The sequence below is a fragment of the Rhodococcus oxybenzonivorans genome, assembly GCF_003130705.1.
Taxonomy (GTDB): Bacteria; Actinomycetota; Actinomycetes; order Mycobacteriales; family Mycobacteriaceae; genus Rhodococcus_F; species Rhodococcus_F oxybenzonivorans.
In genome coordinates this window covers 3,671,233-3,784,490 of the sequence record NZ_CP021354.1, presented here as the reverse complement: position 1 = coordinate 3,784,490, position 113,258 = coordinate 3,671,233, and the positions used below count along the sequence as shown (strand labels likewise).

Below are 113,258 nucleotides of genomic sequence, written 5' to 3'. Positions count from 1 at the left end.
GCGGGAAGCGGGCCACCGGTCGAAGATCGCCGTCGCGTCGCGCGTCTCGGGACTCAACGCGAAGGGTGCGTGCATCGGCCCGATGGGCCAGCGCGTGCGGAACGTGATGAGTGAACTCGCCGGCGAGAAGATCGACATCATCGACTTTGACGAGGATCCCGCCCGGTTCGTCGGCAACGCGTTGTCGCCGTCGAAGGTGGTGTCCGTCACAGTGGTGGATCCGGATGCGCGCGCGGCGCGAGTCGTCGTCCCCGACTTCCAGCTGTCCCTCGCGATCGGCAAGGAAGGGCAGAATGCCCGTCTGGCTGCGCGCCTGACCGGTTGGCGGATCGACATCCGCAGCGATGCGGCGCCCACCCCGGAGTCGGCCGACGGACCCGCCGCGACCACTCGTTGAGCGTGGAATGCGGAGATCGGGGCGAGTCGGCGGTAGAGTGGTCAATGGTTCAGCATGAGCTCTCGGATTTCACGCGCGCCAGTGCCGGTTCGCCGGTACGGACATGCATTGGATGTCGAGAGCGCGCGCTGGCTCTCGATCTGCTCAGGGTCGTGGTAAGTGAGAGTGGGCCGCAAGGCCATATACTCGTTCCCGACCCACGACGTAGGCTTCCCGGGCGAGGTGCGTGGCTGCACCTCGATCAGGCTTGCCTGAGTCTCGCGGAGCGACGCCGAGCCTTCGGCAGAGCGCTGCGAGTCACCGGAAGTGTGGATACGTCAGAGATCGAACATTGGGTACGAGCAGAACGCACACGCAGAGCAGTACCTCTCGAACAGAACAGGCACAAGCACTCATGAGCACACCGTGAAGCACCAGCGATGATCGTCCATCGGAGATAACCCGAGGTCGTGCGGGCCCCTCTCAGGGGAGCCTCCTGCTCGACCTCATCAGTGAGGAGAGCAGTGGCAGGCAAGGCCCGCGTGCACGAGTTGGCTAAAGAACTCGGTGTCACAAGTAAAGAACTACTCGCAACGCTCAAGGAGCAGGGCGAGTTCGTGAAGTCGGCGTCCTCCACAGTGGAGGCGCCCGTTGCCCGACGTCTGCGGGAGTCGTTCCCGAAGTCTTCGTCGCCCGATTCAGCGGCACGCCCGGCGGCAAAGCCCGGCGCACCTGCGCCGAGCGCACCGTCGACGACGTCGGCCAAGCCGGGCGGACCCCGTCCCGGCCCCAAGCCGGCAGCTCCGGCTCCGGCAGCACCCGCACCGGCGGCCCCGGCTGCATCAGCTCCCGCAGCCACGCCCGCGGCGCAGGCTCCGGCCGCGCCCGCAGCAGCGGCTCCGGCAGCTCCCAGCAGCAGTGCACCTACAAGCAGTGCACCTACAAGCAGTGCACCGATCAGCAATGCGCCGAAGCCGGGTCGCCCGGCTCCGGCCGCGCCGGCACCCGCTGCGCCGTCGGCTCCGGCCGCCAGTGCGTCCGCAGCTCCGTCCACCGGCGCAAAGCCGGGTGGGCCGCGCCCGGGCCCCAAGCCTCCGCGTGTCGGTAACAACCCGTACTCGTCGGCTCCGGCCGAGCGCCCGGCGCCGCGTCCGGCTCCCGGCGCACCGCGTCCCGGTGCTCCTCGACCCGCTCCGGGCCAGGGCGGTCCTCGTCCGGCTCCGGGTCAGGGTGGACCTCGTCCGGCTCCGGGTCAGGGTGGACCTCGTCCGGCTCCGGGTCAGGGTGGACCTCGTCCGGCTCCGGGTCAGGGCGGACCTCGTCCGGCTCCCGGTCAGGGCGGTCCTCGACCGAGTCCCGGTTCGATGCCTCCGCGTCCGAACCCCGGCGCGATGCCGGCACGCTCGGCTCGTCCCGCACCCGGTGGTGGCCGTCCCGGCCGTCCCGGCGGCGCTCCCGGTGGGCGTCCCGGCGGTGCAGGCGGCGGCGGTGGCTACCGCGGTGGCGGTGCCCCCGGTGCCGGTGCCGGTGCTCCCGGTGGCGGCGCACCCGCAGGTGGTTTCCGCGGCCGTCCCGGTGGCGGTGGACGCCCCGGTCAGCGCGGTGCAGCAGCGGGCGCGTTCGGTCGCCCCGGTGGCGCCCCGCGTCGTGGTCGCAAGTCCAAGCGTCAGAAGCGCCAGGAATACGACTCCATGCAGGCGCCCGCCGTCGGTGGCGTGCGGTTGCCGCGTGGCAACGGCGAGACCATCCGCCTCGCCCGTGGTGCTTCGCTTTCGGACTTCGCGGAGAAGATCGACGCGAACCCGGCCGCCCTCGTGCAGGCACTGTTCAACCTCGGTGAGATGGTGACGGCTACCCAGTCCGTCAACGACGAGACCCTCGAGCTGCTCGGCGGCGAGATGAACTACGTCGTCCAGGTCGTCAGCCCGGAGGACGAGGACCGTGAGCTGCTCGACAGCTTCGACCTCACCTACGGTGAAGACGAAGGCGGCGAAGAGGACCTCATGTCCCGTCCGCCCGTGGTCACCGTCATGGGCCACGTCGACCACGGTAAGACCCGCCTGCTCGACACTATCCGTAAGGCCAATGTCCGTGAGGGCGAGGCCGGCGGTATCACGCAGCACATCGGTGCCTACCAGGTGCTCACCGAGCTCGACGGCAACGAGCGTCTCGTGACGTTCATCGACACCCCCGGTCACGAGGCCTTCACGGCCATGCGTGCTCGCGGTGCCAAGGCCACCGACCTCGCGATCCTGGTCGTCGCCGCCGACGACGGCGTCATGCCGCAGACGGTGGAAGCGATCAACCACGCCCAGGCGGCCGACGTGCCGATCGTGGTCGCGGTGAACAAGATCGACAAGGAAGGCGCGAACCCGGACAAGATCCGGCAGCAGCTCACCGAGTACGGGCTGGTGGCCGAGGAATACGGCGGAGACACCATGTTCGTCGACATCTCGGCGAAGCAGGGCACCAACATCGATGCACTGCTCGACGCCGTGCTGTTGACGGCGGACGCTGCCCTCGACCTGCGGGCCAACCCGGATATGGACGCACAGGGTGTCGCCATCGAGGCGCACCTCGACCGTGGACGCGGACCCGTCGCGACCGTGCTCATCCAGCGTGGAACGTTGCGGGTCGGTGACTCGATCGTCGCCGGCGACGCCTACGGCCGTGTGCGCCGGATGGTCGACGAGCACGGCGAGGACGTACTCGAGGCAATGCCCTCGCGTCCCGTGCAGGTGGTCGGTTTCACATCGGTCCCCGGTGCAGGCGACAACCTGCTCGTGGTCGACGAGGACCGCATCGCCCGTCAGATCGCCGACCGGCGCAATGCGCGTAAGCGCAACGCTCTGGCCGCGAAGAGCCGCAAGCGGATCAGCCTCGAGGACCTCGATTCGGCCCTCAAGGAGACGTCGCAGCTCAACCTCATCCTCAAGGGTGACAACTCCGGAACCGTGGAGGCCCTCGAGGAGGCGCTGCACGGCATCCAGATCGACGACGAGGTGCAGTTGCGCGTCATCGACCGTGGTGTCGGTGGCGTCACCGAGACGAACGTCAACCTGGCCGCTGCGTCGAACGCGATCATCATCGGGTTCAACGTCCGCGCCGAGGGCAAGGCGACCGAGTTGGCGAACCGCGAGGGCGTCGACATCCGGTACTACTCGGTGATCTACCAGGCAATCGACGAGGTCGAGAAGGCCCTCAAGGGCATGCTCAAGCCGATCTACGAAGAGGTCGAGCTGGGCAAGGCGGAGATCCGCGCGATGTTCCGCTCGTCCAAGGTCGGCAACATTGCCGGTTGCCTCGTCACCTCGGGTAGCATCCGTCGCAATGCAAAGGCCCGGCTGCTGCGTGACAACACGGTTGTCGCCGAGACCGTCACCATCTCTTCGCTGAAGCGGGAGAAGGACGACGTCGTCGAGGTACGCGAGGGTTACGAGTGCGGTTTGACGGTCACCTACACCGACATCAAGGTCGGTGACGTCATCGAGGCCTACGAGCTTCGGGAAAAGCCGCGTGACTGATCTCCCTTTTCGAGTGGGGTGACGTAGCAGCGTTATCCGACGTGCGCTTCTCCGGCCGACTGGTTCGGCCGGAGAAGCGCACGTCTCCCCGAAGGAGGAAAGTTGTACGTCGGTGCGCTCGAGCTCGACATCTTGCTCGGTGACGTGCGATCTCTGAAAGAGAAGCGTGCAATGGTCAAACCGGTTCTCGCGGAGCTGCGTCGCTACGGTGTGTCCGCCGCGGAAACCGGCGAACAAGATCGGTACCGCCGGTCGATGCTGGGCGTCACCATGGCGAGCTCGGCCGTCGATCACGTACACGAAGTGCTCGACACCTGCGAGCGGCATGTTGCAGATCTGCCGGAGCTGCAACTACTCGCCGTGCGGCGGAGAATTTTCGGGCCCGAGGACTGACTCGGTATGCCCTGCCCGGCGGGTCGTCACGACGCCCCGGCGTGCAGAATGAGAAAGACAGAGCAAAAGTAGGACCACAACTTATCGAGCGGCCAGGGAGAGGAGTCTGATTGTCATGGTGGATCCCGCCCGGGCACGCAAGCTCGCCAAGCGCATCGGCACCATTGTTGCGACGGCAATCGATCACGAAATCAAGGACCCCCGCCTGGCGTTCGTGACCATCACCGACACCAAGGTGACGGCCGACCTCCACGACGCGACCGTGTACTACACCGTGATGGGCGCCGACCTCGAGTCGGAACCTGATCTCGCTGCTGCGGCCGCAGGCCTGGAGAAGGCCAAGGGTGTTCTGCGCTCCAAGGTCGGTGCCGGCACCGGCGTGAGATTCACGCCGACGCTCACGTTCGTCGCGGACACCGTGCCGGACACCGCCCGTCATATGGAAGAACTCCTCGCCCGCGCTCGTGCCGCGGACGACGAGGTCGCCCGTGTCGCTGCCGCGGCGTCCCCGGCCGGAGACCCGGACCCGTACAAGGAGCCGCGAACCGAGGACTCGGACGACGTGGATGTCGACGAGCCGTCCGGTTCCCGCCAGGCGGACTGACGCCGACGACATGACCCACACTCAGGAGACGTCCCTGTCTGATCTCGACCGCCAAGAGGTGTATCTGCCGCAGGCGGTCGCCGTCCTCGAGAACGCGACGTCGGTGACGGTTCTGTGTCACGTTCAGCCCGATGCCGACACCATCGGCAGCGGCCTTGCGCTCGGGTTGGTACTCGAGCGCAAAGGTATCCCGGTGCAGGTGGCGTTCGCTGCTCCGGACGAACTGCCCGAGTCGATGCGCGAACTGCCCGGCACCCACCTGCTGGTGCCGGCGGATCAGGTGCATCGAAACGTCGATCTGCTGGTCACCGTCGACTGCGGCAGCGCAGGGCGGCTCGGCACGCTCGCGGGCCGCCTCCATGATGCGGCGGAGACGCTCGTCATCGACCACCATCGGTCCAACACCCGGTTCGGACGGATGAACCTCGTGGACGAGTCGGCGGAATCGACCACTGCAGTCCTGGCTCAGATGTTCGACCTGTGGGGCGTGGAGATCGACGCCGACCTCGCGCACTGCCTCTACGCCGGCCTCGTGACCGACACCGGTTCGTTCCGCTGGGTCCAGCCCGGCACCCACACCCTCGCCGAGCGGCTACTCGCGACCGGTATAGACGGTGCCCGGATCGCCAGGCGACTGCTCGACACCCATCCCTTCGGCTGGCTGCCGATGCTGTCCACAGTGCTGGGATCAGCCACATTCGTTCCCGGCGCCGCAGGCGGCCGTGGTCTGGTCTATGCCGTCATCCGACAGGCCGATGTGCGGGGTCTGCGCTCCGAAGAAATCGAAAGCGTCATCGATATCGTCCGCACCACCTCGGAGGCCGAGGTCGCCGCGGTCCTGAAAGAGGCCGCAGACGGCACCTGGTCGGTCTCACTGCGCTCCAAGTCCGACGTGGACGTCTCGCTCGTCGCCGGATACCTCGGCGGCGGCGGCCACCGGTTCGCGGCCGGGTACACCGCAGTCACCTCCGTCGACGAGATCGTGGCGTCACTCGTCGATTCGCTCGGCTGAGGTTCGGGTCAGTTGGCGGAAGTCTCGGAGAGCACGGGCGATGTAACGGCTGGGACGAAGGTTTCGGGCGATGTAGCTGCCCGCACGGTGTTCGGTCTTGCGCTCCCGGCACTGGGGGTGCTTGCCGCGGAACCGATCTATCTGCTGTTCGACATCGCTGTCGTCGGACGGCTCGGTGCGCTGGCACTCGCGGGTCTTGCGGTCGGCGGACTGATCCTGGCGCAGGTCAGCACCCAGCTGACGTTTCTGTCTTACGGGACCACGGCCCGCGCTTCGCGGATGCACGGTGCCGGCGACGAGCGTGGTGCCGTCCGCGAGGGGGTGCAGGCGACGTGGCTGGCGCTCATCATCGGCGTGACGGTGGTCGCGCTCGTTCAACTGCTGGCCGGTCCCGTGACTTCGGCGATCGCCGGTGGCTCCGACATCGCGCACGCGGCGGCGAGTTGGTTGCGCATCGCCGTGTTCGGCGCCCCGTTGATCCTGATCGCGATGGCCGGCAATGGCTGGATGCGCGGCATGCAGAACACCGTGCGGCCCTTACGGTTCGTGATCGCGGGCCTCGTCGTGTCGGCGATCGCGTGTCCGCTGCTCGTACACGGACTGTGGGGTATCCCGCGCCTCGGACTCGAGGGTTCGGCCGTGGCGAATGTGATCGGCCAGGCGGTGTCGGCCAGTCTCTTCGTCGGTGCGCTGGTATTCGAACGAGTGCCGCTGCGTCCGCAGTGGGGCGTGATGCGGGCTCAGATGATCCTCGGCCGGGACCTGATCCTCCGGAGTCTGGCGTTCCAGGCGTGTTTCCTCTCGGCAGCCGCAGTCGCATCACGGTTCGGGGCCGCAGCTGTCGCCGCACATCAGGTGGTCCTGCAGTTGTGGAATCTGGTCGCACTCACCCTGGATTCCCTCGCGATCGCCGCACAGGCCTTGGTGGGTGCCGCATTGGGCGCGGGGCACGCCCGCGGGGCCACCCGCCTGTCGTGGCGTATCACGCGGTGGTCCACGCTCTTCGCGTCGGCGTTGGCGCTCATGTTCGCGCTCGGTCACAGTGTCGTACCCCGCCTGTTCACCTCCGATACTGCGGTGCTGGACGACATGGCGGTGGTGTGGTGGTTCTTCGTTGCCATCATTCCCGTGGCCGGAGTGGTCTTCGCTCTCGACGGCGTGCTTCTCGGGGCGGGAGATGTCGTGTTTCTCCGGAATGCCACCCTGGCCTGTGCGTTGGTCGGCTTTCTGCCCTTGATCTGGCTGTCGATGCTCCGCGACTGGGGTCTGGTGGGAATCTGGACGGGGTTGACCGTGTTCATAGTGCTTCGGATGCTCGCGGTTGTCTGGCGCGTCGGCACCGGCCGCTGGGCGGTGACCGGTGCCGACCTTCAGGTCCGGCGCCCCGAGTCCTGACGCCGAGTGAAACGCGAACCGGTGCAACGAGCGATCGACAAGGAAACACGATCGGGAAGGGGAGTGGACGTGGCAGCCAAGTTGATGGCCGTGAGCGACACCCATGTCGGACACCGGGGAAATCGCCCGATCACCGAGGAGATCTACCCGGATTCCCCGGAGGACTGGCTGATCGTCGCGGGTGACGTCTCCGAGAAGACTGACGACATTCGCTGGGCCCTGAAGCTGCTTCGGAGCAGATTCGCCAAGGTCATCTGGGTGCCCGGCAATCACGAGCTGTGGACGACGGCCAAGGATCCGGTCCAGATGCACGGTGTCGCGCGCTACGACTACCTGGTCACGATGTGCCGCGAGATCGACGTCATCACTCCCGAGGATCCGTTCCCGGTGTGGGAGGCAGAGGACGGCCCGGTCACGCTGGTTCCGATGTTCCTTCTCTACGACTACACGTTTCTGCCCGCCGGAGCGGCCAACAAGGAGGAGGGCCTCGCGATCGCGCGGGAGAAGAACGTGGTGGCGACAGACGAGTTCCTGTTGTCGAGCGAGCCGTACGGCACCCGGGATGCGTGGTGCCGTCACCGCGTGGAGACGACGAAGGAGCGCCTCGATGCGCTGCCCGCCGGCACCCGGACAGTGCTGATCAACCACTTTCCCCTCGTGCGTGAGCCGACCCAGGTGCTGTGGTACCCGGAATTCTCGTTGTGGTGCGGCACCGAGATGACGGCGGACTGGCATACCCGGTACAACGCTGTCTGTGCGGTGTACGGGCACTTGCACATTCCGCGTACCACCTACTACGACGGCGTGCGGTTCGAAGAGGTCTCTCTCGGCTATCCGAGGGAGTGGCAGCGGCGTGGCCTTCCGGAGAAACTGCTCCGCCAGATCATGCCGGTGCCGGAGTATCCGCCGGGGACGCTCAACAAGTGGGGCGGTCATTTCAAGGTGACTCCCGAGCAGGAGGCGGAAGTGGAGAAGATGCGGGCGAGGGGGACTTTGTGATCGAGAGGATCCTGCCCTCTGGTGTGGCGTCTGCCGAACTCTTCGAAGACCCGCCGGGTTTGCGTCCGCATCCGCAGGAGGAGGCGCTGATCGGGCGGGCGGTGGAGAAACGTCGCCGCGAATTCACGAGCGCCCGGCATTGCGCGCGACTGGCCATGGCGAAGCTGGGTGTGGACCCTGCCCCGATTCTCCGGGGAGAGAAAGGCGCGCCGGTGTGGCCTCGCGGCGTCGTCGGAAGTCTGACGCACTGTGACGGCTACCGCGGCGCTGTGCTCGGGTACGCGATGCAGGTGCGGTCCGTCGGAATCGACGCCGAGCCGCACGAGGCTCTGCCCGAGGGTGTGCTCGACGCGGTGAGCCTCGAAGTGGAACGGAAGTGGCTGTCGGGGACGGACGACTCGGTGCACTGGGACCGGCTGCTGTTCTGTGCCAAGGAGGCGACGTACAAGGCATGGTTCCCGCTCACCGGGAGATGGCTGGGTTTCGAGGACGCACACATCACCTTCGAGGCCGCGGACGGCGGCACGGGCACCTTTCATTCAAATCTGCTCATCTCGGGGGAGACCCTCGACGGGCCGCCGCTGGCGTCGTTCGACGGACGCTGGATGGTGTCGGACGGCCTCATCATCACGACAATTGCGGTGCAGTGAGAGTGCCGATTGCCGGGCTGGCAGAATCGGAACACGTGCCTGCGCGTGAAAAGCCTTCGTCCGGTCTCGTCGGTGCCGGTCTGCTCATCGTCGACAAAGACGCCGGGATCACCAGCCACGATGTCGTTGCGCGGTGCCGCAAGCTCCTCGGTACCCGGAAGGTCGGGCATGCGGGCACTTTGGATCCCATGGCGACGGGCGTCCTCGTCCTCGGCGTGGAGCGGGCCACGAAGATGCTCGGGCTTCTGGCGTTGACCACGAAGGCGTACACCGCGACTATTCGGTTGGGGCAGTCGACCGCCACCGACGACGCCGAGGGCGAGACTCTGGCGTCGGCCGATGCTTCTGCTGTGCGAGACGAGGAGATCGCCGCGCACGTGGCGCTCCTCACGGGCGAGATTTCGCAAGTTCCTGCGAGCGTCAGTGCCATCAAGGTCGACGGGCAACGCGCCCATGCCCGGATTCGTGCGGGCGAGGAAGTGGAACTGGCGGCGCGCTCGGTGACGGTGTCCCGCTTCGACGTGGTCGCGCGACGCGACGAGGGCACGTTCGTCGATCTGGATGTCGAGGTGGAATGTTCGTCCGGCACCTACATTCGTTCTCTCGCCCGCGATCTCGGCGCCGCGCTCGGGGTGGGCGGTCATCTGACAAGGTTGCGGCGAACGCGAGTCGGGCCCTTCACACTGGACCATGCCCGCACCCTCGAACAGTTGGCCGAGGAGCCGGCGGTCAGCCTCGACATCGACGCGGCAGCGCAGACCGCGTTCCCGCATCGACTCGTCGATGCTGCGGAGGCCGAGTCGATCAGTCAGGGCCGGTGGCTCGAGCCGATCGGAATCAAGGGTGTGTACGCCGCCATCGACCCGGGCGGCTCCACCATCGCACTGCTGCAGGAGCGCGGCAAGCGTGCCAGTTCGGTGATGGTCGTTCGTCCGGCGACGCTGAGATAGCTCACACCAGCCAGATGGCCTGGGCCGCCGGGTTGCCCAGTTCGACGGAGTCCGGACCGGCGTCGAGCCGCACCGACACCGTCCCCGCGTAGTCGCGTCGCTCGAGCACTGTCACTTCGACATCCAGTGCTACTCCAACCGAATCGAAATAGCGCAGCATGGCCGGGTCCGAGTCGGAGATCCGCGCGATCCGGCCGCTTTCGCCGTTCGCGAAGTGACTCAGCTGGCGGGCCGGGGGTGTCGGAACCGAACCGTCGACCGAGGGGATGGGGTCACCGTGGGGATCCCGCTCCGGGTGTCCCAGCTTGGCGTCCATCCGGTTGATCATGAGGTCGGACACGGCGTGCTCGAGTATTTCCGCTTCGTCGTGGACTTCGTCCCAGCCGTACCCCAGTTCGCGCACCAGATACGTTTCGATGAGCCGGTGGCGGCGGACCATTCCGATGGCGGCCACCCTGCCCGCCTCGGTGAGTGCGATGGAACCGTAGCGGGCGTGATCGACCAGCCCCTGATCGGACAGCTTCCTGATGGCCTCCGACACGGTGGACGCCGACACGCCGATCTTCTCGGACAACAACTTGGTGGACACCCGCTCCTGCGACCACTCCCCGGTCGTCCAGATGACCTTGAGGTAGTCCTGCGCCACAGCCGACAAGGAGCCGGTCTCCGATGCCGTGTCCTCGGTCGCGATCTGGTCATTTTTGTTTCCGGCCACGCCCCGAGCTTAGGCAAGTCTTACCGGACAGACACATCGACACACCTCGAAGGGGGACTCGCGGGGGAAGAACGGCGAGGTGACGGCACGTCCGCCTACACGATCCCGGAGGACCGGCCGGTCCGGAGATGAACATCGGCGCGCCGCACCGTAGGCTGCCAGTCGTGCTGAGATGGCGTGGTCTCGACGAGGTTCCTGCCGACTGGGGTCGTTGTGTACTCACGATCGGCGTATTCGATGGCGTGCACCGAGGTCACGCCCAACTGATCAGCCGGGCGGTATCGGCTGCACGCAAGCGTGGAATACCCAGCGTGCTCATGACTTTCGACCCACATCCCATGGAAGTGGTTCGCCCGGGCAGTCATCCCGCCCAGTTGACGACGCTGGCCCGCCGCGCCGAACTCGCGGAAGACCTCGGGATCGACGTGTTCTGCGTCATGCCGTTCACCGCCGAATTCATGAAGCTGACGCCGGAGCGGTATGCCCACGAAATTCTCGTGGAGCGTCTGCACGTGGCCGAGGTCGTCGTCGGTGAGAACTTCACCTTCGGCAAGAAGGCCGCCGGCAACGTCGACCTGCTGCGTCAGATCGGCGACCGGTTCGGGTTCGCGGTCGACGGCGTCACGCTGCTCGCCGAGCACGCCGTCACCTTCTCCTCCACCTACATCCGTTCGTGCGTGGATGCCGGTGACATGGCCGCCGCGACGGAGGCCCTGGGCAGGCCCCACCGGGTAGAGGGGGTAGTCGTCCACGGGGACGGTCGCGGGCGTCAGCTCGGTTATCCGACGGCCAATGTCGCGCCTCCGATGTACGCAGCCATCCCCGCGGACGGGGTCTACGCGGCCTGGTTCACCGTGCTCGGGCACGGCGTCGATCTGGGTACGGTCACCTCGGGGGAGCGCTACATGGCGGCCGTGTCGATCGGCACCAACCCCACGTTCTCGGGCCGCACCCGCACGGTGGAGGCCTTCGTTCTCGATCGTGAGGCCGACCTCTACGGCCAGCACGTCGCCGTCGACCTGGTCGAGCGGTTGCGCGGGATGGAAAAATTCGACTCCGTCGACGATTTGATCGTCGCGATGGGGCGCGACGCGGAGCGGTCGCGCGAAATCCTGTCCGCCTCGGGCGGCGCAACGTAATCGAGCCGCATTTCAGCTGGTAAAGTAGTCCGCTGGCGTGCGCTGCGGTTCGCGGTGGCCGCGTCGAATATCGATCCTTTCACGCGAACGTCATTACCAGGAGTGAAAACAGTGGCATTGACCACCGAACAGAAAAAGCAGGTTCTGGGCGAGTACGGCCTGCACGAGACCGACACCGGTTCGCCGGAGGCGCAGGTGGCCATGCTCACCAAGCGCATCGTCGATCTCACCGAACACCTCAAGACGCACAAGCACGACCACCACTCCCGCCGCGGCCTGTTGCTGCTGGTCGGACGCCGTCGTCGTCTGCTCAAGTATGTCCAGAAGGTCGACATCGAGCGTTACCGCTCGCTGATCGAGCGTCTCGGCCTGCGTCGCTGAGTTTCGTGGCACGGCGATCATTCGATCGCCAATCACTCCGGTAGCCGGCGTGGCCTTGCTTAGACTGGGCTTCGCTGGCTATCGGCGTTCGCTGCCGTAGGGCAGCACTACCGTATGCACCCGAGAATGTGGTGTCGGTCTTCGGTAGTGGTCGTCCGGACACGGTCCGGGGGACTTCGATCGACGGCCGCCTCCGCACAGCGACATCCCGAGATCTCGAGAGGGGGATGTCCCTCAGGTGCGCAGTTCTCGCCAGGAGGGTGAGAACGCCCGCGCGGGTACGGCGAAGACGAGAGGGAAGTGAAAAGAAGAGATGACAGAGAACTCCGCAGTAGAGATCGATGAGGGCGTGTTCGAATCCACCGCCGTGATCGACAACGGGTCCTTCGGCACCCGCACCATTCGATTCGAGACCGGCCGCCTCGCTCAGCAGGCCGCCGGCGCCGTCGTCGCCTATCTCGACGACGAGACCATGTTGCTGTCGGCCACCAGCGCCAGCAAGCACCCCAAAGAGCACTTCGACTTCTTCCCCCTGACGGTGGACGTCGAGGAGCGGATGTACGCGGCCGGTCGCATTCCCGGCTCGTTCTTCCGCCGTGAGGGCCGGCCCTCCACGGACGCCATCCTCACCTGCCGCCTGATCGACCGTCCGCTGCGCCCGTCGTTCGTCGACGGCCTGCGTAACGAGATCCAGGTCGTCGTCACGGTGATGAGCCTCAACCCGCAGGACCTCTACGACGTGGTCGCCATCAACGCGGCGTCGGCGTCCACCCAGATCGCCGGCCTGCCGTTCTCCGGTCCTGTCGGTGGTGTGCGTGTCGCGCTCATCACCTCGGCTGAGAACAAGGCCGGCCAGTGGGTGGCATTCCCGACGGTCGAGCAGCTCGAGAACGCAGTCTTCGACATGGTCGTTGCCGGCCGCATCGTCTCCGGTTCCGGTGACGACGCCGATGTCGCGATCATGATGGTCGAGGCGGAGGCCACCGACAACGTGATCTCCCTGATCGCGGACGGCGCTCAGGCACCGACCGAGGCGATCGTGGCCGAGGGCCTCGAGGCGGCCAAGCCGTTCATCGCGCGGCTGTGCACCGCTCAGCAGCAGCTCGCGGCGAAGGCGTCGAAGCCCACCGGCGAGTTCCCCGTCTTCCCGGCCTACCAGGACGACGTGTTCGCCGCGGTCGAAGAGGCCGCCGCCGAAAAGCTGAGTGCCGCACTCACCATTGCCGGCAAGCAGGAGCGCGACGACAAGACCGACGAGGTCAAGGTCGAGGTGCTCGAGCAGGTCGCACCCAAGTTCGAGGGACGCGAGAAGGAACTCGGCGCAGCGTTCCGTTCGCTGACCAAGAAGCTGGTACGTCAGCGCATCCTGCGCGACCAGTTCCGCATCGACGGTCGTGGCATCACGGACATCCGTTCGCTCTCCGCCGAGGTCGCCCTCGTGCCGCGGGCACACGGTTCCGCGCTGTTCGAGCGTGGCGAAACCCAGATCCTGGGCGTCACCACCCTCGACATGGTGAAGATGGCGCAGCAGGTCGACAGCCTCGGTCCCGAGACCACCAAGCGGTACATGCACCACTACAACTTCCCGCCGTACTCCACCGGAGAGACCGGTCGTGTCGGTTCGCCGAAGCGCCGCGAGATCGGACACGGTGCGCTGGCCGAGCGGGCACTCATGCCTGTACTGCCGAGCGTCGAGGAGTTCCCCTACGCCATCCGCCAGGTGTCGGAGGCTCTCAGCTCCAACGGTTCCACCTCGATGGGTTCGGTGTGTGCGTCGACGCTCGCGCTGCTCAACGCCGGTGTGCCGCTGAAGGCTCCGGTTGCCGGTATCGCCATGGGTCTGGTGTCCGACCAGGTCGACGGGGAGACCCGCTACGTGGCCCTCACCGACATCCTCGGTGCCGAAGACGCTTTCGGTGACATGGACTTCAAGGTCGCGGGCACCAAGGACTTCGTGACGGCCCTCCAGCTCGACACGAAGCTCGACGGCATCCCGTCGAAGGTCCTCGCCGGCGCGTTGTCGCAGGCCAAGGATGCGCGTGCGACGATCCTCGACGTCATGGCCGAGGCCATCGACACTCCGGACGAAATGAGCCCGTTCGCTCCGCGCGTGACGGCCATCAAGGTGCCCGTCGACAAGATCGGCGAGGTCATCGGCCCCAAGGGCAAGATGATCAACTCGATCACCGAGCAGACCGGCGCCAACATCTCCATCGAAGATGACGGCACCGTGTTCGTCGGTGCGACGGACGGCCCGTCCGCGCAGGCCGCGATCGACATGATCAACGCCATCGCCAACCCGCAGCTGCCGAAGGTCGGCGAGCGCTTCCTGGGCACGGTCGTCAAGACCACCGCCTTCGGTGCGTTCGTGTCGCTCCTCCCCGGCCGCGACGGGCTGGTGCACATCTCGAAGCTGGGCTCCGGCAAGCGCATTGCCAAGGTCGAGGACGTCGTGAGCGTCGGCTCCAAGTTGAGGGTCGAGATCGCCGACATCGACAACCGCGGCAAGATCTCGCTGATCCCGGTCGAGGAGGACGGCGCTGCGCCGGCCACCGAGCAGGACGAAGAGCAGGCAGCCGAGAAGTAGGTCTCTCTCGGCTCCTGCCGAGCGGCCCCGCACGTTACTCGTGCGGGGCCGCTCGCGTATTCGGGACCACTGTCAGGTGGCGGGTGCCGCGCCGGCGACGCGGGCGAGTCGCCGAACGAGAAGGGCGATGATCGGCCCGTAGGTGGCGGCCAGCACCGGCTCCACCGGCCCGGGCGCCGACAGCGTCATCGTGATTCGCGAGCCGGAACCGAGGGGTTCGACGGAGTGCTCGAGGTCCATGGGACCCACCCGCCAGGTCCAGGACCGTCCGGGCGTCTTGGCGGAGATGACCACCGGAACCGGAATCAACCACAGCACCCGTGCTGCCCCGCAGCGCCCGCGCCGCACCTCCGGAGATCCCAGAGCCCAGGCACCGCGAATGTGCGGAGCCCACTCTGGCCACCGTGACGGCCGTGACAGCAGGGACCATATCGCGTCGGCCGGCGCGCGAGAATCGGCGGAATAGGAACGGGGCACCCCCGTCATATACCCGATTCGCGACGTCTTCAGCCGGCTCGGACGGGATCCGACGTGAACACCGGATGAAATGCGGCCAGTCGAGTTGCATGTAACTGTGGGTCCCTCCCACTCTGGTCATCAACGGCGTGGGAGGGAGCCGGTCATGTTGTTTCGCCTGCCCGGGGTTTATCGGCCTCAGCGGGACACCTGGTTGCTCGCCGAGGTACTTGCCGGACGAGAGCTCGGGCCGGGAACGCGTGTGCTCGATTTATGCTGCGGCACCGGCGCATTGAGTGTGGCCGCCTGTGAAGGTGGCGCGGGATGGGTCACCGCCGTCGACGTGTCTCGCCGCGCCGTGATCAGCACTTGGCTCAATTCCAAGCTGAATCGCCGGACCGTGCGGGTGGTCCGGGGCGATCTCGTCGACCCGGTGCGGACGCTGCGCTTCGATGTGGTGGTGGCGAATCCGCCGTACTCGCCGGCGTCGGACGACTCTGTTCGCGGTCGCGGTCGCGGGCGCGTTCTCGGGCTGGCCTGGGATGCGGGAATCGACGGGCGCGCCGTCCTCGACCGCCTCTGCGTCGCGGTCCCGGATCTCCTTGCTCCGGGCGGCACTCTTCTCCTCGTCCAGTCTGTTCTGAACGGTGTGGAGAAGTCGCGAACCATGCTCGAGGAGCGGGGGCTGCGGGTCGAGGTCGTGGCCTCGGAACAAGTTCCGTTCGGCCCAGCACTCGCCGGCCGCGCGCGGATGCTGGAAGAGCGGGGAATGATTCTCCCTGGGCAGCGAACCGAGCGGATCGTCGTACTGGCCGCCACGGATGTGGGGTCGAGAGCCGGTTTACGCCCAGGTAGCTTCGACGAGTGATCCCGCCGGAGGCGGAAACGGGTCGGTCGGTGTCTCCGTGTAAAGTTTGCCGTTCGACGTCGCCCAGTTTTCGAGGACCGCTGAACCACTACATGGCCAAGATCGATCGCCGCCGCGTCGCGGCCCCCACTGCAGCGTCGACCCTGCGTGAACCGGATCCCGGTGTCGAGCGCACTGTGCTTCCCGGCGGTCTCCGGGTTGTCACCGAATACGTCCCCGGCGTGCGATCAGCATCCGTCGGTGTGTGGGTCGGTGTGGGATCCCGTGATGAGCAACCCACGGTAGCGGGAGCCGCGCACTTCCTCGAGCATTTGCTTTTCAAGGCCACTCCGTCACGCAGTGCCCTCGACATCGCCCAGGTGATGGACGGTGTGGGAGGCGAACTCAATGCCTTCACCTCGAAGGAACACACCTGCTTCTACGCGCACGTGCTGGATGAGGATCTGCCCCTGGCAGTCGACCTGGTAAGCGATGTGGTGCTTCGAGGCCGCTGCCGTTCCTCGGATGTCGACGTGGAGCGCCAGGTGGTCCTCGAGGAAATCGCGATGCGTGACGACGATCCCGAAGACTTGCTCGGCGATGCCTTCCTGACGGCCCTGTACGGCGACCACCCCGTCGGCCGTCCCGTGATCGGCAGTGTCGAGTCGATCGAATCGATGACTCGCACCCAGCTGCATTCGTTCCACGTTCGCCGGTACACGCCGCCGCGGATGGTGGTGGCGGCGGCCGGGAACGTCGACCACGAGCACACGGTGGAGATGGTGCGCCGGGCGTTCGCCGGTCATCTCGAGGAAGCGGCCGAGCCCGCGCCTCGCCGCGCCGGTGCGTTGCGGCTGCGCACAACGCCGACGCTGAGCCTCACCAACCGCGACAGCGAACAGGTCCATCTCTCCCTCGGCGTTCGGGCGTTCGGCAGGCACGAGTCGCATCGGTGGGCACTGTCGGTGCTCAATGCCGCCGTCGGGGGCGGGCTCAGTTCCCGTCTCTTCCAAGAGGTGCGCGAAATCCGTGGGCTCGCGTATTCCGTGTACTCCGGCGTCGATACGTTCGCCGACACCGGTGCGTTCTCGGTCTATGCGGGCTGCCAGCCCGAGAACCTCGGCGAGGTCGCCACGGTCATCCGAGAGGTGCTGTCCACCGTCGCCGCCGACGGGATCACAGACGCCGAAACTGCCCGCGCGAAGGGGTCTCTGCGCGGGGGTCTGGTCCTCGGCCTGGAGGATTCGGGATCGCGGATGCACCGCATCGGCAAGAGCGAACTGAACTACGGCAACCATCGCAGCATCGCCGAAACCTTGGCGAAGATCGATGCGGTTACCACCGACGAGGTTCGCGACGTGGCGAGGGTGCTGTTGCAGCGCCCCTTCGGCGCCGCCGTCGTAGGGCCGTATCGGCGCAAACGTGACCTGCCCGCGTCGGTGCGCGGCATCGTCCGGTAACGAGCTACCCCCGACCACAGGAGGCGTGCGAGATGAAGATTCGTGGAGCAGTGCTCGAAGAGATCGGCCGAACACGACCCTTCGCGGAGTCCGCGCCCATCTCTATCGCCGAACTCGAACTGGACGAGCCGGGTCCGGGTGAAATTCTGGTCCGGATCGAGGCTGCGGGACTGTGCCATTCGGACTTGTCCGTCGTCGACGGCAATCGGGTCCGGCCGGTTCCGATGTTGCTCGGTCATGAGGCAGCCGGGCGTGTCGAGCAACTCGGCGCGGGCGTGGACGACCTCAGCGTCGGACGACGGGTCGTGATGACGTTCCTACCGCGCTGTGGCCAGTGCGAGGGCTGCGCGACCGACGGCCAGATGCCGTGCGTGCCGGGTACGAAAGCCAACAACGACGGAACCCTGCTCGACGGCGGCTCGCGTCTGCATCGGGGCGACGAGTCGGTGCACCACCACCTCGGAGTGTCCGGTTTCGCCACGCATGCGGTGGTCAACCGCCGTTCTGTCGTTCCTGTCGGTGACGACGTGCCCGCCGATGTGGCCGCGGTACTCGGATGCGCTGTTCTCACCGGAGGCGGCGCCGTTCTCAATGCCGGCAATCCGCGCCCCGGTCAGGCCGTCATGGTGGTCGGCCTCGGTGGGGTCGGAATGGCAGCGATTCTCACCGCGGTCTCGCGGGGTGCGGGCGAGGTCATCGGGGTCGACTCGGTGCCGGAAAAGCTCCAGGCCGCACTCGAACTGGGTGCGTCGGCGGTATACACGCCTGCCGAACTGGTCCAGGCCGGCATACGGGCGCCCATCGTGATCGAGGCCGCCGGCAATGCGCGAGCCTTCGAATCGGCCGTGTCCGCCACCGCCCCCGGCGGAAAAACCATCACCGTCGGTCTGCCGTCCCCACAGGCGCGCTCGTCGATTTCGCCGTTGGCCCTGGTGGCCGAGGCCCGCACAATCATCGGCAGCTACCTCGGATCGGCTGTTCCCGCTCGGGACATCCCCGTCTACGAGGATCTGTGGCGTTCGGGAAAGCTGCCCGTGGAGAAGCTGATTTCGTCCCGCATCTCACTCGACCAGATCAACCACGGCATGGACCAACTCGCCGAGGGCCGCGCGATCCGCCAGATCATCGTCTTCGATTGATCGCACCCGGCTACGGGTGTGGAAGCTACGGGTGAGGAGAGGAAGATCTCCCGGTCGGCCCCTGCACTTCGTCCGTCGCCCGGTGGTTGCGTAGGCTTTCGGGCGAATCGATGTGACTGGACGGAGCGTGGAGAAGTGAGCGCAGCAGCACCCATCAGGGTCGGAGTTCTCGGAGCCAAGGGCAAGGTCGGCCGAGCGATCTGCGAGGCGGTGGAGCAGGCGTCGGACCTCGAGCTCGTGGCGGAGGTCGATCACGGCGACCGGTTGGAGTCGTTCACCGAGTCCGGAACCCAGGTTGTCGTCGACTTCACGCACCCCGATGTGGTGATGGACAACCTGAACTTCCTCGTTGCCAATGGCATTCACGCAGTGGTGGGGACCACGGGCTTCGATGACACCCGCCTCGACACGGTGCGGTCGTGGCTGGCCGATCAGCCGTCGGTGGGGGTCCTCATCGCTCCCAACTTTGCAATCGGAGCCGTTCTGTCGATGCGGTTCGCCGAGGCCGCCGCGCGCTTCTTCGACTCCGTCGAGGTCATCGAACTGCATCACCCCAACAAGGCGGACGCACCGTCCGGCACCGCCTACCGGACCGCGGCGCTCATCTCCGAGGCGCGCCGCAAGGCGGGCCTCGGCCCCAGTCCGGACGCCACCACCACCGAACTCGACGGTGCCCGCGGCGCCGACGTGGACGGTGTCCGGGTGCACTCCGTCCGGCTCGCCGGGCTCGTCGCGCATCAGGAGGTCATCCTGGGAACACAGGGGGAGACGCTGACCATCCGGCACGACTCGATCGACCGCAATTCCTTCGCTCCCGGCGTACTCCTCGGGGTGCGGCAGATCGCGTCCCGCCCCGGCCTCACCGTGGGTATCGACCCGCTTCTCGACCTGTGAAGAGTAACGAGTCGACCAAGACGGTCGTCACGATCGCATTGCTCGTCGCCGCGCTCGTGTTCTACTTCGTGTTGCTCGGTCAGCGCGGGATCGCCCTGATCCAGGACGGCGGGGCCGCCGCGGTCGGGCTCGGCATCGGCGTTCTCATCCTTCCGTTCCTCGGTGCGTGGATCGTCTACGCGACACTCCGGGCCGGCCTGCAACATCAGCAACTCGCCCGTCGCATCGGCGACGAGGGTCTCGAACTGGACGTCACGAATCTGCCGAAGCGTCCGTCCGGACGAATAGACCGCGACGCTGCCGACGCCCTCTTCGAGCAGGTCAAGGCGGAATGGGAGGCGGACCCCGACAACTGGCGGAGCTCGTACCGGCTCGCCCGCGCCTACGACTACGCCGGCGACCGCGGCCGCGCCCGGGAGACGATGAAGCGAGCCGTGGAACTCGAACGTCTCGAACGTGAGAGCGGGGCGGGACAGTAGTGCCGGAACCGGTCGTACGCTGACGACTGTGCCATCACTCCTCGTCGTCCACCACACCCCGTCGCCGGTCACGCGCGAGTGCCTCGAAGCGGTGCTGAAGGGTGCCCGGGACCCCGACATCGAGGGCGTCGAGGTGCGGTCGATACCCGCGCTCGGCGCCACCGTGCCCGACGTCCTCGCCGCCGACGGCTTCCTGTTCGGGACGTCCGCCAACTTCGGTTACATGTCGGGAGCGCTCAAGCACTTCTTCGACACCGTGTACTACCCCTGTCTCGACGCGGTCGCGGGCCGCCCCTACGGTCTGTGGGTACACGGCAACAACGACACCGCCGGCGCGGTCACGTCGGTACAGAAGATCGTGACCGGCCTCGCACTCACGCAGGCCGCCGAAGCGCTCGAACTCACCGGTGCGGTCGACGCGGCCGCACGTGAGCGCTGTTACGAACTCGGTGCGACGGTGGCAGTGGTTCTCGCCGAGGGCATCTGACGCCCGCTGGGCCGTTTCAATCCGCGATCCTGCCTCATACTGTCGGTACCTGGTGACAGGATGCGGTCATGCGTGAGATGACCGCCGCCGCGGCCAGGAAGTCGGCACTGTGGGCGCAGGGATTTGCCGATGCCAGGCCGACGGGTATCCCTACCCGACGGCATATCCGCTCGGTTCTCGACCGGATCCGGTTGTTCCAGATCGATTCGGTGTCGGTGGCGGCTCGGGCCCACTACGTTCCGCTGTTCAGCAGAATCGGCGTGTACGACCGGGGAATGCTCGACTCGGCGGCGTGGTCGCACCGTGCCCGCACGCCGCGCATGCTCGCGGAGTATTGGGCGCACGAGGCGGCATTCATCCCGGTCGAGGACTGGCCGTTGTTCCGGTGGCGTATGCACCGCTACCGGCATGGCAGGTGGGCAGGCGAGGCCCGGATACTCGACCGCAATCCCACCCTCGCCGCCGATGTGCTCGACGTGATCCGGGCGGCGGGACCCAGCAGCGCCCGCGACGTGGAGAAGCACCTCGAGGTCGACCGGCCCGATCGCAAAGGGCCGTGGTGGGATCGCAGCGACACCAAGGTCGTATGCGAGCAGTTGTTCGCCGCCGGGGCCCTCGCGGTCGACAAACGAGTCGCGTTCACCCGTCACTACGATCTCACCGACCGAGTGCTGCCCGAAAGCATTCTCGCGCAGGAGTATTTGGAGGAGGAGTCGATTCGGCGACTCGTCGGCCGGTCCGCACGGGCACTGGGAGTAGCGACGGAGTCGGACCTGCGCGACTACTACCGGCTGTCGCCGGCGCAGATCAAGCCCGCAGTCGAGGACCTCGTCGAGGACGGTGTGCTCCACACCGTCACCGTGCGAGGCTGGGACGTTCCGGCGTACATGCATCGCGACGTCCGGACGCCGCGGCGGGTAGAGGGCGCTGCGTTGTTGTGTCCGTTCGATCCGCTTGTATTTTTCCGACCGCGGACGGAGCGGATGTTCGACTTCCGGTATCGCCTCGAGATCTACACTCCCGCGCACAAGCGGGTGCACGGATACTACGTCTTTCCGTTCCTACTCGACGGCGAGTTGGTAGCCCGAGTCGATGTGAAAGCCGACCGGGCGAGGGGAGCGCTCGAGGTGCGGTCGGCCTTCGTCGAAGCGGGAGCGCGTCCCGAGCGAGTGGTGGAGCCACTGCTGTCCGAGCTGTACCGGATGGCGGAGTGGCTCGAGTTGGGCGAAGTCACGGTAGACAAACGTGGAGATCTCGCCCCACTTCTCGCGGCCGCGGCGAAGCGACCACGAGAAGTGTGATCCCTACAGGCTTTCGACGAACTTGGTGAGACCCTTGCTAGCCGTCTCGAGTGCAGTTTTCTGCGCCTTCTTCACGAGGAAGCCGGGCAACGGGATCTTGGGATCGACCGTCAGCTCGAAAGTCACCTTGGTACCGGAGCCTGATTCGGTCAGAACATACGAACCGTCCTGCGCATTTTGCTGACCGCTCTCGACGAGGTGCCACGACACGGTGTCGTCACCCTCGAAGGTGTAGTCGACCACCTGCTCGTCGCTGATGCCGAGAATGGAGACGTTCATCCGAACACGGTGGGGGCGGCCGTCGTCGTGGGTGCTTTCGATGGTCACCGACTTGTGAGCAGACGACCACTCGGGCAGCCGATCCACCGCGGCGATCGCGGCCATCACCGTGGCCGGATCGGCCTTGATGTCGAACTCTTTGACGCCGGAAACGGCCATATTTTTCGCTCCTTCGAGCCCGTGGCGACTCTCACCGTGTGGCTGTTGCGACGTAATTAGAACACCGTCGGTGCCGGGACAGTGGAGGGAGTGCGGCGCCGCTTCAGAAATTGTTGCCGAGGTTCCGGCGCATATGGTCTTTGAGGGCGCCCTGCACTGCCTGGGACACCCACGAGTTCAGCGACACTCCGTTCTGTGACGCAGCCTCCTCTGCCTTCGACTTGATCTGATCCATCAGCCGCAGAGTGACGCGGCTGATGTCACCTGTGGCGTCATCGAAGGCGGCGCTGATGTCTTCGGCGGTGGTGGTGTTCTTGTCCTCGGCTCCTGCGGCGGTTGCGGTGGTGCGGGCAATGTCGACCCCGACCTCGGTACCTTCCAGTCGCACCTTCACGGTTTGGCTCTCGAGGGAAGTAGACACCTCACCAGCGAATTCGGTGAGTGCGGACAGCAGGAGGAGCCGGGTCGCCGGTTCGACGGCTGCCGCGAGCGCCGCCGCGGTGTCCCGGGTCCGGTCGTCGCCGAGGGCTGCGGCTGCCGTGAGGTCGTCGCGCAGCCGGGCGACGTAACTGTCGAGGTTCATGACGTCAGCATGACGTCATCTGTGACGTCGGTCAAGGGTGACGGTGGAGGGGTGGCAGCGACTGCCGCACGGGCGCCCCACCCGCACGGAGCCCGAATCACGGCGCAACTAGGGTTTATGCATCAGGAATGGATCCGTTTTCGGGTCCGGTAGGAGGATCAGGCAGTGCCGCAGACGGTGTCGCTCAGGGTGCAGCTCGTCGCGAAGACGGAGTTCTTTCCACCGGAGGACATCCCGTGGGAGACGGACGCCGACGGCGGGGAGGCGCTGGCCGAGTTCGCGGGGCGCGCCTGCTATCAGAGCTGGTCGAAGCCGAATCCCCGCACGGCGACCAACGCCGGGTATCTCCGCCACCTCCTGGAAGTCGGGCACGAATCCGTCCTGGAACACGGCAGCGTCACCTTTTACATCACCGGAATCTCCCGCTCGTGCACTCACGAGCTGATTCGGCACCGGCATTTCTCCTACTCGCAGTTGTCGCAGCGGTTCGTGCGGGAGAACGACTCCAACGTGGTCGTGCCGCCCGCGATCGCCGGTGATCCCGAACTCGAGGCGCTCTTCGCCACAGCGACGGACGCGAGCCGGGCGGCATACGGCGAGCTGCTCGAAGCACTCGAAGCCAAGCTTGCGGAGACCTCGAGCCTTCCCGTGCGGAACAAGGAGGCCCGCCAGGCCGCCCGCGCCGTACTGCCCAACGCGACCGAGACCCGGGTAGTGGTCACCGGCAACTACCGCGCGTGGCGTCACTTCGTGTCCATGCGGGCTACCGAGCACGCCGACGTCGAGATTCGGCGACTTGCTGTCGAATGCCTCAGGCAGTTGCAGAAGGCGGCACCTAATGTGTTCGGCGACTTCGAGATCGTCGACTGGGGAGACGGATCGGAAGTGGCGACGAGCACGTTTTCCGCCGACCTGTGAGTGGTGTGCGAAAGTACCTGGGCCACCGGGTAGCCTTCTGACCATGACCTACGGTGATTCCGCTTCTCACGTCGAGCGTCCGTTCGGCACCGTTTCCACTGCGATGGTGACGCCGTTCACCTCCGACGGAAAGCTGGACGTCGACGCGGGTGTCCGCCTCGCGGCGTACCTCGTCGACAATGGATGCGACGCTCTCGTGCTCGCCGGTACCACCGGTGAGTCGCCGACGACCACGGAGAACGAGAAGCTCGAGCTGCTCCGCGCCGTCATCGACGCCGTCGGCGACCGGGCGAAGATCATCGCAGGCGCAGGAAGTAACGACACTGCCCACAGTGTCGAGCTTGCGCGCGACGCCGCCCGCGCCGGGGCGCAGGGACTCCTCGTCGTCACCCCGTACTACTCGCGTCCGCCGCAGGCGGGTCTGTACGCCCACTTCACTGCCGTCGCAGATGCCACCGACCTTCCGGTGATGCTCTACGACATTCCGCCGCGCTCCGTCGTCCCCATCGAGACCGAGACGATCCGCCGCCTCGCCGAGCATCCGCGCATCGTGGCGGTCAAGGACGCGAAGGGCGACTTGAACGCCGGCGCCGAATTGATCGGAACCACCGACCTCCTCTTCTACTCGGGCGATGATCCGCTGAACCTGCCGTGGTTGGCGGTCGGCGCCACCGGTTTCGTCAGCGTGATCGGGCACCTCGTGCCGTCCCGGCTGCGTGAACTCCACACGGCATTCGCGGCCGGCGATATCGCCCGGGCGCGTGCCATCAACCTCAGCCTGATCCCGGTCATCCGATCCGTTGCGCGGTTGGGCGGCGTCAGTGCGTCAAAGGCAGGATTGCGATTGATAGGTCTCGACGTGGGCGAACCCAGGCTCCCTCAAGTGGCACCCACCCACGATCAGCTCGATCTCCTGGCCGCCGACCTTCACGCTGCGGGGGTACTCGCATGACCCGTCCCCCCCGTCGTCGCAGCGCAAGTCGCCAGGCTGGACCGCCGTCTCCCAGCCCGGCCGAGCAGCCCACAGCACCTCCCGTGTCCGAGCCGTCGGCGCCGGCGATGGAGCAACCGAAATCCGAACCCCCGCTCGCGGAGACCCCCACTGCGCCGAAGCAGGCGAAGTCCGCGCCGGTGAAGGCCGCATCCACCAAGACGGGCGCCACCGGCAAGTCGCCCTCGCGCCCTCGTCGCAGTGGCAACGGCAACAAGCGTCCGGACAACCGGGCGGCAACTCCCGATCCGACCGCGCGGCTCGGTGCACCGCCCAAGGCGCCCTTCAAGGGACTGCGCGTGGTCGCCCTCGGGGGCATCGGTGAAATCGGCCGGAACATGACGGTCTTCGAGCACCAGGGCAAACTGCTCATCGTCGACTGCGGCGTGCTGTTTCCCGAGGATCAGCAGCCTGGTGTCGATCTGATCCTGCCGGACTTCCGGCACATCGAGGATCGCATGGCCGATGTCGAGGCCGTCGTCCTCACCCACGGTCACGAGGATCACATCGGCGCGATCCCGTTCCTGCTCCGCCTGCGGCCGGATCTGCCGGTCATCGGCTCCCGGTTCACGCTCGCGCTCGTCGCAGCCAAATGCCGGGAACATCGTCAGCGACCCAACCTCGTCGAGGTGACGGAAGGCCAGCGCACGGCACACGGCCCGTTCGAGTGTGAGTACTTCGCGGTCAACCACTCCATCCCGGACGCGATCGCGGTCGCCATCAGGACGGACGCCGGAGTCGTGCTGCACACCGGTGACATCAAACTCGACCAGCTTCCGCTCGACGGCAGGCTCACCGACCTCGCCGGCTTCTCGCGTCTCGGCGACGAAGGCGTGGACCTGTTCCTGGTCGACTCGACCAACGCCGAGGTGCCGGGATTCGTCACACCGGAACGTGAGATCGGCGGCGTGCTCGACAACGTCATCGGTAAGGCGAAGCAACGTGTGATCGTGGCGTCGTTCGCCAGCCACGTCCACCGCATCCAGCAGGTCGTCGACGTGGCGCACCGCTACAACCGCCGGGTTGCGTTCGTGGGCCGGTCCATGGTCCGCAACATGCAGATCGCACAGGATCTCGGCTACCTGAGCGTGCCCGACGGTCTGGTGGTCGACATCGACACCGCGGCGAACCTGCCCGACGATCGCCTCGTTCTCATCTCCACCGGCTCGCAGGGTGAACCGCTGTCGGCGTTGTCGCGGATGGCGCGGGGTGAACACCGGCAGATCAATGTCCGGGCCAACGACCTGGTGGTCCTCGCCTCGTCATTGATTCCGGGTAACGAGAACTCTGTCTTCGCGGTGGTGAACGGTCTCGCCAAGCGCGGCGCCACCGTGGTCACGCAGCAGAGCGCCAAGGTGCACGTCTCCGGTCACGCGTCGGCGGGTGAACTGCTCTACCTGTACAACGCGGTCCGGCCCACCAACGCCATGCCGGTGCACGGCGAATGGCGGCACCTGCGCGCCAACGCCGCGCTGGCCAAGGCCACCGGCGTTCCGGAAGAACGCATCGTGCTCGCCGAGGACGGCGTAGTGGTCGACATGGTGGACGGTCTCGCCGAAATCGTCGGGCAGGTGCCGGTCGGACACGTCTACGTCGACGGACTGTCCGTCGGTGATGTCGGCGACTCCACGCTGTCGGATCGATTGGTTCTCGGGGAGGGCGGGTTCATTGCGATCAACGTGGTGATCGACGACCACACCGGCCGCGCCGTCAGCACCCCGGAGGTGTCCGGGCGCGGATTCTCCGACGACCCGACCGCCCTCAAGGATGCCGCCCAGCTGGTCGAGGCCGAACTCGCGCGCCTGGCCACGGAGGGCATCAACGACGCGCATCGGATTGCTCAGGCGATACGACGGGTAGTGGGTAAGTGGGTTGCGGACAAGTACCGTCGCCGGCCGATGATCGTGCCCACCGTGATCGCGGTGCCGTCGTTCGACGGCAAATAGTACCGCGGCAGGTAGATTCGTTCGGGTGACCTTCGCCCGAGATGAACGCCTTGCCCTGGTCGACTCGATGGCCGAGTTCGGCCCGGATGCGCCCACCCTCTGCGGGGACTGGACCAACCGGGATCTCGCGGCCCACCTCGTCGTCCGTGAACGGCGGCTCGACGCGGCCCCGGGAATCCTCGTCAGCCGTCTCGCCGGTTACACCGAGCGGGTCCAGAACGAGACGGCGACGCGCTCGTGGAGCCGGTTGCTCGACGAGGTCCGGACCGGTCCTCCGCGGTGGTCGCCGATGTACTGGGTCGACGCTCAGGTGAACCTGGGCGAGATGTTCGTCCACCACGAGGACGTGCGCCGTGCCCACGAAGGGTGGGAGCCGCGGATTCTCCCGACAGCGCGCCAGGACGCCCTGTGGGGTCTGGCACGCAAGGTGGGAAAGCTCGGCTATCGCCGCGCGCCTGTCACGGTGGTGCTCGAACGTCCATCGGGTGAGCAGGCGACGGTGCGCAACGCCGGGCCCCGACAGGTCGTTCTCCGAGGTGAACCGGCCGAATTGGCCCTGCATGCGTTCGGGAGAGACGCCGTGCGGATCGAAGCCGCGGGCGACGCCGAGGATGTCGCCGCGATCATGTCACTGGACCGTGGCTTCTGAGGCGCTCGGCACAGGTCGACGGCTGTTACGGGTGTTGCGGATGGTCCGGAAGGTGCCGCAGCGACTAATCTGAGAACCATGGCAGGTAAGGCGAGCGCCCGCGGTTCGAGCACGACGACGTCCACGGCAAGGACGGGCGTGCGGGGTGCCTCGTCTGCGTCCAAGCCGAAGTCGCGGACGACCCGCACTGTCAGCACTCCGCGTAAGGCCACCTCGCCGCGTGGTGGTGCCGCCCGCGGCGGTGGGAGAAAGCCGGCGGCGAAGAAGGCGTCCGGCGCGAGCCCGTTGAAGTCGGTGGGCCGCGGCATCGGCGCCGGATGGTCGCTGGTGGCCAAGGGTGTCGGGGCAACCACCCGCACCGTCGGCAAGGCTGCCGAGATCGAACAAGGACATCGGCGCGACGGAATTGCGCTCGGCCTGATCGCGATGAGTGTCGTCATCGCCGGAGGCATCTGGTTCTCCGCGGGCGGTCCTGTGGGGGAGTGGATCGAAACCGGTGTCCGGGCGGTATTCGGCGGCGCCTCGGCGGTGTTGCCCGTGATCGGCGTCGGCATTGCCGTTGTACTGATGCGAACGGAGCCGAAGCCGGAGATCCGGCCGCGACTGGTGCTCGGGTCGCTGTTGGTGGGGTTGCCCGCACTGGGTCTCTGGCACATCGCGAGTGGCGCCCCCACCGACGCCGACGGCCGGGCGCAGGGTGCGGGTTTCGTCGGCTATGCGGCGGGCGGCCCGTTGACGGACGGGCTGACCGTGTGGTTGTCCGCTCCTTTGCTGCTCATGGCGGCGCTCTTCGGCGTCCTGTTGGTCACCGGGACCACGGTGCGCGAAGTCCCCGGCAAGCTGCAGGCGTACTTCGGCACTTCCTTCGGCCGCGACCACTACGCCGACTACGACAGCGAGTACTACGAGGACGGCGAATACGACCCCACGCTGTTCGACGCCGACGGCTACCCGGTGGACGACTACGCGTCCGGACCGAAGGGCGCACCGGCCGACAACTATCCCACCGACGAATACACCGTGAGCGACACGGCGAAGACGGAAGTGCTTGGACTCTGGGAGGCCGAGACCGCGGCGGAGCCGGTGCCGCCGCCACCTGTTCCGACGCCGAAACCCGCTCGCCCCAAGACCAAGCCGGTGGTGACGCCGAAGCCGGAACCCGAACCGGAGCCGCCGCTGCCGGAGGTCGACAAGTTCGTGACCGATCGGGTTGTGGAGGGTGACTACACGCTGCCTCCGACGTCGCTGCTGATCGACGGTGACCCACCGAAGAAGCGCAGTTCGGCCAACGACGCGATGATCGAGGCGATCACCGAGGTCCTCGATCAGTTCAAGATCGACGCCGCGGTCACCGGGTTCACCCGGGGCCCCACCGTCACCCGGTACGAGGTGGAACTCGGTCCCGGCGTCAAGGTCGAGAAGATCACCGCTCTGGCCCGCAATATCGCGTATGCCGTCGCCACCGACAACGTGCGCCTGTTGGCGCCGATCCCCGGAAAGTCCGCCGTCGGTATCGAGGTGCCCAACTCAGACCGTGAGATGGTGCGCCTGGCAGACGTCCTCACCGCGCCCTCGACGCGGAAGGACCATCATCCGCTGGTGATCGGTCTCGGTAAGGACATCGAGGGCCACTTCGTCAGCGCGAACCTGGCCAAGATGCCGCATCTGCTCGTGGCAGGGTCGACCGGCTCCGGTAAGTCCAGCTTCGTCAACTCGATGCTGGTGTCGCTGCTCTCGCGCGCGACGCCCGACGAGGTTCGGATGATCCTCATCGACCCCAAGATGGTCGAACTGACGCCGTACGAGGGCATTCCGCACCTCATCACGCCCATCATCACCCAGCCCAAGAAGGCCGCTGCCGCGCTGGCCTGGCTGGTGGAAGAGATGGAACAGCGTTACCAGGACATGCAGGCCAATCGGGTGCGCCACATCGACGACTTCAACTCCAAGGTGAAGTCCGGGGAAATCACTGCCCCACTCGGAAGTGAACGGGTCTACCGTCCGTATCCGTACATTCTCGCCATCGTCGACGAGCTGGCGGACCTCATGATGACCGCACCGCGCGATGTCGAGGAAGCGATCGTGCGCATCACCCAGAAGGCGCGTGCAGCCGGCATCCACCTCGTGCTGGCCACGCAGCGGCCGTCGGTGGACGTCGTAACCGGGTTGATCAAGACCAATGTGCCCTCGCGGCTCGCCTTCGCGACGTCCTCGCTCACCGACTCCCGAGTCATCCTGGATCAGCCCGGTGCCGAGAAGTTGATCGGTATGGGCGACGGGTTGTTCCTCCCGATGGGTGCGGGCAAGCCGACCCGTCTTCAGGGCGCCTTCATCACCGACGAAGAGATCTCGGCGGTGGTCGATTTCAGTAAGAACCAGGCGGAGCCGGAGTACACCGAGGGTGTCACGGCGGCGAAGGTCGGGGAGAAGAAGGATGTCGACCCCGATATCGGCGACGATATGGACGTGCTGCTGCAGGCCGTCGAACTCGTCGTGTCCAGCCAGTTCGGTTCCACGTCGATGCTGCAGCGCAAACTGCGTGTCGGGTTCGCGAAGGCCGGCCGCTTGATGGACCTGATGGAGACTCGGGGTGTCGTCGGACCCAGCGAAGGCTCCAAGGCACGTGAGGTTCTGATCAAGCCCGATGAATTGGACGGCCTGTTGTGGTCGATCCGCGGTGGAGATCCGAACGAGGCCCCGTCCGACGAGTAGTGCGGACGCAGTGTCCGAAATGTGCGATTCCGGCGCGATGTGGTTGAATGGTCAGCGACTTGGAGGGGAGTATCCCCACCTCTGTGGCAGCATCGTCAGCACGATCGGCACCATTGCCGATCCGGGGCTGCCAGTCGGTCGGACCTCGGTCCGACTCGGCGGGAGAGACCTCCGGTACCCAACGAGGTCTACCGGAGGTCTGTCTACATGCATGTCTCGCCGCTGGTCTGGGTCATCACCTGTGTGGTGATTCTCGGACTGTTCGTCTTCGACTTCTTCGCCCACGTGCGCACCCCGCACGCCCCGAGCTTCCGGGAGTCGGCCTTCTGGTCGACGGTGTACATCGCCATCGCGATCCTGTTCGGATTGATCGTGATGTGGCTCTGGGGCAGCCAGTACGGCGGGGAATACTTCGCGGGTTACGTCACCGAGAAAGCGCTGTCGGTCGACAACCTCTTCGTCTTCGTGATCATCATGGCGACGTTCTCCGTGCCGCGGGAGTTCCAGCAGAAGGTACTTCTGATCGGTATCGTCATGGCGTTGGTGATGCGCGGCATCTTCATTGCCGTCGGCGCGGCGGCCATCAACACTTACAGCTGGGTGTTCTACCTGTTCGGCGCGTTCCTCATCTACACCGCGTACACGCTGGTCCGGGACCACGGGCACGAGAAAGAGGTCGAGGAGGAACGCGACAGCAAGATCGTCACCCTGGTGAAGAAGGTTCTTCCCACCACGGATTCCTACGACGGCGACAAGCTCGTCACCAGGATCAACGGCAAGCGCGTGGTCACACCGCTGCTTCTGGCACTCGTCGCCATCGGCTTCACCGACGTGCTGTTCGCCCTCGACTCGATTCCGGCGATCTACGGCCTCACTCAGGAGCCGTACCTGGTCTTCACCGCCAACGCGTTCGCGCTCATGGGACTGCGCCAGCTGTACTTCCTGATCGGTGGGCTGCTCGACCGGCTCGTGTACCTGTCCTATGGACTGTCGATCATTCTGGCGTTCATCGGTGTCAAGCTCGTGTTGCACGCGCTCCACGAGAACACGCTGGGCTTCGTCAACGGCGGGGAACACGTCGCGGTCCCCGAGATCTCGACGGGCATGTCCCTCGCCGTCATAGTCGGGGTGCTGGCCGTCACGACCGTGGCCAGCCTCCTCAAGACGCGGAACATGAGCTCCGTCACGTAGCGTTCACTCGCGGAACGCCGGTGGGGCCGGTACTCGGCGGGTCAGAGACTGAACTCGCCGAGTACCGGGATCCACTCCACGATCCGGGACGCCGTCACCAGGTTGTGGACGGCAAACGGGTCGTGGGTGAACAGCAACTCCACGGTCTCGGCGTCGGCGGCGTCGACGATGATGAAGGCACCACTGCCGTCGGCGAACGGACCCGAAGACAGTACGGTCTTGCGCTCGACGAGGTCACCGAGCCAGGCCCGGTGGGCGGCACGGTGTTCGTCGCGGCCGGCCGCGGTCTCGTCCGAATAGGTGTACTCCACTACGAACAGTGACATGTTTTCGCTCTCTGTAGATATGGAAAATTCACTCACGGCTGGGCCGATTTCGTCCCGGATGCCGGGATTCGTCAGAGTGTGAGGAGCATCCGGGTGTTCCCGAGGGTGTTGGGCTTGACATAGCTGAGGTCGAGGAACTCGGCGACACCGGTGTCGTACGAACGGCACATTTCGGCGTACACCTCCGCGGTGACGGGTGTGCCGTCGATCTCCACGAACCCGTGTTTGGCGAAGAAGTCGACCTCGAAGGTGAGCACGAAGAGTCGTTCGAGCTCGAGTTCGCGCGCGACCTCGATCAGTTTTGCGACCACCTGGTGGCCCGCGCCCCGGCCCTTCGCCTGCGGATCGACTGCGATGGTGCGCACCTCGCCCAGGTCGGCCCACAGGACGTGCATTGCGCCGCAACCGATTACAGCGTCGTCCCGCTCGGCGACCCAGAACTCCTGGATGGATTCGTACAGAGTGACGAGGTTCTTTTCGAGCAGAATCTTGCCGGCGTAGATGTCGATCAGACGCTTGATCTCGGGCACGTCGGAGGTTCGTGCTCGCCGCACGATCAGCTGATTGTCGGCGGTGTTCGGCGTCCGAGATGTCATGGCGTGAACATTAGCCAACAGCCCTACCGATATTCTTAGGCACGTGCCGGTACCGCGTCTGACTTCTCCCCGATCCCCAGGACATCCAGGGGCGCAGTTCGACGCCGTGGTGTGCCGATGAGTACGCAGCGTGAGGATCGGCCTGCGGCAGATGACCCGACGGCTGCGAACCCCGCTGTCGAGCCGGCGAGTGAGACGCAGGTGCCACTACTCAACATCGCCAACATTCTGACGATCCTGCGGATCTTGCTGGTGCCGGTCTTCCTGGTCGTACTGCTGATCGGCGACGGTCACGAGCTGGTGTGGCGGCTGGTGGCGACAGGCGTGTTCGCGGTGGCGGCCATCACGGACCGGATCGACGGTCAGCTGGCCCGCAAATACGGATTGGTCACCGATTTCGGCAAGCTCGCCGATCCGATCGCAGACAAGGCGCTGATCGGTGCCGCACTGGTCGGTCTCTCCGTGCTGGGCGATCTGCCCTGGTGGGTGACGGTCGTCATCGCGGTACGTGAACTGGGCATCACCCTGCTGCGGTTCGCCGTGTTGCGCCACGCCGTCATTCCGGCAGGCAGGGGAGGAAAGCTCAAGACACTCGTGCAGACGATCGCGATCGGTTTCTACCTCTTGCCCCTTCCCGACGCCTTCGATGTCGCCGGCTGGGTACTCATGGGCGCTGCCGTGGCGCTGACGGTGATCACCGGGCTCGACTATGTCGTCCAGGCCGTTCGTCTACGTGCCGGGGTCCACCGAGTCGAGATGAGGGCGGGTACCGGCGCATGACCGACCCGTTGACCCCGGGCACCCGCGTGGGCGAACTGGTGGATCTGCTGACCCGGCGCGGTGAGACGGTCGCGACTGCGGAATCACTGACGGCGGGACTTCTCGCGGCGACCATCGCGGGCGTCCCGGGCGCCAGCAAGATCCTCCGCGGCGGCCTCGTCGTCTATGCGACAAATCTGAAGGAGACCCTTGCAGGCGTGGATCCCGTCTCGCTGGCCGTGGACGGACCCGTTTCGGCGTCCACCGCTGCTGGACTTGCCGAGGCTGCACGTGTGCGCTGCACCGCCGATTGGGGGATCGGCCTGACCGGTGTCGCGGGCCCGGACACGCAGGACGGGCACCCCGTAGGCACGGTATTCCTGGGGATCTCCGGTGCCGGTGGGCACTCGGTGCTCGAACTGCGATTGGCGGGCGACAGATGGGGAATCCGTAAATCTGCGGTTTCTGCGGCCGTGTCGGAACTCCTCGATCGCGTGCAGGAAACATCCGCAGGCTAAGGTCGGGAACCAATCGGTCCTGTTCGCGCGTTGAGTAGGCGAGACAGGTGACGGATGAAGGAGGAGCGAGATGGCGCTGCTATTGCGTGAGGCAATCGGTGACAGTCTTCGGCGCACGCGCGTTTCGCAGAGCCGGACCCTGCGTGAGGTGTCGAACAGTGCGCGAGTGAGCCTCGGGTACCTGTCCGAGGTCGAGCGGGGGCGTAAAGAGGCCTCGAGCGAGCTTCTGGCGGCGATCTGCGATGCGTTGGAGGTTCCACTCTCCGATGTCCTCGTCGACGTCAGCGAGTCGCTGTCCGACCGATCGTCGGCCGGGCGTACCGCTGACGGAGCTTCGGCCGAGGTGTCCGCACGGGCCGGTTCGACGACCATCGCCCGCGACACGAGGGTCGTGATTCCCGCGCCGACGGCGCAGGCACTCGCTGCTGCGTAGCACCGCGCCCGCCGAACCGATAGATTTCACGTAACGCCGATCTCGTCTTCGGTGGTCAGACAGGCAGTCGGGGCGCAGCCCTTGTTCCGGTGCGTGACGGTCGCGCATCGGGTCGCGCATCGCGCGGCGCAACAGATGGAGGCAGGATCAAACCCATGGCTAATCCTTTCGTCAAGGGATGGAAGTACCTGATGGCGCTCTTCAATTCCAAGATCGATGAGAAGGCTGACCCCAAGGTTCAGATTCAGCAGGCGATCGAGGATGCGCAGCGTCAGCACCAGGCCCTTTCACAGCAGGCCGCGTCTGTCATCGGCAACCAGCGCCAGCTCGAGATGAAGCTGAGCCGTCAGCTCGACGAGGTCGAGAAGCTGAACGCCAATGCCCGGCAGGCCGTCAACCTGGCTGATCAGGCGCAAGCTGCCGGTGACACCGAGAAGGCGATCCAGTACACCAACGCCGCCGAGGCCTTCGCTGCTCAGCTGGTGACAGCAGAGCAGGGCGTCGAAGACCTCAAAGCTTTGCACGATCAGTCTCTCCAGGCCGCCGCGCAGGCAAAGAAGGCCGTGGAGCAGAACGCGATGGCACTGCAGTCCAAGGTTGCGGAACGCACCAAGCTGCTCAGTCAGCTCGAGCAGGCGAAGATGCAGGAGCGGGTCAGCGAGTCGCTGCGTTCGATGGACAGCACGCTGTCCGCGCCCGGCAATACACCCAGCCTCGACGCCGTGCGCGACAAGATCGAACGCCGCTACGCCGACGCACTGGGCTCCGCCGAACTCGCCCAGAACTCGGTCTCCGGTCGCATGATGGAAGTGCAGCAGGCCAGCATCCAGATGGCAGGCCACAGCCGCCTCGAGCAGATCCGCGCGTCGATGAAGGGTGATGCGCTCCCTTCCGGTGGGACCGCCGCCCCGGCTACCCCAGCCGCCAACCAGCAGCCTCCCGCCGCGGGCCAGACCGGCACTGCGGGTCAGTAGCCGAACACTGATCCCCATGAGTACCACCCGAGGTGGCCGACCCGGACGTGTCGTCCGGTCGGCCACTGTCGTATCCGGCCTCGTTGGAGTGCAGGGCGCCTTGCGGGACGCCGGTGAGTCGGTCGTCGAGGCTGCTCAGCGCTGGCGTGATCCGCGCGAACGCCTGTTACGGAAGAAGCGACGCGCTCGCCGGTGGGCGCAGCGCTACGGCATCATGTCCGGATCCTCGGCGACCGGTGCTGCGGGCCTCGCCCTCGCCGCTGCTCCCGAATGGTCGATGGTGATGGCCGGCGGCGGCGCGGTCGTGTTCGCGGTGCCGGCCGTGATGGCGCTGAACCGTTACCGGAAGCTCGGCGCAGTCGTGCCGCCGCCGGGCCGCCCTGACCGACGGCCCCTTCCGTCGCCCTCCTCGGCCGCCCGGGAGCCGATGGAGCGGCTCGTGCACAGCGAGCGCGCACTCCACGGAATTCTGGGGGTACTCAGTCGCTCGGCGGCGATCAGTCCGGATGACATCGAGGAGACCCACCGCACAGCGCGGTCCGCGGCGGCCGCTCTGCACGCGGTCGCCGTCGATATCGCGGAGATGGAGAGCGCCGCCGCCGGAAGCCGGGCAGCAGCGCCGTCGCTCCACCGGGCCATCGCGTCCGCCGCCGCCCAACTCGACGACGGCGTCGATCAATTCGAGGAATTGGTAGCTGCTGCCGCCGAAGTCACGGTTCCCGGCGCGTCCGGGGCGGTGGGCGGCTTGGCTACCGAACGTGCGGAGCTGGTGTCGGCTACCGAAAAGCTGGCCGGCCTCGCCGCGGCGCTCGGCGAGATCGACGACATCGTGCGCCGATACCGCTGAGCTCTGTCATGTCTTTCCCATGGCGTCATGACCGGCGCCGCCCGGGCTCGGGGGAGTGGGGGACAACCCTGAACTTTCCCTGATCTTTGCGATGACCTGGTGCTTTACGGGCAGCTACGTGCCAGGCTGGTGTGCGTACCCGACGAGTGGGGTCCATCGGATGTCGCGCAGGAATCGATCGGGGAGATGTGAGTGGAGGAAGTCATGTTCTGGAAAATCGTTCTCGCGATCGTGCTGATCTGGATCGCGCTGGCCGTCGTCGGTGCATTGATCGAGGGCCTGTTCTGGGTACTTGTCGTCGGTGCCGTCGTGTTCGGGGCATACCTCCTGTACAAGGCGATGTCCGGATCCGGCGAGAAGTCTGACATCACACGCCTCTGAGGTGCAGTCTCGAACCATGCAACCGGTACCTGAGGACTGGCATCGCGGGCTCGTCGTCGTCGCCCACCCCGATGACATCGAATACGGGGCGGCAGCGGCGATCGCCCGATGGACCGCGCAGGGCAAGGACATCCGATATGTGCTCGCGACCAGTGGCGAAGCCGGAATCGCGGGACTGCACCCTCGCGAATCGGGTCCCATCCGCGAGGAGGAGGAACGTCGCTCGGCGGCCGTCGTGGGGGTGTCCCAAGTGGAGTTTCTCGGCTACCCCGACGGGCGGCTCGTCGAGAGTCTGGATCTGCGCCGCGACCTCGCTGCGGCCATTCGGCGTCATCGCCCCGACATGGTGGTGACCGCACACTTCGGCGGTACCTGGGGACCCGGGCAGCCCAACAGTGCCGACCATCGAGCCCTCGGACGCAGTGTCCTCGATGCCGCAGCGGATGCCGCGAACGAGTGGATCTTCCCCGAACTGGGGGAGAGGGGACTGCCGCCGTGGCGCGGCGTGCGCTGGGTCGCGGTCAACACCATGCAACCCACTCATGCGGTCGACGTCACGGACACCGTCGATCGAGCCGTGTTGTCACTCACCGAGCATGCACGCTATCTCGAAGCGCTGTCCGACATCCCCGTGGGAAAACAGGCGCGCGCCCAGGTCGAGGCGGTCACCGCCCCACACCCCGGATTCGAAGCCGACCGCGCCGTCGGCTTCGACCTCTACTACTTCGAGTGACTCCATCTTCCTGAAGCGCTGTGGCGGGGCTGGCGGCGGCGATGCAAAACTCGGACCGTGACGGAAGCGTCTGGATTCCCGAACTTGCAGTCCCCGCCATCTACTGATGGCCGACGCCCACAGTCCCGAGTGCTGTTCGCTACTGCAGTGTGGAGGTGTGAACATCGCCGATACGTTACAGTGTTACACACGATGTCTATCCGTAATCCTCTGTCGCGTGACGACAGCACGCCGAGCGTCGACGACGCCATTCTCGACGCAGCACGTTCCTGCATCCTCGACTTCGGGTTGCGCAGAACCACCCTGGCCGAGGTCGCACGCCGGGCGGGGGTCAGCCGACCGACGGTCTACCGCCGTTGGGCGGACACCCGGGCGGTGGTCGCCGACCTCATGACGCGCGAGATCGCCGACCTCACCCCGGCATTCACACTCGCCGAGCCGGTTTTCGACCAACTCGTCGACGCTGTCGTCGACGTCTCCGCGGCGGTGCGACACCATCCACTTTTCGTCAAGATTCTGCGCTCGGATCAGGACCTCTTCACGACGTATGTCCTCGAGCGCCTGGGAACCAGCCAGAAAGCGATCATCGACCGGGTGGCACTCGCCGTGGTTGCCGGCCAGCGACAGAACTCCGTGCGCGCCGGCGACAGTCGCCACATCGCCACCATGGTGCTGCTCATCGCACAGTCCGCGGTCCAGTCAGCGGCAATGGTCGCCGAGGAACTACCCGACGATGCGCTTACCGAAGAGCTGCGCCGGGCGATCGGTGCCTATCTTGAACCACGGAACCACGAGAGCGCTGGAGGACTTCGGTGACCGACGGAATTGCGTCTCACTCCTCGGCGCTCCATGCCGACCGCAGGACGCGCGAACTGCACCAGCTGGCAGACGACGGGCGCATCGACGTACTCGTGATCGGTGGCGGCGTGACCGGCGCCGGTGTGGCCCTCGATGCCGCGACGCGGGGGTTGAATGTCGTGCTCGTCGAGAAACGCGACCTCGCGTTCGGAACCAGCAGGTGGAGTTCCAAGCTCGTACACGGGGGATTGCGCTACCTGGCGTCGGGCAACGTCGGTATCGCACGTGAAAGTGCGATCGAACGGGGGATTCTGATGACCCGGACGGCCCCGCACCTCGTCCGGGCACTGCCGCAGCTGGTTCCCGTCCTCGACTCCACCACCGTGTTCGGCAAGACCCTGGTTCGCGCGGGTTTCCTCGCGGGCGACATCTTGCGCGCCGGGGCACACACGTCGCCGACCGTCCTGCCGAGGTCGCGGACGGTGCGTCCCGACCGTGTGGCCGAGCTCGCCCCAGCAGTGCGCAGGCAGGGGTTGCGAGGCGGTCTCATCGCGTTCGACGGCCAGCTCGTCGACGACGCCCGACTCGTGATCGGTCTCGCCCGTACGGCGGCGATGCACGGCGCGAAAATTCTCACACGGACGGGCGCGTACAAGGTGACCGGCACGTCGGCCACACTGCGTGACGAGTTGACCGGGTCGGAAATGGTAATCGAGGCGCGCACGGTGATCAACGCGGCGGGGGTCTGGTCGGGGGAGATCGACCCCGACATCAGTCTCAGGCCGAGTCGTGGCACGCACCTCGTGTTGTCCGCAGGCCGCCTCGGCAATCCCACCGCCGCGCTGACCGTGCCGATCCCGGGGGCGTCCAATCGTTTCGTCTTCGCGTTGCCGGCCCAATTGGGAAGGGTGTACCTGGGTTTGACGGACGAGGCAGCACCGGGGCCTGTGCCCGACATCCCGGCCGCGTCCGAGGAGGAGATCGACTTCCTGCTGGCCACGGTCAACACTGCTTTGGAGAACCCGCTGGGACGCTCCGATGTTCTGGGTACCTTCGCAGGTCTGCGCCCCCTCCTCCACACCGGCGACGGCTCGACGGCCGACCTGTCTCGCAACCACGCGGTCCTGCATTCCAGCACGGGACTCGTCAGCGTGGTCGGTGGCAAACTGACCACCTACCGCAAGATGGCGGAAGACGCGGTCGACGCCGTCGTCGAGCTCGCAGGACTGCCGGCGGGTCCCTGCCGCACTCGCGCACTGCCGCTCGTCGGTACGGCCTCCCCGGACGCCCTGCGGAACGTGGTCGCGCCGCCGTCGCTGATCGCCCGCTACGGGACCGAAGCCGCGCTCGTCGCCGCCGACCCGGCCATGCTGGCGCCGATTGCGGACGGGTTGGACGTCAGCCGTGCCGAACTCGACTTCGGGGTCTCGCACGAGGGCGCGCTCGACGTGGATGATCTCCTCGACCGGCGTACCCGGATCGGGCTCGTCGCCGCCGACCGGGCGCGGGCGCTGGGCGCTGCCGAATCGGCGTTCGAGACTCGGTGACGACGGCCGTGTGACACCCTGTGCTCGTGCGAGTCGCTGTGGTCGCCGGGCCGGATCCCGGACATGCCTTTCCTGCCCTTGCCTTGTGCCTGGCATTCATCGAGGCGGGCGACGAACCGGTCCTGTTCACCGGCACCCGCTGGATCGAGCCGGCACGGGCAGCCGGAGTGCCCACCGAATTGCTGAAGGGCCTGGCACCACGGCCCATCGACGACGATCTCGACGCAGGTGCGCGCATCCACGGACGGGCCGCGCACATCTCCACCGAACTCCTGCCCGACCTGCGCGCGATGAACCCTGACCTGGTGGTCTCCGACATCCTCACCGCGGGCGGTGGAATGGCCGCCGAGCGGTTGGGAATCCCCTGGATCGAACTGTCACCGCATCCGCTCTACGCACCGTCGAAGGGATTGCCGCCGATAGGTAGTGGTCTCGCTCCCGGTACCGGTGTCCGCGGCCGGATTCGCGACACGCTCATGCGGGCCGCGACGGCACGATCGATCCGGCAGGGTGAGCGGCAGCGTGCGCAGGCGCGCGTCAGTGTCGGGCTGCCGAGCAAGGACCCGGGGCCCGTGCGCCGACTTGTCGCCACCCTCCCTGCGCTCGAGGTTCCGCGACCCGATTGGCCTGCGGAAACGTATGTGGTCGGCCCGCTGTTGTGGGAACCGACCGACGAGGTGCTACCGGTCCCCGAGGGCAGTGATCCGCTGGTCATGGTTGCGCCGTCCACCGCCTTCACCGGCGCCGAAGGCATGCTCGAGACCACCCTCAGCGGACTCGAGGGAGCCGGAGTACGGGTGATCGCCTCGATTCTGGAGGGAGCGCCGACGACGGTCCCGGCCTGGGCGCGCGCCGGGCTCGGACGGCAGGATGTCATGCTGCAGCAGGCCGACGTCGTCGTCTGCGGGGGTGGCCACGGGATGCTCGCAAAGGCGCTGCTTACAGGAGTCCCGGTGGTGGTGGTGCCCGGAGGCGGCGATCAATGGGAACTGGCCAACCGTGCCGTCCGGCAGGGGAGCGCCGTCATGGTTCGACCACCGAGCCCGGATGCTCTTCGTGCCGCGGTGGAACAGGTGCTGTCCCACGCGGCATTCGCCGAGGCGGCACAGCGGGCCGCGAAAACCATCGCCGAAGTCGATGATCCCGTCGTAGTGTGCCGTGGAGCGCTGCGATGACAACCCGCGCCGCGCGCGTCCGCTAGCGTGGAAACGTGCGACTGACCGAATTCCACCAACTGGTCCGCGACGAGTTCGGACAGATGCGCGGCGACGCACTGCTCGTCGACCACGTCCTCCTCGGCCTCGGTGGCAAAACCGCCGCCGAAGCCATCGAGGAAGGCCGCGAACCACGGGAAGTGTGGCGAGAACTCTGCGCCGAATTCGACGTCCCCCCGCAGCGTAGATGAGCGGCACCGCCGCGGCGTAGATGAGCTGCACCGCTGCCTGATCAGGCGGCCGGCAATCTGGGCGGCGTGTCGGACCCCCGATCGCGACAATCGAACACACGTTCCCCTATGCTGGAGATGTTCGGTGGTCACGGTTCTTGTCGGTACCTGGATCTAACCTGACCGCAGAGCACAGACGAACTCGAGAATGGGGACCGACGATGGCACCACAAGCACACGATCGCGACAAGGCGCTCGACCTGGCGCTTGCGCAGATCGACAAGAACTTCGGCAAGGGCTCGGTGATGCGCCTGGGCGAAGGTGTGCGTCAGCCCATCGCTGTCATCCCGACCGGTTCCATCGCGTTGGACGTGGCCCTCGGCATCGGCGGCCTGCCCCGTGGCCGAGTCATCGAGATCTACGGCCCGGAGTCGTCGGGTAAGACGACGGTCGCTCTGCATGCGGTCGCCAATGCCCAGGCTGCCGGCGGCATCGCCGCGTTCATCGACGCCGAGCACGCTCTCGATCCCGACTATGCCCAGAAGCTCGGTGTCGACACCGATGCCCTGCTGGTGTCGCAGCCCGACACCGGTGAGCAGGCACTCGAAATCGCCGACATGCTGATCCGTTCCGGCGCCCTCGACATTCTCGTGATCGACTCGGTGGCGGCGCTCGTCCCCCGTGCCGAGATCGAAGGCGAAATGGGCGACAGCCACGTGGGTTTGCAGGCCCGTCTGATGAGCCAGGCGCTGCGCAAGATGACTGGTGCGCTCAGCAATTCGGGCACCACCGCCATCTTCATCAACCAGCTGCGTGAGAAGATCGGCGTCATGTTCGGTTCCCCCGAAACGACCACGGGCGGTAAAGCGCTGAAGTTCTACTCCTCGGTGCGCCTGGATGTTCGGCGTATCGAGACCCTCAAGGACGGCACGGACGCGGTCGGTAACCGCACGCGCGTCAAGGTCGTCAAGAACAAGGTGGCCCCGCCGTTCAAGCAGGCAGAGTTCGACATCCTCTACGGGCTCGGAATCAGCAAGGAAGGCTCGCTGATCGACATGGGCGTCGAGCACGGGTTCATCCGCAAGTCCGGATCCTGGTACACGTACGAAGGCGACCAGTTGGGGCAGGGTAAAGAAAATGCCCGAAAGTTCTTGCTGGAGAACACCGACATCCGGGACGAGATCGAGAAGAAGATCAAGGAAAAGCTTGGGATCGGGGCCGACGTGACCGCTGTGACGGACGACGCTGCCCCGGTCGACTTCTAGGGAAGCGACCGTGCGTCCGACGGGCGAAGGTGGGACGGAGACGCAGGCCAAGGAATTGTGCCTGCGTCTCCTCACGGATCGTGCCCGAAGCAGAGCGGAACTGTCCGAGCGGCTCGCGAAGAAGGGCTACTCGGCCGATATCTCCGAACGTGTACTCGATCGCCTCAGCGAAGTCGGATTGGTCAATGACGCCGACTTCGCCCAGCAGTGGGTCCAGTCGCGGCACACCTACTCCGGCAAAGGCAAGCGGGCGCTTGCCATGGAATTGCGCCGCAAAGGCATCGGCCAGGAGCACGCCAGCGAGGCGCTCGCACAGATCGACAGCGAAGACGAACGCGAACGGGCCACAGAACTGGTCGCGAAGAAGCTGCGGACGCTTTCGGTCGACGACCGCGACCGGGCAGTTCGACGCCTCGTGTCGATGCTTGCCCGCCGGGGCTTTTCACAGGGAATGGCATTCGAGGTGGTCAAAGAACAGCTCGATCACCTCGGCGACGACACCGACGGAATGTTCGACGACGGGTGAGCCCCGCAGCATTCCGGGAGTAGCGGCAGGGTGGGACGGCGTTCCGCCCTGCCGCTCCACATCACAGTCTCTTGTCGGTAATGTCCAGTCCCGGAACCGAGACCGCAGGGACGACCCCGATGTCCGCAGGGGGGATCGCTCCACCCTTGCGGCCGGAACGCAGTCGCTTCTCCACTCGGGTCGCCACCACGGTCAGTGTCGAGTTGAGCGCAATCATGATGATGGCCACGACGATCAACGCGGGCAGGTAGTTGCCGTAGAAGGCGCCGAGTTGCTGCCCCGAGCGCACCACCTCCACGTACCCGATGAGGTAACCGAGGGCGGAGTCCTTCAAAGCCACCACCATCTGCGAGATGATGGCCGGCAGCATCGCGGTGACGGCCTGCGGAAGAAGGATCGTCCGCATGATTTGGCCTTTGCGCATACCCAGGGCCATCGCCGCCTCACTTTGCCCCTTGGGGAGTGATTTGATCCCTGCGCGCACGATTTCGGCGATCACCGAACCGTTGTAGAGAGTGAGACCCACGATGACGGCGGCGAGGGCCAGATACTTCGACTTGAAGACCTCGTATTCGGCGAAGAGCTGGTACGAGAAGATCATCAGAATCAGCACCGGGATGGAACGGAAAAGTTCCACGATCCCGCCGGCAATCCACCGAATCGGCCGATGATCCGACAGTCGGCCGATACCGAGAATCGCGCCGAGAATCAACGCGAACACGATCGACACGGCTGCAGCCACGAGCGTTCCGCGGATGCCGGGAATCAGATACGTGGTCCACGACGTCGACTCGACGAAGGGATTCCACTTCGCGGACGTCAGCTGTCCCTTGTCGTCGAGCGCTGCGAAGACGAGGTAACCGATGCCGAGGAGGACGACGGCCACCGCCACGGAGATCAAGCGGTAGGTGTTCCGCGCGCGGGGTCCGGGGGCGTCGTAGAGGACAGTGGCGGAATTGCTCATCGTGCAACCTCGAATCGCTTGCTCAGGTAGCCGAACAAAAGGCCCATTGGCAGTGTGAGAACCACGAATCCGAGGGCGAAGATGCCACCGACGACGAAGATTGCGGCCTCGTTCTCGATCATCTCCTTCATGAGAAGTGACGCCTCGGCGACGCCGATCACCGAGGCGATCGTGGTGTTCTTGGTCAAGGCGATGAGGACGCTACCCAGGGGCGCGGTCACGGCGCGGAAAGCCTGGGGCAGCACGATCAGGCGCAGATTCTGGGAGAACGTGAGGCCGAGTGATCGTCCGGCCTCGGCCTGCCCGACGTGCACGGTGTTGATACCGGACCGGAGTGACTCACAGACGAAGGCTGCGGTGTAGATGCTCAAACCCAGAACGGCGAGACGAAAGTTGTTCTCGGTGAAGAAAGTCGGTGACTGTTCGGGGGCGAGAGTGACGCCCATCGTCTGAAAGAGCCCGAACGAACAGAAGATGATGATGAGCGTCAGGGGAGTGTTCCGGAAGATTGTCACGTACGCGGCGCCGACGCCGCGTGCGACGGGAATCGGCGACACCCGCATCGCGGCGAGGATGGTGCCGAGTATCAGCGCGCCGATGGCCGAGAAGGCGGTGAGTTGCACCGTCGTCCAGAAGGCGTCGATCAGCTGATCGCTGTACTTGCTCAGTAGGTCCACTTACCGTCTCCCGAGATCCCGGTGGTTGGAGTCGAACCGTGTCGGACGGCCCGCCGAAGCGAGGCCGTCCGACACGGAGAGAAAATACTCAGTAACGATCGACGGTCGGCGGTGCAGGCAGCGGGTAGCCGGAAGCTCCGACGGTGTCGTTGAATGCGGTCTGCCACGAACCGTCCGCGATCATCGCGTCGATGGCGTCGTTGATCTTGCCGCGGGTTTCGTCGTCGCCCTTGGCGAGGCCGATCCCGTACCGCTCCTCGGTGAAGGGTTCACCGACCACCTTCAGCTCACCCGGGTACTGGGCGGCGTAACCGGCCAGGATGATGTCGTCGGTGGTCACGGCGTCGACCGCGCCGTTACGCAGGGCCTCGACACAGGCGGAGTAGGTGTCGAACTCCTGCAGCTGCACATCCTGGGCGTACTGGTCCTTGACCTTCTGCGCGGGAGTGGAACCGGTGACCGAGCACAGCTTCTTTCCACCACGCAGCGAATCGGGGCCCGTGATGTCGGTGTTCTCCGACTTCACCAGAAGTGACTGTCCGGCAATGAAGTATGGTCCCGCAAAGTCGACCTTTTCCTTGCGGGCGTCCGTGATCGAGTAGGTGGCGACGATGTAGTCGACCTCACCGTTCTGGATAAGGGTCTCGCGCTGTGCGGACGGCGACTCCTTGAACTCGATGTTCTCGGGTGCGACGCCCAGCTTGCCGGCCACGTATTCGGCCACCTCGACGTCGAAGCCGCTGAAGCTTCCGTCGGGGTTACGCTGTCCGAGACCGGGCTGGTCGAACTTGATGCCCACGGTCAACTTGCCCTCGGATGCACTCTGGGAAGCGCTCTTCTCCTCACCTCCGCCGCAGCCGGACGCGACGACGGCGACCGCCATGACGCCGATTCCCCAACGAATCGCGCGATTGATCCTCATCGAGTTCCTCTCCATAGAAATAACGGGTTGAGACAGGGCAGTCCACCGAAGCCCGCGAGCGGATGACCGCCCGCGGCCCTCGACTGGATCAGTGGCTGAGAATCTTGCCGAGAAAGTCCTTCGCGCGCTCCGATTCGGGAGCGGTGAAGAAGGTGCTGGGATCGGAGTCTTCGACGATCTGGCCGTCGGCCATGAACAGGACGCGATCACCGGCCTTGCGGGCGAACCCCATCTCGTGGGTGACCACGAGCATCGTCATGCCTTCCTTTGCGAGCGAGGTCATGACGTCGAGGACCTCGTTGACCATTTCGGGGTCGAGTGCGGAGGTGGGCTCGTCGAACAGCATCACCTTCGGATTCATGGCGAGGGCACGCGCTATCGCTACGCGCTGCTGCTGTCCACCCGACAGCTGAGCGGGGTACTTGTCCGCCTGATTCGCAATACCGACCCGTTCGAGCAGTTGGCGAGCGGTGGCCTTCGCATCCGCGGTGCTCTTCTTCCGGACCTTCATCGGAGCGAGCATCACGTTCTCGAGAATTGTCTTGTGGGCGAACAGGTTGAAGGATTGGAACACCATGCCCACGTCGGCGCGGAGCGCTGCCAGAGCCTTGCCCTCGGCGGGCAGGACCTTGCCGTCCACTGCGATGACCCCGGAGTCGATCGGCTCCAGGCGGTTGATGGTGCGGCAGAGCGTCGACTTCCCGGAACCTGAGGGTCCGAGGACGATCACGACCTGCCCGCGCGGAACTTCGAGGTCGATGTCCTGAAGAACATGGAGGGCGCCGAAGTGCTTGTTCACCGATTGCATCGAGATCATGGACGTGGCCGCACCCGTCGGGGGTGTCGGCGTCGCGTCGTCGGCTTGCGTCATAGTCGAAGACCCTATGTGGTGGAAGCGGCAGTCTCGACATTTACTCCGAGAATCCTCGGGATGTCACGGAAACTTTACTGCCGGGTGCCGACGGGGTGTCGTGGTGCACAGCGGCCCCGACGAGGCGATTTGTCGAGGCCCGTACCCTGGGAACGTGGACACGATCGACCAGAACTCTCAGCGCAGCTACGAGGTGCGCACCTACGGCTGCCAGATGAACGTGCACGACTCCGAGCGCCTGTCGGGTCTGCTCGAGGACGCCGGGTACACCAAGGCGGCCACCGGGCAGACGCCCGACCTCGTGGTGTTCAACACGTGCGCGGTGCGCGAGAACGCCGACAACAAGCTGTACGGCAATCTGAGTCATCTCGCGCCTGCGAAGGAGAAGAACCCCGACATGCAGATCGCGGTCGGTGGTTGCCTGGCCCAGAAGGACCGCGATGTCGTCGTGAAGAAGGCGCCGTGGGTGGACGTCGTGTTCGGAACCCACAACATCGGGTCGCTGCCTGCGCTGCTGGACCGGGCGCGTCACAACCAGCGAGCCGAGGTCGAGATCCTCGACGCCCTCGAGGCGTTCCCGTCCACGCTGCCCGCGAAGCGAGAGTCGGCGTATGCCGGGTGGGTGTCCATCTCGGTGGGCTGCAACAACACCTGCACGTTCTGCATCGTGCCCGCCCTTCGTGGCAAGGAAGTCGACCGCAGGCTCGGCGACATTCTCGCCGAGGTTCAGGCTCTCGTGAACGAGGGCGTCCTCGAAGTGACCCTCCTCGGCCAGAACGTCAACGCCTATGGCGTGTCCTTCGCCGACCCGGAGCAGCCGCGCGATCGGGGGGCGTTCGCCTCACTGCTGCGCGCATGTGGCGAGATCGACGGACTCGAGCGAATCCGGTTCACGTCGCCGCACCCGGCCGAATTCACCGACGACGTCATCGAGGCCATGGCGGAAACTCCGGCGGTCTGCCCGCAACTGCACATGCCGCTGCAGTCCGGCTCCGACCGCGTGCTGAAGGCGATGCGGCGTTCGTACCGGACGACGCGGTTTCTGGGCATCATCGAGAAGGTCCGCACTGCGATGCCGCACGCGGCGATCACCACCGACATCATCGTCGGTTTCCCCGGTGAGACCGAGGAAGACTTTCAAGGCACACTCGACGTCGTCCGGCAGGCCCGGTTCACCAGTGCCTTCACCTTCCAGTACTCCAAGCGTCCGGGCACGCCCGCCGCCGACATGGAGGGTCAGCTCCCCAAAGCTGTTGTTCAGGAACGGTACGAGCGTCTCATTGCGCTTCAGGAGGAGATCACGCTCGAGGAGAATCGGAAGCTGGTCGGTGCCGAGGTGGAACTCCTCGTCGCTGCCGGTGAGGGTCGCAAGAACGCGGAAACGTTACGGATGAGCGGACGCGCCCGCGACGGCAGGCTCGTCCATTTCCGTCCCGAGGGCAACATCGACGGCAACATCCGGCCCGGCGATGTCGTCACCCTGGTGGTGAGCGCGGCGGCCCCGCACCACCTGGTCGCCGACACCCCGGTCCTCACCCACCGTCGCACCCGCGCCGGTGACTCCTTCGAGAAGGGCGTCACGCCCAAGACTCCGCCTATCGGTGTCGGGCTCGGACTCCCGCAGATCGGTGCACCGGCACCACTACCCGCTCAGATGGGATGCAGCGCATGACCTCCTCGCACGACGACGATCGCACCAGCGGGGACAACGGTCCGAGCGGCGGGAGCGATCCGATCGAGAGCTATCTGAAAGATTTCGACGCGGCCGAGAAGAAGGTCGCCGGTGAGATCGACCCGGGAGTGCGGGCGCTGGTCGTCGCGATCGCTGTCGTGATTCTGCTGGGGTCCCTGACCTTGCCGCATTCCGGTGTCGCGAACGGCTGGGAGGTGTTGGTCTACGGGGACGATGCCCGCGCAGAAGTCATCACTTTGCCGTCGCGACTGTTCGTCTGGTTCGAAGTGGTGTTCGGCGTCGTCGCGTCGATGCTGGCGCTGATCACGCGCCGTTGGGCACTGGCCTGGGTTGCGCTCGCGGGAACGGCCGTGTCGATCGTCTTCGGGATGCTCGCCATCTGGACCCGTCAGACTCCGGCGCCGGGTGTCGAGGCGGCGGGTCCGGGTATCGGCCTGATCATCGGCTGGCTGACCGTGATCGTACTGACCTTCCACTGGCTGAAAGTCGTGTGGAGCAGGACGGCGTTGCAGCTGGCCGCAGAAGAGGAACGCCGCGCCGCTGCCGCCGAAGCGGAGCGACGCGGCGACTGGAACGTCTGACGACGCCGTTCTCGGGACTTACTGTCCGCTGACGGCGCCCTCCGCGGCCTCGGCCCATTCACGCCACTGCTGCGCCTGAGCGAGTGCGCTTTCGGCGTCCTTGGTCTTACCGGCCGCGGTCGCCTTGGCGGCCTGTTCCTCGAACTGGCTGACGCGTTCGCGGAACTGCGCTGCCCGGGCGAGAGCCTCCGGATCGGTGCGTCGCCACTGTTCGTCGGCGGCGTCGCGCACGCGCTTCTCGATGGCCCGCAACTTGCCCTCGAGGTCGTGCATCCGCTCGCGGGGCACCTTGCCGATGGCATCCCACTTCTCCTGCAAGTCGCGTAGTGCGGCTCGGGCAGCGTCGATGTCCTTGGTGGGATCGATGTGTCCGGCGGACTTCAGCAGCTCCTCCTTCGCGACCGCATTCTCCTCGAACTCGGCGTCGCGTTCGGAGGATGCGGCGTTGCGCGCGGCGAAGAACATGTCCTGAGCGCCCTTGAACCGCTTCCACAGTGCGTCATCGGCTTCGCGAGGAGCGCGGCCGGCGGCCTTCCATTCGGCGAGGAGATCACGGAACGCCCCGGCGGTGGGTCCCCAATCGGTGGAGTCGGCAAGGGCTTCGGCGCGGGCGACGAGCTCTTCCTTCTTCGTCTTCGCCGCCGCACGTTCGCGATCGAGTTCGGCGAAGTGCGCGCCGCGGCGTCGGTTGAATGCCTCGCGCGCCTTGGAGTAACGCTTCCACAGCGCATCGTCGACCTTCCGGTCGATTCCGCGAATGGTTTTCCACTCTTCCAGGATTTCGCGGAGGCGATCACCCGCGGCCTTCCACTGCGTGGATTCCGCGCCGATCCGCTCGGCCTCGGAGGCCAGCTCCTCCTTGCGTTCGGTATGTGCCTGCCGCGACTTTTCCTTCTCGTGCTTCGCGTGCGCGGCGGCTTCGTCCGAGCCGGCGATGACGGCATCGAGTCGGGCAGCGAGCGATTCGATGTCACCGATCACCGCTGCGGTCGGCAACGACTCGGCGAGGGCGATCGCCGCGGCCTTGGTCTTCTTCGCGTCTCCGGCTCCGGAGTTGAGCCGGGCCTCGAGGAGGGCTACCTCGGTGGCGAGGTCGTCGAACCGCCGACCGAAATGGGCCAGCCCCTCGGCAGCGTCACCGGCCTGCCACGAACCGATCTGCCGTTCACCGTCGGCGGTCTTGACCCACGCGGTGCCGTCGTCGTCCACCCGGCCGAACTTGCTGGGGTCGCTCCCGGGTGGGGCTGCGACGGCGGGGGCGGAGAGTGCATGCTTCGGCGTGGGGCCCGGTTTGGGTGCACCCGGTTTCGCGGCGCCGCCCGGTTTAGGGACACTCGGCTTCGGCGTGTCGTGCTGCTCGGCGGCAGGCTCCACGGCGGGCTGTGCGTCGCTACTGTCGGTCATCGCTTCCTCATCTCTGCCGCGCGTCACGGCTGCCTGAACGCATTACCGGCTCCATACCGACCCGGCAGGGCTGGTTCCATTGAACCCGGTACGGGGTCTGGGGACTATTGAATCAGGTCAGACGGGCACCGTTGGTACCGAACGAGTGCAGGCGCCGAATCGGATGTCGGGTCCGTTCGGGCGGTCGACTAGCGTGACGCGTGTGTTCACCGCCGCAATTCTCGTGCCCTCACCACCGCTTCTGGTCCCTGAACTGGCGGGCGCGGCGGCAGCAGAGACGGCATCGTTGAGGGACGCGGTGGCGGTGGCCGCCAAGGCGTTGTCGGCGCTCTCCTCCGAGTGGGTTGCGGTAGGTGCGGGCGCCACCACCGTCGATGTACCTTCCGAGGCGCAGGGCACGTACCTGGGCTACGGGGTCGACGTCCGGGTCACGCTGCGGCCCGGACACGCCGAGAATCCGGACCCGGAGCTACCTCTTGCGGCACTGACAGCCGGATGGATACGCGGAACCTGGGCGCCGGACGCGGTGGTCGACGCCCGCATATTGGCCGCCGACCTGCCGGTCGAGCGGTGCGCCGAGTACGGCGCGGCACTGCGGGAGTTCCTCGACCGAGACGACGAGCCCCGCGGCCTCATGATTGTCGCGGACGGGGCCAACACCCTGACCGCGAAGGCGCCCGGTGCGTTCGACCCGCGAGCGGAGGGAGTACAGGCCCGAGTCGATGCGGCGCTCGAGTCGGGCGACCGCGACGCTCTTCTCGCCCTCGAACCGGGGCTGTGCAACCAACTGGGGCTCGGTGGACGGGTTCCGTGGCAGGTGCTCGCCGGCGTGTTCGACGCGCCCCCTTCCTCGTGCCGGACGCTCTACAGCGCGGCGCCGTATGGAGTGGCGTATCACGTGGGGGAGTGGCGTCCATGACGTCGCCGGTTCCAGTAGCGGTCGTCGGGCCCACGGCCACCGGGAAATCGGAGCTTGCCCTCGACCTTGCCGAACGGTGGGGCGGGGAGATCGTCAACATCGACGCGATGCAGCTCTATCGCGGCATGGACATCGGGACCGCGAAACTGGCACCCCACGAGCGACGCGGCATCGTGCACCACCAACTCGACGTGCTCGACGTGACCGAGACCGCCACGGTGGCGAACTACCAACGGGCTGCGGTCCGTGACGTGGAGGCGATCGCGGCGCGCGGCGCCGTCCCCATCATCGTCGGCGGATCGATGATGTATGTGCAGTCCCTGCTCGACGAGTGGAGCTTCCCGGCCACCGACCCTTCGGTGCGCGCCCGGTGGGAAGCCGTCCTCGCCGAGCACGGTGTCGCCGCAGTACATGCGGAGCTGAGCAGGGTGGATCCTGATGCCGCCGCATCCATCCTTCCGACCGACGGCAGACGTCTGGTGCGGGCCCTCGAGGTCGTCGAAATTACCGGTCGGCCGTTCGCGGCGTCTGCGCCCCGCATCGGTGAACCACGCTGGGGCACAAGAATTGTCGGTGTCGACCGGGACACCGCGGAACTCGATCAACGCATCGGACTCCGGACCGAGCTGATGTTCGATCGCGGTCTCGTGGAGGAGGTGCGCGGTCTGATCGACGTGGGCCTGCGGGAAGGGGTGACCGCGCCGCGCGCCATCGGCTACGCACAGGTACTCGCGTGGATCGACGGGAAGTACGACTTGGACGAGGCCCGGGAGCGCACGTTCATCGGGACTCGTCGCTATGTGCGCCGTCAGCGGTCGTGGTTCCGCCGGGACACGCGTATCCGCTGGGTCGACGGCAGCGATCCACACCTCGCCGACACGACCGTCCGAATGCTGCAACAACCGCCGACACCGGGAGAACGATGAGCCGCACGCCGTCCGGACGGAACCGCCCGCCCTCGAATCTCCTGGTCACCGCCCGCAATGCCCGCTTCCAGCAGTGGCAGTCCTACCTCACCAACCGCAGCAAACGCTCGAAAGCGGGCCGCTTCCTGATTCAGGGTGTGCGCCCCCTCACGCTGGCGCTCGACTACGAGTGGCCGATCGAATCGCTGCTGTACCGCATCGACGGCCCACCCCTGTCGGAGTGGGCCCGCGACGTACGCGGCGCCCGGTCGATCGAACAGATCGGTGTCAGTGCCGAACTGATGGGGGAGTTGGGCGAGAAGGCCGACACCGCCCCGGAACTGATCGCCGTGGCGAAGATCCGCGCACCGCGACTGAAAGATCTGGAGCTGCAGGCGAGTCCGCTGATCGTGGTCTTCGACCGGCCGAGCTCGCCGGGCAACCTCGGCACCCTTGTCCGGTCCGCCAACGCATTCGGTGCCGACGCGGTAATCGTGGTGGGCCACGGCGCCGACCCGTTCGACCCGCAGAGCGTGCGCGCCTCCACCGGTTCGCTCTTCGCGATGCCGGTCGTCACCGTGTCCTCCGTCGACGACGTCCTCGCCTTCCGGGACACACGTCGAGCGGCCGGCACCGATCTGCACATCGTGGGAACGGACGAGACAGGTTCCGTCACGATCGACGCCCACGACTTCACCGGAGGCACGGTTCTGGTGATCGGCAACGAGACTCGTGGCATGAGCGCCGCGTGGCGAGCGGCCTGCGACACCGTGGTCAACATTCCCATCGGCGGCGCCGCCAGTTCGCTCGGTGCACCTTCGGCCGGTGCCGTTGCCCTCTATGAGATCGCCCGGCAGCGACGATGAGCGGCCGCGGACAAGCGCGGTCCGGGTGGGCGCGCACCTCGGTTGGATAAGGTGGGACCCATGGACTTCAGCAAGGGGCACGGAACCGAGAACGACTTCGTCGTCCTTCCCGATCTCGACGTGCGCCTCGACCTGACGGTGCCGCGGGTGAAGGCACTGTGCGATCGCCGGCGCGGACTCGGCGCCGACGGCGTCCTGCGGGTCGCCAAGGCGGGCGCGCTCGCCGAGGCCGGTGTCCTCGCCGACCTGCCCGACGGAACGTCCGCCGACGACTGGTTCATGGACTACCGCAACGCGGACGGTTCTCTCGCCGAGATGTGTGGCAACGGCGTCCGGGTTTTCGCCCACTACCTTCTGTCCACCGGACTCGAGACACGCGACGAGTTCGTGGTCGGGAGTCGTGCCGGGGGTAAGCCTGTTGTCGTCCACTCGGCCGCGGGTCCGCTCGGTGAGGTGACCGTCGACATGGGAAAGGTTCGCGACCTCGGATCGAGCGCTGCCACCCTCGACGGCAAAGTGTTCAACGGAATCGGCATCGACGTCGGAAATCCGCATCTGGCGTGCGTCGACCCCCACCTCACCGCCGCATCACTCTCCGCGCTCGACCTGACCGCCGCGCCCGGCTTCGACCCCGGCTTCTTCCCGCACGGCGTCAACGTCGAGATCCTCACCCGCATCGATTCCGGTGCAGTCGACATGCGGGTCCACGAGCGCGGGGTCGGGGAAACACGCTCTTGCGGGACCGGAACGGTCGCAGCGGCAACAGCTGCTCTGCGTCACGAGGGCGCCGACTCGGGGGAGGTCATCGTCCGCATTCCCGGTGGTCAGGTCATTGTTTCGCTGTCCGACGGCCGGGCGACCCTGCGCGGGCCGTCCGTCCTGGTGGCGTCGGGCACTGTCGACGATTCGTGGTGGAACGCGCTCACCTGATCGCCCTGCGCGAAATGGACGTGCGCACCCTCGACATTCCGTGGGATCATGAGGGTGTATGACGAAATCACATCGCACAGAAGAATCGCCGATCTCGGACTCCGGTGAGTTCGCCCACGACGATGGGCGGCCCTCGGTCGGCGAGATGCAACTCGAGGATCGCAGCGCGCTGCGCCGAGTTGCCGGCCTGTCCACCGAACTCACCGACGTCACCGAGGTCGAGTACCGACAACTCCGACTCGAACGCGTGGTCCTGGTCGGTGTCTGGACTCAGGGCACCGCAGCGCAGGCCGAGTCGAGCATGGCCGAACTGGCCGCTCTCGCGGAGACCGCGGGATCCGAGGTCCTCGAAGGCCTCGTGCAGCGGCGGGACAAGCCTGATGCCGCCACCTACATCGGCTCGGGTAAAGCGCAGGAGCTGCGCGAGGTCGTCTTGTCCACCGGGGCGGACACCGTCATCTGCGACGGTGAGCTCACTCCTGCGCAGCTCACCGCACTGGAGAAGGTCGTCAAGGTCAAGGTCATCGACAGGACGGCCCTGATCCTCGACATCTTCGCCCAGCACGCCACGTCCCGAGAGGGCAAGGCCCAGGTGGCGCTGGCCCAGATGGAATACATGTTGCCGCGACTGCGCGGCTGGGGTGAGTCCATGTCCCGGCAGGCCGGTGGTCGCGCCGGCAGCAACGGTGGTGTGGGTCTGCGCGGACCGGGTGAGACCAAGATCGAGACCGACCGGCGTCGCATCCGTGAGCGGATGGCGAAGCTGCGGCGCGAGATCAAGGGTATGAAGGCCGCCCGCGACACCAAGCGCACCCGGCGCCTGCGCAGTGAGGTGCCGTCGATCGCCATCGTCGGTTACACCAACGCCGGAAAGTCGAGTTTGCTCAACGCGCTCACCGGCTCCGGGGTGCTCGTGCAGAACGCCCTGTTCGCCACCCTCGACCCGACCACCCGTCGGGCTGCGCTCGACGACGGCCGCGAGTACATCCTCACCGACACCGTCGGTTTCGTGCGGCACCTGCCCACACAGTTGATCGAGGCCTTCCGGTCCACACTCGAGGAGGTGACGGATGCGGATCTTCTGCTGCACGTGGTGGACGGGTCCGACCCGTTGCCGCTCGATCAGATCCGCGCAGTCCATGCCGTGATCACCGAGGTGATCCGGGAGAACGACGCGCCGGCGCCGCCCGAACTCATCGTGGTGAACAAGATCGACGCAGCCGATCCGGTCACGTTGACCCAGCTGCGCGGACTGTTACCCGGTTCGGCGTTCGTCTCCGCCCGCACGGGTGAGGGAATCGCCGAACTGCGGACACAGCTCGACGAGGTGCTGCTCAGACCCGAGATCGAGGTCAATGTGCGTCTCCCGTATTCGCGGGGCGATCTCATGGCCCGGATCCACTCCGACGGACAGATCCTCGAATCCTCGCACGAGGAGGACGGCACGTTGATCCACGCGCGTGTGCCGCAGGCCTTGGCGTCGGCGCTGCTCCAGTACGCCGGCAGTGCCTGAACGCTCCCGGTGGTTCACTGCGGGAGCGGTCGCAGTCGTGGCCGTCTGTGCACCCCTGGTGGCTACCGGGTCGGGTTCCGCGCAGCCGATCCTGGGTGATCAGATCACCGTGGAAGCGTCCGACTTCGAACCGTTCTGCACCCCGCACACAGTCGATCCGGGGTCGATCCCCGACGAAGCGTCGCTCGACGAGTTGTCCGGACTGGTGTCGGTGGGGGGCCGGTCCTACGCGGTCGGTGACAGCGGCTCCGATCATGCTGTCGCGGACCTGGACGACTCCTGCGGCGTCACCGGCTGGCTGTCGGTGCCCGTCGATCCCTACGACGTCGAGGATCTGGCAACCGGCCCGGACGGGCGTCTGTGGCTGGCCGACATCGGCGACAACGGTCGCAAGCGGGAGACGGTCGCGCTGATCGGAATGGACCGCGCGACCGGGGCGGGGCAATTGCACCGGCTCACGTATCCGGATGGCGCCCACGACGCCGAGACGGTGCTGGTCCAGCGTGACGGCACACCGCTGATCGTGACTAAGGAGGTCTTCGGGCCCGGCATCGTGTACCGGCCTGCGGGAGGACTCTCTGTCGACGCCTTGGCCAGTCCCGGGCCGACCCCGCTCGAGAGGGTGGGGTCACTCGACGTCGCGGAACCGAACGGCGCCGGCAATGCGACCACGGGCGCAGGCACCACGGCCCCGGCGGTGTATTCCACCATGTTCACCGGAGGTGCGGTATCCGCGGACGGAACCGTTGCGGCGGTGCGCAGTTACTCCGACGTGTTCCTGTTCGCCGCCCCGGATGGTGATGTCGCGGCGGCTTTGGCCGCGGGTCCCACCGTCCGGGTACACCTGCCTGCGCAGCCGCAAGGTGAAGCGGTGGCGTTCACCGAGGACGGGGATCTTCTCGTTGCCTCCGAGGCGCGGGACGGTCCCATACCCCCGGTTCAGGTACTCCGCGGGGCGGTGGCGATGGCGCAGGATCACGCCTCTTCCGAAGCGGTGTCCGATGAGGAGAAGAGTTCCTCCGCCGGGCTGTCGATCGGAGTGGGGGCAGTCGCGTTGTGCGGGCTCATCGCGGTCGCGGCCTACGCGTGTCTTCGTCGCACCCGCTGAATAGGTGCGGCGTGAGGGCCGGTCGCCCAGAAATAGCCTCGATCGCAACAATGTTCTGAAGGGCGTGTCGATTCTGCTGCGTCCCGTTCGTCGTCATGGTGTACGGCAACCGTGCCGGAACGACAAGAGGAGTCGAACATGAAGTACATGATGCTGATCAACGCCGCTTCGGCGGATGCGGCCTCCCAGTGCACCGTCGAGGACTGGATGGTCTACGACAAGCAGATCACCGAGGCAGGCATCGTGGTCGCGAGCGAGTCGCTGGCCGATCTGACCACCGCTACGACGGTGCGCGTCGGGCCCGCCGGCGACCGGTCGATCACCACGGACGGACCCTTCGCCGAGACCCGCGAGGTTCTGGGCGGCTTCTATGTCATCGACGTGCCGGACCTCGACGTCGCGCTCGATTGGGCGGCCCGCTGTCCCGGCGCACGCGGGGGCGGTTCCGTTGTGGTGCGGCCGATCGCGGACTTCGGGGTCTGACCGTGGGGGACGAGGGGACGCCTGGGATCGAACGGACAGTCGAGTCTGTGTTCCGCGAGGAACGCGGTCGGTTGCTGGCGTCCCTCGTCCGTCGCTTCGGCGATCTCGACCTGGCCGAAGAGGTCTCTTCCGAAGCGATCGAGGCCGCGCTCGTTCATTGGCCGGTGCAGGGTGTGCCTGCCAAGCCGGGGGCGTGGCTTCTGACCACGGCGCGGCGACGGGCGGTCGACCGGTTGCGGCGGGACAAGTCCTATGCCGCCCGACTCGCCGTCCTCCAGGTCGAGGCGGATCGGGCCGATCCCGTCGCACCCGCGGATGTCGGAGGCGACCTGCCGGACGAGCGGCTGCAGCTCTTTTTCACCTGCGCTCATCCGGCTCTTCCGGCGGAGGATCGGGGTGCCCTGACGCTGCGTTGCCTCGCCGGCCTGACGACGCCGGAGGTCGCGCGGGCATATCTCATTCCGACCGCGACGATGGCCCAGCGGATCGTGCGGGCGAAGAAGAAGATTCGTGTCGCTCGGATTCCGTTCCGTGTTCCCGGCGCCGACGAGCTCCCGGAACGCCTACCGGGAGTGCTTCAGGTCATCTATTCCATCTTCACCGAGGGTTACGCTGCGAGTTCGGGCCCCGACCTGCAACGGCTCGATCTTGCCGAGGAAGCGATCCGGCTGGGGCGGATCCTTCGTAGGCTATTGCCCGCCGAACGAGAGGTCGCCGGGCTCCTCGGACTGATGCTGTTGATTCATGCTCGGCGCGCGGCCCGAACCGGCTCGGATGGAGAAATCGTGCTGCTCGAGGACCAGGACCGCGGATGCTGGGATCGCGCGTCGATCGAGGAGGGCAGCGCGCTGGTGCTGACCGCGCTGACCGGTGGCCCGCCCGGGCCTTACGGAGTGCAGGCGGCGATCGCTGCACTCCACGACGAGGCGGCGGATGTGGCGACCACCGATTGGCCGCAGGTAGTGGCCCTGTACGACGTCCTGTTCGCGATCACACCGTCGCCGGTGGTGGCCCTCAACCGGGCGGCCGCGGTGGCGATGCGCGACGGAGCCGAAGCAGGATTGGCGTTGGTGGAGGAGCTGGACGACGAGCCTCGGCTGCGCGGCTACTACCCCTACCCGGCCACCCGGGGTGAGCTGCTGCGCCGCCTCGGCAAGTTTTCCGAGGCCGCGGCGGCGTACCGGGAGGCGCTCGTCCTCGTCGGTACCGAACCCGAACGCCTGCATCTGCAGCGGAGATTGACCGCTGTCGAAGCCGGCGGCGCGGGGTAGCGACGCGAACGGTGCCCTGCCCGGCCGGGTGTGGCGGCGCGCGCAGGGCTCCGGAGGCGGAACGAGGCGGCTTCGCGTGTCCTATGCGTCGAGGTCTGCCGCCACCAGCTGAGCCACTTTCTCGACGGCATCCGCGTCGTCGCTGGTCACCGTCACATCGGTGCCCTTGGTGGCGCCGAGCGTCATGATGAGGAGTGCGGAGCCCGCATCGACCGGTTCGCCGTCGGCGACCGAGAGGGTTACGGGGACTCCGGCAGCGGCCACCGCTTCGGCGATGACGGCGGCGGGGCGGGCGTGCAGTCCGATGGACGAACCGACGGCGACTGTGGTGCTGGGCATGGATCTCTCCTTGGTCTGTTGGGGTTGTCTCGCGGTGGTGTTTCCTATGCTGCGACTGTTGCAACGTCGGGGTCGAGTTCGGCGTCGGACGCGCCGGGTTTGATGAATTCTTTGGCTCCGACGACACAGAGAGCGGCGACGACCACGCCGGCGGCCAGGGAGACCAGGAACCACAGCAGGTTGCCGATGGCGAAGAACACGAAGATGCCACCGTGGGGTGCGCTCAGGCTCACATCGAACGCCATGATCAGGCCACCCGTGACAGCGCCCCCGGCCATCATCGACGGGATCACGCGCAGGGGATCGGCGGCGGCGAACGGGATAGCGCCCTCGGAGATGAACGCCGAACCCAGGAGCCAGGCGGCCTTACCGTTCTCCCGTTCCGCCTCACTGAACAAGCTCGGTCGCAGAACGGTGGAGGCGAGGGCCATGGCCAGCGGCGGAACCATTCCGGCCGCCATGACGGCCGCCATGATGCGGAGCGAGGCGGGATCGTTGACGTTGAGTCCTGCCACCGCGAAGGCATAGGCGGCCTTGTTCACCGGACCACCGAGGTCGAAGCACATCATCAGCCCGAGGATGATGCCGAGGAAGATGACCGAACTACCGGACAGCCCGTTGAGCCAATTGGTCAGGCCGGACGTGATGGCGGCGAGGGGACGGCCGAGCACCAGGAACATCAGCGCACCCACGATGAGGGTCGCGAAGAGCGGAATGATGACCACCGGCATGAGGCCGCGCAACCACTGAGGAACGGCGATCCGGCTGATCCACAGGGCGACGACACCCGCGATGAGCCCACCGACCAGGCCGCCGATGAAGCCGGCTCCGACGAATACCGCTACCGCGCCGGCGGTGAAACCGGGAGCGATGCCGGGTCGGTCGGCTATCGCGAAGGCGATGTAACCGGCCAAGGCCGGAACGAGGAAGCTGAATGCCAGCGAACCGAGCTGGAAGAGCACTGCACCCAGATAGGTGGTGAGACCGCCCTCGGGCAGGCTGCCGAGGGAGTTGTTCAGGACGATGTCCTCGGCGGGTCCGGAGATTTCGTACCCGCCGAGCAGGAAACCGAGGGCGATCAGCAGGCCGCCCGCGGCGACGAAGGGGATCATGTAGCTGACACCGGTCAGCAGGACCTGACGTAGATGGGTGCCCCAGCCGATCGAGCCGGCGGGTTCCGCGGGCTCGGCGGATGCGCTGCCCCCCACCGTCGCGGCCGACGGGTTCATTCCTGCGCGCAGAGCCTCGGTGATCATGACATCGGGCTCGTTGATTGCGCGCTTGACGCCGGAGGCGACCACGGGCTTGCCCGCGAACCGCTCCTTGCCTTTCACGCCGACATCCGTGGCGAAAATGACAGCGGAGGCGCCGGCGATCAGTCCGGGGGCCAGTGGAGTGCTGCCACTCGAACCCTGGGTTTCCACGTGCACCTTCACCCCCGCACGCTCACCGGCGGCGACGAGGGAGTCGGCGGCCATGTAGGTATGCGCGATTCCGGTGGGGCACGCCGTGACCGCGACGATGTGGCGGGACGCCTCCTCGGCGGCCGGTTCGGGTGCGGCGGCGGCCCGTTCGGGTGTGGCGGCAGCTGGAGTCGACGCCGCGGTCGGTGTCGGCGCGGGTGTCGAGGCCGCGGCAGTGGCCGGTGCCGGAGACAGCACGTCCTGGACGAGGGTGACCACGTCGGCCGGGGTGGACGCCGCCCGCAGTGCACCGACGAAGTCGGGACGCACCAGCGCCCGGGCGAGTGAGGACAGCAACTTCATGTGCTCGGCGCCGGCGCCCTCCGGGGCGGCGATGAGGAACACCAGGTCGGCGGGGCCGTCGGGGGCGCCGAAATCGACCTTGGGTGCGAGCCGGGCGAAGCCGAGGGAGGCAGCCGACACGGCCTCCGCGCGGCAGTGGGGAATGGCGATTCCACCGGGAAGGCCTGTCGCTGATTGCGATTCGCGCGCCAGCGCGGCGTCGCGAAGAGCGTCCGCATCGGTGGCTCGGCCGGCGTCGGCCAACCGGGTGGAGAGCGCGGATATCACGTCCTCCTTGGATGCTCCGAGGTCGGAATCCAGGGAGATCAGATCTTCGCTGATGATCTGCGGCCCCGAATCGCGGTCGGGGGTGGAGTGAGACATGGGGTGTCCTTCGGGTCAGGCCGGATCGGGGGGGGGAGGTGAGGGCGGTCACAGTGACGGCGTCCCTGTGCACGTGTTCGGGACTCGGCAGGGTGGTACCGGGGAGGGCCGCCGCCGCGCTGCCGTAGGCGACGGCGGATCGTAGGCACTCCGGAGGGGCTGCACCGGCGACGTGCGCCGCCAGGTAGCCGGCCAGCGAGGAATCGCCGGCCCCGACGGTGCTTCGCGCGACGATGGGTGGCGGCGTCGCCCACCAGGATCCGTCGTTCGTCACGAGAACGGCACCGGCCGCTCCCAGGGTGACGAGTACCGTCTCGACGCCACGATCGAGGAGCAGCCTTCCTGCGTGGGCGGCCGCAGTCGGATCGCCCTGCAGCGCGGCCTCTTCGAGTAGACGACCGTCGTAGCCGGTGAGCTGGGCGAGTTCCTCGCTGTTCGGTTTGACGAGGTCCGGTGCGGCGGAGGGAAAGCGTTCCGCCAAGGCCAGTAAGGGCGCGTCGGAGGTGTCGACCGCCACTTTGCAGGACGCCGAGCGCAGCGACTCGACAAGCGTGCCGTACCAGTCGGTCGGAACACCGGGCGGCAGGGAACCAGCCAGCACGACCCAGTCGGCACGCGCACCGAACTCGGAAAGCGCGGTGTGCAGATCGGCGAGGGACTGAGCCGTCATCGGGACACCGGGTTCGTTGATCTTCGTCGTCGTGCCGTCGGGTTCGGTGATCGTGATGTTGGTGCGGGCCGAGCCGGACATGGCCACGGTGACGTGCTCGATTTTGTTGTCCCTGAGGGTGGACGGCAACGGATCGCCGGCGTTGGCGGGGAGGATCGCCACAGTGGCGACGCCGGCGGAGGTCAGGGCGCGCGCCACGTTGACACCCTTGCCACCCGGATCGTTATGGGTGGCGACAGCGCGAAGGACGGAGCCGCGTTCGAGCCGTCCCCCGAGGGTCACGGTGCGGTCGATACTCGGATTTGCGGTCAGCGTGACGATCATGCGATCACCACCTCGATTCCCTGGTCGTGGAAATGGGCTCGGTCTGCGGGGCTGATGTCGGCATCGGTGACGAGAATGTCGACGCTGTGGATGGGTGCGAAACTCACCAGGTGCTCGCGCCCCACCTTGGACGAGTCGGCCACCACCACGACGTGGTTGGCGCATCGGACCATGGCCCGCTTCACCGCCGCCTCGTCGGTGTCCGGTGTGGATAGACCGTGGCCGACGCTCAGGGCGTTGGTGCCGATGAATGCGACGTCCACCCGAAGAACGTCGAGAATGCGTAATGCCTCTTCGCCGACTGCAGCCTGGGTGATACCCCGCACCCGGCCGCCGAGCAGATGAAGGGTGACCGAGTTCAGTCCGGCAAGCCGGGCGGCAATGGGCACGGAGTTCGTGATCACTGTGAGGTCGGCGTCGGACGGCAGTTCCGGGATGATCCGGCCGGTGGTCGTTCCCGCATCGAACAGCACACTTCCCCCGGGGGGAGGCAGGAACGAGGCCGCGCGCTTGGCGATCCGGTCCTTCTGCTCGGCGCGGGTGTGATCCCGCTCCGTCATGCCGGGTTCGGTGACCGTGAGAGATCCTGCGGGCACCGCGCCACCATGCACGCGTCGGACGTGTCCCAGCCGCTCGAGCAGGGCGAGATCCCGCCGGACCGTCTCGGTGGTGACGCCGAAGGTGTCGGAGAGATCCGCGACCGACATGCGGCCGCGTTGCGAGATCAGTGTGGTGACTGCCTGCTGACGTTCTTCCGGGTACACCGTCTCCCCGTTCTTTGTCTCGAAGAAGTTCGGTGAGGAAGTCCGATCGGGACAAAGTCCGATATGGTCCGCATCACACGAAATGTTGTGTCATGTTGTTTTACGCCCGACTGTGTTGACATGTCAAGAGTTGAGAGTAATCTCCGTCACAGAGTTGATGCGTGTGCGAACCACGCGATGACTGAACCGACCGGCCAGGAGGACCCGATGACCGAGAACCGTGAAATCGTGCGAGGTACCCCGGTGGTGCCGGGCATCGCCTATGCGCCGGTCATCTGGCCCGCCGCTCGACCGGAGGTCACCAGCGGACTGCCGAGGGTCGACGAATCCGGGCGCGACGAGGAGAAGATTCGCTTCGAGGAAGCTGCAGCGGTGGTCGCGCAGCGCCTGCGCGATCGGGCAGCCACCGTGTCGGGAGCCGCTGCGGAAGTCCTTCAGGCCAACGCGGCCATGGCGGCAGACAGGGGGTGGCTGGGCGCAGCTCAGAAGCTGATCGCCGGCGGGGCGCCCGCCGAAGAAGCAGCCTCCGAAGCAACCGAGCAGTTTGCGGCGCTGTTCACCAAGATGGGTGGGCTGATGGCCGAACGCGTGACCGATCTGCGCGACATCCGCGATCGGGTCGTGTCGGAACTCCGGGGTCTACCAGAACCCGGCATTCCCGTTCCCGACGCGCCGTCGATCCTGTGCGCCCGGGATCTGGCTCCAGCGGACACCGCAGGTCTCGACCCCGCGTCGATCGTCGGACTCGTCACCCTGCTCGGGGGGCCGACCAGCCACACCGCGATCATCGCGCGGCAGCTCGGCATTCCGTGCGTGGTGGCAGTACACGATCTCGAGTCGGTTCCGGCCGGCACTCCCGTGCTGCTCGACGGTGCGGTAGGCGAAGTGGTGGTGGAGCCGGATCCGGCCGAAGCGCGGGCCGCGGTCGAGCACGGCCGAGCGGAGCGGGCGAGGATTTCGACGTGGTCGGGTCCGGGGCAGACCAGCGACGGCCGACCCGTATCGATCCTCGCCAACGTGCAGGATGGCGCGGGCGCCAGATCCGCACGGGAGACCGCCGCCGAAGGCGTCGGCCTCTTCCGCACCGAACTGTGCTTCCTCGACCGTGATTCAGAACCCGGTGTCGACGAGCAGGCGGACATCTACGCGGAGGTGCTCGAGGCGTTTTCCGGTCGGAAGGTAGTGATCCGCACCTTGGATGCCGGTTCGGACAAGCCGCTGCGCTTCGCCACTACGGCAGACGAGGCCAACCCGGCGCTCGGCGTCCGGGGAATCCGCATCGCAGTTCAGAACCCGGGCATTCTCGGTAGGCAACTCGACGCCATCGCGGCTGCGGCGAAACAGACTCAGTCACAGCCGTGGGTGATGGCGCCGATGATCGCCACCACCGCGGAGGCCGAGAACTTCGCTGCCGAGGTCCGGGCGCGGGGTCTGACCCCCGGCGTGATGATCGAGGTACCAGCCGCTGCGCTGCTCGCGGACCGCCTGCTCCGGCACGTCGACTTCCTGTCCATCGGTACGAATGACCTTGCGCAGTACACGATGGCTGCCGACCGCATGTCCTCCGAACTCGCGGCGCTCACCGATCCGTGGCAGCCTGCGGTCCTCGACCTCGTCGCGCGCACCGCTGCGGCGGGACTCGCGGCCGGGAAGCCCGTGGGAGTCTGCGGCGAGGCAGCAGCCGATCCTCTTCTCGCATGCGTGCTGGTGGGGCTCGGGGTGACGTCGCTGTCCTGCGCAGGTGCTGCGGTGTCCGGCGTTGGCGCCAAGATCGGCACGGTGTCCCAGGAACAGTGCCGTCGCGCCGCCGAGGAGGTCCTGGCCACCAGCGATCCCATGGAGGCGCGGAACGTCGCGGCCCGGGTCTTGGGCTGACGACGCTTGCCGTGTCGTTTCGGTCCCCGCGGCGCGAAATTCGCAGATCATCCCTACTATTGGCCAACTGTGACGAGAAGAGAAACCGACGCCTCCGACGGCCCTGTCGGAGGGGGTTCCGACCAGGCCGCCCCCGCGAAGGCCTTCGGGTGGACCCTGCACGGTGACGGTAGGCGGGTTGCCGACGGTGAGGTCGTTGCACCTGCCGAGCGTCTGACCTGGCCCCGAACAGTCGGGATCGGGATGCAACACGTCATCGCGATGTTCGGTGCCACCCTCTTGGTGCCGACGATTACCGGCTTCCCGGTCACCACCACGCTGCTGTTCTCCGGGATCGGAACGGCGCTCTTCCTGCTCCTGACCCGCGGCCGCATTCCCAGCTACCTCGGTTCCTCCTTCGCGTTCATCGCCCCGTTGACGGCATCCCAGGGATCCGGTCCCGCCGCCCAGCTCGGCGGGGTGGCGGCGGCGGGTGCGCTTCTCCTGCTGGTCGGCGTGGCCGTGAAACTGGCGGGCTCCCGGGTGATCGACGCGGTCATGCCGCCCGTCGTCACGGGCGCTGTCGTGGCGCTGATCGGGCTCAATCTTGCTCCCACAGCGGTCGATTCGTTCGAGTCGCAACCCCTCATAGCGGGCGTGACCCTGCTCGCCATCCTTGTCGTCACCGTTCTCGGACCCGGATTGCTCGGCCGCCTCGGGATCCTGGTCGGCGTTGTCCTCGGCTGGATCTTCGCGGCGATCACCGGGGGCCTCGCCGACGAACGCGTGACCACTCTGCGCGACGCCGCCTGGTTCGGAATGCCCGAGTTACGGGGGCCCACGTTCGAATGGTCGGTGATCGCGCTGACACTGCCTGTCGTCATCGTCCTCGTCGCCGAGAACGTCGGCCACGTGAAAGCGGTGTCTGCGATGACCGGCCGATCGCTCGACGACGTTGCCGGCGATGCACTCGTCGCGGACGGACTCGCCACCACCCTGGCGGGATTCGGCGGTGGCTCCGGCACCACCACCTACGCCGAGAACATCGGGGTCATGGCCGCGACACGGGTCTATTCGACCGCGGCGTACTGGGTTGCTGCCGCCACGGCCGTGGTCCTGGCATTTTCCCCCAAGTTCGGTGCCCTGGTCTTCACCGTCCCGAGCGGTGTCATCGGCGGCGCGACTCTGGTGCTGTACGGGCTCATCGGCGTCCTCGGTGTCCGCATCTGGATGGAGGCGAAGGTCGATTTCACCGACCCGGTGAACTTGACCGTCGTTGCGGCGACGCTTGTTGCCGGCATCGGGGACCTCACGCTGACGATGGGCTCTGTGGAGCTCGGCGGAATCGCCTGGGGTTCGATCGGCATCCTCGTCGCCTATCCCGTCATGCGGTCGCTCGCGAGGTTCCGCAGGTCCTGACCGAACCGGATGGGTCACGAATCGCGATCACCTGGGTCATTCTCCGCTGCGTCCGCCACCTCTACCGTCGAACGAGACGTACCCGGACAAGTTTGATATGAGGAGTCGGCGTGGAGCGCACCCTGTTCGAACCGGAGCACGAACTGTTCCGGGAGTCGTACCGAAAGTTTCTCGCCCAGCACGCCGAACCCAACCACGCCAAGTGGGAAGAACAGAACATTGTCGACCGCAGCGTGTGGGTCGAGGCCGGTAAGCAGGGCTTCCTCGGTATGGCGGTGCCGGAGGAGTTCGGCGGCGGCGGTGTCCGCGACTTCAGGTACAACGCGATCATCACCGAAGAGACCACGCGCGGGGGATACAGCGGCATCGGCTTCACACTGCACAACGACGTGGTGGCCCCCTACCTGCTCGAGCTCACCAACGAGGAGCAGAAGCAGCGCTGGTTGCCCGGGTTCGCCTCCGGTGAGCTGATCACGGCGATCGCCATGACCGAACCCGGTACCGGCAGTGATCTGCAGGGAATCAAGACCCGTGCGGTTCGTGACGGCGACGACTGGGTTCTCAACGGCTCCAAGACCTTCATCACCAACGGCATCAACGCAGATCTCGTGATCGTCGTCGCGTGTACCGATCCCGACAAGGGCGCGCAGGGATTCAGCCTCCTCGTCGTCGAACGGGGCATGGAGGGTTTCGAACGCGGCCGCAACCTGGACAAAATCGGCATGAAGGCCCAGGACACCGCGGAATTGAGCTTCACCGACGTGCGTATTCCCGCGGCGAATCTGCTCGGTGAGGAGGGAATGGGCTTCCTCTACCTCATGAAGAATCTCCCGCAGGAGCGTCTGTCGATTGCCGTGGTGGCCGCGGCGGCCATGGAGTCGGCGCTGGAGATGACGATCCAGTACTGCCGCGACCGGAAGGCCTTCGGCAAGTCCATCGGCAGTTTCCAGAACACGCGCTTCGTACTCGCCGAGCTCGCTACGGAGACAACAGCTGTACGCGTCCTCGTCGACAAGTTCATCGAACTGCTCAACGACGAGAAGCTCTCCGTCCAGGAAGCCGCCATGGCCAAGTGGTGGACCACCGAAGCCCAGGTCCGGCTCATCGACCGGTGCCTGCAGCTGCACGGTGGGTACGGGTACATGAAGGAGTACCCGATTGCCAAGGCCTACATGGATTCCCGTGTGCAGACGATCTACGGCGGAACCACGGAGATCATGAAAGAGATCATCGGTCGGGGGCTCAACCTCTGACCCGGTCAGCGACATCTCGAGGACACGGAAGAGCCCGCGGCGTGTGTGCCGCGGGCTCTTCCGTGTGAGGATTGCTCGCTAGATCTTGCGCATCACGGTGACGACCTTGCCCAGGATCACGGCCTCGTTGCCGGGGATCGGCTCGAACAACGCGTTGTGGGGCATCAGCCACACCTCGTTTTTCGTGCGCTTGAAGGTTTTCACCGTGGCCTCGCCGTCGATCATCGCGGCGACGATGTCACCGTTCTCCGCCACGTTCTGCTGACGCACCACCACCCAGTCGCCGTCGCAGATCGCCGCCTCGATCATCGACTCACCGACCACCTTCAACAGGAACAACGACCCTTGGCCCACGAGCTCGCGGGGAAGCGGGAAGACGTCCTCGACAGCCTCCTCCGCGAGGATCGGGCCACCTGCGGCGATTCGACCGAGAACCGGCACGAAGGTCGGCTCCGGTAGCGGTGCGCCCTCGACGCCGGTAGGAACCGCGGCCAAGGGGGCGGTGGTGGCGCGGGCAGCATTGCCCGCATTGGCAGCGTTCGCGGCGGCGCCTGCGGCGACCTCGTCCACACCGCGCACGTCGACGGCGCGTGGACGATTGGGGTCGCGGCGGAGAAAGCCCTTGCGTTCGAGCGTTCGGAGCTGGTGGGCGACCGACGACGTCGAGGTGAGGCCCACCGCGTCGCCGATCTCCCGGATGCTCGGCGGGTAACCCCGTTCGTTCACGGACGTCCGAATCACCTCGAGGACGCGGCGCTGCCGATCGGTCAACCCGGCGGCGGTGCCGCCGCTCACCTGTGGAGCCGAACCGTCGGTCGAGCTGTCGTCCTTCATGGCGAGGGGCCTCCGTTTGTCGTGTCGATCTTCTGCCGTGCTGATGTGGATCGGGTGGTGTGGATCGGGTGGTGTGGATCGGGTGGATCCACTCGAAAATGGGTCGTATGTGACTGTTGTTTCGTTGCCTCGAATCTATCTCGGTTCCGCCGCAGTATCAAACACCTGTTCGACCGTGTCGTGCACGTGTTCGACCGCGAAGGGAAGACTTTGTCGGACCCGCGTGGTAGAAATCGAACATGTGTTCTTTCGAACGCGTGATCGAACACCCGGCAGACTCCCACGCCTGGCGGGACGGAATCGGATTCGAGCAGCGGAGGTCCCGATGAGCAACGCAGTTCTCCATCGGCAGTCAGTTCTCCATCGGCAATCAGTACTGAACGGCCGAAATGTGGATGACCAGGCCGTCCTGGTTCGGCAGGCACTCGGCCCGCGCGCGGTTCGGGCAGGCGCCGGGTCACGTGTCGTCCGCTCGCGTGGGGGGCGGTCGTACCGGACACGGCCTCGTCGGCGTTTCGTCGAGGGTGACCTTCGCCGTCCCGCGGCCGGAACGGTCGCCTACGGCACCCGGTCACGCATGTCTCGCGCCGAGCACGCGCATCAGGGAAGCGACGTGGGTTGGCGGATGGTCCTCGCAAGCATCGCGATCACGGCCGCAGTTCTGTTGGGGCTCGTGGGAGTGGCGCAGCTTGCCGCCGTCGACGACATGGGGTCGTCGGGCGCGACCGAGGTCGTTCACGTCCGGGAGGGCGACACTCTCGCTGCTGTGGCCGCGACTGTCTTACCGGACCGTCCTGTGGCGCGGGTCGTCGAACAGATCATGGAACTCAATGCCATGTCGGACTCCGTCGTGCATCCGGGGCAGACGTTGATCGTTCCTGCGTCCGGCACCCGGTGATCGGGATGGCTCTGCATGTCTCCGCCGATCGACAGACGAGTAGTCTCGAATGCTGTCAGTCCCACCACTTCGTGTGGTCGCGTCGAAGTCGTGCATCCGCTGCGTGAATCCGTATTCGTCGGTTCGCCATCGGGTGAGGCGAAAAGCCGTGGCCACGACGGCTACGACGAAGGAATCGCCATGCACTGCCCGTTCTGCCGGCACCCCGATTCACGTGTGGTCGATTCCCGGGAAGCCGACGAAGGTCAGGCCATCCGCAGGCGACGCTCGTGCCCCGAGTGCGGCCGCCGGTTCACCACCGTGGAAACTGCGGTCCTCTCGGTCGTCAAGCGCAGCGGTGTCACCGAACCGTTCAGTCGGGAGAAGGTGGTGCGCGGCGTTCGGCGCGCCTGCCAGGGCCGTCAGGTCGACAACGACGCACTGAATCTTCTTGCCCAGCAAGTCGAAGATGCCGTTCGGGCGTCGGGTTCCGCGGAGATTCCCAGCAACGAGGTCGGGCTCGCCATCCTGGGTCCCCTGCGAGATCTCGACGAGGTCGCCTATCTGCGTTTCGCGTCCGTGTACCGCTCGTTCAGTTCGGCGGAAGACTTCGCGCGCGAAATCAAAGAACTACGCGCTCATCGCGAGTCCCGCGAAAGCGAATGACACCCGATTCGGCCATCAGCGCACCTTCTGCAGCGCGCTGAGGACCCGCTTTTCGGACACCGGTATCGGTGTCCCGATCGTCTGGGCGAACAAGCTGACTCGAAGTTCCTCGATCATCCAGTGGATCGCATCGACGTCGGGCGAATGGTGCCGCTCCTCCGGCAGCGTTGCCAGCATGCGTTCGTATGCTGCATATACGCGGTCGAGGACGTCCATTCCCTTCCGATCGCGGGGTGCACTGCCGGGGAGCGATTCGAGGCGTGCGGTGGCGGCGGAGAGATACCGAGGTAGCTCACGGAGCCGCGCGGATCCGGTCTCGGCAACGAAACCAGGAAAGAGCAGCGACGCGCGCTGTTCCCGCACGTCGTCGGCGGCCTCGCCGGTGGCCCGTTCGAGAACCACGGCGAGTCGGTGATCTGATTCCAGAATCGGCAGGACGAGGCGTAGCAGAATTGCGACCTCGCGGGCCATCGCCGCTCGCGCCTCGGCGACGAGCGCGTCGAAGTCACGGGGAGTGCGGATCGGCGCCCCGTGGGCGGCGATCAACTGGTCAGCCGCGGCATTGCGGCAGTCGTCGATCAACGCGTCGAGGCTGCCATCCGGATTCTGGCCGAGGGTCAGTCGCTGGGTATTGCTCAGCCCGGAGACGACCGTCTTGGCCTGGGTCGGTACGGCGGCCAGGAGGAGCCTGCGGGTTCCGGCGCGCATAGCCGCCCGTTGCTCGGACGGTGTGCTCAGGACACGGACGGCGACACCGTCGCCCTCGGGAACGAGGGCGGGATAGCCGGTGACTTTTTGCCCGCCCAGTTCTCGGGTCACCGTCGGCTCGAGGGAACCGAGCGTGTCCGGCGTCCAGGTGAGCGCAGGGGGCCGCTCGGAAGTGGAGGCCGCCTTCGCGACTTCCTTCTGCACGCGGGGAGCGAGGGACGTGCGGAGCGCCACCAGATCCTTGTCGCGGCCCAGAACGGTGCCCTTCTCGTCCACGGCCGCGAACGTCATGCGTAAGTGGTCGGGGAGTGCCGCGACATCGAAGTCCTTCGGATCGATGCGGCATGCGCCGAGTCGCGACAACTCCCGAGCCATCGCTGTGACGAGCGGTTCCGAACGCGGTTTCACCGCCGCGAGGGCCGCTGCCGCGAAGTCGGGGGCCGGAACCACCTGCCGGCGCAGGGCTTTGGGGAGAGTCTTGATCAGGGCCGTCACCAACTCGACGCGCATGCCGGGGACGAGCCAATCGAAGCCCACCGGCCGGAGACCGGCGAGCAGGGCGATCGGGATACGAGCGGTGACGCCGTCGTCCTCGTTCCCGGGCTCGAACTGGTAGGTGAGCGGGAACTGCATGTCGCCCTGACGCCAGGCGTCGGGGTAGTCGCCGCCCAGCACGGCGGCCGAATCGGCGTTGACGACCGTCGACTGGGTGAAGGTGAGGAGGTCCGGCGTGGCGCGGCGGGCCACTTTCCACCAGGAGTCGAAGTGGCGGGCTGACACTGCCTCGGCGCCCACACGCTGATCGTAGAATTCGTACAACGTGTCGTCGTCGACGAGGATGTCGCGGCGACGCGCGCGATGCTCGAGTTCCTCGACATCTTCGAGCAGTGCGCGGTTGGCGTGGAAAAATGTGTGCTGCGTTTGCCATTCGCCCTGGACGAGTGCATGGCGGATGAACAGTTCGCGGGACGTTTCGGGGTCGATGGCAGCGTAGTTCACCGCGCGCCGGGCGACGAGGGGAATTCCGTACAACGTCACGCGTTCGTACGCCATGGCGGATCCGCGCTTGGATGACCAGTGCGGTTCGGAGTAGGTGCGTTTCACGAGGTGCGGCGCGAGCTTCTCGGCCCACTCGGGTTCGATCCGCGCGGACATGCGGGCCCACAACCGAGAGGTCTCGACGAGTTCTGCGGCCATCACCCACCGCGGGGGCTTCTTGAACAGGCTGGAACCGGGGAAGACGGCGAATCGGCTTCCGCGCGCACCGAGGAAGTCGCGCTTGTCGCCCTCGCGAAGTCCGATGTGCGACAACAGTCCTGCCAGCAGTGATTGGTGAATCGCCGCCTCCCCGGCGGTGGTGGTGCTGCTCACCTCCCAGCCCAGTCCGCGGGTGATCTGGCGGAGTTGGCCGTGGAGGTCCTGCCATTCGCGGATGCGAAGCCAGTGAAGAAACTCGTTGCGGCACATCTTCCGGAACTGGTTGGAGGACAGTTCGTTCCGTTGTTCACCGAGATATTTCCACAGCTCGAGAAAGGCCAGGAAGTCCGAGTTCTCCACGGCGAAACGGGCATGCTTCTCGTCGGCAGCCTGCTGGAATTCGGCGGGACGTTCGCGCACGTCCTGGATCGACAGGGCGGAGACGATCACGAGGACTTCGGCGAGGCAGCCGTTCCGGTGCGCCTCGACGAGCATGCGGGCCATGCGAGGGTCCACCGGAATCTGGGCGAGTTCGCGTCCGACCGGGGTCAGGACGGGCTGCTCCTTCTGGGTGGACTGCTCGATCGCGCCCAGCTCTTCGAGCAGGCCGATGCCGTCCCGGATCGCGCGGGGATCGGGCGGTTGGACGAACGGAAACGCGGCGATGTCACCGAGGCCGAGGGCGGTCATCTGCAAAATGACGGATGCGAGGTTGGTGCGAAGAATCTCCGGCTCGGTGAACGGGGGCCTGGACTCGAAGTCTTCTTCCGAGTACAGCCGAATGCAGATGCCGTCGGCGACGCGTCCGCAGCGGCCGGAGCGCTGGCGGGCGGAGGCCTGGGAGATCGGCTCGATCGGAAGACGCTGCACTTTCGTGCGCACCGAATAGCGCGAGATGCGGGCAGTTCCCGGATCCACGACGTAGCGGATGCCGGGCACGGTCAGGGACGTCTCGGCGACGTTCGTCGACAAGACGACCCTACGTCCCGTGTGGGGAGTGAACACCTTGTGCTGTTCCGCCGCGGAGAGTCGTGCATACAACGGAACGATGTCGGTACCCCGCAGTCGTCTGTCCCGCAGCGCGTCCGCGGTGTCGCGGATCTCCCGCTCGCCGGACAGGAAGACGAGGATGTCGCCGTCCCCTTCCGCCGACAGTTCTTCGACGGCTTCACACACCGCGTCGACGGGATCACGATCGAAGGTCTGATCGCCCACTTCGACGGTGAGAGGGCGGTAACGCATCTCGACGGGGAAGGTCCGCCCCGACACCTCCACGATCGGTGCGGGCACGCCGTCGACGGCGAAGTGCTCGGCGAACCGCTGAGGGTCGATCGTGGCCGAGGTGATGACGACCTTGAGGTCGGGTCGCCGGGGGAGTAGCTGGCGTAGGTACCCCAGGATGAAGTCGATGTTCAGGCTGCGCTCGTGAGCCTCGTCGATGATGAGGGTGTCGTACCGGCGGAGCATCTTGTCGCGCTGAATCTCGGCGAGGAGGATGCCGTCGGTCATCAGTTTGACGAGTGTGCCGTCCGACACCTGGTCGGTGAACCGCACCGTGTAGCCGACGGTCTCGCCGAGTTCGCTGTGTACCTCTTCGGCGATCCGTTCGGCTACCGTCCGTGCTGCCAGCCGGCGGGGCTGCGTATGCCCGATGAGCCCGCGTACCCCGCGGCCGAGTTCGAGGCAGATCTTCGGAATCTGCGTGGTCTTGCCCGACCCGGTCTCACCCGCGACGATTACCACCTGGTGCTCCGAGATGGCATGTGCGATGTCGTCACGACGCTGGCTGACCGGGAGCGCGTCGGGGTAGTCGATACGGGGAACGCTCGCCCGTCGGCGCTCGAGCCGGGCACGGGCGGTCGCGATCTCGTCCGAGACGCCGGCGAGCGCCTGGGGCGTGCGCGCTCGGTCCAGTCGCCTGCGGAGCCGGTGCTCGTCGCGCAAAGTGAGTTCGCCGAGGGAGTTCTTCAGATCTCGCCGGCTCGGTGCTGTGATGGACATGCTGAGCTACAGCCTAGCCAACGCGGTCGACGAGCCGACGGCTCGGGCGTAGCGGCGGGGCAGGTCGTCGCCACGCGCTATTCTCCAGGACGACCAACGTCAGACGCGTACCCCGATATCGGCAACGGCTGGGAGACTATGTTCGACGAGTTCGCAGGTGAGAACTTCGACCTGCTCAGCCGCGACCGCGGCAGCGTCGTCGCGGCCGACGATGGCGTTCCGCTGGCCGTCCGCGAGGTCGGTCCCGAATATGCGCCGCTCACCGTGGTCTTCGTGCACGGTTTCTGCAACCGGATGACCGGCTGGCACCTCCAGCGCGTACACCTCGAAGAGGTATGGGGACCGACGATCCGCATGGTGTTCTTCGATCTGCGTGGGCACGGCAATTCGGGTGTGCCGCGACGTGAGACCTGCACGATTCCGCACCTCGCCCGGGACATCGACGCCGTGATCCGGGCACTCGTCCCCGAGGGGCCGATCGTGCTGGTCGGGCACTCCATGGGCGGAATGGCGGTGCTCTCCTATGTCGGCCGGTATCCCGATCTGATCGGTTCCCGGGTGGTGGGGGTCGGACTGATCGCGACCGCGGCGGGTGCACTGGGGGACGTCGGCCTCGCACGCACCCTCAACACGCCGGTGGTCGCCGGATTCAGCACGGCAGCACGTGCCCTGCCTCGCGTAGTCCAGGGCGGCCGGGGCGCGAGCAAGCGCGTGCTGGCGCCGATTCTCCGGTCGGCGTCCTTCGGTGATCGTCGTGTCAGCCCGGCCATCGTCTGGCACTCCGAACAGATGATCAACGACACACCCCTGAAGACGCTCGTCGATTTTCTGCCCTCGTTCAAGAACCACGACGAAACCGCCGCGGTGCCGCTCCTCGAACCGGTTCCGACTCTGGTGCTGTGCGGCGACAGGGACCTCCTGACGCCGTTCCGGTATTCGAAGGCGATCGCCGAGCAATTGCCGGAGGCGGAACTCGTCAGGGTGCCCGGCGCAGGACACATGGTGCACTTGGAACGGGCGTCACTGGTCTCGGAGGCGCTCGATCGCCTCGTCACGAGATCGGTGGAATCGCTACCCGCACCCAGTGCCTGGCGGGACGCCGTCCTGCTGGTCACCGAGCATCCGTGGGTCGACACCGCCCGTCGCCGGGTGGCGGCATGGGAGCGCGTGTTCCGGCAGCGGGTGTCGCGGTCTCCTCGCTGACCGAAGGGCGTCGCTATCCGCCCGCATCGTCGCCCTCCGGGTGCGGGGGAAGAACACAGAACTCGTTTCCCTCCGGATCGGCAAGCACCACCCACGGCACCCTCGAGTCGTTGCTCAGCAGCCGGGCCCCGAGCGCGAGGAGTCGTTGCACCTCGGCGTCCTGCGTGCGCGACGACGGCGCGATGTCGAGGTGCAGTCGATTCTTGGCCGCTTTCTCTTCCGCGACGGGTTGGAAGAGCAGCGCCGGAAATCCCGGCCGATTCGCCTCGACGTAGGTGCGGCCGTACGCGTCGTTCCACTGGCGGGTCGACGGATAGTCCAGAGCCTCACACCAGAATAGGGCCAGTGATTGCGCGTCGTGGCAGTCGACGGCCACGGCGATGATGCGACTGTTCATCCCGGTCGACTACCCGTCGATGAGTCGGCGCACACTGCCGCTGGTCGAAGCTATCGGGCGTCCGCGGACACGGTGGCAATCGGCAAAGTGGCGACAACATCCGCCACTCGGGACACAATGGACTCACCTGACAGCGGCCTCGAGGGGGCGGAACATGGCATACGAGAATCCACCAGCCGACCAGGATGCCCTGCCGCCAGGAGTTCTTCGACGCGCAATCGCGGCTTCGGCAATGGGCAACGCCACCGAATGGTTCGACTACGGCGTGTATGCGTTCACGGTGTCGTATATTTCGGCGTCCTTCTTTCCCGGCGACACCGGCTCTGCCACGTTGTATGCCCTGCTGGTGTTCGCCGTCTCCTTCGTCGTGCGACCCCTCGGCGGGCTCGTCTGGGGCCCGCTCGGTGACCGTCTCGGCCGCCGACAGGTTCTGGCGCTCACCATCTTGCTGATGGCGGGAGCGACGTTCTGTGTGGGACTCGTTCCCGGATACGACGTCATCGGATTCTGGGCACCCTTGTTGCTGGTGCTTCTCCGCATGATCCAGGGTTTCTCCACCGGAGGTGAGTACGGCGGCGCGGCAACCTTCATGGCCGAATATTCGCCCGACCGGAAGCGAGGATTCTGCGGTAGTTTCCTCGAATTCGGCACGCTCGGCGGATACGCGCTGGGCGCCATTGTGGTTCTGACGGTGGAGCTGGCGTCCACCGAACCGTTCATGGAGACCTGGGGATGGCGTATTCCCTTCCTGATCGCGGGCCCGATGGGCCTGATCGGCCTGTACCTGCGCACGAAACTCGAGGAAACACCCGTCTTCCGCGAACTCGACGAGGAAGGGGCGGTCGAGGAGGGGGCCGCGACGGAGTTCAAGGACCTGGTGACGGAGTACTGGCGGCCGATGTTGCTGCTCGCCGGTCTCGTCGTCGCTCTGAACGTCACCAACTACACCTTGCTCAGCTATATGCCGACGTATCTGGAAACCCAGATCGGTTTGTCGTCCACCGCCTCGTTGACTCTGTTCATCGTCGGGCAACTCGTGATGATGGCGGTGATCCCGTTCGCGGGTGGGTTGTCGGACCGATTTGGACGAAAACCGTTGTGGTACGTCTCGCTCGTCGGTCTCATCGTGCTGGCGGTGCCGATGTATCTGCTGATGCGCCAGGGATTCGCCTGGGCAATCTTCGCTTTCGCCGTCCTGGGGTTGCTGTACGTGCTGCAGCTGTCGACGATCTCCGCAACGTTCCCGGCGATGTTTCCCACGCACGTGCGCTTCGCCGGATTCGCCATCGCCTACAACGTGTCCACCTCGCTGTTCGGGGGAACGGCGCCTGCCGTCAACGAACTGCTGATCGAGTGGACGGACAACACGCTGATGCCCGCGTTCTACATGATGATCGCGTGCGGGATCGGTCTCGTGGCGCTCTATTTCGTGGCCGAGACGGCAGGAGCCTCCATCCGAGGCCGGGGGCTGCCGGGAATCGACACGGAACCGCATCCCACCGCATACGCCGAGAAGTAGGCGGGCGAGATCCCCGCCCGGCGACATGGCATAGTCGCCTCGGAGCGGGGTTCACGAAGGGATGATCATGGCGTCGGCACTGTGGCACGGCTTCGCGGATATGGGCGCGGTGGAGGAGAACGGCGCGTTCGTCGTCTCCCGCGGCGACGGCGCGTACATCTGGGACGATCAGGGAAACCGCTACCTCGACGCCACCGCGGGTCTGTGGTTCACCAACGTCGGCCACGGGCGCTCGGAGATCGCGGATGCTGTGGCGGACCAACTTCGGACCGTCGCCCACTTCTCGAATTTCGGCGATTTCGTCCCCGCAACCACGGCAGCCCTCGCCGACCGGCTGGCCGCGCTGGCTCCCGTGCCGGGCAGCAAGATCTTCTTCACCTCCGGTGGATCCGACTCCGTGGACACGGCAGCCAAACTGGCGCGCCGCTACTGGCACGAAATGGGCAGGCCCGACAAAACGATCGTGGTTGGCAGGCAGAAGGCCTACCACGGCATGCATGTCGCGGGTACCGCGTTGGCAGGCATCCCCGTCAACCGGGAGGGCTACGGCGAGATGATGGCCGACGCCGCGACCGTGGCATGGGACGACGCCAAGAGTCTCCTCGAGCTCGTCGAGAAGGTCGGCGCCGACCGGATCGCGGCATTCTTCTGCGAGCCGATCATCGGCGCGGGGGGCGTGTACCTGCCGCCGGACGGTTACCTCACCGAGGTCCGGGACATCTGCCGTGAACACGACATCCTGTTCGTCGTCGACGAGGTGGTCACGGGCTTCGGGCGAATCGGCGGCGACTGGTTCGCGTCCACACGGTTCGGTCTCGAACCCGACATGATGACCACGGCGAAGGGCTTGACCTCCGGCTACGTCCCCATGGGTGCGGTCTTCATCGCACCCCGGGTGGCGGAGCCCTTCTTCGCCGGCGGCGTCTGGTGGCGTCACGGATACACCTACGGTGGTCACGCCGGCGCGGCGGCCGCTGCACTTGCCAACCTCGACATCATCGAGCGGGAGAACCTTCTCGCGGAGTCGAAGCGCCTCGAGGCCTCGTTGCATCGGCACCTCGCACCGCTCGCCGACCACCCACAGGTCGCGGAGATTCGCAGCGGCCTCGGTGCTGTTGCCGCCGTGCAACTCGCCGACCCCGCGGAGGCCTTGCCCTTCGTGAAGACCCTTCGCGAGCACGGAATTTCGAGTCGTGCCGCCGGTCAAGGTGCGATGCAGATTTCACCCGCGTTCGTCATGACGGACGAGCAGGTGGGCGCGCTCGCCGACGGATTCGGACGCGCACTCGGCTAGTGCGATCCGGGTAGCCGGCTGCGGAGTCGGTGCAGGGCGGCGGCCGAGCGAGCCCGCCAGGTCGGTTGTGTCAACGGAATCTCCTGCTTCCCGTCGCGTGCTGCGTAGGCGCGGGTGTAGCGCTCGTGGAGCCGGGCGCGGACCTCGTCCGGCGTGTATGCCTTGCGTTGCCGGTCTGCGCGGGCCGCAACGACACCGGTCGCTGCCACGCCCACCACACCGGCGAGCCCGACGAGCTTCCACCACTGTCTGCCTCGGGGTCTCATCGCCTTAGGCTAGAGCCCATGCACGCGCCCTCGCACACCGACGCTCGATCGGCCGGTTCCCGTATCGACCTCGACACCGCGGTGAACGTCACCCGCACGGGAGATATCTGGATCTTCCGCGGAGAATCGCCGGCGGACCGGGCCATTCAGACGCTGACCAACAGCCCCGTCAACCACGTGGGCATGTCGGTGGTGCTCGAAGATCTGCCGCCGCTGATGTGGCACGCGGAACTCGGGCATTCGTTGCAGGACATGTGGACCGGGCATTTTCAACGCGGCGTGCAGTTGCACGATCTACGCGCTGCCGTCCAGGTGTGGGGTGCCCGTTACGGACAGCGCGGGTGGTTGCGGCAGCTCGCGGAGCCCGCGACGAAGGAACAGGAAGACGCGCTGATGCGGACCATTGCGCGACTCGACGGAACTCCGTTTCCCTCAACCGCGAAACTCGCTTCTCGCTGGTTCGGTGGACGGCTCCCTCTCGGCCGGCGTTCGGGGAGGCGTTCGGGGAGCCTCGAAAGTGCCTACTGTGCCGAGGTGGTCGCCACAACCTACGAAGAGATGGGCCTTCTCGCCGGGGATCACCGCACGAGTTGGTACGACCCCGGAAAGTTCTGGAGTGGCGACCGGCTTCCCCTTGTCCCCGGTGTCACGCTGGGCCGCGAGATCGAGGTCGTCCTCAGCGACGCCGATCTCGCAGCGGGGCGAGGCCGTCGCCCGTCAGAGGGTTCGTGACTTTTCGGCATGTACACGCCCGCCGACCTCGACCCAGCCGGCCGGGTCGTACGTGGTGCGCAGTTCGGAGCCGCGGCCCTGCGTGATCAGCAGGGCGTGCCGAAGGTGAGCGGTGATGCGGACGGCGGCCGCTCCAGTCGCCTCGTCCTCCACGATGCCCATGTCGGGCGCAAACATTCGTGATCGAATCGAGTGCTCCACCTTGTCGGTCCAGGCCCACAGGTAGTGGTGGCCCTTGCCGAACTTCTTCGGATCTGCAGTCTCGATGGCCCTCACGCTGTTCATCGGGTACAGCGAGAATTCGGGCGCCCACTCCGGCTTTGCCCGCACCCAGGTGATGGCACCCGAGTGCCGGGTGGTCACAGGTCCGGCTGGTACGTCCAGCGTCTTCACTGCGGTACCGCGTTCACGCAGCCACCAGGACAGCCCGACGGTGGGGTGTCCTGCAAAGGGAAGCTCGGTTCCGGGTGTGAAAATTACCGCGCGGGCGGAGTCGTCGCCCGGGGCGGGGAGATCGACGAAGATCGTCTCGCTGTATCCGAGGGCAGCGGCGACTTTCTGCCGGTCGCCGGGTGGGACGGTCGACGCATCGACGATGCCGAGCGGATTGCCGTGGCGTCCGTTCTCGTCCGTGAATACCCGGACGACGTCTACGTGAAGGGGCATTGACGCACTCTATCGCTCCGAGGAGCGACGAAGGGCCCCGCACGCGCAGTACGCGAGCGGGGCCCTTCGGGAGTTATCTCTGCGAGGTGTCAGACGCTCGCGGTGGCGAGGGTCTCGTTGGCCTCGACGGCCTGAGCGACACCCGCGACGATCGAACCGGCGCGGATCGCTTCGAAAATCACCTCACGGTCGACGCCTTCCTGCCGGAGGGTGTTCTCGTGGGCTTCGAGGCAGTGGTTGCAGCCGTTGATCGCGGAGACCGCGAGCGACCACAGCTCGAAATCGGCCTTGTCGACACCCGGGTTGCCGATGATGTTCATCCGCAGGCCCGCACGGAGATCGTCGTACTTACCGTCAAGGTAGCCCTTGGTGCGGTAGAAGACGTTGTTCATGCCCATGATCGACGCGGCACCCAGAGCTGCGTTGTAGGCCTCGGCCGACAGCGAGTCGGCCGCCTCTTCGGCGATCTCCTTCAAGGTGGTCGCCGACTTGGTGGCGGCTGCGGTGGCGAGGAGGGTGCCCCACAGCTGCTGCTCGTTCAGCACGGTACTGCGCGCGATGGAACTCAGATTGAGCTTGAGGTCCTTGGCGTATTCGGGGAGTGAGTTCTTCAGATTCTCGACAGTCATGACTCAGACGCTCGCAGTCAGCAGTTCGCCGGCGTCGATCGTCGGATCGCCCTTCTTCCAGTTGCAGGCGCACAGCTCGTCGGACTGCAGGGCGTCGAGGACACGAAGGACCTCGTCGACGTTGCGGCCCACGGAACCGGCGGTGACGGAGACGAACTGAACCTCGTTGTTTGGGTCGACGATGAAGGTGGCGCGGTCGGCGACACCGTCGGCGTTGAGAACGCCGGTGGCCTCGACCAGTTCACGCTTGAGGTCCGAAAGGATCGGGAAGGGAAGGGTCTTCAGGTCCTCGTGCTGTGCACGCCACTGGAAGTGGACGAACTCGTTGTCGACGGACGCACCGAGCACCTGCGCGTCGCGGTCGGCGAACTCGTCGTTCAGCTTGCCGAATGCGGCGATCTCGGTGGGGCACACGAACGTGAAGTCCTTGGGCCAGAAGAAGACGATCCGCCACTTGCCGGCGTGGTCGTCGCTGGTGATCGTGGTGAAGTAGTCGTCGGGCTGCTGGGCGTCGACCTTGGAGAGGTCACCGCCGATGACGGCTTTCAGGTTGTACGCGGGGAACTGATCGCCGATGGTGAGCAGAGCCATATTCGTCCTCCTACTTGTCTTGTGAACACGTCGAACGCAGTGCAACCACACCCGAAGGCGCAGTTGAGGGTTTCGGTACCGGAAGCGGGTGGCACGAAGGTCGTGCACCCGCGTTTTCTGGTGTGATTCCATTCTGCACGAAACCGGCTGAAAGGTAAAGCCGATAGATGTCTCTACACTGATAGGCATGGCTGATCAGAGTTATCAACCCACACTGTCGCAGCTGCGTGCGTTCGTCGCGGTGGCCGAACACCGCCATTTCGGCACTGCGGCTACACGTTTGAGTGTGAGCCAACCCACACTCTCCCAGTCCCTCGCCGCCCTCGAAAGCGGCCTCGGCGTACAGCTGATCGAACGCAGTACCCGCCGGGTTCTCGTGACCACAGCCGGTGAGAGACTGCTCGGCCAGGCGAAGGTCATCCTCGAAGCCACCGATGGTTTCGTCGCGACGGCGGCGGGCGTGGGGGAGCGGCTCACCGGACCGCTACGGATCGGACTGATCCCCACTGTGGCCCCGTACGTGTTGCCCGCATTGCTGCCGGCCCTCCGGCAGGACATGCCCGCTCTGGAACCACAGGTGATCGAGGATCAGACTGCGCGCCTTCTCGAATCACTGCGCACCGGCTCGCTCGACGTCGCGGTGATGGCACTGCCCAGCGGCGCGGCCGGGCTCACCGAAATACCGTTGTACACAGAAGACTTCGTGATGGTCGTGCCCGAAGGGCATGAGCTGGCCGGACATACGGGTATCTCGCCCTCGGTGCTGGGTGCGTTGCCGCTCCTGCTCCTCGACGAAGGTCACTGTTTGCGGGACCAGACCCTCGACCTCTGCAGATCGGCGGATGTCCAGCCTATGGCGGGCGACACCCGCGCGACGTCGCTGTCGACGGTGGTCCAGTGCGTTGCTGGCGGGCTCGGGGTGACGCTGGTCCCCGAGTGTGCCGTGCGGGTAGAGATCGGGCGCGGCCCCTTGGCCACCGCACGCTTTGCCGCCCCCGCTCCGGGCCGGACGATCGGACTCGTCTTCCGCTCGTCGAGTGCGCGCGCCGAAGACTACGGGCAGCTGGCGGCCCTGCTCACGAACTCGGCCCCGGTCACTACTTCACACTGAGCCGCCGACGGCGGCTCACTGCTCGGGACTGAGACCCCGGCGCGAACTCACGACCGGCGGCGAGGTTTCCCGCGGCTGCCACCGCGCTTCCCCGAACCTCCACGGGCATTCTTGTTCCCGGCTGCCCGCTGCTGCCGCGTAGCGCCGGGTTCCGGACGTTTCTTCTTCACCGGCTCGGCCGGTGGACGCCCTCGCGAACTGTTGACCGTGCGCCCGCGCACGATTCCGATGAACTCCTCGACCAGTTCCGTTTTCCGATCCTCGTGCCACGACAGGGCGATCCGCGACTCGGGGCCGTCGGTCACCGGCCGGAACGTCAGATCCTTACGGTGATGCAGCCGGGCCAGCGACTGCGGTACGACGACGAGGCCCACTCCGGCCGCCACCAGTTCGATCGCATCCGCCGTCGTGGCCGGACGCTCCTTCGCCGGTACTCCGGGCAATTTTGCCCATTCGAGAATGTCGTCGAGGGGATGCAGCACGACGTCGTCCGCAAGGTCCTCCACGGCGATCTCGTCCACCGCTGCCACCACATGCTCTCGGGGGATGACGACGACGGGGGTCTCGGCATAGAGGGGGATGGCGCTGAGGCCTTCCCCGTCGATCGGCACCCGGACGAGCCCGGCGTCCACCTCGCCGTCTCGCAGAGCTGCCGGCGCGTCGGCCGCGGACAGCGCAATCAGGGTGAGGGGTACGTCGGGCATCCGCTCGTTCCAGATCCGGATCCACTTGGTGGGTGTCACCCCCGGGACGTACGCAAGGCGGAACGAAGGGGGCACTACCGCGTCTGTCACTCCGTCAGGCTACCGGCCGTGGTCGGAACCACTGCGCATCCTCGTTACTCTTGGCACCATGACGTCGCACAAGAGCACCCAGACGATGAAGCCGGCAACCGCGGCGAAGAAGCTGGGTGTGTACCTCGAAGCCACACCTGCCGAGTTCCAGGAGGGTGTCGTGTCCCGCGACGAGCTCACCGCGCTGCAGTCCGATCCGCCCGAGTGGTTGCTCGAACTGCGGCGCAACGGCCCGCACCCGCGTTCCGTGGTCGCGGCGAAGCTGGGGGTCTCCATCGCGGGCCTCGCGCGTGGCGGGGTCACCGAGGCCCTCACCACCGAGGAGATCGACAGCCTCATGGCGGATCGGCCGGAGTGGTTGCAGCAGGAGCGCGCCACCCAGGCCGAGGTTCGGCAGGAGGCCGTGCGTATCAAGGAGAAGAAGGCGGCACGACGCGATCAGCCCCGGAAACGACGTTCGTGAACCGCTAGCCCTCGACGATGCTGAGTTCGTCGAACACCACTTCTCCGGCGGCATCGGACTCGGGGAGATCGACGACGGCGGTCAAGGCCCAGCCGTGATCGCCCTGCGGGTCCTCGAGGACCTGACGCACGCGCCAGAACTCGGGGGCCACCTCCACCTGGAAGAGCTGGGGTCCACGCGCGGAGGGTCCGGTGCCCACGGTGGAGTACTCGTCGAAGTAGGGGAGGAGCTGTTCTTCCCACTCGTACGCGTCGATGCCGTCGCCGAGCGCCTCGAGCTCGGACCACCGTCGCCGTGACGCCAGCTCGATGCGCCGGAACATCGCATTGCGCACCATCACCCGGAAGGCACGTTCGTTGGCGGAAATGGGTCGTGGGACGTCGGCACCGAACGCGACCTGCTGAACGTCACCTTCCGCGCCCGGATCGGTAAGTGATTCCCACTCGTCGAGCAGGCTGGAATCCACCTGGCGGATGAGTTCACCCAGCCACTCGATGAGATCGTCGAGTTCTTCCGTCCGAGCTTCCGTCGGAACCGTCTGCCGCAAGGCGCGATAGGCGTCGGCGAGGTAGCGCAGGACCAGTCCCTCGGACCGTGCCAGTCCGTAGTGGCTGACGAGCTCGGCGAAGGTCATTGCCCGCTCGACCATGTCGCGGACCACCGACTTGGGTGACAGCGCAAACTCCGAAATCCACGGGTGCCCACCGCGATACATCTCGAACGCCGGGAACAGTACATCGGACAACGGCTTCGGCCACGTGACCTCCTCGAGGAGTTCCATGCGCTCGTCGTACTCGATTCCGTCCGCCTTCATCTGCGCCACAGCCTCGCCGCGGGCGGCATGCTGCTGCGCCATGAGTACCTGCCGCGGGTCGTCGAGGGTCGACTCGATGACCGAGACAACGTCGAGCGCATAGGATTCCGACTCCGCGTCGAGTAGTTCCAGCGTCGCGAGCGCGAATGTCGACAACGGTTGGTTGAGAGCGAAGTCCCGTTGCAGTTCCATCGTGAGGCGGGCCATCCGCCCATCGGCATCAGGTTCGTCCAGCCGCTGCACGATGCCGGCGTCGATCAACCCGCGATACAGCGACAGTGCCTTCAAGATGTGCTTACGCTGCGCGGGCCGCGACTCGTGGTTGTCCTCGAGGAGATGCCGCATCGAGGCGAAACAATTGCCGGGTCGCGCGATGACATTGAGCAGCATGGAATTCGATACCGAGAACCGTGAGATCAACGGCTCGGGTGAGGCTGCGACGAGGCGGTCGAACGTGGCCTCGCTCCACGAAACGAATCCGTCCGGCGCCTTCTTACGCTGGACCTTCCTACGTTTCTTCGGGTCGTCGCCGGCTTTGGCCAGTGCCCGCAGGTTCTCGACCTCGTGCTCGGGGGCCTGGACCACGACGGTGCCGAGGGTGTCGTACCCGGCTCGGCCGGCACGTCCCGCGATCTGATGGAATTCGCGCGCACGCAGGTGACGCGTGCGGCTGCCGTCGAACTTGGTCAGGCCGGTGAGGAGCACGGTGCGGATGGGCACGTTGATGCCCACCCCCAGTGTGTCGGTGCCACAGATCACTTTGAGCAGTCCGTCCTGGGCCAGCTTCTCGATCAGCCTGCGGTACTTGGGCAGCATCCCCGCATGGTGCACACCGATACCGTGCCGCACGAGGCGGGAGAGGGTCTTGCCGAAGCCGGTGGTGAAACGGAAGCCGCCGAGTGCCTCGGCGATGGCATCCTTTTCGGCGCGGGAACAGAAGTTCACACTGGTCAGCGCTTGGGCACGTTCGAGCGCCGCGGCCTGGGTGAAGTGCACGACGTATACGGGAGCCTGATTGGTGGTCACCAGTTCTTCGATGGTCTCGCTCACCGGGGTGGTCGCATACGAGAACATCAGCGGGACGGGTCGCTCGGTACCGGCGACGACGGTGGTAGGCCTGCCCGTGCGCCTCGTGAGGTCGGTGGAGAAGAAGTCGACCTCACCCAAGGTGGCCGACATCAAGAGGAACTGGGCGTGGGGGAGTTCGATGAGGGGCACCTGCCACGCCCAGCCGCGATCCGGCTCGGAATAGAAGTGGAACTCGTCCATCACGACTTGCCCGATGTCGGAGTCGGGTCCCTCACGTAGCGCAAGATTCGCGACGATTTCTGCAGTCGCGCAGATGATGGGCGCCCGGGAGTTGACGGCGGCGTCACCGGTCATCATTCCGACATTCTCCGCGCCGAACACCTCACAGAGCGCGAAGAACTTCTCGCTCACCAGGGCCTTGATGGGCGCGGTGTAGAAGGTGCGCTTCCCGGTGGCCATGGCAAAAAAGTGCGCACCGACCGCGACCATCGACTTGCCGGATCCGGTGGGCGTCGCCAGGATCACATTGGCGCCGGAGACGAGCTCCATGATCGACTCTTCTTGGGCGGGATAGAGCCGCAGACCTCGATCTTCGGTCCACGAGGTGAAGGCGTCGAAAACGGAATCAGGATCCGCGTCTTCGGGGAGAAGGTCGGGAAGAAGCACTGCTACAGGCTAGCCGTACAGCAGTACGCCGCTCTCGCGCCTATGTCGCGCTGCGTTCGTCGGAACCCATGGCGTCGAGAACAGCCATTCGGGTGGACGCACTGCCGGTGATCGTTCCCTCGCCGACACCGGAAATCAACATCTGCCGCCATCTGGCTTCGTCGAATGCCAGCGGACGAGTGCCGGCGAGGAACTTCTCGATGGTGCGCAGAAAGCGCATCGGGTCGTCCCGGAACGGGAAGTGACCGGCACCGCGAAAGATCTCGAGGTGTGAACCCGGCATGGCGGCATGAGCGAGGTGGGCGTGAGCGACCGGGATGACCGCATCCTGGTCGCCCCAGATGAGTTGCACCGGGAGGTTCTCGGTCAGGTAACACCGGTCGAGCATGGTGACCACCTGACCGCGCCAGTCGACGACTGCGCGCAGCGTGCGTAGGTACGCCTCGTACGCCGTGGGGTCGTAGAGCTCGGCGAGCACGCGGACGAGATCCGGGGTGTCGTGCAGGATGGCGCCGGGGCGGAGCCTGGTTCCGTTGAGCTGGCCGATCGCATTGCCGAGCAGCCGGACCGTCGGCATTGCCCCGGGAATGCGCAGCAGTTTGAGGGCCTCGTTCAGGATCGGGACCGACGCGAGGCGGAGTAGGGGATGGACGTCCTTGGTGACGCCGCCGGCAGAGACCAGGACCAAACGGTCGACCATCTGCGGGAACTGGTAGGCGAACTGCATGGCGACTCCGCCACCGAGTGAGTGCCCGATGACGGTGACGTTGTCGATGCCGAGGGTCGAGAGTAAATCGCGCATGCCGTTGGCGTAGGCCGCCACGGAGTAGTCGGCGCGGGGCTTGTCGGAGCGTCCGTGACCGAGAAGGTCCGGTGCGATGACTGTGTAGTTGCGGGCCAGATGCGGGATGATCTCGGTCCAGGTGGACGAGTTGTCCCCGATTCCATGGATCAGTAGGAGGGCGGGGCCCTCACCGGCCATGCGGAACGCGCGACGGTATCCGTGGATGGTGCGAAACATCATGCGGGTTTCGGCGTCGGGAACAGGCCTGAGCTTACGAATGCGAGTGTCGCTCATGTCGCCTCCTGAACTAGGTGAACTTCCCGAATGTTGACCTCTCAATCATCCGCTTCGGTTCGACGCTATTGCACGGGCGTCCGGTGAACAACTGATCAGGGCGGTCGCACAGCCACCGGGTGGCGGCCGCACAGCCGCCTTTCCGTCAGGCTCCGCTCGCTGTTCCGGACTCGCCATCGGACCGCTCTCCATGGCCGTCCTGCTGCGCTTGCTCGGCAAGGAAGCGCTCGAATTCGGCCCCCAATTCGTCCCCGCTCGGAAGGTCTTCCTCGCTGGCCAGGAGGCTCGACTGCTGCTCCTGGGCCGTTACGTAGGCATCGTACTGACGCTCGAGGGCATGAACCACGGTTTGGACCTCTTCGTTACCCGCGATGTGCTCGTCGACCTGTTCCTTCACCCGTGCGGCTGCCTCGCCGAGCGCGTTGAGGGGCAGCTGGAGATCTGTGACCTCACTAACATTCTCGAGGAGGGTTTCAGCCGCCCCCGGGTAGTCGGTCTGCGCAAGGTAGTGCGGAACGTGAACGGAAAACCCGATCGATTCGTGACCGTGCTGCGCCATCCGTAACTCGATCAACGACGACGCGCTGCCGGGTACCTGAAGTTCGCCGGCCCAGCGCTGGTGGTCCTTGATCAATTCCTTGTTGGTCGAATGAGCAGTCACTCCCAGCGGCCGAGTATGCGGAATCGCCATCGGGATCGCATTGATACCCACTGTGCGCCGGACACCGAGTTGTTCCGCCAGCAGGCGCACCGCCGTGGTGAAGCGTTCCCACCGCAGGTCGGGCTCCATTCCGGCCAGCAGAAGGAAGGGGGTCCCTGTCGTGTCCTTCAGGGCATACAGATTCAGTTCCGGCTGGTCGTAGTCCGAGAAGTGGTCGGACTTGAAGGTCATGGTCGGGCGACGTGAGCGATAGTCGACCAGTTCGTCCACCGCGAAGGAGGCAACCAATTCGCTCTCGAGGCTCTCCCTGAGGTGCGTTGTGGCGAGTTTGACGGCGTGGCCCGCGTCGGAGAAACCTTCGAGCCCGTGGATCAGCACCGGTCCCTGCCCGTCCGCGGAGGACAGCTGCGGTGCGGGAAACTCCAGCTCGTACATCTTCGACTGTTCGTCCATCACAGACCTCATCTCCTTCGTGCGTGACCTCCAGTGTCCCCTATCGTCTCCGGCATCGATACGTCGGACATTCTTCGCGGAGGTCTGCTTCGGGGGAACGCCTCGAAGGCAACGGATAATTCCCGTGTACCCCGTTTCCGTGTTCGCCCACAGCGAGCTCCCATGCCCAGCGTGGTGTGGGCAGGTCGCCGCGAACGGCATCCGCGCTCCTGGGCGGATGGGCGGTACTCAGTGCTCGACGTGCCCCAGCGAAGCGATTTCGGTGGACAACTCGTGAAGTCGGCGCTGTGCTCGTGCGAGCCGACCCTCGAGTTCGAGGATGTCGACGTTCAGTTGATCCCGCTCGGCCAATCGCCGGGCGAGCTCGTATTGAACCGATTTGGTCTTCATCTTTTCACGATACGCCCAGGACAATGGCAGCTCCTCTCGGAAAAAGGCGTGGACGCGGGTACCGAGGTGCCGAATCCGCGGGCCCATCGCCCGCGCGAAGTTGAACGCTCTGCCTCCCCGAGGGCACTGCGGACTTCTGGCAGAGTGGCGGAAAGGGCTCGGTTGACGAGCCGCCAGCAGCGGTACGGGAGGTCGACGGTGAGTTCGCGGCGTACGACGAGTCGAAGCGCGGTCCTCCTTCCTGTCGCTGTGCTTGCCGCGGTAGCCGGGGCGCTCGCGTCGTGCGCGACCGAGGTCCCGGGTGTGGCTCAGCCCTCCAGCAGCATCGCGGCCGGGGTGCCCTCCGGCAGGGGTTTGTCGGCACTGTTGTTGGAGCCGTCCGACTTCCCGTCCAAATATCAGGCGATCGTGCTGCCGCCGCACGCCGTGTCGATGGCCGCACCGGATCTCACGGGTGTTCCCCAGGACGCCGTCGTCGATCCGTCGGAGTGTGCTCCGCCGACCCAGGACTACGGACCGACCGGAACGGTGATGGCCGTGGGCACCGACAACGCGAGCCGGTCGACGATCACGGTCGAGCTCGCCAAGACAGACACACCGCTCGACGAACTCGAGCAGCAGACGGCGAATTGCGGTGAGATGACCGTAGCGGCCAGCGGTGCCGAATCGACGGTCGCCACCGACATCATGCCTGCCCCGCCGATTCGAGCGGACGACACGCTGGCCCTGCGCCGCACGGTTCGATCCGGCAGTGACGGCGACAAGGTCACGCAGTCGATGCTGACGTTGATCGCGCAGGTAGGGGATGTCCGTGTGTCGGCAACGTTCATGTCCTTCGGACACGCCACGGCGGACACCTCGGCGCTCGACGACGTGTTCACGAGAGCGGTGCAGAAGGTTCGAGCAGGCTGAGCGCGGCAGATAGCACACGGCTCCGACACCCTGCGCGGGTCCACAGCGCATTCGTCCGGCTCGGCTGCCCGTTTGTCCACAACCTGCCGCTCATCCACAGCCCGACCCATTGTCGCTGGTCGGTGAATTCGGGGGCTCCGGTGCGCGTTCAGAGTCAAGTGCATGACGACGTCCGCGTTTCCACACAGGTCCGGTTCCGACCCCACCGGCCGACACTTCTTGCCGCCCGAGCAGCTCCGCCTGTGCGATCCCGGCGACCTCCTCGCCGCGATCCCCGCGCTCCTCGGCTTCCGTCCGGAACGGTCCATCGTAGCCGTGTGTTTGACGGATGATTCGACGGTCGGGGCCGTGATGAGGCACGACCTCGTGCTCGGTGGCGGTGATATACCGACTGCACCCATGTGCGCGGCCGTGGACCAATTCGCTGTGGTATGCGAGCGTGAACAGGCCACGGGCGTGCTGGTCGTCCTCGTCGACGACCGATTCGCGGATCCTACGGACACGTCACGGGCCGAAGTGGCAAGTATCGTGTCGGAATTCGAGGACCTCCTGGATCGGACGTCCACCGAACTGCTCGATGTCTTCGTGACCGCCGACATCGGCGCCGGCAACCGGTGGTTCGGACTGCTGGGTGGGGGACGATACGGTGTGCAATCGGATCCGGCGGCCTCTCATGTCGCCGTGGCGCAGGTCGTCAGTGGCCGGGCAATCCGGTCGTCCCGTGAAGATCTGGAAGCGACCGTAGAGGCAGGTCCGGTCGGCGAGCGGGTCCGCATCGCCGAACTCCTCGACGATGTTCGCGAATCTGCCGCGCCGAGAGGCCAATTCGCGGGACGCACCGACACCCGGGGTGATCGCCGCGAACTTGAATTCGTGCTGGCCCACATCGCACGGTTGCATTCGGGACAGGGAGTGGCCGCGCACGAATATGTCGAGCTGGCCCTGGCACTGGACAATCTGGTTGTTCGCGACAGTCTTCTCGCACTCGCCGTCAGCGCATATGCCGACGATGCCGAACAACTGTGGATTCTGCTGGCACGTCATCTTCCCGATCCCGAACGGGCCACCGCAGCAGCCCTTCTCGGGTACAGCGCGTACGTACGTGGCGACGGACCGCTGGCCGGCGTTGCCTTCTGCGCGGCACTGGAAGCCGATCCCGATCATGCATTGGCCGCGCTCCTGGACAACGCCTTGCAATCGGGACTTCGGCCGGCGGCGGTTCGTGAACTGGCCGGTCTCGGCTACGACTCAGCGCGGAAGATCGGCGTCACCCTGCCGCCGCCGATCGACACCTGAGAACAGCATCATCGCCGCGCCGCGTGGGACCTGTCGCCGAGTTGTTGCAGATAGGCCCACGCGTCGGCGACGATCTCATCGAGATCGGTGTGTTCCGGCCGCCACCCGAGTTCCGCGATGGCGCGGTCACTGGACGCGACGAGAATCGCTGGGTCGCCGGCTCGGCGCGGCGCGTCCTCCACCGGGATGGGCAGCCCGGTGACCCGGGCACATGCCGAGATCACCTCGCGGACACTGAATCCCGCACCGCTTCCGAGGTTGTAGATTCTGTGACGGCCTTCGATGGACGACTCGAGCGCGAGCAGATGCGCCTCGGCCAGATCGAGAACGTGAATGTAGTCGCGCACCGCCGTCCCGTCCGGCGTGGGCCAGTCGGTTCCGAACATCGAAATCTTCTCGCGTTGGCCGAGCGCGACCTGAAGCACCAGAGGGATCAAATGCGTTTCCACGACCCGGTTTTCGCCGACCGACTTGTACGCGCCCGCCACGTTGAAATAGCGCAGGCTCGTCGCCGCGAACGAATGTGCCACTGCGTAGGACGTGATGGCATGGTCGATGGCGAGTTTGGTGGCTCCGTACGGATTCGTGGGACGGGTCGGATCCGCCTCGGTGATCGGCGAATGCTCCGGCTCACCGTACGTTGCGGCCGTCGAGGAGAAGACGAGCCGCCGCGTTCCCGAATGTCGCATGGCTTCGAGGAGTTCGAGAGTGGTGACGACGTTGCCGCGCCAATACTTCTCCGGGTACTCCACGGACTCGCCGACGAGCGACTGCGCCGCGAAGTGCAGCACACCGTCGAACCTGGGAGTTCCGCCGGTCCCGAGGACATCCACGGCGACGTCGGCGACATCACCTTCGATGAACTCGGCACCGAGCGGCACCGCGTCGGCATTGCCCGTGGACAGGTCGTCGATGATGACGACCTCGTGTCCCCGCTCGAGCAACACGGTGCTGCACACACTGCCGACATAACCGGCGCCGCCGGTGACGAGAAGTTTCATCGACTATCCCTGGACCTTCACCTGGACGGCGTGCGCCATCTCTTCGGAAAGGTCGAACCCGCTGTGACCGGGCACGGTGATCGTGACCGATCCCGGTTTGGTCTCGACCGTCACGCGGGCGTCCGGAACCACGCCTGCCTCACGCAGTTGACCGATGACATCGGGATCCGACTGAACGTGCTCGGCGAGGCGCCGCACGACCACAGCTGTCGGCTTACCGGGAGGAACGTCCGTGAGACGGATGAGTGTCTCCGGCGCGTCCACCGGGCGTTCGAGGCCGAGCAGGGCAAGTCCGGGAATCGGATTTCCGTACGGCGACGTGGTGGGGTTGTTGAGCACCTCCACGAGCCGCCGTTCGACCTCTTCGCTCATGACGTGCTCCCAGCGGCACGCCTCGGCATGGACCTCTTCCCACTTCAGGCCGATGATGTCGACCAGAAGGCGCTCCGCCAGTCGGTGCTTACGCATGACCGACACCGCAAGCTCGCGCCCCTTCTCCGTCAGTTCCAGATGGCGGTCACCGGCGACCAGGAGAAGGCCGTCGCGTTCCATCCGGGCGACGGTCTGGCTCACCGTCGGGCCGCTCTGCTCCAGTCGTTCGGCAATCCGTGCTCGAAGTGGGACGACGCCCTCTTCTTCCAAGTCGTAGATCGTCCGGAGGTACATCTCCGTGGTGTCGACCAGATCCTTCACACTCACACCCCTTCGTCCTTGCCGATTCTACCGGTCATCCGCCCTCACCGGCGCGCTCCCTCCCGGAGCGCGCCCGGCCGGGCCTGTTCGGGCAGTCCCCGGGCCCCGGGAGGGGTCTGCTCGCGCGGGCCCCGGCCCCCGGGAGGGGTCTGCTCGCACGGTCTGCGGAGGACCAGTAGCGTGAGTTCATGACCGCGTCGTTCAGTTCCGGAGAGGATTCGGCTGCAGGGGTATCGAACCGTGTAGTCGTGTGGAGTCCGGACTATCTCAGCTACCGGTGGAGTGCGGACCACCCGATGAATCCCACTCGGCTCGAGCTCACCATGTCGCTCGCGCGTGCGCTGGGAACGCTCGAGGGTGTGGAGTTGGTTCGCCCCGACGCGGCCGCAGACGCAGATCTGCTGCGCATCCACACCCCCGGATACGTCGAGGCGGTCAAGCAGGCCGGGCACTCGCAGGCGTCGGGCGTGCTCGGCGCGGACGCGCCGTACGGGCTCGGTACCGAGGACAATCCGGTGTTTCCGCAGATGCACGAGGCGAGTGCCATCCTCGCCGGCGGCTCTCTCGCGGCGGCCAAGGAAATCGCATCGGGGCGCACCCGCAGGGCCGTGAGTATCGGCGGGGGAATGCACCACGCGATGCCCGGCTGGGCGTCCGGCTTCTGCGTGTACAACGATGTCGCCATCGCCATTTCCTGGTTGCTGGACAACGGGTTCGACCGCATCGCCTACATCGACGTGGACGCGCACCACGGGGACGGTGTCCAGCACGCTTTTGCCGGCGATCCACGTGTACTGACCATTTCGTTGCATCAGCATCCTGCGACGTTGTGGCCCAACACCGGGTGGTCGAGCGAAGTCGGCGAGGGGGCGGGGGAGGGTACCTCGATCAACCTTCCGGTTCTTCCGGGCACAGTGGACGCACTGTGGCTCAGAGGGTTTCACGCCATCGTTCCCGGGGCGCTCGCGGCGTTCCGTCCGCAGATCGTGATCAGCCAATGTGGCGTCGACAGCCACCGTGAGGATCCGCTCGCCGACCTGTCACTGACGGTCGATGGTCAGCGTGCAGCGTTCCTCGCGATGCGTGACCTTGCGGATCGGTACTCGGAGGGTCGCTGGCTGGCTGTGGGCGGCGGCGGCTACGGGCTCGTGCGGGTGGTTCCGCGGTCGTGGACACACCTCATCGCCGCGGCCCTGGACCGCGAGATCGACACGGGCACCGCAGTACCCGAGGTGTGGCGCGAGCAAGCGTCCGCGCTCGCACCCAGTGTCGACCTACCCGAGACGATGGGTGACGGTGGCGAGGTCGCCTACCTGCCCTGGGATGGGCCGGGGGGCACACCCGAAACAGGAAACGCTTCGGTCGACCGCGCACTGACCCGCATCGACTCCGCAGTCATCGCCACCCGCCGGGCCTGCTTCCCGCTACTCGGCCTCGACCCGGAGGATCCTCGTGACTGAATCGACGGACGGCGCTCCCGATTCGGCGCACGACTACCCGCATCACTGGGTGGTCGATGTGCTGGCAGCGGACGGCGGCGCGGTGGCGCTGCGGCCGATCGTGCCGGAGGACGCCGAGAAGCTCGTCGCGTTTCACGCGAAGTTGTCCGAACGTACCCGCTACCTACGCTATTTCGGCCCGTACCCCACCATGTCCCAACGCGACATCGTGCACTTCACCACGATCGACCACAAGAATCGGGTGGCTTTCGTGGTGGTCCTCGGCGACGAGATCATCGCCGTCGGGCGGTACGAACGGCTCGTCGGTGAGGGGGACGGCAAGTCGGCGGAAGTGGCATTCGTCGTCGCCGACGCGCACCAGGGACGGGGACTCGGGCCGATCCTCCTCGAGCATCTCGCCGGGGCAGCAGCAGAAAACGGGCTCACCATGTTCGTCGCCGAGGTCCTCGCGGAGAACCGCAACATGGTCACGGTGTTCCGCGAAGCGGGTTATCAGGTCAGTCGCAGCTACGAGGGCGGAGTGCTCAAACTCGAGTTCGCGATCGACCCCACCGAAGCCATGGTCTCGGTGCGTAATTCCCGGGAGCGGGCGGCCGAGGCGCGCAGTATGCGAAACGTGCTCAGTCCGCGGTCGGTTGCAGTGATCGGTGCCTCCACCGACAGTGCCAAGGTCGGGCACGCCGTGCTCACCAACCTGCTGCGGGCCGGGTTCACCGGCCCCGTGTACCCGGTCAATGCCGAGCATCGTTCCGTCCAGGGTGTGCGGGCCTACCCGACCGTCCGCGACATTCCCGACGAGGTGGATCTCGGCGTGGTCGCCGTCCCCGCCGAGTCGATCAGCGCAGTTCTGGACGACTGCCTCGACAAAGGCGTCAAAGCGCTCGTCGTGGTCTCGTCCGGATTCAGCGAAACCGGACTCGACGGAAAGCAGTCCGAGAGGCGTCTCGTGCACGCGGCGCGGGCGCACGGGATGCGACTCATCGGGCCCAACGCACTCGGAGTGGCCAACAACGACGCCGCGGTGTCCCTCAACGCCACGCTGGCGCCCGTGCTCCCGAGCCCTGGCAACGTCGGATTCTTCTGCCAGTCCGGTGCGCTCGGAATCGCCATCCTCGACGAGGCCGCCCGAAGTCGAATCGGCTTGTCTGCGTTCGTCTCGGCCGGTAACCGGGCTGACGTCTCGGGTAACGATCTCCTGCAGTATTGGGATTCCGATCCTGCTACCGAGGTGGTCCTGCTCTACCTCGAAAGTTTCGGCAACCCACGGAAGTTTTCGCGAATCGCTCGCCGCGTTGCCCGCAACAAGCCGATCGTCGCGGTGAAAAGTGGCCGGCACGCGGTTCCCCCGGCGCTGGCTGCCACGGGCGTCGAAATGGACGATTCGATCGTGCGGGCACTGTTCGAGCAGGCCGGTGTCGTGCAGGTGGGGTCGATTTCCCAGTTGTTCGACTGCGCTCTCCTGTTCGGATATCAACCGTTGCCTGCGGGGCCGCGGCTCGCGGTGGTCGGCAACTCCACCGCCTTGGGGGTGCTGGCCGCTGACGCGGCGCGCAGCGAAGGCCTGCACGTCGGCGACCCGGTCGACCTCGGACCGCAGGCCGGACCGGACGAATTCGCCAGCGCCGTGCGCACGGCGCTGTCCTCGGCCGACGTCGACGCGGTCATCGCGGTCTTCGTTCCGCCCGTTGCCATACCGGTCGAGCCGTTCGCCCAGGCGCTGAAGGAAGCCGTCCGCGATGCCGACAAGCCGGTTCTGACCACGTTCCTCGCAGCGGAGGGCGTCCCGGACGTCCTCGCGGTGCGGGGCGAGGACGGGCATCCCACGCGCGGCTCGGTGCCGTCCTATCCGGGACCGGAACGGGCCGCGCTGGCGCTTGCGCGCGCCTGGCGGTATGCCGCGTGGAAGAGCAAACCCGCATCCAAGGTCGTGCGACCCGCCGGGATCGACCCCGAGAAGGCGAAAGAGATGGTGGACACCTGGCTGTCCACGTCGTCGGGGCGGTGGCTGTCCGATTACGAGGCGGCGCAACTACTCGCGTGTTACGGAGTCGAGGTTGTGGAGTTCCGCTCGGCCACGACCGAGGAAGAAGCTGTTGCCGCGGCCGACGAACTCGGCTACCCGGTGGCGGTGAAAGCAACCGGTGAGCAGTGGCGCCACCGCCCCGACCTCGGGGGTGTGCGGCTCGACCTCGTCGGCCCCGACTCCGTTCGGCTGGCGTACCGCGACCTGGCCGCGGCGTCCGGTGAACCCCTCCTTCACGTGCAGCGAATGGCGACGAAGGGAATCGGCTGCGTGGTCGGCGTGCAGGACGACCCGTCGTTCGGCGCACTCATCTCGTTCGGGCTCGCCGGCGTGATTTCCGACCTCCTCGGGGACCGCGCGTACCGGGTGCTGCCGCTCACCGAAGACGCGGCTACCGAACTGATCGATGCGCCGAAGGCTGCACCGCTGCTGTCGGGGTACCGGAGTGCGGTGCCGGTGAACAAGTCGGCGCTCGTCGATCTGGTCCAGCGGATCTCCGCACTCGCCGACGACCTCCCCGAGGTACGGGAACTGGCCTGCGAACCCGTACTCGCGTCCGCCGAGGGCGCTCAGGTCACCGACTCACGGGTGCGCATCGGTCCGGAACCGAGTTTCGCCGACCTGGGGCCACGCAGGCTCCGTTAGATGCGACGCTGCCGGTGCCGGTCTCGAAAACCGGCACCGGCAGCGGGTAGACACAAATCAGTCGGTGGAGTGCGAAGATCAGCTGGCGTAGGAACGCAGCCGCTCCGCGCGATCACCCTGACGAAGCTTGCCCATCACTTCACGCTCGATCTGGCGGACCCGCTCGCGTGAGAGCCCGAAGAGCTTGCCGATCTGATCGAGGGTGCGCGGCTGACCGTCGTCGAGTCCGTACCGCAGGCGGATCACCTGCTGCTCGCGTTCGTCGAGAGTGGCCAGAACGCTGCGAACGTCGCTGTGCAGAAGACCGGCGATGACCGCGTTCTCCGCCGACGTGGCTTCCGAATCCTCGATGAAGTCGCCCAGAGGAGCCTCTTCGTCGTTGCCGACCGGCATATCCAGGCTCACCGGGTCGCGGCTGTGGTCGAGGAGATCCGCGATCTTGTGGGCCGGAATGCCCGACTCCTCCGCCAGTTCGTCGTCGGTGGCCTCACGGCCGAGTTGCTGGTGCAGCTCACGCTTGATGCGGGCGAGTTTGTTCACCTGCTCGACGAGGTGCACTGGCAGCCGGATGGTGCGGCTCTGATCGGCCATGCCCCGGGTGATGGCCTGACGAATCCACCACGTGGCATACGTCGAGAACTTGAAACCCTTGGAATAGTCGAACTTCTCCATCGCCCGGATCAAGCCCAGGTTGCCTTCCTGGATGAGGTCGAGCAAGGGCATGCCGCGGCCCGTGTAGCGCTTGGCCAGCGACACGACGAGGCGAAGATTCGCCTCGAGCAGGTGCGCCCTGGCCGACTGTCCGTCGCGGACGATCGTCGCAAGGTCTCGCTTCTTCGCGGGGGACAGTCGCTTGCCGGTCTCGAGAACATGCGCGGCGTACAGCCCAGCCTCGATTCGCTTGGACAGCTCCACCTCGTCTGCGGCCGTCAGCAGAGCGGTGCGGCCGATCCCGTTCAAGTAGACGCGGACCAGGTCGGCAGCCGGGCTCTGGGCGTCCAGATCGGCGGCGCTGGGGCGAATGCGAGTAGTGGTGCTGGGGCTTGTCATGACTTGCCTCCTCATCGGTGGTGTCTCATAGGGAACAACGCTCCGACTGGCACGGAAAGTTCCCGGACACTTTTCGGCAGGAGGGCTCTGACCTGCGACTTCGTACGTTCGGTCCTGAGAAGTTGCTGAGAACACGTATAAGGGGAACCGCACGTAACCCCAGCGGCTACACCGGCAGCACCAAACCGTGCCGCACGAGAGAGTGCACGAGCGGTATCGCCGACTCGGCGAGGACGGTGGCAACCATGTCGTGCGCGGCAGCCAGGAGATCGATCAGTTCTCCCAGAACGAGACCGTCGCTCCGCATTCCCGCGACGAGGGAGGCGACCAGGTCGTCGATCTCGTGCTGCCATGCGGGACCGTTCCCGCGATGCAGTCGTGCGACCACCTGAGTCCACCCCTCCTCACCGGGGAGGAAGACCCGCTCGAGCGCTGTGCTCTCCTGCACGTGGAAGCGGGCCGTGAGCACGTCGTTCTCGCGCAACCACGCCACCCGGTCGAAGTAGGCGAGCGCCTCCGCCCCCAGCGGATCGTCGAAACCGTGCGTGAGATCCTCGGCCAGGAGGTCACTGGGCGCGTCGGTCCGGCGCAGGTAGACGAACCCGAATCCGACTCCCTCGACATCGGCGCTCTCGAGGTGATCGAGCCACTGCTCGGCCGTCGCGGCGGCAGAGGGATCCTTGGTGTCCAGTCCACCGTCGCGCATCCAGGTACCCACGTAGAGGGCTGGGTCGGCCACGTCCCGCTGGACCACCCACGCGTCGATGCCGTGTGCGGGCAACCATGACGCCACCCGGCTCCGCCAGTCCTCTCCCGCGACGTGGACCCAGGACGCGAGGAGCGCGGCGGTGCCGCCGGGAGACAGGTAGTCGGGAGACCGGGAGATCATCAGTCGGCTCGCACCGTCGAGGTCGAGGCCGGAGTCGCGATACGTGTGGCCCACTGTCGCTCGGCTGACGACGAACGGCGGATTCGCGACGACCTGGTCGAAAGTGCGGCCCTCCACCGGCTCGAACCACGACCCGGTCAGCAGTTCGACCTCCTCTTCGTTGAGGGCCATCGTGACGGCTGCCAGATCCACCGCCCTGACGTTCAGGTCGGTCGCGGTGACCGACTGCGCATAGGACGTTCCGTGCAGGGCCTGGATGCCACACCCCGTTCCCACGTCGAGGAGAGACCCGACGGGCGCACCCGGGGTGGCCTGCAACAAGGACAGAGAGGCGTGGCCCACCCCGATGACGTGATCGACCGCAGTCTCGCGGGGGCGCATCGACCCGTCGAGGTCCGAAAGCACCCACCGATTTCCGGAGCCGGTATCGATGGGCCGGAGGTCCAGTGCCGCGCGGACGACACCGGCATCGCTCGCGAGGAGACCCGCGTCGACCGCCGCCTCGACGCTCAGCGGGTGGAGTGCGGCCGCGACCTCGGCGATCGGGCAGTCGTCGCCGAGAAGGAACAACCGGATCAGTGTTCCGAGTTCACCGCAGCTCGCGCTGGCCCGCCGGACCGGGACGGGCTCGTTGCGGCCCAGTGCGGCATGGATGTCCGGGCCCAGCGTGTCGAGCAGGGTGTCGGTGTCATACCGGTTGCGAAGGAGAGCTTCTCGCAGGGGAGCGCAGATCGACAGCAGCGTGTTGCGGTTCACCGGTGCATTGTTGCAGGTCGCGCTCCGGTGTCAGCCTTCGATCGTTCGGTGCGGCGGCGCAGGCAGAGCGGTGGTGTCTCGATGGTCGTACCGACTCGGTTCGTCCTTGGTGCGCGGAGGCCGGTCGTTCGCGATGAGGACTGCGATCCACGGCAACGGGATGGACAGACCGATGATCGCCATGGAGATCCAGGCATTGCCCCAGATGCCGTAGGCCGCCGCCGAGAAAATAAGTGCGGGGAAGCGGAAGGACATGATGATCAGGTACTTGCGGACACGCGCGCGGTGCTGATCCTCGATGGATCGCGCCGCTTCGGTGATGAGAACCGGGTTGTTCGGTGAGCCGGCTTCGCCTGATGCGCCGAACCCTGCACTTCGGGCCATGCCTCCACTGTTCCACTGTCGGGGAGCAAATGCACACGGCGGGTCGTGGGGGTGGGATCCTCGGGCCGTTGCGGCATTATTGAGGGGTGAGCACTCAAACAAAGGAACGGCCCGACGTCACCACTGACGAGTCGACCGATGACGACACCCCGAAGTTCTTCCACTACGTGAAGAAGAACAAGATCGCCGAGAGCGCTGTGATGGGCACGCACGTCGTCGCGCTGTGCGGTGAGGTCTTCCCGGTCACCAAGTCCGCGAAGCCGGGATCACCCGTCTGCCCCGATTGCAAGAAGATCTACGAGGGGTTGCGCAAGGGCGACTGAGGCGTCGACGGTTCACACAGACCGGGGGACGCGGGGGTTTCGTCCCGTAGGACCCCCTCTTCCGGCCTGGCGTCTTTCGGGCTGCCGTCCTTCGGGCTGCCGTCTCGGGGACGGTCCGGTGTGGCGTCCCCGTCGGAGGCCTCATGTCTTCCGCCTTGCCGATTGCGGTCGCCGATGATGTTGATCGGTCCCGTGGCGATGCGGCGGGTGAGGTTGGTCACCGGACCCGTCGAGGGGCTATCGGCTTGGGCGGCGATCCAGTCCCGCATCTGATCGATGCGAGTCGCGCGGGCCGGCCAGAACTCCTGAATCGTTGCGTTGAACTCGGCGCCCAGAACCACGGCGAAACCGAGGAAGAACGTGAAGAGTAAGAACGCGATCGGGGCGGCGAGCGCCCCGTACGTGTATCCGGTACCGGTCGCCCAGCTCAGGTACCGCCGCAGGCCCGTGCTGGCGGCCAGGAAGAAGACTCCCGCCACGAGTGCGCCGCCGAGCAGGCGGTGCCAGGGCAGCGACTTCGGCAGCGCCACCTTGTACAGGGTGGTCAGGCCGATGATCATGAGCAATCCGACACCCGGGTAGTAGAACGTGTCCACGATCTCCGTTCCGATGGTGCGCCACGCCTCGGGCAGGACCTGGCCGACAAGGGTAGGTCCCAGGGCAACCAGCGGCAGGGTGAACACCGCGAGGACGAGAAAAGCGACGTAGAGCAACAACGCGAACACCCGCTGCCAGACGGGGTGGCGTGCCTCCTGCTGCCCGTGTGCCTCCACGATCGAGTCCACGAACGTCGAGATCGCGGACGATCCGGCCCACAGCGACAGCAGGAAACTCAGGGAGACGATCTCCGGGCGACCTTGACGCAGCACGTCACCGACGGTGGGGCGGATGATCTCCTCGACCACGCTGTCGCTGAATACGGTTCCACTGAAGGTGATGATCTTGGACTGGATGATGTCGACAGTGTCCGGCCCGAACCATCCCCCCACGTAACCGAGCATCCCGAGCAGTCCCAGCAGGAGCGGGGGCAGCGAGAGCGTCTGCCAGAACGCAGCGGTCGCCGCCTTGGCGAAGATCGAGTCGTCCCACGCCTGGCTCGCTGTGTGCGTGATCACGCGCAGCGTCCGGCGTAGCGGATGCCACCGCGCTCGGTGTCGGGCGGCGCCTCTGTCCGACGCCTTCGCGCGCGTTTCGCTCATGATTCCTCCAGCATCCCTGACGACACGCCCGGTTGCCCACCGCTGCCTTCCTCGTGTCGCAAAGAATCTGCCGCTGCCGGGCGCCGCGAATGCCGTTCGAGTCGGACTCGGGCGCTAGGCTCCTTGACGGACAGCGCCCGCGGGGCTGGACCGGAACACGTCGGACGGATACACGAGGAGTGCAGCAAACAGTGCCATGTCAGCGGAGGGCCGCCAGTGAGTGCTGAGACCGTAGGTCCCGGGGCGGCGCAGATAGTGGGCACCGAGGCATATCTCGCTCAGACCGAACCAGCTCGACCGGCGGCGGGGTCACTGCGTGCTTGGCAGCGCCGTGCCCTGGCCAAATACCTGTCCACCGGTCCGCGCGATTTCCTCGCTGTCGCAACACCGGGTGCCGGTAAGACGACGTTCGCGCTACGCGTGGCGTCGGAACTGCTGCGGGACCGCACGGTCGACCAGGTGACGGTGGTCGCACCCACCGAACACCTCAAACACCAGTGGGCCGAGTCGGCAACCCGTAACGGGATCGCCCTGGACTCGTACTTCTCCAACTCGACCGGGCAGACCTCGAGTGATTACCAGGGTGTGGTGGTCACCTACGCGCAGGTGGCTTCCCACCCGTTCAAGCACCGGGTGCGCACCGAGAGCCGACGCACGCTGGTGATCCTCGACGAGATCCACCACGGCGGTGACGCGAAGAGCTGGGGAGATGCGATCCGTGAGGCATTCGGTGATGCCACGCGCCGGCTTGCGCTGACCGGAACGCCCTTTCGAAGCGACGACAGCGCGATTCCCTTCGTCACGTACGAACCCGACCGTGAGGGGCTTCTCCGGTCGAAAGCCGATCACTCGTACGGATATTCCGATGCGCTCGCCGACGGAGTCGTCCGGCCGGTGGTGTTCCTCGCATATTCCGGTGAGGCCCGGTGGCGGAACAATGCGGGCGAGGAATTCTCGGCTCGACTGGGCGAGCCCCTCAGCGCGGAACAGACTGCGCGCGCCTGGCGAACCGCGCTCGACCCTGCGGGCGACTGGATTCCGGCTGTGCTGCACGCCGCCGACACCCGGCTCGGACAGCTACGTGCGGGTGGCATGCCGGACGCGGGCGGACTCGTCATCGCCACCGATCAGACGGTTGCCCGCGCATATGCCCAGACGTTGACGGCCGTGACCGGCGAAGAACCGGTCGTCGTGCTCTCGGACGACCCGACGGCCTCCAAGCGGATCGCGGAATTCGGCGCAAGTACCCAGAAATGGATGGTCGCCGTCCGGATGGTGTCCGAGGGTGTCGACGTTCCCCGCTTGGCCGTCGGTGTCTACGCCACCAGTGCGTCCACCCCGCTGTATTTCGCGCAGGCGATCGGACGCTTCGTGCGGTCGCGGCGCAAGGGTGAGACCGCCAGCGTCTTCCTTCCGTCGGTGCCGGTTCTCCTCGACCTTGCCAGCCAGCTCGAGGCGCAGCGAGATCACGTACTGGGTAAGCCGCATCGGGAGAAGGAAGGGTTCGACGACGACCTCCTCGCCGATGCGAACAAGCAGAAGGACGAGCTCGGGGAGGACGAGAAGGCGTTCACTTCGATCGGCGCCGACGCGGAACTCGATCAGGTGATCTACGACGGTTCGTCCTTCGGGACGGCGACCTTCTCCGGTTCGGACGAGGAGGCGGATTACCTGGGATTGCCGGGGCTGCTCGACGCCGAGCAGATGCGTGCGCTACTTCGTCAACGCCAGCAGGAGCAGATCAGCAAGCCGGAGGCCGCGCCCGTCGTTGCGCCACCGGTCCCGCAGGTCGCCGAGAGGGTGGCAGCAGCTGGGCAGCTCGCCCAGCTCCGGCGCGAGTTGAACAGTCTCGTCGCGATGCACCACCACAGGACAGGAAAGCCGCACGGCACCATCCACGGGGAACTGCGCCGCGTCTGTGGTGGACCGCCGACTGCCATTGCGACCGTCGAGCAGCTGACCGATCGGATCGCCACCCTGCGCCAGTGGTAACTCGTGCAAATGTGGGCGACACAGAAGAGACCGGCGAGTGCAGGCACTCGCCGGTCTCTCGGTCTGAAGAGGTGAGCCTGGGACGGGTCACCCGGGCTGACGTATCAGATTGCAGCTTCGGCTTCGGACACGATCGTGGCGTTCATCTCGCGAAGACGGTCTGCGTGCTCGTTGGCGTGGTGACCGCAGAAGAGCAACTCTCCTCCGGTCGGAAGTACCGCGCGAACGCGGGCTCCCGCACCGCACCGGTCGCACCGGTCGGCTGCGGTCAACGGGGGGCTGGTCAGTGTTCCGGGCATGACTCCTCCGTACTGGCTTTCGACTGGTGCCGAGTGCCTGGGGCCTTGGTCCGCCGCGTCGGGGTGGCGCGGTGGATCTACTCTGTCAGACGTTTGCGGTTTACGCGTTGTTCCCGTAGGCGTTTCTCAGTGTTGCATCACACACGAAACAGCTCTGAAACCTGCGCAACACCCCGTGACGAGGGCGAATATGAACAGACTTCGCGGTATGAGTTCGCTGACAGCTGATTCGCCCTCCCGCGTCGAAACGCTATTCTCGCCGAGTGAATTCGGAACAGGCGCTCGTGCACATCTGTAGCCGCGACGAGTGGAATGAGGCGCTCGGAAGCGGCCGGCGCGTACCGGAGTCGTTCGGCGCCGACGGATTCATTCACCTGTCGACGCCGGCGCAGGTGCACCTGCCGGCCAACCGGCTCTTCGCGGGGCGCTCAGATCTGGTCATTCTGTGGCTCGATCCGACCGCTCTCGGCTCGCCGGTGCTCTGGGAGCCCGGTGTGCCGACCGACCCGTCCTCGATGCTCTTTCCCCACCTCTACGGGCCACTGCCGTTGGCTGCGGTCACCTCGATCGAGGACTACCGTCCCGGCGCCGACGGCCGGTTTCCCGCTCTGGTGTGACGGAACCGAAAGACCGCGCGGGTCGCCGAACACCCTCTCGCGCGCCCGACACCGCCGTGTCGCCCCGCGGGACTACCGTGGAGGCATGAACGTAGAAGTGACGCCTCTACCCGGAATCGGCGTACGCAAAGACTTCGTACTCGCCTCCGGACGTCGTATCGGTGTCGTCAGCCATCGTGACGGTCGCACAGACCTGATCGTGTCGAAACAGGACGACCCCGACGCGTGCGCCGCGTCCCTGCCGTTGAGTACCGAGGAGGCGGCGGTCCTCAGCAATCTGCTGGGTGCGCCGCAACTGGTGGCCCAATTGGAAGAGGAGCATCGCGACCTCCCGGGAATCCGCACCAAGCAGCTCTACATCAAGGAAGATTCCCGGTTCGACGGTCGTCCGCTCGGGGATACGGCGATGCGTACCCGTACCGGGGTCTCGATCGTCGCGGTGATGCGGGCGGGCGAGGTGTACCCGTCGCCGAAGCCGGATTTCATGCTCACGTCAGGCGATCTTCTGGTTACCGTCGGAACCACAGAGGGACTGGACGCAGCGGCCAAGCTCCTGGCCAACGGCTGACAGTCCCGTGAACACCACCACGCTCGCGCTCATCGAACTGGGCGCGGTGTTCTTCGCGCTCGGGCTTCTCGGCCGCCTCGCGGCACGATTCGGCATGTCGCCGATCCCGTTCTACCTGCTGGGCGGGCTGTGCTTCGGCAGTGGCGGCTTCGTCCAGCTCGGAGACATCAGTGAGTTCAGCCATATCGCCAGTGAGATCGGTGTCGTACTGCTCCTGCTGCTTCTCGGCCTCGAGTACACGGCCTCGGAGCTCGTCACCGGTTTACGCAGATCGTGGATGGCCGGTGTCGTCGATCTGGTTCTGAACGCCGCGCCGGGCGCGGCCGTCGCGCTATTCCTCGGCTGGGGGACCACCGGGGCGGTGGTGCTGGGCGGCGTCACCTACATCTCGTCCTCCGGCATCATCGCGAAGGTCCTCACCGATCTCGGCCGCCTCGGCAACCGGGAAACTCCGGTCGTGCTGTCCATCCTGGTGTTCGAGGACCTCGCGATGGCCGTCTACCTTCCGATCCTCACCGCGTTGCTCGCCGGGGTCAGTATCGCCGGTGGCCTCGAGGCAGTCGGCATCTCGCTGATAGTGATCTCGGTCGTCCTGGTGATCGCCCTGCGGTACGGACGCTACGTCTCCGCTGTGCTGGACAGCCCGGACAGTGAGACGTTGTTGTTGAAGTTGCTCGGCGCAGCCCTTCTGATCGCCGGGATCAGTTCGGCGATGCAGGTGTCGGCTGCGGTGGGGGCCTTCCTGCTGGGGATCGCGATTTCCGGTTCGACCGCGCACAACGCGAGCCGTGTCCTCGAACCCCTCCGCGATCTCTTCGCCGCCATGTTCTTCGTCGTGTTCGGTCTCAATACGGATCCGACGGCAATTCCCCCGGTCCTCGGCTGGGCCGTCCTGCTGGCGGTCACCACAGCGCTCACCAAGATGATTACCGGTGCGTGGGCGGCCAAACAACAGGGTGTCGGCCGCCTGGGCCGCGCCAGGGCCGGGGTGGCGCTGATTGCGCGGGGGGAATTCTCGATCGTCATCGCCGGACTCGCCGTGGCGGCCGGTGCAGTCGAAAGTCAACTCGTCGCCCTCGCCACGGCCTACGTTCTCCTGATGGCTGTCATCGGACCCATCGCGGCGCGGGTCGTCGAACCGGTCGCCGAGGCGTGGCTGCGAGTGCGCGCGAGCGCCTGAGGGCCCCGACACCGGTCACTACGACACGACGATGCCCCGGACTGGGAAGTCCGGGGCATCGTCGTGTGATCTGTGCGTCTAGTCCAGGTAGTCGCGCAGCACCTGGGACCGGGACGGGTGGCGCAGCTTCGACATGGTCTTGGATTCGATCTGACGGATGCGCTCGCGCGTGACGCCGTACACCTGTCCGATCTCGTCGAGCGTGCGCGGCTGCCCGTCGGTGAGTCCGAAGCGGAGCCGGACGACACCTGCTTCGCGCTCGGAGAGCGTCTCGAGTACCGACTGCAGCTGGTCCTGCAACAACGTGAACGACACGGCGTCGACGGCCACGACAGCTTCGGAGTCCTCGATGAAGTCACCGAGCTGGCTGTCGCCCTCGTCGCCGATGGTCTGGTCGAGGGAGATGGGCTCACGGGCGTACTGCTGGATTTCCAGCACCTTCTCCGGCGTGATGTCCATTTCCTTCGCGAGCTCTTCGGGAGTGGGTTCGCGACCCAGGTCCTGGAGCAGTTCACGCTGGATGCGGCCGAGCTTGTTGATGACCTCGACCATGTGCACCGGGATACGGATGGTGCGTGCCTGGTCCGCCATGGCGCGGGTGATGGCCTGACGGATCCACCACGTTGCGTAGGTCGAGAACTTGTAGCCCTTGGTGTAGTCGAACTTCTCGACTGCACGGATGAGGCCCAGGTTGCCTTCCTGGATGAGGTCGAGGAAAGCCATGCCGCGGCCGGTGTAGCGCTTGGCCAACGACACCACGAGGCGAAGATTCGCCTCGAGCAGGTGGTTTTTGGCGCGGTTGCCGTCACGGCAGATCCAGCTCATGTCGCGACGCTGGGCGGCGGGGAGCTTCTCGCCCGCGTCGGCGAGCTCCTGCATGATCTGGGTGGCGTACAAGCCCGCCTCGATCCGCTTGGCGAGTTCCACCTCCTCCTCGGCGTTCAGGAGGGCGACCTTGCCGATCTGCTTGAGGTAGGCGCGGACCGAGTCGGCCGAGGCCGTCAGTTCGGCGTCCTTGCGGGCCTGCCGGAGCGCCTCCGACTCTTCCTCGTCCCACACGAAGTCGCCGGATGCCTTGTCCTTGTCGGACGGCTCTTCGGCTTCGTCCTCCTCGCCGACTGCAACGACCTCGACGACATCGGACTCGACCTCCGCGAGGTCGCCCTCGGTGATGTCGATGTCCTCGATGTCCGCGACATCCTCGTCGGGGCCGTCCTCACCGTCGCCGGTCTTGCCGGACGTGGCCTTCTTGCCGCCCGCCTTCTTTGCTGCTGCCTTCTTCGCAGGAGCCTTCTTTGCCGCTGCTTTCTTGGCGGGAGCCTTCTTGGCCGGAGCCTTCTTCGCGGGAGCTTCCTCGACTGCCGAAGCAGTTCCGTCGGCGGCCTGTGCGACTGGTGCTTCCGGTCCTGACTCTGAAGTCGAATCAGCAGTCTGACGTGTATCGGTGGCTGCCACGTACGCCCTTTCGTGACGGTGTCGTGCGGCGTCACGCCAGAGTGGTCATCCGGCGGAGAGGTCTACTGGTTTTGCCGGCGCGCAGCCGGGCTCTTCCATTGTAACGACCTATCCGAAACAGTTACGGAGCGATGCCCGTTTCGACCGCCAGAGCAGCGCCGACGATGCCCGCCGAGTTCAGGAGGGCAGCAGGTACGACGGTGGTCCGGTTGGTGAGATGCGGAATCCACTTCTCGTGTTTGCGGCTGATTCCGCCCCCGGCGATGAACAGATCCGGCCACAGGAGGTCCTCGAAGCGGGTGAGCACCCGGGACACCTCCACCGCCCACTCCTTGTAGGAGAGATCCTTGTCCTCTTTGACCGAGGACGCCGCACGATGCTCGGCTTCCTTTCCGTCCACTTCCATGTGCCCGAACTCGGTGTTGGGAAGCAGGACGCCGTTGTGGAGGATCGCCGATCCGATACCCGTACCGAAGGTGAGGAGGATGATGACGCCCTTGGCGTCCCTGCCGGCGCCGAGGGCGTCCTCGGCGATCCCGGCGGCGTCGGCGTCGTTGAGGACGGTGACGTTCCGTCCGCCGAGCGCCTCGCTGAACAGTGCACGGGCGTCCGTACCGATCCACTTCTTGTCGATGTTCGCCGCGGACCGGGCGACTCCGCCGGTGACGACGCTCGGCAAGGTGATCCCCACCGGCCCGTCCCACGACGCTTGACGAACGATTTCGGCGACGGTGTCGGCGACAGCCTCCGGCGTGGACGGTTGTGGAGTGAGAATCTTGATGCGATCCCCGACCAGCTTGCCGGTCTCGAGGTCCACCACACCGCCCTTGACGCCACTGCCTCCGACGTCGACGCCGAACCCGGTCCTGGTCATCGCGTGTACTCCTCCGTGTCGACTGTGGCGTGCTCGGAAACGCTCCTGCTGATCGTCACACTAATGGGTTGTGCCGAGTTGGGTGGATGACACGGAGGCCCCACCGTGCCTCCAGCGGTGGTGGGAGGCAGGGGAAGTGTGATCCGATGGGTCTGTGCACGCACCCCAGAGTCGAGACACTGTCCGAGGCCACACCGCCCCCGATCCCCAGCATCTCCGCGAGGTTGCCGTGGCGGTGGCGCAGGAGGCCGCGGCTCATGTCCGCGCCCGGCGGCCCGAGGTTTTCGGGATCGTCGGGAGCCGACTGGGTTCCGGCGACTCGGTAGCGTCGAAGAGTAGTCCGACCGATCCTGTGACGGTGGTCGACACCGAAGCTGAACTCGTCATCCGGGAGCGCCTCGCGCAGTGGCGTCCGGACGATGCGATCCTCGGGGAAGAAGGTGGGGGAGAGGGGGATTCGCTCGACGGCGTGCGGTGGGTGGTGGATCCGATCGATGGCACGGTGAACTTCTTGTACGGCGTACCGGCCTACGCCGTGTCGGTGGCGGCGCAGATCGACGGGGTCTCGGTCGCCGGGGCGGTCGTCGACGTGGCGGCGCAGTCGACCTACTCCGCCGCGTCGGGCCGCGGTGCCACGATGACTGATGTGGACGGTCGGGTGAGCGAACTACGCTGCAACCCTGTCCGCGAGCTGTCGATGACTCTGCTCGCCACAGGATTCGGATACGGCGCAGGCAGGCGCGCCGTACAGGGCGCACTGATCGGCGACATTCTGCCGCGCGTGCGGGACATCCGACGCATCGGCTCAGCGGCGCTCGATCTGTGCATGGTCGCTGCGGGCCGGGTGGATGCCCACTTCGAACACGGGTTGAGCCCCTGGGACTGGGCCGCCGGATCGCTGATCGCCGCGGAGGCGGGCGCCCGCGTACGCGTCCCGTCACCGCACACCTCCAGCGCCGACGGGGAGATCACCGTCGCTGCCGCCCCCGGCATCGCCGACGCCCTCGACGCATTGTTCGCGGAGGTCGGATGCGACCGGCCGATCCCGGAGTAACGGCCGCGGGATCAGCAGCGGGCGGTGCGAGCGGCCTTCAGCAGGTCGATGTCGAGTGGGGCGGGCTGCGTTCCCGGAGGAGGATCCTTCAGGGACCGCAACACCTCCTCGGCGTCGGTGTTCGGTGAGATCTTCCGGAAGTAGGTGCCGAGCGCAAGATCGACGGTGTCGTCGGTGCGTGCATCCTGGATCAGTTCCGCGCACGGCGCCACCAGCCAGACGGCGCTCGCGGCGGCGAGACCCTGAGGACCGAACCGCAGCTGCCCCTGACACTGCATGTTCTGGTCGAGGTAGATCGGGTCGTTGCCGGCTTGCACGTCGGGTGCGCTCGCGAAGCCGTAGTCGCTCAGCTGGGCGGCGACCTGGGCTGCCTGGCCGTGCTCACCGTTCGCGTTGAACACCCGCACCTTGGTGGCGGACAGGGCGGCCGGCTCGACGTCCCGGAGCGTCGACGGGTCCACCTTCTCGCCGAGAGTCTGTTGCGGCGGGGCCGCCGGATCCGCCGGTTGCGACGCCGGCGCAGGAGCGTTGCAATCCACGGTGGTGGCGAGGTTTTCGTCCTCGCCCAGAATGCCCGCCCACACCACTGCGCCGAGTAGGGCGAGAACCGCGAACACCACAAGAATGGGCAAACTTCGCCGTCGCCGGAACGGACGACCGTTCTCGTCGCGCGAACTGCCTTCGGTGATCAGTGAAACCACAGTGTGCCTCGACCTCTCCTACGAACAGCGCTGGGGACGTCCACCCCGTACAGCGCATCGATACAGGGCCCGGCCACACGTTGTGGCGCAGGTTCGGCACCTACCTTAGATCCCACCAGTGTCATATCTCCGTACCCGTCCCGGTTGTCAAATGTCACAGCTTGCTGTGGGGTTGGTGACGATTAGCAGACAATTTGCGCGATCCGTTGATTCGGTTACGACTTTTGTACTCCCTTCGGCTACTGTCTGGCGGCCCCAGTCGTTAAATGCACGTACGACGAGGGCGGACAGAAGAGACGAAGTGAGGCGCACATCATGTCCCCGGGAACTGGATCCGGGCACGTGGGCGGCCGCTGCAACGTTGTGCAGGCCGCGGGTGTGATCTGCGCCGAGGCGGTTTTCGTGTGGACGATCGACCGACTTCCGTTCGACGGGCCCCGCGAGGCCGGGATACATGAAAGAAGATGAGGGGAAGACGACATGGCAACTGACTACGACGCACCGCGGCGAACGGAGTCCGACGAGGTTTCGGAGGATTCGCTGGAGGAGCTCAAGGCGCGACGCAACGAGGCTCAGTCGGCTGTTGTCGACGTAGACGAATCCGATACCGCGGAATCGTTCGAACTTCCGGGCGCCGACCTGTCCGGCGAGGAACTCTCGGTGCGGGTCATCCCCAAGCAGGCCGACGAGTTCACTTGTTCGAGCTGCTTCCTCGTGCACCACCGCAGCCGCCTCGCCACCGATGCAGGCGGAGTGCTCGTGTGCAGGGACTGCGCAGCCTGACGTACGAGCGCATGCGACGGACGGTGGAATACCACCGTCCGTTTTATGTGCCCGCGGACTGATCCGTCCGTTGTGTCTGCGGAGCGGACCGTGCCGGTACCGCCGGTACGGGACCCGGTTCAGTGTTCCTCGGGGCGCGCACGATCGAGAGCGGCCAGCAATTCGGCCGGCCGTCGGGTGCTGATCAACCAGTACGGAGTCGGATCCTCGGGATCGTCCAGGACGATCAGCACCATCGTCTTCACCCACACCCGATGCTGCACGAAGGCGGCCGGGTCGAGCTGCCGTCCTAGTGCTGCGCTCTTCGCGGTGGCGGGAACCTCGGCAACCCGCGCGATGACATCGACCGGCAGGTGAGCCTGTCCGACCCGGAGGTGGACGCCGTCCGCCTCGTCGACGAGTTCGACTCTCGTTCTGCTGAGCCACACCAATCCCCAGATCGGGAGGGGAAGTAGCAGGACGTAGGGCAACCAGGCACGAACGCCGGGCGCACCCATGTGTACCTCTGCAGCCAGCAGTCCGGCGACGAAGAGGCCCGCGATCCACCACCAGACGGGTACCCAGAGGCGTTCCGAGTACAGCGTCGGCGAGGTGTGGTCGGTGGGCGCGGCTTCGGGCCTGGACGTTTCTGACACGCCACCAGGATAGTCGCTGCCTACGAGTAGGCTCGGTGCACGTGAGCGACCTATCTCCCGGCCTTCCTCTCGGAGGAACTGCAGCCCTTCCCCCTGTTGCCCTCCAGCGGTTGGATCCAGCCATTCCGGTACCGCGACGCGCGCACGACGGCGACGCCGGTGTCGACCTGTGCAGCACGTCCGATCTCACCCTCGAACCGGGTCAGCGCGCCCTCGTCGGTACCGGAATCGCGATCGCCCTGCCCTTGGGCACCGTCGGGCTGATTCACCCCCGGTCCGGTCTGGCCGCGAAGTCGGGACTGTCGGTGGTCAACACGCCCGGCACCATCGACGCCGGGTACCGCGGCGAGATCAAGGTCTGCCTGATCAACCACGATCGTGAGACACCGATCGAGATCCGCCGCGGCGACCGCATCGCACAGCTGCTGGTTCAGCGTGTGGAATTGGTGTCCTTCGTCGAGGTGGAGTCGCTCGACGACACCACCCGCGGCACCGACGGACACGGGTCGAGCGGAGGCCATGCCAGCCTTGTCGGCAACGCCAGAGAAGGAGCGTGATCATGTTCGGACGCCGCAAGAAGAACGAATCCGAGGAGGACCGTCCCGGTTTCTTCGACGATGCCGACGCGGCAACCACCGCTGACGACTACGACGATGCCGAGGACGATTACGACGCGATCAGCGACGTGGACGGCGGTCCCTACGACGCCGACGACCTCGAATCGGATGCCGACCTCACGGTGGGCGAGGTGGGGACCCGGCTCGATCTCGGGTCGGTGCTCGTCCCGATGCCTCAGGGCGCTCAGTTGCAGGTCGAGATGGCGCCCGACGGTTCTCCGCAGGCTGTTCATCTGGTCACCCAGCTCGGACGGATCACGGTCGCGGCGTACGCCGCACCCAAGTCACCCGGCCAGTGGCGGGAAGTGGCCGGCGACCTCGCCGAGTCCCTGAGGGGTGACAACGCCACCGTCAGCATCGAGAACGGGCCGTGGGGACGTGAGGTCTTCGCCGTGACGCCCAACGCAGACCTTCGCTTCATCGGAGTGGACGGTTACCGGTGGATGGTGCGGTGCGTCGTCGCCGGTCCCAGTGGCGGAAACACCGCCGACTCCGACCTCGTCGCCACAGCCCGGGCCATTCTGCGGGACACCGTGGTCAAGCGGGGAACCGAACCGCACCCGGTCCGGACCCCGCTCCCGGTCGTCCTGCCGCAGGCTCTCGCCCAGCAGCTCGCGGCGGCCCACCAGCAGCAGCTGGCTCAGCAGCAAGCCGCCGCCCAGCCTGCTCCGCAGCAATCCGGCGCGCAGCCCGAAACGGCTTCCGCGCAACCCCAGGACGGGCAGCCGGCACCGGCTCCGCCCCAACAACGGCGCGGCGAATCAGGCTCCGCGATGCAGCAGCTGGGCCGCTGACGCACTCAGGGCCGGCGCAGTACCGAGTCCAGCCCGCGCAGGCTCGCGTATCCGAGTACCGCCGGGTCCACGCCGATGTCGTCGAGTGACACGGTCACCAGGCCCGCGTGCGGTAGCAGAGCGGCCCACGTTCGGGCCACCTCGATCGGGTGAACGGCGTCGTCGGTGGCCGCGGCGATGCCTACCGGCACGTCGATCCGTTCGAGGTCGTCCTCGGCGGGACCGTGATACCGCGACGCCTCGTCCAGGGCAGCCGGAAGATGCGGCCACTGCGACCGCCACGACTTCGCCAGTTCGCGGCCGAGCCAGGGCGGACTGGATGCGACCATCTCGGCGGTCACCTGTTCGAGGCCGTCCGCGCGCAGCCGGGCCGCCGTGAAGCGTGCGCTCGCAGCCGCTGGCGCATCCTCGGCCGTTCCGGTCCAGGCCGGGAGAGCCGCCAGCACACCGGCCGTGTGTTCGTGGTGGGTCGCAGCCCACTGCAGCGCAACCGCGGCGCCGAGGGAGACTCCACCGACCAGAATCGGTTCACCGGCCGCGGCGGCAGTGTTCAGTGCGTCCACGTAGCTTCCGACGACCCTTCGGGGGTCCGGGTCGACGGCCAGCGTGCGAACCCCGCGCCGGGCAAGTGGCTCCGTAAAGGCCCGTGCAACGAAGTCCGCGTCGGATCCCGTTCCTGGCAGGACCACGGCCGTGCGTGGCCGGTATGTCGAAGGCATGAGGTGATCTTGCCTGGTCCGTCGTGATGCCACTGTGGTCGTGTGGTTGCCGCGAAGCATTGGGTCTACAGTGGCGATTACACAGCCCTACGAGCGGCGCGAAGATCTCGCGCCGCACATGCTCCAGGAGCGCGCAATGGCACCCGCCACGGCAGGATATTTTCGTCGGCTCACTCGCAGGCTCACCGAAGACCTCGATCAGCTGGACGCCGAGGAAATGGCCGAGACGTCTCAGGCGTCCGGCGCGCAGCGGGCCTGCGACTGCAGCCGCGGCGAGGAAGTAACCATGCTGGGCCGGCTCCGCAGCGTCGAGGCGTGTCCCAAGTCCGGCAATGCCAGCATCGAAGCGGAGTTCTTCGACGGCACCGAACAGGTCAAGCTGGTCTGGATCGGAAGACGCAGGATTCCGGGGATCGAACCCGGTAAAACCCTGTTGGTCCGGGGTCGTGTCGGTGATCGCGACGGCCAGAAGGTGATCTTCAACCCGTATTACGAGTTGCGGGGCGAATCGTAGGTCCCGGTTCGTGTGGCACTCTCGTCGAGTGACCGAAACGAAGCAGCAGTCCGTTCTCGAGCAGCTCGGTGGGTTCAGCGGACTGATCTATTCCACCCTGCCCATTCTCGTCTTCGTGCCGGTCAACGGAGTATGGGGTCTCGGTCCGGCGATCTGGGCCGCCCTGGGGGTTGCCGCGTCGATCCTTGTGTGGCGCATCATTCGCCGCAGTCCCGTCCAACCGGCCATCTCCGGCTTCTTCGGGGTCGGAATTTCTGCCTTCATCGCCTATCGCACCGGTGATGCGAAGGGCTACTTCCTCTTCGGGATCTACACCAGCCTCGCGTACGCGGCGGTGTTTCTCGGCTCGATCCTCGTGCGCTGGCCGATCGTCGGCATCATCTGGGGGTTCCTGAACGGCCACGGGAATCTGTGGCGTCGCCACCGGGGCGCCGTGCGGGCCTATGACGTGGCGACCGGGGCGTGGGCGCTGGTCTTCGGTGCCCGGTACCTCGTGCAGTCCCAGCTGTACGATTCCGACCAGACCGGCTGGCTCGCCGTCGCCCGCATAGCGATGGGGTGGCCGCTCGCCGGATTGTCTCTCCTGGTGACCATCTGGGCCGTGCGGCGCGCCGATCGGATCGT

Annotated in this window: 113 protein-coding genes and 1 pseudogene (2 of these 114 only partly in view); 75 read left to right on the top strand and 39 right to left on the bottom strand. The window is 66.3% G+C overall.

The genetic code is table 11. From position 1 onward, the window contains the following. From nusA to truB, 10 genes are all read left to right on the top strand, one after another. Positions 1–397, top strand: partial view of a transcription termination factor NusA gene (nusA, locus tag CBI38_RS17800; protein WP_109330833.1) — the final stretch only. Its footprint begins 635 nt before the window's first position; 397 of the gene's 1,032 nt are visible here — the last part of the coding sequence; its start codon lies beyond the left edge, outside the window; it ends in the stop codon at positions 395–397. Positions 398–441: 44 nt separating this feature from the next. After that, positions 442–795, top strand: a complete 354-nt coding sequence (locus tag CBI38_RS17795) for a YlxR family protein (RefSeq protein ID WP_109330831.1) — start codon at positions 442–444, stop codon at positions 793–795. 105 nt (positions 796–900) lie between these two features. Then, positions 901–3,900 (top strand): translation initiation factor IF-2, encoded by a 3,000-nt coding sequence (gene infB / locus CBI38_RS17790; protein ID WP_109330829.1) that lies wholly within the window; start codon positions 901–903, stop codon positions 3,898–3,900. Between the two features lie 102 nt (positions 3,901–4,002). Beyond that, positions 4,003–4,293, top strand: a complete 291-nt coding sequence (locus tag CBI38_RS17785; protein WP_109330827.1) for a DUF503 domain-containing protein — start codon at positions 4,003–4,005, stop codon at positions 4,291–4,293. A gap of 115 nt (positions 4,294–4,408) precedes the next feature. Then, positions 4,409–4,897 carry a 30S ribosome-binding factor RbfA gene (gene rbfA / locus CBI38_RS17780; RefSeq protein WP_109330825.1) on the top strand — a complete coding sequence of 163 codons (489 nt, stop codon included), beginning with the start codon at positions 4,409–4,411 and terminating at the stop codon, positions 4,895–4,897. Positions 4,898–4,907: 10 nt separating this feature from the next. Further along, on the top strand, positions 4,908–5,909 hold the full coding sequence (locus tag CBI38_RS17775) for a DHH family phosphoesterase (RefSeq protein WP_109335171.1): 1,002 nt from the start codon (positions 4,908–4,910) through the stop codon (positions 5,907–5,909). 12 nt (positions 5,910–5,921) lie between these two features. Beyond that, positions 5,922–7,304 (top strand): MATE family efflux transporter, encoded by a 1,383-nt coding sequence (locus tag CBI38_RS17770; RefSeq protein ID WP_418328266.1) that lies wholly within the window; start codon positions 5,922–5,924, stop codon positions 7,302–7,304. A gap of 69 nt (positions 7,305–7,373) precedes the next feature. After that, complete coding sequence (locus CBI38_RS17765; protein WP_109335170.1) at positions 7,374–8,303, top strand: metallophosphoesterase family protein; 930 nt, start codon at positions 7,374–7,376, stop codon at positions 8,301–8,303. After that, positions 8,300–8,953: a 4'-phosphopantetheinyl transferase Npt gene (gene npt, locus CBI38_RS17760; RefSeq protein WP_109330821.1), complete on the top strand. Its 654-nt coding sequence runs from the start codon at positions 8,300–8,302 to the stop codon at positions 8,951–8,953. The genes CBI38_RS17765 and npt overlap by 4 nt, the downstream gene beginning before the upstream one ends. Before the next feature lie 35 nt (positions 8,954–8,988). Further along, complete coding sequence (truB, locus tag CBI38_RS17755; protein ID WP_109335169.1) at positions 8,989–9,903, top strand: tRNA pseudouridine(55) synthase TruB; 915 nt, start codon at positions 8,989–8,991, stop codon at positions 9,901–9,903. A 1-nt stretch (position 9,904) separates the two neighbouring features. Here the strand turns inward: truB and CBI38_RS17750 are convergent, their stop codons facing one another. Next, complete coding sequence (locus CBI38_RS17750) at positions 9,905–10,618, bottom strand: metal-dependent transcriptional regulator (RefSeq protein WP_109330819.1); 714 nt, start codon at positions 10,616–10,618, stop codon at positions 9,905–9,907. Positions 10,619–10,782: 164 nt separating this feature from the next. Between CBI38_RS17750 and CBI38_RS17745 the strand changes: the two genes are divergently transcribed. The 3 genes from CBI38_RS17745 to CBI38_RS17730 all read left to right on the top strand — a co-directional run bounded on the left by CBI38_RS17745 (position 10,783) and on the right by CBI38_RS17730 (position 14,725). Next, positions 10,783–11,757, top strand: coding sequence for a bifunctional riboflavin kinase/FAD synthetase (locus CBI38_RS17745; RefSeq protein ID WP_204164766.1), 975 nt, complete (start codon positions 10,783–10,785; stop codon positions 11,755–11,757). A 111-nt stretch (positions 11,758–11,868) separates the two neighbouring features. Continuing rightward, a complete protein-coding gene (rpsO, locus tag CBI38_RS17740; protein WP_109330815.1) occupies positions 11,869–12,138 on the top strand; it encodes a 30S ribosomal protein S15 in 270 nt (89 codons plus the stop codon). 313 nt (positions 12,139–12,451) lie between these two features. Continuing rightward, positions 12,452–14,725 carry a polyribonucleotide nucleotidyltransferase gene (locus CBI38_RS17730; RefSeq protein ID WP_109330812.1) on the top strand — a complete coding sequence of 758 codons (2,274 nt, stop codon included), beginning with the start codon at positions 12,452–12,454 and terminating at the stop codon, positions 14,723–14,725. Between the two features lie 72 nt (positions 14,726–14,797). Here the strand turns inward: CBI38_RS17730 and CBI38_RS17725 are convergent, their stop codons facing one another. Continuing rightward, complete coding sequence (locus CBI38_RS17725; protein ID WP_230989877.1) at positions 14,798–15,211, bottom strand: SRPBCC family protein; 414 nt, start codon at positions 15,209–15,211, stop codon at positions 14,798–14,800. A 136-nt stretch (positions 15,212–15,347) separates the two neighbouring features. Between CBI38_RS17725 and CBI38_RS17720 the strand changes: the two genes are divergently transcribed. The 7 genes from CBI38_RS17720 to CBI38_RS17690 all read left to right on the top strand — a co-directional run bounded on the left by CBI38_RS17720 (position 15,348) and on the right by CBI38_RS17690 (position 21,788). Further along, on the top strand, positions 15,348–16,049 hold the full coding sequence (locus tag CBI38_RS17720; protein ID WP_109330810.1) for a HemK2/MTQ2 family protein methyltransferase: 702 nt from the start codon (positions 15,348–15,350) through the stop codon (positions 16,047–16,049). A gap of 92 nt (positions 16,050–16,141) precedes the next feature. Further along, entirely contained in the window at positions 16,142–17,488 is a 1,347-nt protein-coding gene (locus CBI38_RS17715; RefSeq protein WP_109330808.1) for a M16 family metallopeptidase, read from the top strand. Positions 17,489–17,520: 32 nt separating this feature from the next. Next, on the top strand, positions 17,521–18,627 hold the full coding sequence (locus CBI38_RS17710; RefSeq protein ID WP_109330806.1) for an alcohol dehydrogenase catalytic domain-containing protein: 1,107 nt from the start codon (positions 17,521–17,523) through the stop codon (positions 18,625–18,627). 135 nt (positions 18,628–18,762) lie between these two features. After that, entirely contained in the window at positions 18,763–19,521 is a 759-nt protein-coding gene (gene dapB / locus CBI38_RS17705) for a 4-hydroxy-tetrahydrodipicolinate reductase (protein WP_109330804.1), read from the top strand. Beyond that, positions 19,518–20,000 (top strand): hypothetical protein, encoded by a 483-nt coding sequence (locus CBI38_RS17700; RefSeq protein ID WP_109330802.1) that lies wholly within the window; start codon positions 19,518–19,520, stop codon positions 19,998–20,000. The genes dapB and CBI38_RS17700 overlap by 4 nt, the downstream gene beginning before the upstream one ends. A gap of 28 nt (positions 20,001–20,028) precedes the next feature. Beyond that, positions 20,029–20,487, top strand: a complete 459-nt coding sequence (locus CBI38_RS17695) for a flavodoxin family protein (RefSeq protein ID WP_109330801.1) — start codon at positions 20,029–20,031, stop codon at positions 20,485–20,487. 68 nt (positions 20,488–20,555) lie between these two features. Further along, positions 20,556–21,788 carry a winged helix-turn-helix domain-containing protein gene (locus CBI38_RS17690; protein ID WP_109330799.1) on the top strand — a complete coding sequence of 411 codons (1,233 nt, stop codon included), beginning with the start codon at positions 20,556–20,558 and terminating at the stop codon, positions 21,786–21,788. Between the two features lie 3 nt (positions 21,789–21,791). On the opposite strand, the gene CBI38_RS17685 is transcribed toward CBI38_RS17690, so the two are convergent. Next, on the bottom strand, positions 21,792–22,226 hold the full coding sequence (locus CBI38_RS17685) for an SRPBCC family protein (protein WP_109330797.1): 435 nt from the start codon (positions 22,224–22,226) through the stop codon (positions 21,792–21,794). A 103-nt stretch (positions 22,227–22,329) separates the two neighbouring features. Continuing rightward, positions 22,330–22,809 carry a toxin-antitoxin system HicB family antitoxin gene (locus tag CBI38_RS17680; protein ID WP_109330795.1) on the bottom strand — a complete coding sequence of 160 codons (480 nt, stop codon included), beginning with the start codon at positions 22,807–22,809 and terminating at the stop codon, positions 22,330–22,332. Positions 22,810–22,974: 165 nt separating this feature from the next. On the opposite strand from CBI38_RS17680, the gene thyX reads away from it, so the two are divergent. The 6 genes from thyX to CBI38_RS17650 all read left to right on the top strand — a co-directional run bounded on the left by thyX (position 22,975) and on the right by CBI38_RS17650 (position 31,216). Next, a complete protein-coding gene (gene thyX / locus CBI38_RS17675) occupies positions 22,975–23,727 on the top strand; it encodes an FAD-dependent thymidylate synthase (RefSeq protein ID WP_109330793.1) in 753 nt (250 codons plus the stop codon). Positions 23,728–23,770: 43 nt separating this feature from the next. Continuing rightward, positions 23,771–24,679 carry a 4-hydroxy-tetrahydrodipicolinate synthase gene (gene dapA, locus CBI38_RS17670; protein WP_109330791.1) on the top strand — a complete coding sequence of 303 codons (909 nt, stop codon included), beginning with the start codon at positions 23,771–23,773 and terminating at the stop codon, positions 24,677–24,679. Beyond that, on the top strand, positions 24,676–26,664 hold the full coding sequence (locus tag CBI38_RS17665; RefSeq protein WP_109330789.1) for a ribonuclease J: 1,989 nt from the start codon (positions 24,676–24,678) through the stop codon (positions 26,662–26,664). Before dapA ends, CBI38_RS17665 begins: the two co-directional genes overlap by 4 nt. Before the next feature lie 25 nt (positions 26,665–26,689). Next, positions 26,690–27,313 carry a TIGR03085 family metal-binding protein gene (locus CBI38_RS17660; RefSeq protein WP_109330787.1) on the top strand — a complete coding sequence of 208 codons (624 nt, stop codon included), beginning with the start codon at positions 26,690–26,692 and terminating at the stop codon, positions 27,311–27,313. 78 nt (positions 27,314–27,391) lie between these two features. After that, the gene (locus CBI38_RS17655) at positions 27,392–30,025 is read left to right on the top strand and encodes a DNA translocase FtsK (protein WP_109330785.1); all 2,634 of its coding nucleotides are present in this window, start codon (positions 27,392–27,394) and stop codon (positions 30,023–30,025) included. 207 nt (positions 30,026–30,232) lie between these two features. Next, entirely contained in the window at positions 30,233–31,216 is a 984-nt protein-coding gene (locus CBI38_RS17650; RefSeq protein WP_109330783.1) for a TerC family protein, read from the top strand. Positions 31,217–31,257: 41 nt separating this feature from the next. On the opposite strand, the gene CBI38_RS17645 is transcribed toward CBI38_RS17650, so the two are convergent. Together CBI38_RS17645 and CBI38_RS17640 are read right to left on the bottom strand one after the other, a co-directional pair. After that, on the bottom strand, positions 31,258–31,542 hold the full coding sequence (locus CBI38_RS17645; protein ID WP_109330781.1) for a YciI family protein: 285 nt from the start codon (positions 31,540–31,542) through the stop codon (positions 31,258–31,260). 71 nt (positions 31,543–31,613) lie between these two features. Continuing rightward, the gene (locus tag CBI38_RS17640) at positions 31,614–32,138 is read right to left on the bottom strand and encodes an amino-acid N-acetyltransferase (RefSeq protein ID WP_109330779.1); all 525 of its coding nucleotides are present in this window, start codon (positions 32,136–32,138) and stop codon (positions 31,614–31,616) included. A 117-nt stretch (positions 32,139–32,255) separates the two neighbouring features. Between CBI38_RS17640 and pgsA the strand changes: the two genes are divergently transcribed. The 13 genes from pgsA to recX all read left to right on the top strand — a co-directional run bounded on the left by pgsA (position 32,256) and on the right by recX (position 42,303). Continuing rightward, positions 32,256–32,918, top strand: a complete 663-nt coding sequence (gene pgsA, locus CBI38_RS17635) for a CDP-diacylglycerol--glycerol-3-phosphate 3-phosphatidyltransferase (protein ID WP_109330778.1) — start codon at positions 32,256–32,258, stop codon at positions 32,916–32,918. Next, the gene (locus CBI38_RS17630) at positions 32,915–33,415 is read left to right on the top strand and encodes a CinA family protein (protein WP_109330776.1); all 501 of its coding nucleotides are present in this window, start codon (positions 32,915–32,917) and stop codon (positions 33,413–33,415) included. The genes pgsA and CBI38_RS17630 overlap by 4 nt, the downstream gene beginning before the upstream one ends. A gap of 70 nt (positions 33,416–33,485) precedes the next feature. Then, positions 33,486–33,848, top strand: a complete 363-nt coding sequence (locus CBI38_RS17625) for a helix-turn-helix domain-containing protein (RefSeq protein WP_109330774.1) — start codon at positions 33,486–33,488, stop codon at positions 33,846–33,848. A gap of 155 nt (positions 33,849–34,003) precedes the next feature. After that, a complete protein-coding gene (locus CBI38_RS17620; protein ID WP_109330772.1) occupies positions 34,004–34,822 on the top strand; it encodes a PspA/IM30 family protein in 819 nt (272 codons plus the stop codon). 16 nt (positions 34,823–34,838) lie between these two features. After that, positions 34,839–35,669: a phage shock envelope stress response protein PspM gene (pspM, locus tag CBI38_RS17615; RefSeq protein ID WP_109330770.1), complete on the top strand. Its 831-nt coding sequence runs from the start codon at positions 34,839–34,841 to the stop codon at positions 35,667–35,669. 204 nt (positions 35,670–35,873) lie between these two features. Next, positions 35,874–36,050: a hypothetical protein gene (locus CBI38_RS38450; RefSeq protein ID WP_204164765.1), complete on the top strand. Its 177-nt coding sequence runs from the start codon at positions 35,874–35,876 to the stop codon at positions 36,048–36,050. A gap of 16 nt (positions 36,051–36,066) precedes the next feature. Then, on the top strand, positions 36,067–36,783 hold the full coding sequence (locus tag CBI38_RS17605; protein WP_109330766.1) for a PIG-L deacetylase family protein: 717 nt from the start codon (positions 36,067–36,069) through the stop codon (positions 36,781–36,783). A 192-nt stretch (positions 36,784–36,975) separates the two neighbouring features. Then, complete coding sequence (locus tag CBI38_RS17600; RefSeq protein ID WP_109330764.1) at positions 36,976–37,599, top strand: TetR/AcrR family transcriptional regulator; 624 nt, start codon at positions 36,976–36,978, stop codon at positions 37,597–37,599. Beyond that, complete coding sequence (locus CBI38_RS17595; RefSeq protein WP_230989876.1) at positions 37,596–39,128, top strand: glycerol-3-phosphate dehydrogenase/oxidase; 1,533 nt, start codon at positions 37,596–37,598, stop codon at positions 39,126–39,128. The genes CBI38_RS17600 and CBI38_RS17595 overlap by 4 nt, the downstream gene beginning before the upstream one ends. Positions 39,129–39,154: 26 nt before the next feature. Beyond that, a complete protein-coding gene (locus tag CBI38_RS17590) occupies positions 39,155–40,303 on the top strand; it encodes a glycosyltransferase (protein WP_109335166.1) in 1,149 nt (382 codons plus the stop codon). A 35-nt stretch (positions 40,304–40,338) separates the two neighbouring features. Then, positions 40,339–40,533, top strand: coding sequence for a DUF3046 domain-containing protein (locus CBI38_RS17585; RefSeq protein ID WP_109330762.1), 195 nt, complete (start codon positions 40,339–40,341; stop codon positions 40,531–40,533). Between the two features lie 200 nt (positions 40,534–40,733). Then, positions 40,734–41,777 (top strand): recombinase RecA, encoded by a 1,044-nt coding sequence (gene recA, locus CBI38_RS17580; RefSeq protein ID WP_109330760.1) that lies wholly within the window; start codon positions 40,734–40,736, stop codon positions 41,775–41,777. Between the two features lie 10 nt (positions 41,778–41,787). After that, entirely contained in the window at positions 41,788–42,303 is a 516-nt protein-coding gene (recX, locus tag CBI38_RS17575; protein WP_230989875.1) for a recombination regulator RecX, read from the top strand. Positions 42,304–42,364: 61 nt separating this feature from the next. Here recX and CBI38_RS17570 read toward each other — a convergent pair whose 3' ends face one another. The 4 genes from CBI38_RS17570 to CBI38_RS17555 form a co-directional block, all read right to left on the bottom strand. Beyond that, the gene (locus CBI38_RS17570; protein ID WP_109330757.1) at positions 42,365–43,267 is read right to left on the bottom strand and encodes an amino acid ABC transporter permease; all 903 of its coding nucleotides are present in this window, start codon (positions 43,265–43,267) and stop codon (positions 42,365–42,367) included. Further along, positions 43,264–43,944, bottom strand: coding sequence for an amino acid ABC transporter permease (locus CBI38_RS17565; protein WP_109330755.1), 681 nt, complete (start codon positions 43,942–43,944; stop codon positions 43,264–43,266). The genes CBI38_RS17570 and CBI38_RS17565 overlap by 4 nt, the downstream gene beginning before the upstream one ends. 88 nt (positions 43,945–44,032) lie before the next feature. After that, positions 44,033–44,866, bottom strand: a complete 834-nt coding sequence (locus CBI38_RS17560) for a glutamate ABC transporter substrate-binding protein (RefSeq protein WP_109330753.1) — start codon at positions 44,864–44,866, stop codon at positions 44,033–44,035. Between the two features lie 88 nt (positions 44,867–44,954). Continuing rightward, on the bottom strand, positions 44,955–45,683 hold the full coding sequence (locus CBI38_RS17555; protein WP_109335165.1) for an amino acid ABC transporter ATP-binding protein: 729 nt from the start codon (positions 45,681–45,683) through the stop codon (positions 44,955–44,957). A 208-nt stretch (positions 45,684–45,891) separates the two neighbouring features. Between CBI38_RS17555 and miaB the strand changes: the two genes are divergently transcribed. Both miaB and CBI38_RS17545 read left to right on the top strand, forming a co-directional pair. Continuing rightward, positions 45,892–47,409 carry a tRNA (N6-isopentenyl adenosine(37)-C2)-methylthiotransferase MiaB gene (miaB, locus tag CBI38_RS17550; RefSeq protein ID WP_109330751.1) on the top strand — a complete coding sequence of 506 codons (1,518 nt, stop codon included), beginning with the start codon at positions 45,892–45,894 and terminating at the stop codon, positions 47,407–47,409. Then, positions 47,406–48,011, top strand: coding sequence for an Rv2732c family membrane protein (locus CBI38_RS17545; RefSeq protein ID WP_109330749.1), 606 nt, complete (start codon positions 47,406–47,408; stop codon positions 48,009–48,011). Before miaB ends, CBI38_RS17545 begins: the two co-directional genes overlap by 4 nt. An 18-nt stretch (positions 48,012–48,029) precedes the next feature. Here the strand turns inward: CBI38_RS17545 and CBI38_RS17540 are convergent, their stop codons facing one another. Then, a complete protein-coding gene (locus CBI38_RS17540; protein WP_109330747.1) occupies positions 48,030–49,415 on the bottom strand; it encodes a DUF349 domain-containing protein in 1,386 nt (461 codons plus the stop codon). A 202-nt stretch (positions 49,416–49,617) separates the two neighbouring features. On the opposite strand from CBI38_RS17540, the gene CBI38_RS17535 reads away from it, so the two are divergent. From CBI38_RS17535 to CBI38_RS17500, 8 genes are all read left to right on the top strand, one after another. Then, positions 49,618–50,334 carry a class III extradiol dioxygenase subunit B-like domain-containing protein gene (locus tag CBI38_RS17535; RefSeq protein WP_109335164.1) on the top strand — a complete coding sequence of 239 codons (717 nt, stop codon included), beginning with the start codon at positions 49,618–49,620 and terminating at the stop codon, positions 50,332–50,334. Further along, entirely contained in the window at positions 50,331–51,260 is a 930-nt protein-coding gene (gene miaA, locus CBI38_RS17530) for a tRNA (adenosine(37)-N6)-dimethylallyltransferase MiaA (RefSeq protein WP_109330745.1), read from the top strand. The genes CBI38_RS17535 and miaA overlap by 4 nt, the downstream gene beginning before the upstream one ends. Next, positions 51,257–52,105: a TrmH family RNA methyltransferase gene (locus tag CBI38_RS17525; RefSeq protein WP_109330743.1), complete on the top strand. Its 849-nt coding sequence runs from the start codon at positions 51,257–51,259 to the stop codon at positions 52,103–52,105. Before miaA ends, CBI38_RS17525 begins: the two co-directional genes overlap by 4 nt. Before the next feature lie 60 nt (positions 52,106–52,165). Then, positions 52,166–53,035, top strand: a complete 870-nt coding sequence (gene dapF / locus CBI38_RS17520) for a diaminopimelate epimerase (protein ID WP_109330741.1) — start codon at positions 52,166–52,168, stop codon at positions 53,033–53,035. A gap of 58 nt (positions 53,036–53,093) precedes the next feature. After that, the gene (gene hflX, locus CBI38_RS17515; protein ID WP_109330739.1) at positions 53,094–54,548 is read left to right on the top strand and encodes a GTPase HflX; all 1,455 of its coding nucleotides are present in this window, start codon (positions 53,094–53,096) and stop codon (positions 54,546–54,548) included. Beyond that, positions 54,541–55,656: a hypothetical protein gene (locus tag CBI38_RS17510; RefSeq protein ID WP_109330737.1), complete on the top strand. Its 1,116-nt coding sequence runs from the start codon at positions 54,541–54,543 to the stop codon at positions 55,654–55,656. The genes hflX and CBI38_RS17510 overlap by 8 nt, the downstream gene beginning before the upstream one ends. A gap of 138 nt (positions 55,657–55,794) precedes the next feature. Continuing rightward, on the top strand, positions 55,795–56,139 hold the full coding sequence (locus tag CBI38_RS17505) for a YciI family protein (protein WP_109330735.1): 345 nt from the start codon (positions 55,795–55,797) through the stop codon (positions 56,137–56,139). After that, positions 56,136–57,410, top strand: a complete 1,275-nt coding sequence (locus CBI38_RS17500) for an RNA polymerase sigma factor (protein ID WP_418328344.1) — start codon at positions 56,136–56,138, stop codon at positions 57,408–57,410. Before CBI38_RS17505 ends, CBI38_RS17500 begins: the two co-directional genes overlap by 4 nt. A gap of 81 nt (positions 57,411–57,491) precedes the next feature. On the opposite strand, the gene CBI38_RS17495 is transcribed toward CBI38_RS17500, so the two are convergent. The 4 genes and pseudogenes from CBI38_RS17495 to CBI38_RS17480 all read right to left on the bottom strand — a co-directional run bounded on the left by CBI38_RS17495 (position 57,492) and on the right by CBI38_RS17480 (position 61,636). Next, on the bottom strand, positions 57,492–57,749 hold the full coding sequence (locus CBI38_RS17495) for an HPr family phosphocarrier protein (protein ID WP_109330731.1): 258 nt from the start codon (positions 57,747–57,749) through the stop codon (positions 57,492–57,494). A gap of 44 nt (positions 57,750–57,793) precedes the next feature. Next, a complete protein-coding gene (locus CBI38_RS17490; protein WP_109330729.1) occupies positions 57,794–59,878 on the bottom strand; it encodes a PTS fructose transporter subunit IIABC in 2,085 nt (694 codons plus the stop codon). A 15-nt stretch (positions 59,879–59,893) separates the two neighbouring features. Further along, positions 59,894–60,872 (bottom strand): annotated as a pseudogene (pfkB, locus tag CBI38_RS17485) (1-phosphofructokinase). Next, entirely contained in the window at positions 60,869–61,636 is a 768-nt protein-coding gene (locus tag CBI38_RS17480) for a DeoR/GlpR family DNA-binding transcription regulator (RefSeq protein ID WP_109330727.1), read from the bottom strand. Before CBI38_RS17480 ends, pfkB begins: the two are co-directional and overlap by 4 nt. 207 nt (positions 61,637–61,843) lie before the next feature. Here CBI38_RS17480 and ptsP point away from each other — a divergent pair, with 207 nt between their 5' ends. From ptsP to CBI38_RS17465, 3 genes are all read left to right on the top strand, one after another. Then, positions 61,844–63,511: a phosphoenolpyruvate--protein phosphotransferase gene (gene ptsP / locus CBI38_RS17475; protein WP_109335163.1), complete on the top strand. Its 1,668-nt coding sequence runs from the start codon at positions 61,844–61,846 to the stop codon at positions 63,509–63,511. Between the two features lie 69 nt (positions 63,512–63,580). Beyond that, a complete protein-coding gene (locus CBI38_RS17470) occupies positions 63,581–64,909 on the top strand; it encodes a uracil-xanthine permease family protein (protein ID WP_109330726.1) in 1,329 nt (442 codons plus the stop codon). 110 nt (positions 64,910–65,019) lie between these two features. Next, a complete protein-coding gene (locus tag CBI38_RS17465) occupies positions 65,020–66,162 on the top strand; it encodes an acyl-CoA dehydrogenase family protein (protein ID WP_109330724.1) in 1,143 nt (380 codons plus the stop codon). Between the two features lie 78 nt (positions 66,163–66,240). On the opposite strand, the gene lexA is transcribed toward CBI38_RS17465, so the two are convergent. Then, positions 66,241–66,996, bottom strand: a complete 756-nt coding sequence (gene lexA / locus CBI38_RS17460; RefSeq protein ID WP_109330722.1) for a transcriptional repressor LexA — start codon at positions 66,994–66,996, stop codon at positions 66,241–66,243. Between the two features lie 325 nt (positions 66,997–67,321). Between lexA and CBI38_RS17455 the strand changes: the two genes are divergently transcribed. Both CBI38_RS17455 and nrdR read left to right on the top strand, forming a co-directional pair. Next, positions 67,322–67,894, top strand: a complete 573-nt coding sequence (locus CBI38_RS17455; protein ID WP_109330720.1) for a LysM peptidoglycan-binding domain-containing protein — start codon at positions 67,322–67,324, stop codon at positions 67,892–67,894. A 180-nt stretch (positions 67,895–68,074) separates the two neighbouring features. Then, the gene (gene nrdR / locus CBI38_RS17450; RefSeq protein ID WP_109335162.1) at positions 68,075–68,539 is read left to right on the top strand and encodes a transcriptional regulator NrdR; all 465 of its coding nucleotides are present in this window, start codon (positions 68,075–68,077) and stop codon (positions 68,537–68,539) included. 15 nt (positions 68,540–68,554) lie between these two features. On the opposite strand, the gene hrpA is transcribed toward nrdR, so the two are convergent. After that, positions 68,555–72,445: an ATP-dependent RNA helicase HrpA gene (gene hrpA, locus CBI38_RS17445; protein WP_109330719.1), complete on the bottom strand. Its 3,891-nt coding sequence runs from the start codon at positions 72,443–72,445 to the stop codon at positions 68,555–68,557. A gap of 138 nt (positions 72,446–72,583) precedes the next feature. Between hrpA and CBI38_RS17440 the strand changes: the two genes are divergently transcribed. Beyond that, positions 72,584–73,648, top strand: coding sequence for an alpha/beta fold hydrolase (locus CBI38_RS17440; protein ID WP_109330717.1), 1,065 nt, complete (start codon positions 72,584–72,586; stop codon positions 73,646–73,648). Between the two features lie 13 nt (positions 73,649–73,661). On the opposite strand, the gene CBI38_RS17435 is transcribed toward CBI38_RS17440, so the two are convergent. Continuing rightward, entirely contained in the window at positions 73,662–74,045 is a 384-nt protein-coding gene (locus CBI38_RS17435; RefSeq protein ID WP_109330715.1) for a VOC family protein, read from the bottom strand. Positions 74,046–74,199: 154 nt separating this feature from the next. On the opposite strand from CBI38_RS17435, the gene CBI38_RS17430 reads away from it, so the two are divergent. Both CBI38_RS17430 and CBI38_RS17425 read left to right on the top strand, forming a co-directional pair. Further along, on the top strand, positions 74,200–75,564 hold the full coding sequence (locus CBI38_RS17430; protein ID WP_109330713.1) for an MFS transporter: 1,365 nt from the start codon (positions 74,200–74,202) through the stop codon (positions 75,562–75,564). Between the two features lie 61 nt (positions 75,565–75,625). Further along, complete coding sequence (locus CBI38_RS17425) at positions 75,626–76,858, top strand: aminotransferase family protein (protein ID WP_109330711.1); 1,233 nt, start codon at positions 75,626–75,628, stop codon at positions 76,856–76,858. On the opposite strand, the gene CBI38_RS17420 is transcribed toward CBI38_RS17425, so the two are convergent. Next, positions 76,855–77,124, bottom strand: coding sequence for a hypothetical protein (locus CBI38_RS17420; RefSeq protein WP_109330710.1), 270 nt, complete (start codon positions 77,122–77,124; stop codon positions 76,855–76,857). The genes CBI38_RS17425 and CBI38_RS17420 overlap by 4 nt on opposite strands. Before the next feature lie 18 nt (positions 77,125–77,142). Between CBI38_RS17420 and CBI38_RS17415 the strand changes: the two genes are divergently transcribed. Further along, positions 77,143–77,856, top strand: coding sequence for a C40 family peptidase (locus CBI38_RS17415; RefSeq protein ID WP_109330708.1), 714 nt, complete (start codon positions 77,143–77,145; stop codon positions 77,854–77,856). Here CBI38_RS17415 and CBI38_RS17410 read toward each other — a convergent pair. The 3 genes from CBI38_RS17410 to CBI38_RS17400 all read right to left on the bottom strand — a co-directional run bounded on the left by CBI38_RS17410 (position 77,842) and on the right by CBI38_RS17400 (position 79,742). Next, positions 77,842–78,522 carry a PhzF family phenazine biosynthesis protein gene (locus CBI38_RS17410; RefSeq protein WP_109330706.1) on the bottom strand — a complete coding sequence of 227 codons (681 nt, stop codon included), beginning with the start codon at positions 78,520–78,522 and terminating at the stop codon, positions 77,842–77,844. The two genes, CBI38_RS17415 and CBI38_RS17410, sit on opposite strands and share 15 nt — an antisense overlap. A gap of 89 nt (positions 78,523–78,611) precedes the next feature. Beyond that, positions 78,612–79,151: an alkylhydroperoxidase, AhpD family gene (ahpD, locus tag CBI38_RS17405; protein WP_109330704.1), complete on the bottom strand. Its 540-nt coding sequence runs from the start codon at positions 79,149–79,151 to the stop codon at positions 78,612–78,614. A 3-nt stretch (positions 79,152–79,154) separates the two neighbouring features. After that, a complete protein-coding gene (locus tag CBI38_RS17400) occupies positions 79,155–79,742 on the bottom strand; it encodes a peroxiredoxin (protein WP_109330702.1) in 588 nt (195 codons plus the stop codon). 187 nt (positions 79,743–79,929) lie between these two features. Here CBI38_RS17400 and CBI38_RS17395 point away from each other — a divergent pair, with 187 nt between their 5' ends. After that, positions 79,930–80,853: a hydrogen peroxide-inducible genes activator gene (locus tag CBI38_RS17395; RefSeq protein ID WP_109330700.1), complete on the top strand. Its 924-nt coding sequence runs from the start codon at positions 79,930–79,932 to the stop codon at positions 80,851–80,853. A 47-nt stretch (positions 80,854–80,900) separates the two neighbouring features. Here CBI38_RS17395 and CBI38_RS17390 read toward each other — a convergent pair whose 3' ends face one another. Beyond that, on the bottom strand, positions 80,901–81,647 hold the full coding sequence (locus CBI38_RS17390) for a LysR substrate-binding domain-containing protein (protein WP_109330698.1): 747 nt from the start codon (positions 81,645–81,647) through the stop codon (positions 80,901–80,903). A 58-nt stretch (positions 81,648–81,705) separates the two neighbouring features. Between CBI38_RS17390 and CBI38_RS17385 the strand changes: the two genes are divergently transcribed. Continuing rightward, positions 81,706–82,110 carry a DUF5997 family protein gene (locus tag CBI38_RS17385; RefSeq protein WP_109330697.1) on the top strand — a complete coding sequence of 135 codons (405 nt, stop codon included), beginning with the start codon at positions 81,706–81,708 and terminating at the stop codon, positions 82,108–82,110. 4 nt (positions 82,111–82,114) lie between these two features. Here CBI38_RS17385 and CBI38_RS17380 read toward each other — a convergent pair whose 3' ends face one another. The 4 genes from CBI38_RS17380 to CBI38_RS39120 all read right to left on the bottom strand — a co-directional run bounded on the left by CBI38_RS17380 (position 82,115) and on the right by CBI38_RS39120 (position 87,201). Next, complete coding sequence (locus CBI38_RS17380) at positions 82,115–84,619, bottom strand: DEAD/DEAH box helicase (RefSeq protein ID WP_109330695.1); 2,505 nt, start codon at positions 84,617–84,619, stop codon at positions 82,115–82,117. A gap of 40 nt (positions 84,620–84,659) precedes the next feature. Next, positions 84,660–85,697 (bottom strand): alpha/beta fold hydrolase, encoded by a 1,038-nt coding sequence (locus tag CBI38_RS17375; RefSeq protein ID WP_109330693.1) that lies wholly within the window; start codon positions 85,695–85,697, stop codon positions 84,660–84,662. Positions 85,698–85,842: 145 nt separating this feature from the next. Beyond that, a complete protein-coding gene (locus CBI38_RS17370; RefSeq protein ID WP_109330691.1) occupies positions 85,843–86,811 on the bottom strand; it encodes a proteasome assembly chaperone family protein in 969 nt (322 codons plus the stop codon). A 228-nt stretch (positions 86,812–87,039) separates the two neighbouring features. Beyond that, positions 87,040–87,201, bottom strand: a complete 162-nt coding sequence (locus tag CBI38_RS39120) for a hypothetical protein (protein ID WP_159926358.1) — start codon at positions 87,199–87,201, stop codon at positions 87,040–87,042. A 198-nt stretch (positions 87,202–87,399) separates the two neighbouring features. On the opposite strand from CBI38_RS39120, the gene CBI38_RS39115 reads away from it, so the two are divergent. Both CBI38_RS39115 and CBI38_RS17360 read left to right on the top strand, forming a co-directional pair. Further along, on the top strand, positions 87,400–88,113 hold the full coding sequence (locus CBI38_RS39115; protein ID WP_230989874.1) for a DUF5642 family protein: 714 nt from the start codon (positions 87,400–87,402) through the stop codon (positions 88,111–88,113). Between the two features lie 162 nt (positions 88,114–88,275). Next, the gene (locus CBI38_RS17360) at positions 88,276–89,409 is read left to right on the top strand and encodes a DUF4192 domain-containing protein (protein WP_109330687.1); all 1,134 of its coding nucleotides are present in this window, start codon (positions 88,276–88,278) and stop codon (positions 89,407–89,409) included. Positions 89,410–89,417: 8 nt separating this feature from the next. On the opposite strand, the gene galE is transcribed toward CBI38_RS17360, so the two are convergent. Continuing rightward, entirely contained in the window at positions 89,418–90,410 is a 993-nt protein-coding gene (galE, locus tag CBI38_RS17355; protein ID WP_109330685.1) for a UDP-glucose 4-epimerase GalE, read from the bottom strand. Positions 90,411–90,413: 3 nt separating this feature from the next. Further along, positions 90,414–91,103 (bottom strand): metal-dependent transcriptional regulator, encoded by a 690-nt coding sequence (locus CBI38_RS17350; RefSeq protein WP_109335161.1) that lies wholly within the window; start codon positions 91,101–91,103, stop codon positions 90,414–90,416. Positions 91,104–91,291: 188 nt separating this feature from the next. Here CBI38_RS17350 and CBI38_RS17345 point away from each other — a divergent pair, with 188 nt between their 5' ends. Both CBI38_RS17345 and CBI38_RS17340 read left to right on the top strand, forming a co-directional pair. Next, on the top strand, positions 91,292–92,563 hold the full coding sequence (locus CBI38_RS17345; RefSeq protein WP_109330683.1) for an acetoin utilization protein AcuC: 1,272 nt from the start codon (positions 91,292–91,294) through the stop codon (positions 92,561–92,563). Then, positions 92,556–95,231: a bifunctional acetate--CoA ligase family protein/GNAT family N-acetyltransferase gene (locus tag CBI38_RS17340; RefSeq protein ID WP_109330681.1), complete on the top strand. Its 2,676-nt coding sequence runs from the start codon at positions 92,556–92,558 to the stop codon at positions 95,229–95,231. The genes CBI38_RS17345 and CBI38_RS17340 overlap by 8 nt, the downstream gene beginning before the upstream one ends. A 78-nt stretch (positions 95,232–95,309) precedes the next feature. On the opposite strand, the gene CBI38_RS17335 is transcribed toward CBI38_RS17340, so the two are convergent. From CBI38_RS17335 to CBI38_RS17325, 3 genes are all read right to left on the bottom strand, one after another. Further along, positions 95,310–96,281 carry a sigma-70 family RNA polymerase sigma factor gene (locus CBI38_RS17335; RefSeq protein WP_109330679.1) on the bottom strand — a complete coding sequence of 324 codons (972 nt, stop codon included), beginning with the start codon at positions 96,279–96,281 and terminating at the stop codon, positions 95,310–95,312. A 166-nt stretch (positions 96,282–96,447) separates the two neighbouring features. Continuing rightward, positions 96,448–97,926, bottom strand: coding sequence for a DUF7782 domain-containing protein (locus tag CBI38_RS17330; RefSeq protein ID WP_109330677.1), 1,479 nt, complete (start codon positions 97,924–97,926; stop codon positions 96,448–96,450). Positions 97,927–97,956: 30 nt separating this feature from the next. Further along, positions 97,957–98,310, bottom strand: coding sequence for a DUF3099 domain-containing protein (locus tag CBI38_RS17325; protein ID WP_109330675.1), 354 nt, complete (start codon positions 98,308–98,310; stop codon positions 97,957–97,959). Positions 98,311–98,396: 86 nt separating this feature from the next. Here CBI38_RS17325 and CBI38_RS17320 point away from each other — a divergent pair, with 86 nt between their 5' ends. After that, positions 98,397–98,633, top strand: a complete 237-nt coding sequence (locus CBI38_RS17320) for a DUF3039 domain-containing protein (RefSeq protein WP_005240826.1) — start codon at positions 98,397–98,399, stop codon at positions 98,631–98,633. Here the strand turns inward: CBI38_RS17320 and CBI38_RS17315 are convergent. Then, positions 98,606–99,832 (bottom strand): YihY/virulence factor BrkB family protein, encoded by a 1,227-nt coding sequence (locus CBI38_RS17315; protein ID WP_109330673.1) that lies wholly within the window; start codon positions 99,830–99,832, stop codon positions 98,606–98,608. The genes CBI38_RS17320 and CBI38_RS17315 overlap by 28 nt on opposite strands. Positions 99,833–100,048: 216 nt before the next feature. Here CBI38_RS17315 and CBI38_RS17310 point away from each other — a divergent pair, with 216 nt between their 5' ends. Then, positions 100,049–101,824 carry a DEAD/DEAH box helicase gene (locus CBI38_RS17310; RefSeq protein WP_418328265.1) on the top strand — a complete coding sequence of 592 codons (1,776 nt, stop codon included), beginning with the start codon at positions 100,049–100,051 and terminating at the stop codon, positions 101,822–101,824. A 104-nt stretch (positions 101,825–101,928) separates the two neighbouring features. Here CBI38_RS17310 and CBI38_RS17305 read toward each other — a convergent pair whose 3' ends face one another. Then, on the bottom strand, positions 101,929–102,123 hold the full coding sequence (locus tag CBI38_RS17305) for a DUF7455 domain-containing protein (protein ID WP_005240831.1): 195 nt from the start codon (positions 102,121–102,123) through the stop codon (positions 101,929–101,931). A gap of 263 nt (positions 102,124–102,386) precedes the next feature. Here CBI38_RS17305 and CBI38_RS17300 point away from each other — a divergent pair, with 263 nt between their 5' ends. The 3 genes from CBI38_RS17300 (at position 102,387) to CBI38_RS17290 (ending at position 104,488) form a co-directional block, all read left to right on the top strand. Continuing rightward, entirely contained in the window at positions 102,387–102,740 is a 354-nt protein-coding gene (locus CBI38_RS17300; RefSeq protein WP_109330671.1) for a DUF952 domain-containing protein, read from the top strand. A gap of 85 nt (positions 102,741–102,825) precedes the next feature. After that, a complete protein-coding gene (locus tag CBI38_RS17295) occupies positions 102,826–103,308 on the top strand; it encodes a cation:proton antiporter regulatory subunit (protein ID WP_109330669.1) in 483 nt (160 codons plus the stop codon). Positions 103,309–103,315: 7 nt separating this feature from the next. Next, positions 103,316–104,488 (top strand): cation:proton antiporter, encoded by a 1,173-nt coding sequence (locus CBI38_RS17290; protein WP_109330667.1) that lies wholly within the window; start codon positions 103,316–103,318, stop codon positions 104,486–104,488. A 78-nt stretch (positions 104,489–104,566) separates the two neighbouring features. Here the strand turns inward: CBI38_RS17290 and CBI38_RS17285 are convergent, their stop codons facing one another. Further along, positions 104,567–105,943, bottom strand: coding sequence for an RNA polymerase sigma factor (locus CBI38_RS17285; RefSeq protein ID WP_109330665.1), 1,377 nt, complete (start codon positions 105,941–105,943; stop codon positions 104,567–104,569). A 121-nt stretch (positions 105,944–106,064) separates the two neighbouring features. After that, positions 106,065–106,817: a polyphosphate--glucose phosphotransferase gene (gene ppgK, locus CBI38_RS17280; protein WP_109330663.1), complete on the bottom strand. Its 753-nt coding sequence runs from the start codon at positions 106,815–106,817 to the stop codon at positions 106,065–106,067. A gap of 154 nt (positions 106,818–106,971) precedes the next feature. Between ppgK and CBI38_RS17275 the strand changes: the two genes are divergently transcribed. Further along, a complete protein-coding gene (locus tag CBI38_RS17275; RefSeq protein WP_109330661.1) occupies positions 106,972–107,871 on the top strand; it encodes an inositol monophosphatase family protein in 900 nt (299 codons plus the stop codon). An 11-nt stretch (positions 107,872–107,882) separates the two neighbouring features. Here the strand turns inward: CBI38_RS17275 and cei are convergent, their stop codons facing one another. Further along, on the bottom strand, positions 107,883–108,572 hold the full coding sequence (cei, locus tag CBI38_RS17270; protein WP_109330659.1) for an envelope integrity protein Cei: 690 nt from the start codon (positions 108,570–108,572) through the stop codon (positions 107,883–107,885). Positions 108,573–109,052: 480 nt separating this feature from the next. Here cei and CBI38_RS17265 point away from each other — a divergent pair, with 480 nt between their 5' ends. Then, positions 109,053–109,355 (top strand): DUF4193 domain-containing protein, encoded by a 303-nt coding sequence (locus CBI38_RS17265; protein WP_109330657.1) that lies wholly within the window; start codon positions 109,053–109,055, stop codon positions 109,353–109,355. A 119-nt stretch (positions 109,356–109,474) separates the two neighbouring features. Here the strand turns inward: CBI38_RS17265 and CBI38_RS17260 are convergent, their stop codons facing one another. Further along, complete coding sequence (locus CBI38_RS17260; RefSeq protein ID WP_109330655.1) at positions 109,475–109,990, bottom strand: DUF3093 domain-containing protein; 516 nt, start codon at positions 109,988–109,990, stop codon at positions 109,475–109,477. Positions 109,991–110,025: 35 nt separating this feature from the next. Between CBI38_RS17260 and dut the strand changes: the two genes are divergently transcribed. After that, positions 110,026–110,547, top strand: a complete 522-nt coding sequence (gene dut / locus CBI38_RS17255) for a dUTP diphosphatase (RefSeq protein WP_201453471.1) — start codon at positions 110,026–110,028, stop codon at positions 110,545–110,547. 2 nt (positions 110,548–110,549) lie between these two features. Next, positions 110,550–111,401 (top strand): DUF3710 domain-containing protein, encoded by an 852-nt coding sequence (locus tag CBI38_RS17250; RefSeq protein WP_109330653.1) that lies wholly within the window; start codon positions 110,550–110,552, stop codon positions 111,399–111,401. 5 nt (positions 111,402–111,406) lie between these two features. Here CBI38_RS17250 and CBI38_RS17245 read toward each other — a convergent pair whose 3' ends face one another. Continuing rightward, positions 111,407–112,120 (bottom strand): alpha/beta fold hydrolase, encoded by a 714-nt coding sequence (locus CBI38_RS17245; RefSeq protein ID WP_109330651.1) that lies wholly within the window; start codon positions 112,118–112,120, stop codon positions 111,407–111,409. Between the two features lie 136 nt (positions 112,121–112,256). On the opposite strand from CBI38_RS17245, the gene CBI38_RS17240 reads away from it, so the two are divergent. After that, a complete protein-coding gene (locus tag CBI38_RS17240) occupies positions 112,257–112,634 on the top strand; it encodes an OB-fold nucleic acid binding domain-containing protein (RefSeq protein WP_109330649.1) in 378 nt (125 codons plus the stop codon). A gap of 28 nt (positions 112,635–112,662) precedes the next feature. Continuing rightward, a protein-coding gene (locus CBI38_RS17235; protein WP_109330647.1) for a DUF3159 domain-containing protein crosses the window boundary here: on the top strand, positions 112,663–113,258 show its 5' portion. 130 nt of this gene lie beyond the right edge of the window; only the first 596 of its 726 coding nucleotides appear in the window; it begins with the start codon at positions 112,663–112,665; its stop codon lies beyond the right edge, outside the window.

What these genes read in the sequence shown, in the direction of transcription:
- CBI38_RS17795 (WP_109330831.1), top strand. Translation starts at nt 442, where the DNA reads ATGGTTCAGCATGAGCTCTCGGATTTCACGCGCGCCAGTGCCGGTTCG.
- rbfA (WP_109330825.1), top strand. Translation starts at nt 4,409, where the DNA reads ATGGTGGATCCCGCCCGGGCACGCAAGCTCGCCAAGCGCATCGGCACC.
- CBI38_RS17775 (WP_109335171.1), top strand. Translation starts at nt 4,908, where the DNA reads ATGACCCACACTCAGGAGACGTCCCTGTCTGATCTCGACCGCCAAGAG.
- CBI38_RS17730 (WP_109330812.1), top strand. Translation starts at nt 12,452, where the DNA reads ATGACAGAGAACTCCGCAGTAGAGATCGATGAGGGCGTGTTCGAATCC.
- CBI38_RS17725 (WP_230989877.1), bottom strand. Translation starts at nt 15,211, where the DNA reads ATGACGGGGGTGCCCCGTTCCTATTCCGCCGATTCTCGCGCGCCGGCC.
- CBI38_RS17720 (WP_109330810.1), top strand. Translation starts at nt 15,348, where the DNA reads ATGTTGTTTCGCCTGCCCGGGGTTTATCGGCCTCAGCGGGACACCTGG.
- CBI38_RS17715 (WP_109330808.1), top strand. Translation starts at nt 16,142, where the DNA reads ATGGCCAAGATCGATCGCCGCCGCGTCGCGGCCCCCACTGCAGCGTCG.
- CBI38_RS17710 (WP_109330806.1), top strand. Translation starts at nt 17,521, where the DNA reads ATGAAGATTCGTGGAGCAGTGCTCGAAGAGATCGGCCGAACACGACCC.
- CBI38_RS17690 (WP_109330799.1), top strand. Translation starts at nt 20,556, where the DNA reads ATGCGTGAGATGACCGCCGCCGCGGCCAGGAAGTCGGCACTGTGGGCG.
- CBI38_RS17685 (WP_109330797.1), bottom strand. Translation starts at nt 22,226, where the DNA reads ATGGCCGTTTCCGGCGTCAAAGAGTTCGACATCAAGGCCGATCCGGCC.
- CBI38_RS17680 (WP_109330795.1), bottom strand. Translation starts at nt 22,809, where the DNA reads ATGAACCTCGACAGTTACGTCGCCCGGCTGCGCGACGACCTCACGGCA.
- dapA (WP_109330791.1), top strand. Translation starts at nt 23,771, where the DNA reads ATGACCTACGGTGATTCCGCTTCTCACGTCGAGCGTCCGTTCGGCACC.
- CBI38_RS17665 (WP_109330789.1), top strand. Translation starts at nt 24,676, where the DNA reads ATGACCCGTCCCCCCCGTCGTCGCAGCGCAAGTCGCCAGGCTGGACCG.
- CBI38_RS17655 (WP_109330785.1), top strand. Translation starts at nt 27,392, where the DNA reads ATGGCAGGTAAGGCGAGCGCCCGCGGTTCGAGCACGACGACGTCCACG.
- CBI38_RS17650 (WP_109330783.1), top strand. Translation starts at nt 30,233, where the DNA reads ATGCATGTCTCGCCGCTGGTCTGGGTCATCACCTGTGTGGTGATTCTC.
- CBI38_RS17645 (WP_109330781.1), bottom strand. Translation starts at nt 31,542, where the DNA reads ATGTCACTGTTCGTAGTGGAGTACACCTATTCGGACGAGACCGCGGCC.
- CBI38_RS17640 (WP_109330779.1), bottom strand. Translation starts at nt 32,138, where the DNA reads ATGACATCTCGGACGCCGAACACCGCCGACAATCAGCTGATCGTGCGG.
- pgsA (WP_109330778.1), top strand. Translation starts at nt 32,256, where the DNA reads ATGAGTACGCAGCGTGAGGATCGGCCTGCGGCAGATGACCCGACGGCT.
- CBI38_RS17630 (WP_109330776.1), top strand. Translation starts at nt 32,915, where the DNA reads ATGACCGACCCGTTGACCCCGGGCACCCGCGTGGGCGAACTGGTGGAT.
- CBI38_RS17625 (WP_109330774.1), top strand. Translation starts at nt 33,486, where the DNA reads ATGGCGCTGCTATTGCGTGAGGCAATCGGTGACAGTCTTCGGCGCACG.
- CBI38_RS17620 (WP_109330772.1), top strand. Translation starts at nt 34,004, where the DNA reads ATGGCTAATCCTTTCGTCAAGGGATGGAAGTACCTGATGGCGCTCTTC.
- pspM (WP_109330770.1), top strand. Translation starts at nt 34,839, where the DNA reads ATGAGTACCACCCGAGGTGGCCGACCCGGACGTGTCGTCCGGTCGGCC.
- CBI38_RS38450 (WP_204164765.1), top strand. Translation starts at nt 35,874, where the DNA reads ATGTTCTGGAAAATCGTTCTCGCGATCGTGCTGATCTGGATCGCGCTG.
- CBI38_RS17605 (WP_109330766.1), top strand. Translation starts at nt 36,067, where the DNA reads ATGCAACCGGTACCTGAGGACTGGCATCGCGGGCTCGTCGTCGTCGCC.
- CBI38_RS17600 (WP_109330764.1), top strand. Translation starts at nt 36,976, where the DNA reads ATGTCTATCCGTAATCCTCTGTCGCGTGACGACAGCACGCCGAGCGTC.
- recA (WP_109330760.1), top strand. Translation starts at nt 40,734, where the DNA reads ATGGCACCACAAGCACACGATCGCGACAAGGCGCTCGACCTGGCGCTT.
- CBI38_RS17570 (WP_109330757.1), bottom strand. Translation starts at nt 43,267, where the DNA reads ATGAGCAATTCCGCCACTGTCCTCTACGACGCCCCCGGACCCCGCGCG.
- CBI38_RS17560 (WP_109330753.1), bottom strand. Translation starts at nt 44,866, where the DNA reads ATGAGGATCAATCGCGCGATTCGTTGGGGAATCGGCGTCATGGCGGTC.
- CBI38_RS17555 (WP_109335165.1), bottom strand. Translation starts at nt 45,683, where the DNA reads ATGATCTCGATGCAATCGGTGAACAAGCACTTCGGCGCCCTCCATGTT.
- CBI38_RS17545 (WP_109330749.1), top strand. Translation starts at nt 47,406, where the DNA reads ATGACCTCCTCGCACGACGACGATCGCACCAGCGGGGACAACGGTCCG.
- CBI38_RS17540 (WP_109330747.1), bottom strand. Translation starts at nt 49,415, where the DNA reads ATGACCGACAGTAGCGACGCACAGCCCGCCGTGGAGCCTGCCGCCGAG.
- miaA (WP_109330745.1), top strand. Translation starts at nt 50,331, where the DNA reads ATGACGTCGCCGGTTCCAGTAGCGGTCGTCGGGCCCACGGCCACCGGG.
- CBI38_RS17525 (WP_109330743.1), top strand. Translation starts at nt 51,257, where the DNA reads ATGAGCCGCACGCCGTCCGGACGGAACCGCCCGCCCTCGAATCTCCTG.
- dapF (WP_109330741.1), top strand. Translation starts at nt 52,166, where the DNA reads ATGGACTTCAGCAAGGGGCACGGAACCGAGAACGACTTCGTCGTCCTT.
- hflX (WP_109330739.1), top strand. Translation starts at nt 53,094, where the DNA reads ATGACGAAATCACATCGCACAGAAGAATCGCCGATCTCGGACTCCGGT.
- CBI38_RS17505 (WP_109330735.1), top strand. Translation starts at nt 55,795, where the DNA reads ATGAAGTACATGATGCTGATCAACGCCGCTTCGGCGGATGCGGCCTCC.
- CBI38_RS17495 (WP_109330731.1), bottom strand. Translation starts at nt 57,749, where the DNA reads ATGCCCAGCACCACAGTCGCCGTCGGTTCGTCCATCGGACTGCACGCC.
- CBI38_RS17490 (WP_109330729.1), bottom strand. Translation starts at nt 59,878, where the DNA reads ATGTCTCACTCCACCCCCGACCGCGATTCGGGGCCGCAGATCATCAGC.
- ptsP (WP_109335163.1), top strand. Translation starts at nt 61,844, where the DNA reads ATGACCGAGAACCGTGAAATCGTGCGAGGTACCCCGGTGGTGCCGGGC.
- lexA (WP_109330722.1), bottom strand. Translation starts at nt 66,996, where the DNA reads ATGAAGGACGACAGCTCGACCGACGGTTCGGCTCCACAGGTGAGCGGC.
- CBI38_RS17455 (WP_109330720.1), top strand. Translation starts at nt 67,322, where the DNA reads ATGAGCAACGCAGTTCTCCATCGGCAGTCAGTTCTCCATCGGCAATCA.
- nrdR (WP_109335162.1), top strand. Translation starts at nt 68,075, where the DNA reads ATGCACTGCCCGTTCTGCCGGCACCCCGATTCACGTGTGGTCGATTCC.
- hrpA (WP_109330719.1), bottom strand. Translation starts at nt 72,445, where the DNA reads ATGTCCATCACAGCACCGAGCCGGCGAGATCTGAAGAACTCCCTCGGC.
- CBI38_RS17440 (WP_109330717.1), top strand. Translation starts at nt 72,584, where the DNA reads ATGTTCGACGAGTTCGCAGGTGAGAACTTCGACCTGCTCAGCCGCGAC.
- CBI38_RS17435 (WP_109330715.1), bottom strand. Translation starts at nt 74,045, where the DNA reads ATGAACAGTCGCATCATCGCCGTGGCCGTCGACTGCCACGACGCGCAA.
- CBI38_RS17430 (WP_109330713.1), top strand. Translation starts at nt 74,200, where the DNA reads ATGGCATACGAGAATCCACCAGCCGACCAGGATGCCCTGCCGCCAGGA.
- CBI38_RS17425 (WP_109330711.1), top strand. Translation starts at nt 75,626, where the DNA reads ATGATCATGGCGTCGGCACTGTGGCACGGCTTCGCGGATATGGGCGCG.
- CBI38_RS17420 (WP_109330710.1), bottom strand. Translation starts at nt 77,124, where the DNA reads ATGAGACCCCGAGGCAGACAGTGGTGGAAGCTCGTCGGGCTCGCCGGT.
- CBI38_RS17415 (WP_109330708.1), top strand. Translation starts at nt 77,143, where the DNA reads ATGCACGCGCCCTCGCACACCGACGCTCGATCGGCCGGTTCCCGTATC.
- CBI38_RS17410 (WP_109330706.1), bottom strand. Translation starts at nt 78,522, where the DNA reads ATGCCCCTTCACGTAGACGTCGTCCGGGTATTCACGGACGAGAACGGA.
- ahpD (WP_109330704.1), bottom strand. Translation starts at nt 79,151, where the DNA reads ATGACTGTCGAGAATCTGAAGAACTCACTCCCCGAATACGCCAAGGAC.
- CBI38_RS17400 (WP_109330702.1), bottom strand. Translation starts at nt 79,742, where the DNA reads ATGGCTCTGCTCACCATCGGCGATCAGTTCCCCGCGTACAACCTGAAA.
- CBI38_RS17395 (WP_109330700.1), top strand. Translation starts at nt 79,930, where the DNA reads ATGGCTGATCAGAGTTATCAACCCACACTGTCGCAGCTGCGTGCGTTC.
- CBI38_RS17385 (WP_109330697.1), top strand. Translation starts at nt 81,706, where the DNA reads ATGACGTCGCACAAGAGCACCCAGACGATGAAGCCGGCAACCGCGGCG.
- CBI38_RS17375 (WP_109330693.1), bottom strand. Translation starts at nt 85,697, where the DNA reads ATGAGCGACACTCGCATTCGTAAGCTCAGGCCTGTTCCCGACGCCGAA.
- CBI38_RS17370 (WP_109330691.1), bottom strand. Translation starts at nt 86,811, where the DNA reads ATGGACGAACAGTCGAAGATGTACGAGCTGGAGTTTCCCGCACCGCAG.
- CBI38_RS39120 (WP_159926358.1), bottom strand. Translation starts at nt 87,201, where the DNA reads ATGAAGACCAAATCGGTTCAATACGAGCTCGCCCGGCGATTGGCCGAG.
- CBI38_RS17360 (WP_109330687.1), top strand. Translation starts at nt 88,276, where the DNA reads ATGACGACGTCCGCGTTTCCACACAGGTCCGGTTCCGACCCCACCGGC.
- galE (WP_109330685.1), bottom strand. Translation starts at nt 90,410, where the DNA reads ATGAAACTTCTCGTCACCGGCGGCGCCGGTTATGTCGGCAGTGTGTGC.
- CBI38_RS17345 (WP_109330683.1), top strand. Translation starts at nt 91,292, where the DNA reads ATGACCGCGTCGTTCAGTTCCGGAGAGGATTCGGCTGCAGGGGTATCG.
- CBI38_RS17335 (WP_109330679.1), bottom strand. Translation starts at nt 96,281, where the DNA reads ATGACAAGCCCCAGCACCACTACTCGCATTCGCCCCAGCGCCGCCGAT.
- CBI38_RS17325 (WP_109330675.1), bottom strand. Translation starts at nt 98,310, where the DNA reads ATGGCCCGAAGTGCAGGGTTCGGCGCATCAGGCGAAGCCGGCTCACCG.
- CBI38_RS17315 (WP_109330673.1), bottom strand. Translation starts at nt 99,832, where the DNA reads ATGAGCGAAACGCGCGCGAAGGCGTCGGACAGAGGCGCCGCCCGACAC.
- CBI38_RS17305 (WP_005240831.1), bottom strand. Translation starts at nt 102,123, where the DNA reads ATGCCCGGAACACTGACCAGCCCCCCGTTGACCGCAGCCGACCGGTGC.
- CBI38_RS17295 (WP_109330669.1), top strand. Translation starts at nt 102,826, where the DNA reads ATGAACGTAGAAGTGACGCCTCTACCCGGAATCGGCGTACGCAAAGAC.
- ppgK (WP_109330663.1), bottom strand. Translation starts at nt 106,817, where the DNA reads ATGACCAGGACCGGGTTCGGCGTCGACGTCGGAGGCAGTGGCGTCAAG.
- CBI38_RS17265 (WP_109330657.1), top strand. Translation starts at nt 109,053, where the DNA reads ATGGCAACTGACTACGACGCACCGCGGCGAACGGAGTCCGACGAGGTT.
- CBI38_RS17250 (WP_109330653.1), top strand. Translation starts at nt 110,550, where the DNA reads ATGTTCGGACGCCGCAAGAAGAACGAATCCGAGGAGGACCGTCCCGGT.
- CBI38_RS17245 (WP_109330651.1), bottom strand. Translation starts at nt 112,120, where the DNA reads ATGCCTTCGACATACCGGCCACGCACGGCCGTGGTCCTGCCAGGAACG.
- CBI38_RS17240 (WP_109330649.1), top strand. Translation starts at nt 112,257, where the DNA reads ATGGCACCCGCCACGGCAGGATATTTTCGTCGGCTCACTCGCAGGCTC.